At 46.8% G+C, this 115,343-nt stretch carries 99 protein-coding genes and 1 tRNA gene (1 of these 100 only partly in view); 61 read left to right on the forward strand and 39 right to left on the reverse strand.

Translation table 11 applies throughout. The annotated features are described in order from the left end of the window. The first annotated feature begins 108 nt into the window (after window positions 1-108). The 9 genes from T488_RS0115440 (at window position 109) to T488_RS0115480 (ending at window position 7,834) form a co-directional block, all read left to right on the forward strand. A tRNA-Thr gene (locus T488_RS0115440) sits at window positions 109-184 on the forward strand. Between the two features lie 468 nt (window positions 185-652). Continuing rightward, window positions 653-1,129, forward strand: coding sequence for a hypothetical protein (locus T488_RS0115445; protein WP_028521590.1), 477 nt, complete (start codon window positions 653-655; stop codon window positions 1,127-1,129). A gap of 32 nt (window positions 1,130-1,161) precedes the next feature. Beyond that, window positions 1,162-2,607, forward strand: a complete 1,446-nt coding sequence (locus T488_RS19040; protein ID WP_051536519.1) for an HNH endonuclease — start codon at window positions 1,162-1,164, stop codon at window positions 2,605-2,607. Next, window positions 2,600-2,980: a DUF6985 domain-containing protein gene (locus T488_RS0115455; RefSeq protein WP_028521591.1), complete on the forward strand. Its 381-nt coding sequence runs from the start codon at window positions 2,600-2,602 to the stop codon at window positions 2,978-2,980. The genes T488_RS19040 and T488_RS0115455 overlap by 8 nt, the downstream gene beginning before the upstream one ends. Before the next feature lie 50 nt (window positions 2,981-3,030). Continuing rightward, the gene (locus tag T488_RS0115460) at window positions 3,031-3,549 is read left to right on the forward strand and encodes a hypothetical protein (RefSeq protein WP_028521592.1); all 519 of its coding nucleotides are present in this window, start codon (window positions 3,031-3,033) and stop codon (window positions 3,547-3,549) included. Continuing rightward, window positions 3,546-4,703, forward strand: coding sequence for a hypothetical protein (locus T488_RS0115465; RefSeq protein ID WP_028521593.1), 1,158 nt, complete (start codon window positions 3,546-3,548; stop codon window positions 4,701-4,703). The genes T488_RS0115460 and T488_RS0115465 overlap by 4 nt, the downstream gene beginning before the upstream one ends. A gap of 30 nt (window positions 4,704-4,733) precedes the next feature. Continuing rightward, on the forward strand, window positions 4,734-5,720 hold the full coding sequence (locus T488_RS0115470; protein ID WP_028521594.1) for a hypothetical protein: 987 nt from the start codon (window positions 4,734-4,736) through the stop codon (window positions 5,718-5,720). 2 nt (window positions 5,721-5,722) lie between these two features. Beyond that, window positions 5,723-6,487, forward strand: coding sequence for an ATP-binding cassette domain-containing protein (locus T488_RS0115475; protein WP_028521595.1), 765 nt, complete (start codon window positions 5,723-5,725; stop codon window positions 6,485-6,487). A gap of 21 nt (window positions 6,488-6,508) precedes the next feature. Next, a complete protein-coding gene (locus tag T488_RS0115480; protein WP_028521596.1) occupies window positions 6,509-7,834 on the forward strand; it encodes a HEPN/Toprim-associated domain-containing protein in 1,326 nt (441 codons plus the stop codon). Window positions 7,835-7,888: 54 nt separating this feature from the next. On the opposite strand, the gene T488_RS0115485 is transcribed toward T488_RS0115480, so the two are convergent. Further along, on the reverse strand, window positions 7,889-9,061 hold the full coding sequence (locus tag T488_RS0115485; RefSeq protein WP_028521597.1) for a DUF6076 domain-containing protein: 1,173 nt from the start codon (window positions 9,059-9,061) through the stop codon (window positions 7,889-7,891). Window positions 9,062-9,329: 268 nt separating this feature from the next. Here T488_RS0115485 and T488_RS0115490 point away from each other — a divergent pair, with 268 nt between their 5' ends. The 3 genes from T488_RS0115490 (at window position 9,330) to T488_RS0115500 (ending at window position 12,421) form a co-directional block, all read left to right on the forward strand. Further along, window positions 9,330-9,689: a hypothetical protein gene (locus T488_RS0115490; protein WP_028521598.1), complete on the forward strand. Its 360-nt coding sequence runs from the start codon at window positions 9,330-9,332 to the stop codon at window positions 9,687-9,689. 758 nt (window positions 9,690-10,447) lie between these two features. After that, entirely contained in the window at window positions 10,448-10,672 is a 225-nt protein-coding gene (locus tag T488_RS0115495) for a hypothetical protein (protein ID WP_028521599.1), read from the forward strand. Window positions 10,673-10,792: 120 nt separating this feature from the next. Further along, window positions 10,793-12,421, forward strand: coding sequence for a recombinase family protein (locus T488_RS0115500; RefSeq protein ID WP_028521600.1), 1,629 nt, complete (start codon window positions 10,793-10,795; stop codon window positions 12,419-12,421). A 1,053-nt stretch (window positions 12,422-13,474) separates the two neighbouring features. Here the strand turns inward: T488_RS0115500 and T488_RS0115510 are convergent. Next, window positions 13,475-13,963 carry a hypothetical protein gene (locus T488_RS0115510; RefSeq protein ID WP_028521601.1) on the reverse strand — a complete coding sequence of 163 codons (489 nt, stop codon included), beginning with the start codon at window positions 13,961-13,963 and terminating at the stop codon, window positions 13,475-13,477. Between the two features lie 329 nt (window positions 13,964-14,292). Between T488_RS0115510 and T488_RS0115515 the strand changes: the two genes are divergently transcribed. Further along, window positions 14,293-14,718, forward strand: coding sequence for a sporulation initiation factor Spo0A C-terminal domain-containing protein (locus T488_RS0115515; RefSeq protein ID WP_028521602.1), 426 nt, complete (start codon window positions 14,293-14,295; stop codon window positions 14,716-14,718). 51 nt (window positions 14,719-14,769) lie between these two features. On the opposite strand, the gene T488_RS0115520 is transcribed toward T488_RS0115515, so the two are convergent. After that, window positions 14,770-14,970, reverse strand: a complete 201-nt coding sequence (locus T488_RS0115520) for a hypothetical protein (RefSeq protein WP_028515404.1) — start codon at window positions 14,968-14,970, stop codon at window positions 14,770-14,772. Between the two features lie 126 nt (window positions 14,971-15,096). Here T488_RS0115520 and T488_RS19725 point away from each other — a divergent pair, with 126 nt between their 5' ends. Beyond that, the gene (locus tag T488_RS19725) at window positions 15,097-15,234 is read left to right on the forward strand and encodes a GTP-binding protein (RefSeq protein WP_242838369.1); all 138 of its coding nucleotides are present in this window, start codon (window positions 15,097-15,099) and stop codon (window positions 15,232-15,234) included. 181 nt (window positions 15,235-15,415) lie between these two features. Here T488_RS19725 and T488_RS19945 read toward each other — a convergent pair whose 3' ends face one another. From T488_RS19945 to T488_RS18295, 3 genes are all read right to left on the reverse strand, one after another. After that, window positions 15,416-16,621: a helix-turn-helix domain-containing protein gene (locus T488_RS19945; protein WP_028521603.1), complete on the reverse strand. Its 1,206-nt coding sequence runs from the start codon at window positions 16,619-16,621 to the stop codon at window positions 15,416-15,418. Between the two features lie 209 nt (window positions 16,622-16,830). Further along, the gene (locus tag T488_RS0115535) at window positions 16,831-17,964 is read right to left on the reverse strand and encodes a protein kinase (RefSeq protein ID WP_028521604.1); all 1,134 of its coding nucleotides are present in this window, start codon (window positions 17,962-17,964) and stop codon (window positions 16,831-16,833) included. 70 nt (window positions 17,965-18,034) lie between these two features. Next, the gene (locus T488_RS18295; RefSeq protein WP_037298575.1) at window positions 18,035-19,186 is read right to left on the reverse strand and encodes a DUF6076 domain-containing protein; all 1,152 of its coding nucleotides are present in this window, start codon (window positions 19,184-19,186) and stop codon (window positions 18,035-18,037) included. A 248-nt stretch (window positions 19,187-19,434) separates the two neighbouring features. Between T488_RS18295 and T488_RS0115545 the strand changes: the two genes are divergently transcribed. From T488_RS0115545 to T488_RS0115555, 3 genes are all read left to right on the forward strand, one after another. Next, window positions 19,435-19,800, forward strand: coding sequence for a hypothetical protein (locus tag T488_RS0115545; protein WP_028521605.1), 366 nt, complete (start codon window positions 19,435-19,437; stop codon window positions 19,798-19,800). Window positions 19,801-20,560: 760 nt separating this feature from the next. After that, window positions 20,561-20,785 (forward strand): hypothetical protein, encoded by a 225-nt coding sequence (locus T488_RS0115550; protein ID WP_028521606.1) that lies wholly within the window; start codon window positions 20,561-20,563, stop codon window positions 20,783-20,785. A gap of 120 nt (window positions 20,786-20,905) precedes the next feature. Continuing rightward, window positions 20,906-22,534: a recombinase family protein gene (locus tag T488_RS0115555; RefSeq protein WP_028521607.1), complete on the forward strand. Its 1,629-nt coding sequence runs from the start codon at window positions 20,906-20,908 to the stop codon at window positions 22,532-22,534. 189 nt (window positions 22,535-22,723) lie between these two features. On the opposite strand, the gene T488_RS0115560 is transcribed toward T488_RS0115555, so the two are convergent. Next, the gene (locus T488_RS0115560; RefSeq protein ID WP_028521608.1) at window positions 22,724-24,058 is read right to left on the reverse strand and encodes an MATE family efflux transporter; all 1,335 of its coding nucleotides are present in this window, start codon (window positions 24,056-24,058) and stop codon (window positions 22,724-22,726) included. Between the two features lie 423 nt (window positions 24,059-24,481). Between T488_RS0115560 and T488_RS0115565 the strand changes: the two genes are divergently transcribed. The 8 genes from T488_RS0115565 to T488_RS0115600 are packed head-to-tail and all read left to right on the forward strand — an operon-like array spanning window position 24,482 to window position 40,680. Next, window positions 24,482-25,438 (forward strand): SagB/ThcOx family dehydrogenase, encoded by a 957-nt coding sequence (locus T488_RS0115565; RefSeq protein WP_051536520.1) that lies wholly within the window; start codon window positions 24,482-24,484, stop codon window positions 25,436-25,438. 54 nt (window positions 25,439-25,492) lie between these two features. Next, entirely contained in the window at window positions 25,493-32,980 is a 7,488-nt protein-coding gene (locus T488_RS0115570) for a non-ribosomal peptide synthetase (protein WP_028521610.1), read from the forward strand. 1 nt (window position 32,981) lies between these two features. Next, window positions 32,982-33,848: a class I SAM-dependent methyltransferase gene (locus tag T488_RS0115575; protein ID WP_028521611.1), complete on the forward strand. Its 867-nt coding sequence runs from the start codon at window positions 32,982-32,984 to the stop codon at window positions 33,846-33,848. Between the two features lie 22 nt (window positions 33,849-33,870). Next, window positions 33,871-35,106: a U32 family peptidase gene (locus T488_RS19045; protein ID WP_028521612.1), complete on the forward strand. Its 1,236-nt coding sequence runs from the start codon at window positions 33,871-33,873 to the stop codon at window positions 35,104-35,106. Window positions 35,107-35,123: 17 nt separating this feature from the next. After that, on the forward strand, window positions 35,124-36,557 hold the full coding sequence (locus T488_RS18305; protein WP_051536521.1) for an aspartate aminotransferase family protein: 1,434 nt from the start codon (window positions 35,124-35,126) through the stop codon (window positions 36,555-36,557). Next, on the forward strand, window positions 36,554-37,234 hold the full coding sequence (locus T488_RS0115590; protein ID WP_037298578.1) for a thioesterase II family protein: 681 nt from the start codon (window positions 36,554-36,556) through the stop codon (window positions 37,232-37,234). Before T488_RS18305 ends, T488_RS0115590 begins: the two co-directional genes overlap by 4 nt. A 39-nt stretch (window positions 37,235-37,273) precedes the next feature. After that, window positions 37,274-37,975 (forward strand): ABC transporter ATP-binding protein, encoded by a 702-nt coding sequence (locus T488_RS0115595; RefSeq protein WP_028521614.1) that lies wholly within the window; start codon window positions 37,274-37,276, stop codon window positions 37,973-37,975. Beyond that, a complete protein-coding gene (locus T488_RS0115600; RefSeq protein ID WP_028521615.1) occupies window positions 37,975-40,680 on the forward strand; it encodes an ABC transporter permease in 2,706 nt (901 codons plus the stop codon). The genes T488_RS0115595 and T488_RS0115600 overlap by 1 nt, the downstream gene beginning before the upstream one ends. 78 nt (window positions 40,681-40,758) lie before the next feature. Here the strand turns inward: T488_RS0115600 and T488_RS0115605 are convergent, their stop codons facing one another. Beyond that, window positions 40,759-41,394 carry a 4'-phosphopantetheinyl transferase family protein gene (locus tag T488_RS0115605; protein ID WP_028521616.1) on the reverse strand — a complete coding sequence of 212 codons (636 nt, stop codon included), beginning with the start codon at window positions 41,392-41,394 and terminating at the stop codon, window positions 40,759-40,761. A gap of 217 nt (window positions 41,395-41,611) precedes the next feature. Between T488_RS0115605 and T488_RS0115610 the strand changes: the two genes are divergently transcribed. The 8 genes from T488_RS0115610 to T488_RS0115645 all read left to right on the forward strand — a co-directional run bounded on the left by T488_RS0115610 (window position 41,612) and on the right by T488_RS0115645 (window position 46,447). After that, window positions 41,612-42,280 carry an alpha/beta hydrolase-fold protein gene (locus T488_RS0115610; protein ID WP_028521617.1) on the forward strand — a complete coding sequence of 223 codons (669 nt, stop codon included), beginning with the start codon at window positions 41,612-41,614 and terminating at the stop codon, window positions 42,278-42,280. Window positions 42,281-42,345: 65 nt separating this feature from the next. Next, a complete protein-coding gene (locus tag T488_RS0115615; protein ID WP_028521618.1) occupies window positions 42,346-42,888 on the forward strand; it encodes an NAD(P)H-dependent oxidoreductase in 543 nt (180 codons plus the stop codon). A gap of 12 nt (window positions 42,889-42,900) precedes the next feature. After that, window positions 42,901-43,533: a flavodoxin family protein gene (locus T488_RS0115620; RefSeq protein WP_028521619.1), complete on the forward strand. Its 633-nt coding sequence runs from the start codon at window positions 42,901-42,903 to the stop codon at window positions 43,531-43,533. Window positions 43,534-43,544: 11 nt separating this feature from the next. Continuing rightward, window positions 43,545-43,928, forward strand: coding sequence for a VOC family protein (locus tag T488_RS0115625; protein WP_028521620.1), 384 nt, complete (start codon window positions 43,545-43,547; stop codon window positions 43,926-43,928). Window positions 43,929-43,941: 13 nt separating this feature from the next. Beyond that, window positions 43,942-44,352, forward strand: a complete 411-nt coding sequence (locus tag T488_RS0115630) for a DUF3795 domain-containing protein (protein ID WP_028521621.1) — start codon at window positions 43,942-43,944, stop codon at window positions 44,350-44,352. Between the two features lie 20 nt (window positions 44,353-44,372). Next, on the forward strand, window positions 44,373-45,488 hold the full coding sequence (locus T488_RS0115635) for a dockerin type I domain-containing protein (RefSeq protein WP_028521622.1): 1,116 nt from the start codon (window positions 44,373-44,375) through the stop codon (window positions 45,486-45,488). Window position 45,489: 1 nt separating this feature from the next. Next, on the forward strand, window positions 45,490-45,942 hold the full coding sequence (locus T488_RS0115640) for a hypothetical protein (protein ID WP_028521623.1): 453 nt from the start codon (window positions 45,490-45,492) through the stop codon (window positions 45,940-45,942). A gap of 4 nt (window positions 45,943-45,946) precedes the next feature. Further along, a complete protein-coding gene (locus T488_RS0115645; protein WP_028521624.1) occupies window positions 45,947-46,447 on the forward strand; it encodes a GNAT family N-acetyltransferase in 501 nt (166 codons plus the stop codon). A 68-nt stretch (window positions 46,448-46,515) separates the two neighbouring features. On the opposite strand, the gene T488_RS20210 is transcribed toward T488_RS0115645, so the two are convergent. The 10 genes from T488_RS20210 to T488_RS0115695 all read right to left on the reverse strand — a co-directional run bounded on the left by T488_RS20210 (window position 46,516) and on the right by T488_RS0115695 (window position 61,431). Continuing rightward, window positions 46,516-47,574 (reverse strand): NADAR domain-containing protein, encoded by a 1,059-nt coding sequence (locus T488_RS20210; protein WP_242838370.1) that lies wholly within the window; start codon window positions 47,572-47,574, stop codon window positions 46,516-46,518. Window positions 47,575-48,043: 469 nt separating this feature from the next. Then, window positions 48,044-49,687 carry a recombinase family protein gene (locus T488_RS0115655; protein WP_028521625.1) on the reverse strand — a complete coding sequence of 548 codons (1,644 nt, stop codon included), beginning with the start codon at window positions 49,685-49,687 and terminating at the stop codon, window positions 48,044-48,046. Window positions 49,688-49,783: 96 nt separating this feature from the next. Then, on the reverse strand, window positions 49,784-49,945 hold the full coding sequence (locus tag T488_RS19730) for a hypothetical protein (protein WP_155267239.1): 162 nt from the start codon (window positions 49,943-49,945) through the stop codon (window positions 49,784-49,786). 458 nt (window positions 49,946-50,403) lie between these two features. After that, a complete protein-coding gene (locus T488_RS0115665; protein WP_028521626.1) occupies window positions 50,404-51,651 on the reverse strand; it encodes an AAA family ATPase in 1,248 nt (415 codons plus the stop codon). A 986-nt stretch (window positions 51,652-52,637) separates the two neighbouring features. Then, window positions 52,638-53,555 carry an FRG domain-containing protein gene (locus T488_RS0115670; RefSeq protein WP_028521627.1) on the reverse strand — a complete coding sequence of 306 codons (918 nt, stop codon included), beginning with the start codon at window positions 53,553-53,555 and terminating at the stop codon, window positions 52,638-52,640. 128 nt (window positions 53,556-53,683) lie between these two features. After that, complete coding sequence (locus T488_RS0115675) at window positions 53,684-54,061, reverse strand: immunity protein YezG family protein (RefSeq protein WP_028521628.1); 378 nt, start codon at window positions 54,059-54,061, stop codon at window positions 53,684-53,686. Continuing rightward, complete coding sequence (locus T488_RS18315) at window positions 54,058-54,771, reverse strand: DNA/RNA non-specific endonuclease (protein ID WP_051536522.1); 714 nt, start codon at window positions 54,769-54,771, stop codon at window positions 54,058-54,060. Before T488_RS18315 ends, T488_RS0115675 begins: the two co-directional genes overlap by 4 nt. Further along, the gene (locus T488_RS18320) at window positions 54,771-58,376 is read right to left on the reverse strand and encodes a helicase HerA domain-containing protein (protein WP_051536523.1); all 3,606 of its coding nucleotides are present in this window, start codon (window positions 58,374-58,376) and stop codon (window positions 54,771-54,773) included. Before T488_RS18320 ends, T488_RS18315 begins: the two co-directional genes overlap by 1 nt. 26 nt (window positions 58,377-58,402) lie before the next feature. Then, window positions 58,403-60,778, reverse strand: a complete 2,376-nt coding sequence (locus T488_RS0115690) for a dynamin family protein (RefSeq protein WP_028521629.1) — start codon at window positions 60,776-60,778, stop codon at window positions 58,403-58,405. Window positions 60,779-60,957: 179 nt separating this feature from the next. Continuing rightward, window positions 60,958-61,431, reverse strand: a complete 474-nt coding sequence (locus tag T488_RS0115695; protein ID WP_028521630.1) for a hypothetical protein — start codon at window positions 61,429-61,431, stop codon at window positions 60,958-60,960. A gap of 174 nt (window positions 61,432-61,605) precedes the next feature. Here T488_RS0115695 and T488_RS0115700 point away from each other — a divergent pair, with 174 nt between their 5' ends. Further along, window positions 61,606-61,917, forward strand: coding sequence for a helix-turn-helix domain-containing protein (locus tag T488_RS0115700; RefSeq protein ID WP_028521631.1), 312 nt, complete (start codon window positions 61,606-61,608; stop codon window positions 61,915-61,917). Between the two features lie 12 nt (window positions 61,918-61,929). After that, window positions 61,930-62,124, forward strand: coding sequence for a hypothetical protein (locus tag T488_RS0115705; RefSeq protein ID WP_028521632.1), 195 nt, complete (start codon window positions 61,930-61,932; stop codon window positions 62,122-62,124). A gap of 517 nt (window positions 62,125-62,641) precedes the next feature. Here the strand turns inward: T488_RS0115705 and T488_RS0115710 are convergent. The 4 genes from T488_RS0115710 to T488_RS0115725 all read right to left on the reverse strand — a co-directional run bounded on the left by T488_RS0115710 (window position 62,642) and on the right by T488_RS0115725 (window position 67,704). Beyond that, complete coding sequence (locus tag T488_RS0115710) at window positions 62,642-63,157, reverse strand: DUF4190 domain-containing protein (RefSeq protein WP_028521633.1); 516 nt, start codon at window positions 63,155-63,157, stop codon at window positions 62,642-62,644. Window positions 63,158-63,176: 19 nt separating this feature from the next. After that, window positions 63,177-63,827 (reverse strand): DUF4190 domain-containing protein, encoded by a 651-nt coding sequence (locus T488_RS0115715; RefSeq protein WP_028521634.1) that lies wholly within the window; start codon window positions 63,825-63,827, stop codon window positions 63,177-63,179. 9 nt (window positions 63,828-63,836) lie between these two features. Further along, window positions 63,837-67,058, reverse strand: a complete 3,222-nt coding sequence (gene carB, locus T488_RS0115720; protein WP_028521635.1) for a carbamoyl-phosphate synthase large subunit — start codon at window positions 67,056-67,058, stop codon at window positions 63,837-63,839. A 277-nt stretch (window positions 67,059-67,335) separates the two neighbouring features. Next, window positions 67,336-67,704 (reverse strand): hypothetical protein, encoded by a 369-nt coding sequence (locus tag T488_RS0115725; protein ID WP_196243337.1) that lies wholly within the window; start codon window positions 67,702-67,704, stop codon window positions 67,336-67,338. Between the two features lie 467 nt (window positions 67,705-68,171). Between T488_RS0115725 and T488_RS0115730 the strand changes: the two genes are divergently transcribed. Continuing rightward, window positions 68,172-68,765: a hypothetical protein gene (locus tag T488_RS0115730; RefSeq protein ID WP_028521637.1), complete on the forward strand. Its 594-nt coding sequence runs from the start codon at window positions 68,172-68,174 to the stop codon at window positions 68,763-68,765. A 36-nt stretch (window positions 68,766-68,801) separates the two neighbouring features. Here the strand turns inward: T488_RS0115730 and T488_RS0115735 are convergent, their stop codons facing one another. The 11 genes from T488_RS0115735 to T488_RS0115785 all read right to left on the reverse strand — a co-directional run bounded on the left by T488_RS0115735 (window position 68,802) and on the right by T488_RS0115785 (window position 80,839). Then, window positions 68,802-69,422 (reverse strand): redox-sensing transcriptional repressor Rex, encoded by a 621-nt coding sequence (locus T488_RS0115735; protein ID WP_028521638.1) that lies wholly within the window; start codon window positions 69,420-69,422, stop codon window positions 68,802-68,804. 22 nt (window positions 69,423-69,444) lie between these two features. Further along, on the reverse strand, window positions 69,445-70,830 hold the full coding sequence (gene gltA / locus T488_RS0115740) for an NADPH-dependent glutamate synthase (protein ID WP_028521639.1): 1,386 nt from the start codon (window positions 70,828-70,830) through the stop codon (window positions 69,445-69,447). Between the two features lies 1 nt (window position 70,831). Then, window positions 70,832-71,671, reverse strand: a complete 840-nt coding sequence (locus tag T488_RS0115745; RefSeq protein WP_028521640.1) for a sulfide/dihydroorotate dehydrogenase-like FAD/NAD-binding protein — start codon at window positions 71,669-71,671, stop codon at window positions 70,832-70,834. Between the two features lie 332 nt (window positions 71,672-72,003). Further along, the gene (locus T488_RS0115750; protein ID WP_028521641.1) at window positions 72,004-72,954 is read right to left on the reverse strand and encodes a LysR family transcriptional regulator; all 951 of its coding nucleotides are present in this window, start codon (window positions 72,952-72,954) and stop codon (window positions 72,004-72,006) included. Between the two features lie 20 nt (window positions 72,955-72,974). Further along, entirely contained in the window at window positions 72,975-73,700 is a 726-nt protein-coding gene (locus tag T488_RS18325; RefSeq protein WP_082320564.1) for a maltose acetyltransferase domain-containing protein, read from the reverse strand. Window positions 73,701-73,703: 3 nt separating this feature from the next. Further along, window positions 73,704-74,603, reverse strand: a complete 900-nt coding sequence (locus T488_RS0115760; RefSeq protein WP_028521642.1) for a hypothetical protein — start codon at window positions 74,601-74,603, stop codon at window positions 73,704-73,706. A 41-nt stretch (window positions 74,604-74,644) separates the two neighbouring features. After that, on the reverse strand, window positions 74,645-75,829 hold the full coding sequence (locus T488_RS0115765; RefSeq protein WP_028521643.1) for a D-alanine--D-alanine ligase family protein: 1,185 nt from the start codon (window positions 75,827-75,829) through the stop codon (window positions 74,645-74,647). Window positions 75,830-75,968: 139 nt separating this feature from the next. Further along, entirely contained in the window at window positions 75,969-77,621 is a 1,653-nt protein-coding gene (locus tag T488_RS0115770) for a Mur ligase family protein (protein ID WP_028521644.1), read from the reverse strand. Between the two features lie 132 nt (window positions 77,622-77,753). Then, window positions 77,754-78,527 (reverse strand): alpha/beta fold hydrolase, encoded by a 774-nt coding sequence (locus T488_RS0115775; protein ID WP_028521645.1) that lies wholly within the window; start codon window positions 78,525-78,527, stop codon window positions 77,754-77,756. A 300-nt stretch (window positions 78,528-78,827) separates the two neighbouring features. After that, window positions 78,828-79,439 (reverse strand): hypothetical protein, encoded by a 612-nt coding sequence (locus T488_RS0115780; protein ID WP_028521646.1) that lies wholly within the window; start codon window positions 79,437-79,439, stop codon window positions 78,828-78,830. Window positions 79,440-79,708: 269 nt separating this feature from the next. Further along, window positions 79,709-80,839 carry a D-Ala-D-Ala carboxypeptidase VanY gene (locus T488_RS0115785; RefSeq protein ID WP_028521647.1) on the reverse strand — a complete coding sequence of 377 codons (1,131 nt, stop codon included), beginning with the start codon at window positions 80,837-80,839 and terminating at the stop codon, window positions 79,709-79,711. A gap of 523 nt (window positions 80,840-81,362) precedes the next feature. Between T488_RS0115785 and T488_RS19050 the strand changes: the two genes are divergently transcribed. From T488_RS19050 to T488_RS0115815, 5 genes are all read left to right on the forward strand, one after another. Then, complete coding sequence (locus T488_RS19050) at window positions 81,363-83,057, forward strand: DUF7577 domain-containing protein (protein WP_051536524.1); 1,695 nt, start codon at window positions 81,363-81,365, stop codon at window positions 83,055-83,057. Window positions 83,058-83,095: 38 nt separating this feature from the next. Beyond that, on the forward strand, window positions 83,096-83,485 hold the full coding sequence (gene mscL, locus T488_RS0115795; protein ID WP_028521648.1) for a large conductance mechanosensitive channel protein MscL: 390 nt from the start codon (window positions 83,096-83,098) through the stop codon (window positions 83,483-83,485). 119 nt (window positions 83,486-83,604) lie between these two features. Then, window positions 83,605-85,392 carry an ABC-F family ATP-binding cassette domain-containing protein gene (locus tag T488_RS0115800; RefSeq protein ID WP_028521649.1) on the forward strand — a complete coding sequence of 596 codons (1,788 nt, stop codon included), beginning with the start codon at window positions 83,605-83,607 and terminating at the stop codon, window positions 85,390-85,392. Window positions 85,393-85,463: 71 nt separating this feature from the next. After that, entirely contained in the window at window positions 85,464-86,123 is a 660-nt protein-coding gene (locus tag T488_RS0115805; protein ID WP_028521650.1) for a rhomboid family intramembrane serine protease, read from the forward strand. 457 nt (window positions 86,124-86,580) lie between these two features. Next, window positions 86,581-87,243: a sortase gene (locus T488_RS0115815; RefSeq protein ID WP_028521652.1), complete on the forward strand. Its 663-nt coding sequence runs from the start codon at window positions 86,581-86,583 to the stop codon at window positions 87,241-87,243. A 49-nt stretch (window positions 87,244-87,292) separates the two neighbouring features. On the opposite strand, the gene T488_RS0115820 is transcribed toward T488_RS0115815, so the two are convergent. Further along, entirely contained in the window at window positions 87,293-89,980 is a 2,688-nt protein-coding gene (locus tag T488_RS0115820; protein ID WP_028521653.1) for a leucine-rich repeat protein, read from the reverse strand. 486 nt (window positions 89,981-90,466) lie between these two features. On the opposite strand from T488_RS0115820, the gene T488_RS19055 reads away from it, so the two are divergent. The 16 genes from T488_RS19055 to T488_RS0115900 all read left to right on the forward strand — a co-directional run bounded on the left by T488_RS19055 (window position 90,467) and on the right by T488_RS0115900 (window position 107,059). After that, the gene (locus tag T488_RS19055; protein ID WP_028521654.1) at window positions 90,467-91,048 is read left to right on the forward strand and encodes an accessory gene regulator B family protein; all 582 of its coding nucleotides are present in this window, start codon (window positions 90,467-90,469) and stop codon (window positions 91,046-91,048) included. Further along, window positions 91,048-91,773, forward strand: a complete 726-nt coding sequence (locus T488_RS0115830; RefSeq protein ID WP_028521655.1) for a LytR/AlgR family response regulator transcription factor — start codon at window positions 91,048-91,050, stop codon at window positions 91,771-91,773. The genes T488_RS19055 and T488_RS0115830 overlap by 1 nt, the downstream gene beginning before the upstream one ends. 40 nt (window positions 91,774-91,813) lie before the next feature. After that, window positions 91,814-93,088, forward strand: coding sequence for a sensor histidine kinase (locus T488_RS0115835; protein ID WP_196243338.1), 1,275 nt, complete (start codon window positions 91,814-91,816; stop codon window positions 93,086-93,088). Window positions 93,089-93,239: 151 nt separating this feature from the next. Beyond that, entirely contained in the window at window positions 93,240-93,395 is a 156-nt protein-coding gene (locus tag T488_RS19450; protein WP_082320566.1) for a cyclic lactone autoinducer peptide, read from the forward strand. 898 nt (window positions 93,396-94,293) lie between these two features. After that, window positions 94,294-96,933 (forward strand): cation-translocating P-type ATPase, encoded by a 2,640-nt coding sequence (locus tag T488_RS0115845; protein ID WP_028521657.1) that lies wholly within the window; start codon window positions 94,294-94,296, stop codon window positions 96,931-96,933. A 185-nt stretch (window positions 96,934-97,118) separates the two neighbouring features. Next, window positions 97,119-97,628, forward strand: a complete 510-nt coding sequence (locus T488_RS0115850; protein ID WP_028521658.1) for a GNAT family N-acetyltransferase — start codon at window positions 97,119-97,121, stop codon at window positions 97,626-97,628. A gap of 230 nt (window positions 97,629-97,858) precedes the next feature. Continuing rightward, a complete protein-coding gene (locus tag T488_RS0115855) occupies window positions 97,859-98,227 on the forward strand; it encodes an SdpI family protein (RefSeq protein ID WP_028521659.1) in 369 nt (122 codons plus the stop codon). Window positions 98,228-98,298: 71 nt separating this feature from the next. Further along, entirely contained in the window at window positions 98,299-99,249 is a 951-nt protein-coding gene (gene nadA / locus T488_RS0115860) for a quinolinate synthase NadA (protein WP_431767948.1), read from the forward strand. A gap of 1 nt (window position 99,250) precedes the next feature. Beyond that, window positions 99,251-100,285: a [FeFe] hydrogenase H-cluster radical SAM maturase HydE gene (gene hydE / locus T488_RS0115865; RefSeq protein WP_028521661.1), complete on the forward strand. Its 1,035-nt coding sequence runs from the start codon at window positions 99,251-99,253 to the stop codon at window positions 100,283-100,285. 85 nt (window positions 100,286-100,370) lie between these two features. Then, window positions 100,371-101,315 (forward strand): hypothetical protein, encoded by a 945-nt coding sequence (locus T488_RS0115870; protein WP_028521662.1) that lies wholly within the window; start codon window positions 100,371-100,373, stop codon window positions 101,313-101,315. A gap of 11 nt (window positions 101,316-101,326) precedes the next feature. Beyond that, entirely contained in the window at window positions 101,327-102,283 is a 957-nt protein-coding gene (locus tag T488_RS0115875; RefSeq protein WP_028521663.1) for a hypothetical protein, read from the forward strand. Between the two features lie 12 nt (window positions 102,284-102,295). Continuing rightward, window positions 102,296-103,252: a hypothetical protein gene (locus T488_RS0115880; RefSeq protein ID WP_028521664.1), complete on the forward strand. Its 957-nt coding sequence runs from the start codon at window positions 102,296-102,298 to the stop codon at window positions 103,250-103,252. Window positions 103,253-103,264: 12 nt separating this feature from the next. After that, window positions 103,265-104,203 (forward strand): hypothetical protein, encoded by a 939-nt coding sequence (locus T488_RS0115885; protein WP_028521665.1) that lies wholly within the window; start codon window positions 103,265-103,267, stop codon window positions 104,201-104,203. A 15-nt stretch (window positions 104,204-104,218) separates the two neighbouring features. Beyond that, a complete protein-coding gene (locus tag T488_RS0115890) occupies window positions 104,219-105,733 on the forward strand; it encodes a sialate O-acetylesterase (RefSeq protein ID WP_037298587.1) in 1,515 nt (504 codons plus the stop codon). A gap of 18 nt (window positions 105,734-105,751) precedes the next feature. After that, the gene (locus T488_RS0115895; protein ID WP_028521667.1) at window positions 105,752-106,522 is read left to right on the forward strand and encodes a type III pantothenate kinase; all 771 of its coding nucleotides are present in this window, start codon (window positions 105,752-105,754) and stop codon (window positions 106,520-106,522) included. 72 nt (window positions 106,523-106,594) lie between these two features. Next, on the forward strand, window positions 106,595-107,059 hold the full coding sequence (locus tag T488_RS0115900) for an HIT family protein (RefSeq protein WP_028521668.1): 465 nt from the start codon (window positions 106,595-106,597) through the stop codon (window positions 107,057-107,059). Between the two features lie 59 nt (window positions 107,060-107,118). On the opposite strand, the gene T488_RS19060 is transcribed toward T488_RS0115900, so the two are convergent. From T488_RS19060 to T488_RS0115925, 5 genes are all read right to left on the reverse strand, one after another. Then, a complete protein-coding gene (locus T488_RS19060) occupies window positions 107,119-108,888 on the reverse strand; it encodes a peptidoglycan DD-metalloendopeptidase family protein (RefSeq protein WP_082320567.1) in 1,770 nt (589 codons plus the stop codon). 210 nt (window positions 108,889-109,098) lie between these two features. Next, complete coding sequence (locus T488_RS0115910) at window positions 109,099-109,572, reverse strand: S-ribosylhomocysteine lyase (RefSeq protein ID WP_028521669.1); 474 nt, start codon at window positions 109,570-109,572, stop codon at window positions 109,099-109,101. After that, window positions 109,560-110,426: an RluA family pseudouridine synthase gene (locus T488_RS0115915; protein WP_155267240.1), complete on the reverse strand. Its 867-nt coding sequence runs from the start codon at window positions 110,424-110,426 to the stop codon at window positions 109,560-109,562. Before T488_RS0115915 ends, T488_RS0115910 begins: the two co-directional genes overlap by 13 nt. Continuing rightward, window positions 110,326-111,192: a hypothetical protein gene (locus T488_RS0115920; protein WP_028521671.1), complete on the reverse strand. Its 867-nt coding sequence runs from the start codon at window positions 111,190-111,192 to the stop codon at window positions 110,326-110,328. The genes T488_RS0115915 and T488_RS0115920 overlap by 101 nt, the downstream gene beginning before the upstream one ends. Window positions 111,193-111,246: 54 nt before the next feature. Continuing rightward, window positions 111,247-111,885 carry a histidine phosphatase family protein gene (locus T488_RS0115925; RefSeq protein ID WP_028521672.1) on the reverse strand — a complete coding sequence of 213 codons (639 nt, stop codon included), beginning with the start codon at window positions 111,883-111,885 and terminating at the stop codon, window positions 111,247-111,249. Window positions 111,886-112,137: 252 nt separating this feature from the next. On the opposite strand from T488_RS0115925, the gene T488_RS0115930 reads away from it, so the two are divergent. The 4 genes from T488_RS0115930 to T488_RS0115945 all read left to right on the forward strand — a co-directional run. Then, entirely contained in the window at window positions 112,138-112,854 is a 717-nt protein-coding gene (locus tag T488_RS0115930; RefSeq protein WP_028521673.1) for a helix-turn-helix domain-containing protein, read from the forward strand. A gap of 321 nt (window positions 112,855-113,175) precedes the next feature. Beyond that, entirely contained in the window at window positions 113,176-113,394 is a 219-nt protein-coding gene (locus T488_RS0115935) for a hypothetical protein (protein ID WP_028521674.1), read from the forward strand. 174 nt (window positions 113,395-113,568) lie between these two features. Next, a complete protein-coding gene (locus tag T488_RS0115940) occupies window positions 113,569-114,945 on the forward strand; it encodes a TrpB-like pyridoxal phosphate-dependent enzyme (RefSeq protein WP_028521675.1) in 1,377 nt (458 codons plus the stop codon). Between the two features lie 234 nt (window positions 114,946-115,179). After that, window positions 115,180-115,343: the beginning of a hypothetical protein gene (locus T488_RS0115945; protein WP_028521676.1), read on the forward strand. 580 nt of this gene lie beyond the right edge of the window; the window shows 164 of its 744 coding nt (coding positions 1-164); the start codon lies at window positions 115,180-115,182; its stop codon lies off the right edge, out of view.

Below are 115,343 nucleotides of genomic sequence, written 5' to 3' on the forward strand. Positions count from 1 at the left end.
ATGCTTGTGTAGCACAGTTGGTAGTGCAGCTCATTCGTAATGAGCAGGTCTTGGACTGAAAATAAAGCGACAACCGTGCAGCACCTTACAAATTTAAAAATTTAATATGCTAGTGTAGCACAGTTGGTAGTGCAGCGCATTCGTAATGCGCAGGTCGCCCGTTCGAGCCGGGTCACTAGCTCCAATAAAAAATGGTAAATAAGCGTTCCTTCTATAAGAGGGAACGCTTATTTTTTACTAAATATCAACGTGCTATTTTTCTGTCCTAGTTGAAGAAATATCATATTATACGATAAATAGCGATGTCAGATTATTTAGAGGGAGCTTTTATAGTTTCAATAACAGTGTAATGCCACATTTCTTAACGAAAACAGAACAATACCATAAATACTGATAGGTATGAAATGAAGCTTTCAGAATTATTTTAGAGCCTTCTTTATTCATGATTGGTTGTAACTTTAACTAATAAGCTACATCTCTAATTAGATGATGCGTATAAAATTGTTTCAAAAATATGAATTGTAAATGGTTTATATTGTCATATTTCACTAAATGATATATAATTATTATGATGTATAATATACATGAAAGTGCTTTATCTATATAAACCAAATAACGATATTAGTTATCACCTTAGAAGGAGATGACAGTTATGCTTAAAGGATTATATGTCATTATTATTTTGGGTGGTATAGTTATGATATTTGGTATGATGATAAGTCTACTAATTGATATAATAAAGCCTATAATCCGTATAATATTTAAAGGAATAAAATGGCTCATTTTTCTTGTTCTGGAGTTTTTACTATTTAAGTTTATATTCTCTTTTATTTATGATAAAGATAAAATACTATTTCCTATAATAGCAACTATTGCTCTGAATATAGTTATAATTTTAATAAAGAATGAAGATAGGATTGCAAGCAAATTAATGGGGAGGAGAAAAAACGGATATGACACATCATATTATCCATCCTATAGCTATGTATTAAACAAAAGAACTGGAGTTATACACGATAGAAATAGTGAATCAGCTAAAACTATCAAGGACGAGCACATAGCTTATCTAACAAGATATGAGGCTGATGAATTAGTACGTCGCGGAACAAGATATCACTATAAAGAATGAAGTATATCATAAATCATATTGGAGGGGATAGTATGAAAGGGAAGCGAAGAATATTAGACAGGATAATCTCCTTGATATTGGTGATTACAATATTACTAATGTCGGTCGGCTGTTCAAGTTCTCCACCACCAACGCCAACTATTTCTGATGCTAATCCACAGACTATTACCGAAAATATCGAGATAGAGAACACTATTACTGAAAAAGAGTTGCACGAATTTATAACATCGGAAATATACTTGGAAGAACTTGTCCTTGCTGAGGACAAGATTACCGAACTACTACTTGATGAAGAAAGCATCGCCGAAGTCCTGTGCTGCAAAACAATATATGTCCCACAAGAACATATTGAGGATTTCGCTGAAAACAGCCAAACTACTCACCTTTTTGGAGAAGGTATTAATATAAAATCAGTGCTTACCAAGATTGTAGTGGGTACAGGTGCGATTGTTACAGTTGTAGTCGTAAAAAAAGCTCATCTTCCTAAGCCAATTGCGAGTGCTGTTATCGCAGCTGCTGATAAATCACTAAAATTTGCAGGTACTGGCGCAGCTTTAGGTTCACTATACGGAGGCTTAACAGGAGCTACTGATGAATTAGATGAGACAGGAAGAACATCTGCGGTCATTGGATTCGCTATTGCAACAGTTGGATTAATTATTACAGCTGTATCATTTGTGACTGCAATTCCGTCTGGTGGAATAACTGCCGCAACTGCGGGAGAAGGAATAAGTTTAATTATTGCAGGCGTTGAATTGATTTCTGCCGCTTCAGCAACAGCATATTCTGGATATAATGCAGTAAAAACATTTACGTCAACAGAGGCGACTGACATTGATTGGGATAATGTCGATTGGGAAAAAGTAGGTGTCTCATCAGCAGAAAAAGCTATTGAGAATTCTGCTGATGGCTATATGTGGGGAGCGATTGTTGGGGCAGTGCATGGTGGTGCTGAGGGATATGAATACTATCACAAGTATAATACGCCTTATACCAATTATGAAGCACGTATAAAACAATTGCAAAAGATGAAAAAAGGCATCGGAAGATGGACTGGCGTAACTGGAGAATCTGAATATGTTCTGAATGATCCAATTATACTTCCTGACGGAACTAAAATTACTAAAGTAACATATAAAAATGGCGTTCCTGATTTTTCACCATATAAAATTGCAGAAGTTAAAATTTCCAGAATGACTGATAATAGAGACAAAGCAGGAGGCAACTACGAACAGGCGGATGAAGCTCTTGCAAAACAATGGAACGCCTCCAAGCGTAATAACAAAACAAACTGGACAGGCTCTGATGTAAAAAAATACCGTGAGAATTATCCTGTAAAACTAACGTGGCATGAAATGAATAACATGGAATCTATGCAATTAGTACCATTTGATGTGAATAATACATTTAAACACTATGGCGGCGTTGCAGAGTATAAAGCTATGATTGGTCAGAAAGAGGTGTCGGATTTTGATTGAATCTATTGAAATTATGATTTGGGGACGGAAGTTTAATCTCCCCATAGAGTATAACTGCTACCAAGGCGAAAAAGTAACAAAAGAACAGATTAAAGCCTTAAAGTGCTTTATTGCTCATTCAAAATGGATAGATGAATCCAAAAATTATCTTGAAGAATATTGCAAAGATGATGTAATTGATGATGATGAAAATGATAAAAAGGCAAATATATTCAGTTATATAAAACCTGAATGTATCTTTGTTAAACATGAAGAGGGATATCCCCGCGTAGCAATTATGTGTAAATATCGTTACGATATTGAGCACGGATTGGCTGTTGTATTTTCTTCAAGCGGAGAAATAACAGTTGGAATTCAGGATATAATTCTCTGACCGTATGTAATTACAGGCAATTCATTACTTAGAAAAAGGAGTATATAAAAATGAAAAGAATCAAAAGAACAATTTCTTCTCTGCTTGTTGCAGCTCTTGTGATGGGATCACTTACAGCTTGCGGAAAAATAACATATTCAGCTGCGTCTGATTTCTTCTATAGTTCGGATAAAGGTCATAGCTATGGTGACGGTACCAAGGAATACGCAATTGGTGATACCGTCTATATGAAAGTGAAATTCAAAGTTAGCTCGAACAAGAAAAAGGTTTCTCAAGTCAAGGTGGTTCTGACTATTCCGAGCATAGATAATGTTGATGCAAAGTATATGGATGGTCAGATCATTACGCCTAACTTTGATGCTGTAAATAATGTTACTACATACGAATTCACAGCAAATGCCGCAAAAGAGACAACAGATCAGGAATGTGTTATTCAGTTTGTTCCTAATGCAGTAGGCGAAGTTCCGATGACACTGGTGTTTGATGATAATGTCGATCCTTCTTATGATAAGCAGAGCACGCTGATATTTGTAGAGAAAACTGAAGAAAAGATGGAGGAGGAAGAATGACAGGCTATTGGATCAGGCACAGAGCCTTATTATCAATAATCCTGAGTGCTGTCATTGCTGTAGTAGCTGGACTGTTGTTCGTATTCCCGTTTATCTCTCAGATAGCTGATAACTACAATTCACAGAGCGTATATAAGAACACAAATATCGACTTTATCGCTCCGGAGCCGTCTTTTGAGCAGATAAACGAACTTCCCGGAAGTAATGGAATTGATAAAGTATTTCCGTTCTTCCTGACAAAGACAGCTGTAAATGCAGGCGGCAAAACTCGCACCACAACAGTTCTGCTAAGTGACCATTTTGAAAATGTCGATATTACAATGTATAACGACAAACGTCTTATCAAGAAGTCAGATTCAGACTTTGACAATCCGATTCTTGTGGACTGGCAGTTCTGTAAGGATACTTCGACAGATATTGGCGATACCGTATCTCTTTCTATTGGTGATACGACCGCAGAATATAAGATATACGCTATTTACGAGACAAACAGCATTTACGAAAACGGAGCTATCCTTGCGCAGATCAGCACCGAGCAGAAAGATGCTATCGTTCAAAAATCCCAGAACAACGGCTATTCACAAATGTATATCTCTGCAAGCGACTATAACACTTGTCAGGCTTATCTGACCAAGGATTACAGACCTATGGGCAGACTAAAGAATCGTGACCGTTTTGACAGTGATGAGCAGTATCAGGTACATTATGATGCTATCATGGAATCTGGATATGCAAATGAAATTACGGATTTCCGAGTCAGAGAAAACAGCCTTGATAAGAAGGTCAGTCCTCTGATGATATGGATCGGAACAGCCCTGTCAGCCGTTTTGATAATTGCTTTCAATGTAGTCATGGCAAAGCGTGGCAGCGAAAAGGGCTATTTCACCAAGCACTGTATCCCCAAGGGGCAGAATGTAAAGCCATACTACACCAAATCTTTCATTTGTGAATTGCTCTGTTTTGCAGTAGCTTATGGAGCTATACTGTTCCTTAAACTGAATACTTCAGCTATGTATATTCCAAAGAGTACTATCGGTATTGAGATCGCCTTCATTCCTGCGGCAGTGCTTGTGGCAGAGATCATTAGTCTCTCAATGAACAATTCCATGATAAAGAGCATCACCAAAAAAGAAAAAGCCAAGGCGAAGAATTAAAATATAAAAACGAGGTCAGGTGATAACACAATGAGAAATCGTATAGCTCTTCACGCAGAGCAAAGAAAGACGATCATCACATCATTGGCATTCTCTCTGATCTCGTTTTTTCTTATGCTCATACTGATTCTTTCCGTAAATAAAGATGCTATCCGGTTGAACTCTCTGCTGCTCTCAGACTACGATTATTCGGTAACGATGCAGGATACAGTTCAGAAAGATGACTATTATCAGTTCAATGCAGGGATTGAATTTACCTTGTCTGCCAATGCAAACACCAGTTTGAACGCAGATATTGTTATGCAGTCAAAAGATTCGCTGTATACAGATATGGTCTCTTGGAACGCAGAGCCACTTGGCACCAACGGTGTGGCTGTATCTGAGAATGTAGCCAAATCCAATAATCTACATATCGGCGATAAGCTATACTCAAAGCATATTGTCAACGGTGAGAGCTGTGAGTATGTCATTGAGCAGCTCCTTCCCGAAGCGGTAGGTATCATGGCGACGAACGGTATGGATCATAGTGATGGGATCATCATTATGGGCTATGACGAACGGTACATCGAAAACATCACGCACAGCAGTATCTTGTTTACAAAGGATCCGATCAACGAATTGTCAGCGATAGGCTCGCTTGAGAATATCGTTTATCGTGATGATGAGATCATGTTGTCGCTCCGAAGCATTATCCCGTATTTAGTGGTTTTGAGCATAGTCTCGATTGTGACATCGGTCGCATTTACTATTTTGCTGACCAAATCTGTTTCAAGTAATTTCAGACGATTGATAATACTGGGCTTTGATAGAAAGCAACTTAACAAAGCATATTACAGGCTTGTCCGTGGCACTGGAATCATATCAATTATCGCATCATTTGCTTTTTCGGGTATTGTATTTCTGTTTGTTAATTACAATGCTGTGAAATTACTGATACTGCTATTGATACCGTTTATTGAGATCATTACTTTGCTTATAGCTTCAAACATATCAAATAAGCGACTCTGGAGGAAGTAGTTATGGGGAATATCCTTAGTATAGATAACCTGTCGATAAAGCTGAAACAACGCACTTTGATGCAGAATGTTTCATTTGACATAGGGCAGGGTGAAGCGGTCTTATTATCTGGAGAAAACGGCATCGGAAAGAGTTCCATACTGAAAAGCATTATGCGGTTAGAAACCGATGGAAAGAAAATCGAAGGCAGGATCACACACCATACATTCGGTGATATTCTCTCGTTAAGTGATGACGAATTGCAGCGGTTTCGTTCCAGTATCGCTTATATTCCACAAAAGGACGAATACTCTGAAATGGGACGCATACAGGTCAGAGACGTTATCAGCAACAGCGGAGAAGCCCACGCAGGCAATGATATGAGCTATTCCGAGGTCAATGACCTGATTGACGAATGGCTGCCACGCCGCGGAGATAACAGCAGGATATTCGATGCTAAGTCCAAACCAGGTAAATTCAGCGGCGGTGAGCAAAGGCTACTACAAGTGTTCTCTGTTATAGCTACTCGCTCAGACGCAGACCTACTGATTATCGACGAACCGTTGAATAACCTTGATTTTGTAAATGCAAAGCATATAAGCAACATTATCAACAAAGTGATCCGAGATAATCCTCAGATGGGCTTGCTGATGATAAGTCATTGCAGGATATTTCCGTTTATTACACGGGAGCTTAAACTTACAGCCAATGGAATAAGTGAAATCTCAGAGCCTTATACTTGCCATAGCTGCTTTGGTGAACCTAATGAAAATGGATTTTATAAGTAAACAAAAAGGAGGATTTTTAATGTGAGTGAATATGCGGATATTATAATCAGAAATTTGACTTTATATAGTTTTAGAAATTACTTACAGAATGATATAGTTCATTTGCTGTTTTCAAAACTTGACTATGTTTGTATACCTAATTATATTAACACCACTAATGATGAGGATTCAAAAAGTTATACAAAGCATATGTATAAGACAACTGTTCAAAAAGCCAAAGAGCGATTAGATGCACTTGGATTTACAATTTCACGGTTTGAAACTCTTTTTAATCAATCTCGAAATGAGGCTATTGACTATTCTCCATTTCTTTTTAAGCTTAATATTGATTATGATAGCTATGAAGAAATAATAAAAAAGAGGATTGATAAGTATGTTACTTTTAAAAAATGGATCAATTCAATTAATAAGATAATCAAATATGAATTGAAACATGGCAGGAGCTATCCTTTTATAAATGATGATAAAGAGAAAATGGGGATAAGGACAGAATGCGATAAAATCATTTATTATTCACTGAAAGAGGATTTGATGGAATCATTTTATGGATTAAAAGTTGAAGTAATACCTATTGCATACATTCTTCGGCTCATTTTAGAAAGTTGTGAACCAGTAGATGAAATAATATTAGATTTTACTTATTTAAGCGCCTGGGCAGAGGATGCCATTCCGAAAGGACGTTTAGCCGCAGAAAACGATGAAAAAACAATTGTGTTAGTAGAAGGGACAAGTGATAAGGAAATTCTTGAATTTGCAATTGCAAAGTTTTATCCTCATTTATCAGATTTGTTCTACTTTATGGATTTTGAGGATGGATATGGAGGGAAAAGAGGCGGAGGTGCTTCCCTAATTGTTACAAATCTAAAGGCTTTTTATTTTTCAAAGCTCAAATCAAAGTTTATTGCAATATTTGATAATGATGTTGAAGGATATCAAAGTAAATGCAGTTTAGAAAATGATATTAAGAATTGGTCGGATAATATCAAGATTTTTTTGTATCCACAAGATAAGTTATTTAAATCGTACCCAACACTACTTCCTAATGGTACTATTTGCAATGATGATATTAATAAAAAAGCGTGTTCAATTGAGCTATATTTACCAGATTCTATCATCAAAGAGAATGAAGTGTTTTATCCAATAGAATGGGAAGCAAGAAGGAAGATAAAAAATGGAAGTGACGAGGAATACTTATATCAAGGGGTTATAACTCATAAAGAAGAAATAAAAAAGAAGTTCATTTCTATGCGAAACAAAATTGAAGCAGGAAATCAACCGTTTATAGAAGAAGATTGGAAAAGAATAAAAAAAATACTTGATACAATTGTTTTTGCATTTACAATATAATAATATTCAGATATTTCGCAGTGAAATGACTGCATTCGTTATTTGATTAGGCGACTACATCCTGATTAGTTTCTGATACTCTTCCATCTCCAACTCACCATCAGCAGCCTTCTGCCGCAGCTCAATAGCATACTCCCCCCACTCAGCAAAGTCAGACTTGCTCATCTTCTTTTTCATAAAACGAGCATAGTGCTGTTTGTATGCTCGGTTGTATATCTCCCACACTGGATCGTTCTTGAGCTTGTCCTTGAAGGTGTGACGCATGGATATGTCACGGCAGGACTTGGGAGGATTGCTGCTTATAAGCCGCTTGCAGTAGTGCGAAAAGGTGGTGTGCTTCATGATGAACCACCGACCACAGTTGTGGCACTTGACAGGCATGAACTTCTCCTCGATACACTTGAACAACTCAAAATACAGAAAGGCTCCCAGCGATGTGAAACGATAAGTCTCACAGAGTATGGGACCTTTTTTCGTTTCAATTACTGTATGTCCCATGCACATACTGCCACCGGACTCCAGATTAAGATATGAGTTGCTGAGATTATGTGTTGCGGTAAACTTCTGAAATTCTTCGATAACTTTTTCGGTTGAAGGATAGTTGTTGTGGTTACAGAGTTCGTCAACGAACGGCATAAAAACATTTTTTACTCGCAGCAGGTCTGCAACAAATGTTTCAAACTCATCAGCTATCTTTCTGATATGTGAAATGAATTCTATCGCGTACTGTTTTTTCTCGGAATCATTCAACGCTTTTTCATCATCAAGATGATAGTCAGGAAGCCGTTTGAGCTCGTTGAGATTTTCACTGATATATCCGTCATCTATTCCTTCTGACCTGTCTGTGAAATAATAATCGTCATCATCTTCATCGTCGTTTTTCTGTTCCCTATAATAATTTACAAACAGGTCATCGTAATAAGCAAACAAGTTTTGCAGAACACCTCTGCGGAAGTGTTGCTTGTCATACGGCGGAAGCTTCTTTGCAATATCAAAGATACGCTCATAAGCATCTTCAACCTTTTGTGCTCGCTCACCGATCGCATACGGTTGATACTCAGAACTGATGTTCAGTTGTGATTTTGCACGTTTACAAACATCATAAATATCTTCAAGATCCTTTATATTTGCTGAAAAATAGCGCAGAAGTATTTCTCCAAGTGGGTACTCTCTTCCGTCTGATAAATAAATCTTGCGGTCGTGGTAGTGCGCTTCCATCTCAAACATAGCTTCTCCTTTCAGAATTTGTGTTCGCAGTTATAGCTGTAACCATCTAAACATTTGTAATCAATAATCATCTGCATAACGCTTTATAATTTGATTGTTCACAAAAAGTTTACAATTAATAGATAATAAATCGAAACCGATAGAGTTATTATACAACATCTATTGACTTATGTCAAGGTCTGGTGTATACTGAACACAGTTAAGACGTCCGGACAACTCTTGACATCATTCGTTCAAAAGCTATTGTCAATTTGAAAGGAAGATGTAAATGAAAAACAATATCAACTGCACAGCGTACTCAAACGGTATCAACTCTCCGCTGGAGTACCTCAACATCACTACGCCTGCCGAGTTCAAGGTGGTGATGGACTTACTCTGTTATTACGACAGCGAAAAGAAAACCTCGACCATAAGCCGCACAGGTATTGCAAGAGATACTGCAATGTCGTTGAGCAACGTTGAACGCGCATTGAAAACTCTTGCACAGAAGGATATCATTCGTATCCACAACAACTATGCTGACAACGGTCGTCAGGTCGATAACTCATACGAGGTCGCATTCCTGAATTACGACATGGACGAGGACAAGCTCCGCGACGCAGAGCTTGCGCTTCAGTTCAAAAGTTAATTGTCATAGGGGCTGTGTCATGATGTCATACGCTTATATATTAAGTAAACAATAGAATATATATTATATAGCAAAGAAGAAGGTTATATATTACTTGATAGTTATATAAACTATGTGCCTTCTTTTCTTTGCAATGATAACTGTGACAGTAACCGTGTAAGGGACGATTATCCGAAACACGCACAGAAAGTCCCTTTTTAGCCGTCCTCAGAGTGAAAATGGTATAGCTACCCCACCGCTCCCGTTGAACGCGGTTGTCGCGCAACGTGGAGCGAGTTGGGGGATATATCAGAGGGAGAAAAAACGGACAAACCTGCGGTGCGGAAGTCGGTCCGCAAGACCGGCAAGCATAGCAGACGGCATTCCGCCTGCCGCTGAAACGGGAGAACCCGTGCCCCTTTTTGGTTTGCAGGAAAAAGGCTGGCGTCATTTGCGCCCGCCATTCCACATCGGACGGGCAGTGCCCGCCGATTCTTCGGCATTTGCTGTGAAGTAAGCAGAGGCGTCTTTCCTTGGGAATTTCAAAAAAGCAGGCGTCTTTTTTGAGAAAAAAGTCAGATAAAGGCTATGATCAGGGAGATATGGGAGGCGTCTGAGCAGCATAATTGCCGCTGTGAGAGGAGTGATAAAAAACCGAGTAGGCCTCGCAAGGGATGCTCAAAAAGTCTGGGCTGGTAACACGCAGGCTCAGCAAAGACGGTACGATCAGATTTTGTACCTGTGAATTTGAATTGAATAGTTTTAGAGGAGGCGGATGTATGAGCGTAAACCTTGAAAAGACTCATTGCAGTGAAGATCCCGAGGTACAGTCCGTATTGCATCACGACTGTACTGTTGACGGTGTCACCTATCGTGTTTGGTCTGCTTTCCTTGGCAGGAAAAGAGCTGAAGAGTCACTCGGAGAATTAATGCTCCGACAGCTCGAAAGGGGGTATGAAAAGCCTGCCTTTGATGCAAAGCAGACCGAGAGCGAGTCAATGTAGAAGTCGGAAAATGTTTTTTGTGCAGTCCTACGAAATCAGCTGTGCACACTGGATTCCTGAGCGGAGGTGTGGTATACTGTCCGTGTAAGGATCTGCTGCACGGCTGTGAAAGGAGTTATAATGAAAAACAAACAGCCTAAAAAAGCAGCTCTGTATTGCAGGCTCTCGGTCGATGACGGGCGAATGGGCGAAAGCGTAAGCATTGGCTCGCAGAAATTATTATTGGAGCAGTACTGCAAGGATCATGCAATAGAAAATTATGAAGTGTACGATGATGACGGATACAGCGGCACTAACTTTGACCGTCCTGCGTTCCAGAGAATGTATGAAGACATTCAGAACGGACTGATAGATACCGTCCTGGTAAAAGACCAGTCACGATTCGGAAGGTCGTATATCGAAGTCGGAATGTACGTTGAAAAGTTCAAAGAGCTCGGGGTTCGGTTCATAGCGGTCAGTGATAACTATGACTCTATGAAAAATGAAAACGATATGATGTTCCCGATGCGTAATGTGCTGAACGATTACTTCGCAAGAGAGGCTTCTATCAAGACTAAGACTGCGAAGAAGGCAAAAGCGAAAGCCGGACAGTACATCGGTTCAAAGCCGCCCTTCGGTTACAAGCTGGACCCGAATGACAGACATCACCTTGTGATAGATGAGCCTGCCGCGGAGACAGTACGAAGGATATTCAGAATGGCGGCACAGGGGATAGGCTACAATAAGACCACGAAAATATTTCGTGAGGAAAAAGTTCTCACACCGATAGCTTACTTCAATCTCCACAATCCTGATTACTTCAAGTCGGATTACTGGAGAAAGGAGTTCGATTGGCACGTTACTTCTATCCGAGTGATTCTCGAAAACGAAGTCTATCTCGGTAAACTAATCTACGGAAAGCAGCGGTGCAAGTCGATGAAAAGCAAGGAGAAAGTCAAGGTCCCGAGAGAGGACTGGATAATCGTTGAGAACTGTCATGAGCCGATAATAACACAGGAATTATGGGACGAAGCACACAGAATGATGAGTACCAAGAGGCGTCCAACGCAGACAGGTGAGGTTCAGATGTTCGCAGGTCTGCTCTACTGTGCGGACTGCGGTCACGCACTCACCTACTCGCAGAAGAAACGCAAAGACGGTACATATCACGGAGCATACTCATGCTGGATGTATAAAACTCACGGCAAGGAATACTGTGCTTCGCATTATATTACCTACGATGTGGTGTACAAGCTTGTGCTGAAAGATGTCCGGAGAGTGCTGAAGTCATATCGTAAAAATAAGGATGAGTTCAGGTCATTCCTCGACAGCAAGTGCAGCGACAGCAGTGCAAAGAAGATAATACAGCATGAACATGAGCTTGAAAAAGCACAGGGCAGAGTAGCTGAGATAGACCGCCTGCTTAACAAGCTCTATGAAGATAATGCACTCGGAAAGATCTCAGATGATCGCTATGCACAGATGACAAAAACATTTGAGGAAGAACAGGCAGAACTCAAAAAGTCTATGCCCGAACTGACATATGAGATCACGACGCTCAAAGCCAGATCTGATGCCGCCGATAAATTTACAAAAGTAATTGACAGTTATACGGATATAAAGGAACTCAATGCTGATATACTCAATGAGCTTATCGACAAAATAGTTGTCCACCACAAGGAAAAGCTCTATGGAAAGACATATCAGCAAGTAGAAATATATTACAGATTCGTAGGCGAACTGAAGGAAACTGTGGCAAAAGCAGCGTAACAACAAAAAGAAATTATGTTCGCTTTAAAAACAGTCCTCGGTCGCAGGTTCGAGTCCCGTCACAAGCTCCATATCTATGTTATAAAATAGATCCCAAGCCAAAAACTCCCGATTTTTCGGGAGTTTTTGCGTATCAAAAAGAAAAAATTTTTTATGTGTTACCGTAGATCCCAAACCGTAAAAATACGATTCGAACGCGCCAAAAGGCGTTTTGAGAGCTGATACAAAGACAGCCAGGAATAAAAGTACGGAAAAGCTCAGAAAATAGCCCAAAACCTAATATAGAATTTTCAAGCGATTTTAAAGCCGATTTTGTTGGTTTCGTACAGAAGCCATACAAGGTCGGCTTTTTTGAATATATCAATACTTTATAGTGATTGGAAGCTGGGAAACATTCTATTAAGTTAAATGATAAAAATATATATTCAGCTTCGAAATATGCTGCCTGAATGTTGTATAATAACCAGAGATGAATATACAGATATGCGTCAGTCATATGAAAATGAGATCAGTTCACTTCAGAAACAGAAGGACAGCATGCCTCGACTACAAAAGAAAAACCATTGTCATTGGAAGAATTCATGAAAAAGAACTAAGAAAATATACTAATTTGATGACCGCCCTTTCACGGGCGGTTTTCTTTCTTATTAGGTCATCATTGACATTTATAGAATATATGTAAATTCATGGTTGTCCCCTATTGTCTTTTCTATGAAATGGGTGTATAATATGAACATATGTATCAATTAAGTGTAAGATGGTATACTAAAAAAGGAGAGGTTTATATGTCAAAAGAAAAAATCAGAAAGCACCGGCTATCAAGAAACAAATCTCTGCCTGCGGTCGTAATTGTCACACTGCTGATGATGTTTGGCTATTTCTATATGGCACAGATTGTTCTTGGCTGTGGATTGTCAATATAATAACAATTATTAATTTCAAAAAATCAGGAATGTTTCGCCAAAAAGAATGAAGAGTAATAACTTCAAATATCTCTAAATGAAATCCCCCCTGTAATCTTAATAAGACTTACAGAGGGGATTATACTGATATTTACAACTCAACTTCTATATCACTGGTTTCCTTAAGCAGATATGCATTAAGGAGCTTTTCCATGATAGCGTCCTTGCGTTCAATAGATCTTTCTCGGATATCCAGTCTTTCATTAAGTCTATGTATCTGACCTTTCAGATGCGCAACATTCTTTTCATATGCAGATTTCTGTTCTTCAAATTTTATCATCATAAATTCTATGGTCTGATTCTTGTCGTGTATTATCTGCTTCAAAGCCATTACTTCATCAAGTCCGCTGGTATCGCCGTAAAGGTCAAGAAGTACGTCAGCAAGAGGCGCTATAGAATCCTGATAACGAAAATTAAATTCCTCAGAGCCCTCAGAAAAAATTCTTTTAACTGTCGCTTCCGACACAAACTTTCCCTTTGCTTCGAGCATTTCCATTATTCTTGAAACGGATAATCCCTGTTCTGTCTTGACCTTTTTTAGTCGTTCAATGGTAGTTTTTTTGAGTTTTTCGATTTCCATGCAATAAAAAGCTCCTTTTTGGTATTTTTTTGAGTTCAATAAAATAGACTAAAGTTATACAATGATTATACTGAAAATAGCTTGTAAATAAACCGCGAATTATGTTACAATTCATATATAGTAAGTAGGCTAATTCGACATAAAGCCTTATTCAAATAGCAGGGAAACAATGCATAGACTTTGACATTTAATGGTATGATTATATCATTAATATCAAATTATGTCAACTGTTTTTCTTAAAATAATAACTATTGAAGCAAGCAGTGATCCTGTCGTTTTTCAGCCTATACTACAACATTAAAACTACGGAACATAAAAGGAGAATAATTATGTTATCAAACAACGCTGTAATCAATGAAAATGAAGAAAAAAATACGTATCATTTGCCAGCCAGCCTGTCGTCAAAAGGAAATGAATTACATACAGACCAGCTGGAAAACGACGTCGTAAAATTTGTACAGAAACTTGGTATTCGCCCTCATTTAACCGGTTATCATCTTCTCATAAAAGCAATACTTCTATCGTTAAAATCGCCTCATCTTCTCAAATCCCTTACAAAAGAACTGTATCCGATGGTTGCAATGGAACATGGTAAAAATGTTAGAGCTGTCGAGCGTAATATGAGAAAAGCAATAGAATCCGCATATGAGTATGATCCACAGCGCGTTCAGTCAATATTCTACTATAAAGTAGATAAGCCTTACATATCGGAAGTGCTTTCTATGGCGGTGGAATCAATTCGGCATAAGCAATAAGGCGAATATGTAGTCAAAAACAGACCTTTGGCAGTATTGTTATGAGCATTATCAACTATCCATATTCTCTTTAACAAGTTCAATTCCTTTCTCTATAAATTCCTCCAATGTCGGCATCTTATTGTCGAAGGTCTTTTTGAAATTCGGCGTATCTTTTGCATCAATAATTGCCTTTTCCATTTCTTTTCGCACTTCTTCAACTGTCGTGTGGTTCTGTTCGGCTACAATTTGCAGCATAGTCTCGATGTTCATAGTAACATCTCCTTTCATAATTTGACGGTATAAAACCGTGCCGTGATTATTATACCACATTAAAACTGGCTATACTCTCAGAGATTTTGTCGAAATATGTCGTATCTTAGTATTTTATGACTGGGTATGTTCAAGAATTATCCCAATTTGAAGGACGACTGGCATGAGGTCTACGGTGACCGTATCAATCAGCTTGTATTCAGAGGAAAGAGATACAAAAAAGCTGATATCCTTGCCAAGCTTGAAAAATGCCTGACTATATGAGCAGCAAGGCAATACCTGTATACCTGTTTATCAAAGCAGGGAAAACACAGTTTATACAGGAAATCAGAGTCAATCCCAAATTCTGTGTAAACGAAAAATAGTGCAATAAAAGAGTATATGATGAGACCGATTGTGAAAGCAGTCGGTCTTATCTGCATATTAGCACATGATTATTTGATTGTCAAGATGAAAATGTTATTCGGGTATCCTGTCGCCATAATATATCACAAGCTGAGCGTAGATGCGGCTCCAGTTCTGACGGCGACCGGTCCACTTTTTCGTGATGTCCTTCATAGCCAGATACTTTTAAATCAGCAAGGCTGATACCATTTTGATATGCTTCCTTGATGATTTTCTCTTTATTCTTTTGTATTGCATTATATTCTGCTTGACAGGCTTCTTTGATAAGAGAATATGTCTTTTCATAAGTAGATTTATTATGAGCGATCATTTTGCGGATAATAAATTCAGCAAATTTATTATTATTGTTGTCAAGCATTATTTTGATAACATCATTCAAAAATGGGAACATCAAAGAGTTTTCTCTTTTCCATCTGTCTTGTACAGGGAATTCATCAGAGAAGTACGCAAGGATTTCTTCATTTTCAGAAGCGGCGATAGCTTCTATCAGATCATCATTCCGGTTTTTAACAAAATCTAAGTTGTCAGTTCCCCATATAGTAATATCATGTAACTCGGGTATCTCTCTCGCGTGTAGATTGTCTAAGACATCGCAGTCTCCGTTTTCAATTGCCAAAACAGCAGTCTGTGTTCTCAGTTTGTCTTCCTCATATAGTTTCCTATGCATAAACTGATCTGGCATATCAAATCTATCCCAGTTAGATTTAATGCTTGTATCAGCACCATAATAGTACAGTTCATAGTTCTCTTTTGAATTATCTACAAACCATATAAAGTTTTCCTCAAGAAGATACTTCATAAAACTATAGTTCTTAAATTCGAGAGCGTAATCTATTACTGTTTTACGATATTCGTCGCAGTTTAAGAACAACTTGTCCTCACGCTTCATATACTCGTCCCAGACTTTTCTGTCGTGTGACTGAGCAATTTCATAATTTGTGACGTGATTTCTTGTAGAAGCATATTGCTTACCAGCCGAAAGTATCTCCTCACAGGAAACGCAGAGAAGCTTTGATATTATTGCCAGATGCTCTATTGTGATACCTTTATTTCCGCTGAATATTTGTGAAAAAGTGCTTTTTGTCGTTTTTAATTGTTCATTCAAATCATCTTCTGTATAATCAATATTTCTGTATTTTTCTTTTAGGTAAGCTCTGCTGAAATCAGCATCTTTTTCAAATCCTCTTTCTTTTATCAGTTTTTTCAGATATTTGCCTATATTTTCTTTGCTTTCCAATAAAAACATAGTTTCAACCTCCTGTGAATTTCTAACATCATTATACATCGATGAATTTGAAATTGCAATCACAAAAATGTGTACACTAAAAATGTACAATAACAAGCTTGTACACTTTCAGTGTACAAGGTATGATAATTCTTGAATATTTGATAATAACTAAGCCGCAGGGTAATCCCTGCGGCTTTTTTGCATATTGCGTAATTTGAACAGCTTGTTTATTTCAGCAATTCCTTTGCACGTTTGTGTATCTGCTCCTCGATGAGTTTCAGTCGTTTACTATCGAGATTATATCTTGAATGGCGATTGAAGCGGAAGTCGAGCAGCCTGCGAAGTCCGTCTCTGTGCCTGTTGCTTAGCACCTGTTTCGCAGTGCCGATGAAGTCGTCATAAACGCACGGTACAAGCGTATCTGCATAATCGCTTAGTGCCGTACCCGAGGCGAGGTCGTCCCTGCCTGCAAGATTGAAAAGTGAGTTACCGTGATCGAACAGCGGTGCAGGAGCAGCTATCTTGTTTGTACGGTTATCCACCAAGAAGCCAAAGTTTCCGAAATGTCTGTCTACGTTGCATATTATTGCGTCAAGCACAAGCATATCGTCAAGCGCATTTATGAACTCCTCGCCCAGTGATTCGTAATACTCACGGACAGCTTTCATACCGCCCTTGCTGACAAGTCTGCCTATCGGCATAAAGGAGTAGTCCTTGCTTGTGAACAGCTCGCAGGTGGAGCACAATTCACTCTGCCATTTTGACAGCCCATAGGAGATGGCGTTGATACCAAGAGCATCTGCTATCTGAGCAGCGTAAAATTCCGAGTATGGCTCATTACCTGTATTTGAAGCTCCGCTTGTTCCGCCTTTGTAAAGTCTGATAACTCCGTTCTCTCTGCGCCAGCACTTAGGCAGCATACCGTTAGTTGTGAACTCAGGACAGGACGCCAGAGAAGTTCTCACAGAGCTGCCGTAACCTGTGAAAGCGATAAGTCCCAGCACTCTGCTGAACCTGTTTTCGTACAGATTGTACCGCGAGAAGCCGCCCTCAAAACCTTCCTCAACTACCCAGTAGCAGTCGTTCAGCGACAGTCCCTTTGATACGCTTAGTATGCTCATAGGACGGTTGAGATTGAGTCCGCACTTGCTTAGAAAGCTGTGAACGTATGCACGGTTCTTCGGTATAGTTCTGTGTCTCAGCCAACGTGAAACGCTGTCGCCGTCAATAGTCATATCAAGAGGCAGCAATGCCTTTTTTTCTTCATTTACCCAGAGAATGTCTATCTCGGGTGAGCTTGTATCTTCTGTTGCTGTGAAACGCATCAGCGGAGTATCAAAGTGTCTCAGTTCGTAAGTCATGGCTCTGCCTCCTTTCTTTTAGTGTAGTTATTATACCACAACAGAGCGATTTAATCAAGTGACATTTATGCTATATTCTCATTAACCTCTGATACTCTTCCATCTCCAGCTCGCCATCAGCAGCCTTCTGCCGCAGCCCAATAGCATACTCTCCACATTCAGCAAATTCAGACTTGCTCATTTTCTTTTTCATATAGCGAGCGTAGTGCTGCTTGTATGCACGATTGTATATCTCCCACACGGGATCACTCTTTATCTTCTCCTTGAAGTTGTGGCTCATTGCATTATCACGACAAGTTTTCGGAGGATTGCTGCTGACAAGTCGCTTGCAGTAGTGTGAAAACGTTGTATGCTTCATGATAAACCACCGACCACAGTTGCGGCACTTGACAGGCATGAACTTCTCCTCGATACACTTGAACAACTCAAAATACAGAAAGGCTCCCAGCGATGTGAAACGATAAGTTTCGCAGAGTATGGGACCTTTTTTCGTATCAATTACCGTGTGTCCCATGCACATACTGCCGCTTGAAACAATACTTGTATAACGCTGAAAAGTATCAATTACTTTTTGAGTTGTTGGATAACTGTTGTGGTCACATAGCTCATCAACGAACGGCATAAAGATTTTCTTGACACGGATAATGTCCTCGATAAAAGTTGAGAACTCATTCGTCATCTGTTCGATACAAGTTGTGAAGTCTGCAGCATCTTTTCTGTTCTCGTAGTTGCTGAAAACCTTCTTGCTGTCAAATCCGTAGTCAGATAATGCTCGCAGTTCGTTCAAATCTTCCGTGATATACATTTCCTCATAGGACACAGGAGTGCTCTCTGCGTTGACAAAGTGTTCGTTGTAGTCATCGACTTCAAACTCCGAGTCCTCATAGAAAGGCTCGTCAAAGATGTCATTGTAGTATGCGAACAGATTTCTCAGCAGACCGTGCCGGAAATGTTTTGTGTCATATGGCGGAAGTGACTTTGCAATGTCCATGATGTTGTCATATGCGAATTCTATTTCCTGTGCGCACTTGCCTATGTCAGCAGGGCAGAACAGGGAACTGATGTTCAGCTCAGACTTTGCACGTTCACATACGTCAAACAGTTCACCTAAGTCATAAAAATTTATTGAAAAATAGCGCAGAAGTATCTCTCCGAGTGGATAAACTCTTCCGTCGGAAAGATATATTTTTCTGTCATGGTAATGTGCTTCTATCTCAAACATAATAACTCCTTTCAGAAATAGTGTTCTATTTCGTCAGAGCGCATAACACTGCGGATTGCTTTGAAAATAGCTGAAAACTAAAAGTTTACAACTTGTTCATAAAAATAGATTATAGATTGAACTCGGTAGAGATAGTATACTATATCTATTGACTTTTGTCAAGAGAGCGTGTATACTGAACACAGTTAAGACGTCCGGACACTCTTGACATCACAAGTAAAAACTCGAAACGCGAAAGGAAGATGTAGATGAAAGATTTGAACGTTATCAACTGCACAGCGTACTCTAACGGTATCAACTCTCCGCTTGAGTATCTCAACATCACTACGCCTGCCGAGTTCAAGGTGGTGATGGACTTACTCTGCTACTACGACAGCGAAAAGAAAACCTCGACCATTAGCCGCACAGGTATTGCAAGAGACACTGCGATGTCGGTGAGCAACGTTGAGCGAGCACTGAAAACTCTTGCACAGAAGGACATCATTCGTATCCACAACAACTATGCTGACAACGGTCGTCAGGTAGAGAACTCATATGAGGTCGCATTCCTGAATTACGACATGGACGAGGACAAGCTCCGCGATGCAGAGTTGGCATTGAAATTTAAAAGTTAATTGTCATAGGGGCTGTGTCATGATGTCATAGGCTTATATATTAAGTATACAAGATAATATATTATTATAGCTAAGAAGGAAGATATATATTACTTGATAGCTATAATAAAACAAGCGCCTTCTTTTCTTTGCAACGATAACTGTGACAGTAACCGTGTAAGGTGTGATTATCCGAAACACGCACAAAAAGCCCCTTTTTAGCCGTCCTCAGAGTGAAAATGGTATAGCTGCCCCACCGCTCCCGTTGAATGCGATTGTCGCGCAACGTGGAGCGAGTTGGGGGATATACCAGAGGAAGAAAAATCGGACAGTGCAGGGGGGACAAAAGTCGGTCCGAAAGACCGGCAAGCATCGCAGACGGCATTCCGCCTGCCGCTGAAAACGGGAGAACCCGTGCCCCTTTTTGGTTTGCAGGAAAAAGGCTGGCGTCATTTGCGCCCGCCATTCCACATCGGACGGGCAGTGCCCGCCGATTCTTCGGCATTTGCTGTGAAGTAAGCAGAGGCGTCTTTCCTTGGGAATTTCAAAAAAGCAGGCGCCTTTTTTGAGAAAAAAGCCAGATAAAGGCTATGATCAGGGAGATATGGGAGGCGTCTGAGCAGCATAATTGCCGCTGTGAGAGGAGTGATAAAAAACCGAGCAGGCCTCGCAAGGGATGCTCAAAAAGTCTGGGCTGGTAACACGCAGGCTCAGCAAAGACGGTACGATCAGATTTTGTACCTGTGAATTTGAATTGAATAGTTTTAGAGGAGGCGGATGTATGAGCGTAAACCTTGAAAAGACTCATTGCAGTGAAGATCCCGAGGTACAGTCCGTATTGCATCACGACTGTACTGTTGACGGTGTCACCTATCGTGTTTGGTCTGCTTTCCTTGGCAGGAAAAGAGCTGAAGAGGCACTCGGAGAACTAATGCTCCGACAGCTCGAAAGGGGGTATGAGAAGCCTGCCTTTGATGCAAAGCAGACCGAGAGCGAGTCAATGTAAAAGTCGGAAAATGTTTTTTGTGCAGTCCTACGAAATCAGCTGTGCACACTGGATTCCTGAGCGGAGATGTGGTATACTGTCCGTGTAAGGATCTGCTGCACGGCTGTGAAAGGAGTTATAATGAAAAACAAACAGCCTAAAAAAGCAGCTCTGTATTGCAGGCTCTCGGTCGATGACGGGCGAATGGGCGAAAGCGTAAGCATTGGCTCGCAGAAATTATTATTGGAGCAGTACTGCAAGGATCATGCAATAGAAAATTATGAAGTGTACGATGATGACGGATACAGCGGCACTAACTTTGACCGTCCTGCGTTCCAGAGAATGTATGAAGACATCCAGAACGGACTGATAGATACCGTCCTGGTAAAAGACCAGTCACGATTCGGAAGGTCGTATATCGAAGTCGGAATGTACGTTGAAAAGTTCAAAGAGCTCGGGGTTCGGTTCATAGCGGTCAGTGATAACTATGACTCTATGAAAAATGAAAACGATATGATGTTCCCGATGCGGAATGTGCTGAACGATTACTTCGCAAGAGAGGCTTCTATCAAGACTAAGACTGCGAAGAAGGCAAAAGCGAAAGCAGGACAGTACATCGGTTCAAAGCCGCCCTTCGGCTACAAGCTGGACCCGAACGACAGACATCACCTTGTGATAGACGAGCCTGCCGCGGAGACAGTACGAAGGATATTCAGAATGGCGGCACAAGGGATAGGCTACAATAAGACCACAAAAATATTCCGTGAAGAAAAAGTTCTCACACCGATAGCTTACTTCAATCTCCACAATCCTGATTACTTCAAGTCGGATTACTGGAGAAAGGAGTTCGATTGGCACGTTACTTCTATCCGAGTGATTCTCGAAAACGAAGTCTATCTCGGCAAACTAATCTACGGAAAGCAGCGGTGCAAGTCCATGAAAAGCAAGGAAAAAGTCAAAGTCCCGAGAGAGGACTGGATAATCGTTGAGAACTGTCATGAGCCGATAATAACACAGGAACTATGGGACGAAGCACACAGAATGATGAGTACCAAAAGGCGTCCAACGCAGACAGGTGAAGTTCAGATGTTCGCAGGTCTGCTCTACTGCGCAGACTGCGGTCACGCACTCACCTACTCGCAGAAGAAACGCAAAGACGGTACATATCACGGAGCATACTCATGCTGGATGTATAAAACTCACGGCAAGGAATACTGTGCATCGCATTATATTACCTACGATGTGGTGTACAAGCTTGTGCTGAAAGATGTCCGGAGAGTGCTGAAGTCATATCGTAAAAATAAGGATGAGTTCAGGTCATTCCTCGACAGCAAATGCAGCGACAGCAGTGCAAAGAAGATAATACAGCATGAACATGAGCTTGAAAAAGCACAGGGCAGAATAGCTGAGATAGACCACCTGCTCAACAAGCTCTATGAAGATAATGCACTCGGAAAGATCTCAGATGATCGCTATGCACAGATGACAAAAACATTTGAGAAAGAACAGGCAGAACTCAAAAAGTCGATGCCCGAACTCACATATGAGATCACGACGCTCAAAGCCAGATCTGATGCCGCCGATAAATTTACAAAAGTAATTGACAGTTATACGGATATAAAGGAACTCAATGCTGATATACTCAATGAGCTTATCGACAAAATAGTTGTCCACCACAAGGAAAAGCTCTATGGAAAGACATATCAGCAGGTTGAGATATATTACAGATTCGTAGGCGAACTGAAGGAAACTGTAGCAAAAGCAGCGTAACAATCAAAACTGGAAATTATGTTCGCTTTAAAAACAGTCCTCGGTCGCAGGTTCGAGTCCCGTCACAAGCTCCAGCGGGGAGCCCCCGCAGCCAAGTTCGCGTCTCAGTAAAACTGGGGCGTGAATTTATTTTCCGCGCATGAAGCCGTATTTTAATTGTAACACATACACCAAAAACGCCCTGCAGGTTTATTGCTTGCAGGGCGTTGTTGTTTTAGTATTGCCGAATCTGCTGAACATGGCAAATCCTACGGCTGATGTTATTATCTCGGTTATGGGGTATGTCAGCCAGAAATAGTATAGTCCGAATCCGGCGAACAGCCAGCCGAGGGGAACGAACAGAAAAACAGTCCGTATCACGGTGAGAGCGGAGCTTTTGAAGGGGCTTCCCACTGCCTGAAAGAACACGGGAAACAGCAGGGACACCGCCATAGGCACAAAGCTGAGTCCGATTATGTGAAAGCCGTGAACGCCTATTCTCAGAACTTCGCTGTCGTGGGAGAAAAAGCGTATCATCTGTGACGGAATGAACAGGAAGCACAGTGTTCCCATGCCCATCAGAACAGCGCCTGCGATGAAGGAGTCCCACAGGATACTGCGGCAGCGCTTGGTGTTCTGTTGAGCGTAGTTGAAGCTTATCATGGGGACGATGCAGGTCTGCAACGCGCCCAGCGGGATAAAGAAGAAGGTCTGCCATTTGTAGTAAAGACCGAGGACTGTCACTGCCTGGTCCGAGAATGTGGCAAGTATCATATTCAGTCCGAAAATATAGAAGGTGTACGCAGACTGCATAAGGATATTCGGCGTACCCAGCCTGTAAATGTTCCTGATGTTCACCCAATATTTTTTCAGTGCAGGGGGCTTGTAGAAGCCGTGCTTCATTACGATGAGCGCGGCGGCTGTCTGACCGATAACGGTGGATATTGCCGCACCTGTTATCCCCAGCTTCGGCAGTCCGAGCCAGCCGAATATCAGCAGCGGATCGAGTGCGATATTTACTGCCGCACCAATTATCTGAGCTGTCATGGGCAGCTTCATATTGCCCTTGGATTGCAGTATTTTCGTCCATATGCTCTCGAAGAAAAGTCCGAAGCTGAATAAGCAGACTATTCTTCCGTACCGCACCACATCGGCGCGTATCATTTCCGAATCCGTGGAGATCCTCGCATAAAACGGCATTATCAGATAGCATACCAGGGCGAACAGCAGCCAGAGCACAAATGCAAGCGGAGTTCCCACACCTGCTGTCTCGGCGGCACGTTTCTCCTTTTTTATTCCGAAGAAGAATGCCATCGCAGTATTAATGCCGACTCCCGAACCCACAGCGAGAGCTATCATCAGAAGCTGCAAGGGATAAACTATGGACAGTGCAGTGAGTCCTTCCTCCGAGCACCTGCCGATGAAAAAGCTGTCAACGATGTTGTACAGCGCCTGTATGAGCTGTGCAGCCATGACGGGCGGCGCAAGCCTGAATATCATCTTCCATACGCTGTCTTTTGCAAAATCTATCTGTCCTTTTTCCATATAAGCACTTCCTTAGCCTATACATTATAGCACAGATATATGCGGTTTTCAATACGTAAGAGCACCTGCAAACGGGGATCGCAGGTTGTTTTTTTATACAATAATTACATAAAAAGCTGCGGCGGCAACGCCTTGATTTAACGAAATATAAAAGTTTTTTAAGAATATTGACAAGAATGCTATAATGTGCTAAAATATAAGCTGTTAGTGTTGTAAAACATATTTTTACCAGCCCGGTTCAAAAAGCATATATCCGATGATATATCGCTGATTCGAGTACGGGCTTCATTTATGACACGATATTAGTAAAAACTAACTTTATTACTCAAACATTCCTTCTACACGTCTCACCACTTTTCTCACCTTATTCGTTTTATAAGCGTAAGTTAGTTACCGCTAATTAACACGAAAGGATGTATTTATATGAAAAGTATGTACTTCTGGTCTCCGTCTGTTAATTTCAAGATAATAAACGGCGAGCTCAGAATAGAACGCTTTAATTACGGAAAAAAGGGTGCAGAATTTTTCCCTGAGCTTTACTACTACACTCAGGACGGCACAGAGCTCAGCGAACTGAAGGAGCGTTTCCCCGAAAACAAAAGGGCTTTTCTCAACAACCTCATCAAGGACCTCATAAAGAAAAAGATCCTCGTAAACTCTATACTTTCCCCGAAAGAGCTTTTTTACAGCCAGAAGAAAATATTCAATGACGATCATGATGAGGATATGAGGTTCGTAAAGGAAAAGCTTGAGGAATTCAAGCTCTTGCAGACGGAAAGGCACGTTGTCACAGGCGATACATCCTATATACTTGCGAATACGGAGCTTCCGCCTATTGTGGAGAAAAGGTGCTCTGTAAGGGAATTTTCCTCTGATCCTGTATCATACAGCGATCTCTCATATATCCTGAGCTGTCTGAAAAACAAGCCTGCCGATCACACAAGGTACTATCCGTCAGCAGGCGGACTTGCTACGCTGGATATTTATGTACATATAAAGGAAGGAAGAGTTGAGGGGATAGATGCGGGACTTTATTATTACGATCCTGTCCTCAACAGCCTTGTTCTTGCGGACGACGGAAAAATGATCTCCTCCGAAGCTCATTATATAACCAACAGGGATATATATGAAGGCTCTGCCTTTACTGTTTATTTTGTGTACAACGGTCAGGCGAGTATGCCGAAATACGGCGGAATGGCTTATTTTTACGGCATTATGGAATGCGGCATAATAATTTCCCTTCTTACGGCTGCGGGCGAGAAAAAGGGCATAGGGAACTGCTGCATAGGTGATATGTATTACGAAAAGATACTCCCGTGTTTTAAGCTGAAAGACGATCAGGTGCTTCTCCATTCCATGGAATTCGGAAAAAAGCGCTGATCATATCAGATATGGATATTGCAATAACAAATGCATGACAGAAAGGAAATATAGATGCTCGAAAACATAAACTGTCCCCTTACCGAACTCCAGACCTCCTATGTTATCGGAAGAAATGAAGAAGAAATGGCGACAAAGGTCATTTACGAGGTCAGAACAGGTTCTGTAGATATTCATCAGCTTGAACGCGCTATTGAAAAGATAGTTATTGAACAGCCTGCACTCAACAGCTATGTCCATGACAGCAGGTATCTTAAGCTCAGGAAGACCATAAAGCCCGTAAATATACCCTTTACCGATATATCCTCACGTTCGGAGGCTGAAAAGGAAGCCTGCATAAGCAATATGATGAACGAGCTGAAGCTGAAGGTGTGGGATTGCAGGGAGGGCTATCCCTTTACGGTAGCTGCCGTAAAAATGGCTGAGGACGATATAAGGATATTCCTGGATTTTGATATGCTCATTTTCGACGGAATGAGCATAAAGCTCTTTGTGGACAAGATAAAGTATTACTATGACGATCCCGAAAGGGAGCCTGAGGTGGACAGCAGCTTTTTTGATTATTGCCTGTCCAAAACAGAGCTTCACAGCTCCAAGGGCTATGAAAGAGCGAGAAACTACTGGCTCAGCGATGAAGCAGCGCTGCCGCCCGCTCCCGATATTCCTCATTTCAATTCGGATATGTCTGCGGAGAATGCCGTTTTTGACAGACTGCACTGTACCATAGCCCATGATGAATGGATAAGGATCAGGGAAAACATCACCGCCCGGGGAATACAGCCCTATGTGCTCATGCTTGCCCTGTATTCAAAGATACTGGCGCTATACAGCGGCTCAAAGCATTTCACTGTAAACCTCCCCGTTACAAACAGGAAGGCTGCATCAAGGAACGCTATAGGCGACTTCACCTCCGTTCTCCTTATAGATATAGACACCGCTCAGGAGAATGTTGCCGTTCTCTGCGGAGATATACAGAGGAAGATACTTAAAGCCCTGAAGAACAGAGCCTTCGACGGCATTGAGGTAATGAGGTCTATGGCGGGAAAGGACAATTCCGAAAGTGCGCATTTCCCCATAGTATTCACTCCCATGCTCTATGAGGATTTCAGCATAGCTGTTGATTCTCCCATAGGAAAGATAATCTGCGGATGCAGCCAGACCACCAACGTACTGCTCGATTGTCAGATATTTGAATATGACGGTGCGCTCTCCATCAATATAGATTACCGCAGAAACAGCTTTGACAAGGTGATCCTTGACAATATGTTCAGGCTTTTCTGCGGCGATATAAACAGCTTTTCCGATGAGAAAAACTTCACGGACACAGGCTTCCTCAGCAGGATACTTGAAGATGACGCTGAAAAAATAAAGGCATATAACGACACTGCGGAGGATATTCCTTACTGCTCGCTTATGGAGCTTGCTGCCCCCTGCTTTGAGGAGCATAAGGACAGGACAGCTGTCTCCTGCGGAGATGAGACCATTACCTTCGGAGAGCTGTGGGAGCGCTCGGGAAAGGTTTGCAGCCTGCTTGCGGACAAGGGCGTGCAGAAGGGCGATACAGTCGCAGTCATCGGCAGCAGGAGTATCCCTACCATAGCCAATATACTTGGCGTATTCAGATGCGGTGCGGTCTATGTGCCCATAGACGTAGTACAGCCCGTTGACCGCAGAGACAGGATAATAAAGAAAGCGGACTGCCGCTGTGTCATCACGGAGGACACGGACCTCAGCGGATACAGCTCAGACTGCGGAGACGCTGTCACCTGCTCTCCCGATGACATCGCGTATATCATTTTCACTTCGGGAAGCACGGGCGAGCCCAAGGGCGTTGTGATACGCCACGGCGCCGCTGTGAATACGGTCCTCGACATAAACAGACGCTACGATGTAACGGACGAGGACGTTCTTGCCTGCGTTTCGTCTATCGGATTCGATCTTTCGGTATATGATATTTTCAGCTGTTTCGTAACCGGCGCGGAGCTTGCTCTTGTTCCCGATGTTTACGATGTGGAGTCAATGGTATCGGTGCTGTCTGACAGAGGAGCAACTGTATGGAATTCGGTGCCTGCCATATTCAGACTTGTTGTTGACTTTATCTCAAAGAACGAGGAAGGAAGCGACTCATACTTCGGGGATTATATCTCTGAGGGGGATGAGGCTTCCAGCTATATCCTTTCCCTGCGCCTTGTAATGCTCAGCGGTGACTGGATCTCAAAGAACATAACCGCAAAGGCTATGAAGATGTTTTCGGACTGCCGAATGGTAAGCCTTGGCGGTGCCACAGAGGCTTCCATATGGTCTATTTATTACAATATTGATCATATCGACCCTGACTGGGACTCTATCCCCTACGGCTATCCGCTGGCGAACCAGAATATCTATATCCTTGACAGCAGCTCAGAGACCGCTCCCATAGGCGCAAGAGGCGAGATATGTATAGGCGGCATCGGCGTGGCTGAGGGCTACTTCAATGACCCGCAGAAGACCGATGCGCAGTTCTGTCAGCACGAAAAGCTGGGCAGGATCTACCATACAGGCGATTACGGTCTCATGTCGTCGGAGGGATATGTGGTATTCCTCGGCAGAAAAGATCATCAGATAAAAATAAACGGTTTCCGTATCGAGCTGGGCGAGGTTGAGAACGCCATAAAGAAGCTGGATTACGTAAAGAATGCCGCTGCCGTAGTCAGAAAGACAAAAAGCGGTTCACAGGCTATCTGCGCTTACGTTTCCCTCTATAAAAATACCAATGCCGAGCAGATAAGAAAGGATTCCGCGGAGAAGCTCCCTCATTATATGATACCTTCAAGGATAGTCGTTATGGAGGACCTTCCCCTTACCGCAAACGGCAAGATCGACCGCAAGGGTCTGCCCGACCCCTTTGAGACGGCAGCAGCCTCTGTTTCCGCTGAGACGGAGATCGAGAAAAAGCTGACGGAGATATGGAAAAAGCATCTCAAGAACGATGATATACCTGTTGACGGCCATTTCATAGAGCTGGGCGGCGATTCTCTTGCCATGATAACTATAGTCAACGAGATAAAGGAGATCTTCGGCACTGAGATAAGCTTCAAGAAGTTTATGATACTGGGCTCGGTCCGCAATATCGCAGAGCATATAAGTCAGTGCGGCGATAAGACAGCCGGATCGGAGGAGCCTGTATATACTCCCGTCAGATGCAGTGCGGAGGAGAAAAACAGTCCCTTCCCCCTCACCGATATACAGTTTTCTTACTTTATCGGCAGAAACAGCGGCGTGAAAATGGGTAGCATATCCACCCATGCTTATTATGAGGTCGAAAACGATTTTGACATACCCCGTCTCAACAGGGCGCTGAACAGGGTCATAGCCGATAATCCCATGCTCAGGATGGTGGTAACTCCCGACGGTATGCAGAGGATACTGGAAAATGTGGGCGAATACTCTATACCCGAGGAGGATCTGAGCGGCTTGTCTCCAGAGGAGCAGGAAAAGGCTCTCACGGCGGCAAGAAACGAGCATTCCCACAAGATAATAGACATCAGCAGCTTCCCGCTGTTTGAGTTCCGCGCAATAAGGCTCTCTCCCGAAAGGGTAAGACTTCTTGCGGGCTTTGATCTGCTCATATCCGACGGTATAAGTATGAGAATATTCATCAGACAGCTCATGGAGAACTATAATTCACAGGGCACATCTGATGTAAAGGCGGATTTCGACTTCCATGACTATATCCTTTCCCTCAACGCCATGAAGCAGACCCCTTACTACAGGGAGGCGGAAAGCTACTGGGCAAAGCAGCTGGACAGCTATTCGGGAGCTCCCTCACTGCCTGTAAAGACATCGGCAAAGGATATAACCAAGCCTGTATTCAAACGCTGCAAGCACATGATCTCTCCCGAGGTATGGAGCGGCGTCAGGGAAGCTCTTGCAAAATACGGCATAACTCCCTCCACCTTCCTTATGACAGCCTACGGAAGACTGCTTGCATATTACAGCGGCAGCGACAATGTTACCCTCAACGTCACAACCTTCTCCAGGTTTCCCTTCCATGAGGCTGTGGAGAATATGATGGGTGACTTCACCTCAGTTATGCTGGTGGAGATAAACGGCAGAGAGCAGTACAGCGATGTATGCCGCAGCGTTCAGGAGAAGATAGCGGAAAACCTTGAATATAAGCTCTATGACGGTGTAAGCGTCATCAGAAGCATCGCAAGGAAGGAAAACCGCAGCGGCGAGCTGCTTTTCCCCTATGTTTTCACGGGTATGCTGTTTGAAAATCAGGACTCCTTCAATATCGACGATATAGGCGATGTTGTATACAGCGTGAGCCAGACCTCACAGGTGTACCTTGACTGCCAGGTCATGAACGAGAATAACGGAATAAGCATTACCTGGGACTACGTTTCACAGCTGTTTGACGGTGAAATGATCAGCAGGATGTTTGAACAGTACATAGATATGATCGAAAGTGCGTCAGCTCTCCTGTCGGGTAAAAACAGGTCCTGTCTCTGCGATGCTGACAGGAAGATGATAGAGGAGTATAACTCTACAGAAAGGGAATACCCTGTTCCCACTCTCATTGAAGCCTTTGAGAAGACGGCAGCGGCAGTACCCGACAAAAACGCTGTTACCTGCGGCGGCAGATCCGTGACCTATTCGGAGCTTGACAGAATGGCAGAATGCGTTGCGGGAGGACTCAGGGAAAGAGGAGTCCGCAAGGGCGACAGAGTGGCTGTATATGAGTACAGAAACGCTGAGACCGTTGCTTCCATACTGGGTATACTCAAATGCGGAGCGGTCTACGTTCCCGTAAGTCCCACTGTTCCCGAGGAGAGAAGAAGATTCATACTTGAAAACAGCGGCATATCCACAGAGATAACAAAGGAAGAGGCTGAGAAGCTGCTTGCCTGCGCTCCCTCCGAAGCGGATACCGCACCCTCTGCCGATGACGAGGCTTACATCATCTATACATCGGGAAGCACGGGAAGACCCAAGGGCGTTGTAATGACCCACGGCGGCGCAATGAATACCATCGCCGACATAAACAGCAGGTTCGGTATTGGCGGAAACGACGTTATACTGGGAGTTTCCTCATTCACCTTCGACCTGTCTGTCTACGATATTTTCGGAGCATTCAGTTCGGGTGCTGAGCTTGTGCTGGCTCAGGACAGCAAAAACGTTCAGGAGCTCAGGGCGCTGATAAGCGATGCTTCTGTGACTGTATGGAACTCGGTCCCCGCAATATTCTCCCTCATAATGAACGATACCTCCGATAATGCGGCGGATTACTTCGATGAGGCAGCAGAGAGCGTTGACGTTGTGATCGAGGATACCGACACCCTCAGGGTGGTCATGCTCAGCGGAGACTATATCCCTACCGACCTTCCCGACAAGATAAGGGACAGGTATTCAAATGCAGAGGTCATCAGTCTTGGTGGAGCTACCGAGGGCGGAATATGGTCCATTTATTATCCTATCGGCGAGGTGGACGAGAGCTGGTCGGTCATACCCTACGGCTATCCCCTTGCAAATCAGCAGATGTATGTTCTGGACAAGGACAATGAGATATGTCCCGTAATGCTTGAGGGCGAGATCGCAATAGGCGGAAACAGTCTGTCGCTGGGCTACTGCAACGACCCGCAGAAGACAGCTGCTGCGTTCATAGATCACCCCGTTCTCGGCAGGATCTACAAAACAGGAGATATGGGTGCATTCCACCCCGACGGCTATATCGAGTTCCACGGCAGAAAAGACGATCAGGTCAAGATCAACGGATACAGGATAGAGCTTGGCGAGATCGAGTCATCAATGCTGAAGACCGAAGGCATTTCGGCTGCGGCTGCGGTCATAAGTGCGAATAATAAAAACAATATCCTCGCCTTCTATGTCTCTGACAGGAAGATAGAGGAAGATGAGATCAGGGCGGAGCTTTCAAGGCATATACCTTTATATATGCTCCCCACGGTGATAAAGCCTGTGGTACAGCTCCCCGTAACGGCAAACGGCAAGATCGACAGGAAGAAGCTTGCTTCCGAGGATCTGCTCTCAAAGGAAAGAGAAGTGATACTGCCGAGGACCGAGAATGAAAAGCTCCTTTACAGGTATTTCAGCGAAGCTATCGGCGTTGACGGCTTCAGCATAACAGACAGCTTCTTTGAGCTGGGCGGCGACTCTGTCAAGGGTATCACCATGTTCAACAAGCTCAGCGAGGAGTACGATATAGAGCTCAATCTCATATTCAGGTATCAGACTGTGGAACAGCTGGCAGCGCACCTTAAAAAGAGAAAGAACGGCTATCTTGATGAGCGTATGGATAAATTCAAAAAGGAGTATTATTCAGTCTCTGACGACAACAGTGCCGATCACGTTGACAGCTTATATGAAGAATACCTTGAAAAGTGCAGTGAGGACCTCAGGGGATATGACTCCCTCACAAAGGCTGAGTACGGCAGCATAATGCTGACGGGCGCTACAGGCTATCTCGGTGCCTATATCGCCGAAAGGCTCCTTGCAGAGACAAATTCCGAGCTGTATCTTACTGTGAGAGGAAATGCCCCCGTGAAGCGCCTGAACGACAATCTTGTGTTCTATTTCGGCGACGGTATCCTTGACAGGTACAGCGGACGTATCCATTATGTGTCCTGTGAGCTTTCCAAGCCTCTTTTCGGCATGGAAGCGGAGGAATACAGAATGCTTTCACAGCAGATCGAGCTTGTGGTCAACTGCGCAGGAAAGGTCCAGCATTTCGGAAAGTATGAGGACTTCAGAGACAGCAACGTTGAGAGCGTGAGCAATCTTGTTCACTTCTGCAATGAGGGCAGGAAAAAGCGCCTCTGCCACCTGTCCACAACGAGAGTTTCCGAAAACCTTTCTTCTGAGGGCGGAATAGTATTCAGCGAGTACACCATTGCGGATACGGAGTTATCCGAGGAGTACTACGTTCAGACCAAAAAAGAGGCGGAGGACATCATTCTCAGAGCTATGGACGAGGGACTTGAAGCAGACATCTACAGGATAGGAACTGTGCTCTTCGACTCACATAACGGACATTTCCAGAGGAATATCGAGTCAAATTCCTTCTACCTCATAATGAAGGCGTTCTTTGAACTGGGAGCAATGCCCGACATTGACGCAGAGCTCCTTGACTTCTCCTTTGCGGACCAGTGTGCAGAGGCGATAACCTCGCTTATAACTGCAAAGGAGACCGCAGGAAGCATCTACCATATATTCAATCCCAACAAGCTGAGTATGCGCTCCTTCTATGAAAAGCTCAGGAGCTGCGGCATGAACGAGAAGATGGATATAATGGAATTCGAGGAATTCTTCGACTTCGTTTACGATAAGTACAAGGATGAGAGCTATAAGGAGAATATAGACACCCTTCTGCTCCATTCGGGGGCATATATATCTGTTGACAGCGGTATATGCGCGGTAGTCAACGATAAGACCTGTGAGCTCCTTGAAAGACTTGGCTTCAGGTGGTCAGAGGTCAGCGAAAAACATATTTCGGATATGCTTGAATACGGCAAGAAAATAAATTTTTTCAGAAAAGAGATGTAATATGAAGCTTGGCAGTTTTATAGAGCATATGTCAGATACCCACAACAATGCTACAGAATATTATGAGGATATGGACTATGATATAGTCCCGGGTCTGAAGGGCGTCAACAGGAAGGCGCGGTGGATGAACGTAGGATACTGGAAGAACTGTTCGGACTACAATACCGCCTGCGAAAAGCTTGCACATCTGCTGTCGGCAGCGGGAAAATTCTCGCCTGAGGACAGGCTTCTGGACGTGGGCTGCGGCTGCGGCGAGCAGGACCTCTATTGGGCTAAGACCTATGACGGCATATCCATCACCGCAATGGATATAGTTGAGAAGCAGGTTGAGGAAGCAAAAAAGCGGATACACGATACGGGAAAAAGCACGGTGAACTTCATGAAGGGCGATGCGGGAAACCTGCCCTTTGAGGCTGAGAGCTTTACAAAGGTCTCGGCTCTTGACTGTGAATACCACTTCGCCACAAGAGAAAAATTCTATAACGAAGCCTACAGGGTCCTTGAGAAAAACGGCAGGCTCACAGTGACTGATATGCTCCCGAAAAAGGGAGAGAAATGGAACAGCCCCCTGCAAAAGAAATGGCGCAAGGGCATATTCATTCCCGATGAGAATATGTACGACTATCATCACTGTATAGAGCTGCTGAAAAATGCAGGATTCAGAAGCGTCGGCGTCAAGGTGATAAGCCATGAGGTGTTCACAGGTCTCGCCTGGTATTTCATAAAGCGCTTCATGTCGCCGCGTAAGCCCATTGATGAAGTGAAGGTCAATATCCGCAGGTCATCCTTCAGGAGAAGGATATATCCCGCTATATGGGGCTTTCTCTTCGGGACCTCCGAATACGTTGTCATAACCGCTGTCAAATAAAGATTTCTGAAAGGAGTAAAATATGAATTATTCGATCGGTACTAACTTTGATACCGCACTGCTCGATGTCATTAAAAAGAATGACCCCGAACACAAGATAAGATCTGTTTTCGGAAAGCTGAAAATAGATTCCTTCGGCGGAGGAAGAGCGTCTATGGTGCTCCCTGATATCAACTGGAATCAGCTGGGAGACTATATCACAAAATGCCACGCTCAGGGACTTAAGTTCAATTATCTCATCAATCCCATGTGCTACGGAAGCCATGAAATGGAGAGAGAGTACAACAAGAGCTTCAATAAATACCTCGAAAGGCTCAGGGAGCTGGGAGTCGACAGGATAACCACCAATTCTCCCTATATGGTCGAGAGCATAAAGCGCAGATTCCCCGAGTTTGAGATAACCATAGGTCTCTACGCTCTGATAGATTCGGTCCAGAAGGTGAAGTACTGGTTCGACCTGGGCGCTGATGAGATCACTCTCAACGATAACTTCGTAAGGAATTTCAAGCTGCTTGAGAGCACCATGATGTACGCAAAGGAGAGGGACAAGGAGATACGTCTGATCGCCAACAATATCTGCCTCCACAACTGCCCCTACAGCGTCGCTCACGGAAATGCACAGGCACACGCAAGCGAAAAGGGAAGCTCCTCATCGGGCTTCTCCGTTGACTACTGTATGCTCAAGTGTACCATGACCCGTCTTAACGACCCGTCACAGTTCATACGCTCAGCCTTTATCAGACCCGAGGATGTTAAGTATTACGATGATATGGCAAAGCGCATAGGCTATGACAAGTTCTCCATGAAGCTTCTTGACCGTACAAGAACAACGGATTTCCTTGAGGGAGTAATAAAAGCCTATGTCAACGAGGAATATGACGGTAATCTCATCGAAATATCCAACCTTCCCTCCAACCACAAGATAAAGAACGTCGATGTAAAGGGAGCTGTCCTGAAGGCTTATAAGTTCAATATAAAGGGTATGCTGAATTACGCAAGTGTATTCGATCTTCCCGATATATATATGGACAACAAATCCCTCGACGGGTTCCTTGAGAGGTTTGTGAACGGCGGCTTCAGCTGCGACGATCACGTATGCTGCAAGGACGTGAAGAACCCTTCCGTTGACTGCAATTACTGCTATAAATGGACCGACAAGGTCATGAAGATAAAGGACTCAGATGTTGCCGAATGGAACAGAAAGGCATTTTCTATCCTCGATCAGCTCAATTCAGGTACTTTCTATAAAATAATATAAGGAGATGTAACATCAAAATGAGTATTCTCGGCAAGGATAAACAATACCACCTTTGGAACCCCTTTACCGATCTCGAAGAATTTATCCCCTATAAGGACATGGGACCCATGACTCTTGTAAGGGGAGAAGGAGTCTATGTTTACAATGCTGCGGGAAAGCGCTTTATCAACTCCAGCGGCTCTCTCTGGAACGTGGCTGTTGGTCACGGCAGGACGGAGCTGGCAGAGGTGGCTGCCGAGCAGATGAAAACGCTCTGCTATTCATCGTGCTTTCAGCAGACCCATCCACGCGCAGTTGAATTTGCAGACAAGCTCTGCGCCCTCACGGACTACGAATACGACAAGGTATATCTGGGCAGCAACGGCTCTGAGGCGATTGAGACAGCAGTAAAGCTCACAAGGCAGTACTTCCGTCAGAGCGACGATCCCGCGCTCAGAGGGAAATACAAGATCATCTCCTTCAAGGGCTCATATCACGGCGTTACATACACGGCTATGGCTCTCAGCGGCGAGGAGATATATGAAAAGCTCTATGCGCCGCTGCCGGCAGGTATCGTACATATAGAGCCTCCCTTTGCTTATCACGGAAGCTATGGCACCGAGGATCAGGCAGAATGCGAGGAGAGATGTATTCAGGCTCTGAGAGATACCATTGAGGCAGAGGGGCCCGAAACTGTGGCGGCATTCATTGCCGAGCCTGTTATGGGAGATATAGGTATACTCCCCCTCAGCGACGGTTTCTTTGACAAGGTCACCGAGATCTGCAAGGACTATGATATGCTTGTCATCGCAGATGAGGTCACTACGGGCTTCGGAAGGACAGGCAGCCTCTTTGCCTCGGAAAACTGGAAGGTGCGTCCCGATATAATGTGCCTCGGAAAGGGCATAAGCAGCGGATATCTTCCCGTTTCGGCAGTCATGGCAAAGGCATCTGTGTATAAGAACTTCATCGGCAAGGAGTATTTTCAGCATGGCAGCACCGCCAGCGGAAACCCCGTATGCTGTGCGGTAGCTATGGCGAATATCGACATAATCCTCCGTGAGCAGCTGGTAAAGAATTCGGCTGAAATAGGAAAATACCTCCTTGACAACCTCAGGGATATGATGAAGGACAGACCCATAATCGGCGATGTCCGCGGCAGGGGACTTATGATAGGCATAGAGCTTGTAAAGGACCGCTCCACCAAGGAGCCCTATAAAATGAAAGAGGTGTTCAACATCGCAGCTGACTGCGCCTCACAGGGACTTATCCCCTATTACAACAACAATTTTATGGCGATGTTCCCGCCCCTCATCATTGACAGATCCATTGCTGATGATATACTTGCCATACTTCATTCTGCACTCAAAACAGGCAAGGCAGAGAGCGTAAAGAAAAAAATGCGGCTTTTCGGTGAGCTTGCCGCTTCAAAGAAGCAGTCAGCCATTGAAAGCGGAAAGAGTGGGATATGATGAACCTGTTCTGTATCCCCTGTGCCGGCGGAAGCGCCTATATGTTCAGAAAGATCGGGGAGATGCTTCCCCCTGATATAAAGCTCTGTCCCCTGGAGATACCGGGCAGAGGCAGCCGCTTCAACGAGGAGCTGGAGTCCGATCTTTCCAGTGTAGCAAATGATCTCTATGAGAGCATAAAGGACAGGCTCGACGAGGATTACTGTATCCTCGGATTCAGTATGGGCGGCATACTTGCATATGAGCTCTGCTGCCGGCTCATGAGCCATCACAGAAAAATGCCCGGATCGGTATTTATACTCGGGAGCGAACCTCCCGAACACTTCTCCAATACGGAATATCACAAGCTTGACGATGAAAGCTTCAAGAAAAAGCTCATATCCATAAACGGCATACCCCGGGAGCTTATAGACAACAGCGAGCTTTTTGATTTCTATATCCCTGTTCTCAGAGCTGATTTTACTATGTGTGAGACGTATAAAAACGAGCATGATGCCGTAAGATTTGATGTGAGCTTTCATCTCATCAACGGCATAAGCGACGACATCAACAGGAAACAGCTTGATCTGTGGCGCAATTACTGCCGCAGCTGTACCATGGATTTTGTTCCGGGAGATCACTTCTTTATCAATACAAACATCTATGAAACAGCCACAGCTATAACCAAAAACCTTTAAGACAAAAAATGTAAACCGATTCTAAGATAGGAGTAAATTATGTATTTGGAAGTAAAAGGTCTGAAAAAGAAATACGGAAACAGTTCCAATACTGTTCAGGTACTGAAGGGCATCGAGCTCAGCGTTCAGAAGGGACAGATGTGTGTTATCCAGGGCACCAGCGGCTCCGGCAAATCCACTCTGCTCAACTGCATAGGAGGTCTTGAGACCATTGACGAGGGCTCGGTAAAGGTCAGCGGCAAGGAGATTTTCGGACTCTCCCCTTCTGCACTTTCAGACTACAGAAGGGATAACCTGGGCTTTATTTTTCAGTTCTACAACCTTGTCCCCAATCTCACAGTAAGGGAAAATATAAAGGTGTGCGAATACCTTACATCTTCTCCCCTTGACATTGACGAGCTGATAAAAACTCTCGGACTTACCGAGCATCAGAATAAATTTCCCTCCCAGCTCTCGGGCGGACAGCAGCAGAGATGCGCCATTGCCCGTGCCCTTATCAAGAACCCGAAGCTCCTGCTCTGTGACGAGCCTACGGGAGCTCTCGATTCTGCAACATCACGGGATATACTCATTCTTCTTGAGGAGATAAACGCAAAATACGGTACTACCATGCTCATAGTTACCCATAATAATTCCATAAAGGACATGGTACACAAGGTAGTATTCGTAAAAGATGGTCTCGTAGTAAAACAGTATGAAAACAAGACAAGAGTTCCCGCCGCAGAATTGGAGGATCTCTGATGAAAAGAGTTTTGAATAAAAGGATCCTTCGTGATCTCAGACATAACTTTGTAAGATATGCGGCACTTTTTCTCCTTGTAGTCCTGGGAATGTATATAGTTACAAGCATGGTAGCTTCGTCTGAAAACGTTATTCAGGGAACGATAGAAAAAAACGGCATAAACCGTGTGGAGGACGGCGAATTCTCCGTATTCGTCCCTCTTACTGACAAACAGCTCGATGAGATACGTTCAAATGATGTTGAGATAGAGGAGATCTTCAATTTCGACTTCTCGGAGAACGGCAAGGTCATCAGAGTAACTAAGGTCAGAGAGAATATCGACAGGATCGAAATAAAGGAAGGAAGACTTCCCGAGGCTGACGGTGAAGCTGTCATTGAGCAGCGCTATGCCGAGGAAAACGGTATAAGCACAGGCGATGAGATAAATATAAGCGGAAAGCTTCTTACGGTATGCGGTACCGGCTGCGTTCCCGATTATGATATGCCGATCAGGAAAATATCCGATACTGCCGTTGAGAGCAGCAATTTCGGCATCGCATTCGTCACCGCGTCAATGTATGACGAGTTTATCAGCGGCAAGAGCCAGAAGGCTCAGGAGTATACCTATGCCTACAGACTGAACGGGGATTACACCGCAGATGACCTGAAAAACGCCATCAAGGACATGGAATTTGATTATCATGACGTGGACGATGAGTATTTTCAGGATTATATCAGCGACAGCCTGGGCAAAAAGGATGAGCTGCTCGACGGCATACAGGAGCTGGTGGACGGTTCGGCAGAGCTCAGGGACGGTCTCGCCGATATAAAGGATCACAGCTCCGAGCTCACAGACGGTGCCTCGGATATATTTGAACTCTATCTTGATCAGGCAAACAGCGCTGTTTCAGCCTTTGGTATCACACTGACAAAGGATAATTACGCCTCCGAGCTTGACAAGGCAATAGCTGCCACAAACAGCAGTGAGCTCTCTGCGCTAAAAGAGAGGCTTGGTCAGCTCAGTGAATTCCTGGGCGGCACAAAGGACTATACCGACGGTGTGGATGAAGCCTATGACGGCTCTGAGGAGCTGGCTGACGGCATGACAGAGCTTCAGGACAAGACAAACGAGATCTCAGAGGAATACTTTGACGGACAGATAGACAATCTCACAATGTTCCTGAAAGCCGGGGACAACCCGAGAATAAATGCCGCAAGCAATGAGCGTGTGGTAAACAAGAACATGGGTCTGTTGGCAGGCGTAGTGGTAATGATACTCTTCATGTACGTTATCTCCGTCTTCGTGGTACATCAGATACAGTCAGAAAGCAGCGTTATCGGAGCACTTTATGCTCTGGGCATTAAGAAAAAGGACCTTATCACCCACTATCTCAGACTGCCCACAATTATCGCCCTCCTGGGAGGTATAGCCGGTGCAGCCATAGGCTTCAGCAGCTTTGCGGTAAATTCTCAGATGTCACAGATATATTCCTATTATTCGGTGCCCGAGTATAAGAATGTATATCCTGTATATCTGCTGATCTACTGCATTGTGATGCCCCCTGTGACAGCGATCATCGTAAACTATATCGTCATCAACAAAAAGCTTTCAAGAACAGCTCTTTCACTTATCAGGAACGAGCAGAAGGAGAGCAGTATAAGCAATATTGATCTCAGAAAATTCAGCTTTATAAGAAGCTTCCAGATCAGACAGCTCCTGCGTGAGCTCAGGATAGCCTTCACTGTTGTACTGGGTATGTTCATATCCATGCTCATCTTCATGATAGGCATGAACAGCCTTACCCTCTGCCTTAATGTAAAGAACGAGACTCAGGCGGATACGAAATACAACTATATGTACTATATGAAGTATCCCGAAAAGGAGCTTCCCGCCGAAGGAGAGGCTGTATATACGGAAACTCTCTCAAAGGAGTATCAGGGCTATTCTCTGGACGTAAACATCTTTGGTATCGGCGGCAGCAGCAAGTACTTCAGAGCAGAGCCTGCAAAGGGCAAGAACAAGCTTGCAGTCAGCAAGTCGGTACAGCAGAAATATTCCCTTTCTGTAGGAGACAAATTCGTGCTCACAGATTCCGCAAATGATATGGACTACGCATTCACCGTGGACAGCATAGCCGATTATTCCGCAGGACTTGCAGTGTTCATGGATATAGACAGTATGAGGGAGCTCTTTGGCAGAGAGGACGATTTCTACAACACTATCTTCTCCGACAACAAGCTTGACATCGAGGAGGGAAGGCTCTACTCCGTGACCACCAAGGAGGACATCGACCATTCATCCGAGGTATTCCTCTCAATGATGAGACCTACACAGGTAATGCTGCTGTCGGTATCGGTAGTTATCTTCTTTGTGGTAATGTATCTCATGCTAAAGGTCATGATAGACAGAGCTTCCTTCGGAATATCTCTTGTCAAGGTCTTCGGCTACAGAATGAACGAGGTAAGGAAGCTGTATATAAACGGCTATATGTTCGTAGTTGCCATAGGCGCACTTATATGTATACCGCTTACGAAGTGCATAGCGGATAAGATATATCCGAATATAATATCGAATACAGCCTGCGGAGTCAATATCAGGTTCCCGCTGTATGTTTATCCTCTGATATTTGTGGGAGTAATGGTCATTTACTTTATTATCATCACTCTCCTCGTAAACAGACTGAAGAAAATATCGCCCACAGAGGTATTGAAAAACAGAGAATAAAAAAACTATTTACCGTAAAGGATACCCGTATAAATATTTTGCCCCTGAGTGTTATCAAAACGCTCAGGGGCATTGCTGTTATTCAAGTGCGAGCTGAAAGCTGTGGAGATCAGGCTCCGAAAAGGGCTCCTTGCTGCATACCGCAAAGCAGCAGTCAGAGCGTTCAAAAACCGAAAAGAAAAGACCGGATTTCCTGTATCCGACACCGTTTACGTCAGAAAGATCCACGTCGGTGAGCTTGTCGGAGATACCCTCTCCGCTCTGCTTGAAGAAGGCTTCCTTCAGACACCATAAGCGGGTCAGCAGCCTGTCGGGGTCCTCGGCATTTTTTATAAGCTCCTGTTCACGGGGAGTGCATATCAGATGAACGAGGCTCTCTGCGTCAGTGATGGTGTCCTGAACATCAACACCTATGGGATATTTGCTTATACCGCAGAACACTGCCTTTGCGCAATGGCTTATGTTGAAGTGTATGCCGGGGTGACCGGGAAGATAAGGCTTGCCGTTACTGTCAGTTTCCCAGTATTTTTCAGAATATATATCTGTCCCGTACTCCCTCCTTATGCCGTCGGAAAAAAGCATGTATGAAAGCAGGCACAATATCCTGTCCTTTTCCTGATAATAGCGTTCTGCCTTCAGGAGGCGCTCTTTCGGGACGTATCTGCTGAACCCCTCAGGCAGTGAAAGAGGTATATTATCTGAATAATAAAGCATTTCGGCATTCTCCTTCTAACAATGATGTGCAGTTTAATAATAATATTATCACAGATAAATGCAAAAGTCAATGAAAAGGCAGAGCCTGTTTACCTGCGTTGCAGAAAAAGTATTGACATTGAATTTTTATATTGTTACAATAAAGATATTGCAGAGTCCCGCTCGGATATGATCGCTGTGCACGGGGAGCTGAATACCGACGATATGGAGAAGGGAAATGACAATTACAGCTATAGGCGGCAGAAACTGCCGTATTATCATAAAGGGCGCCGACCTGCCCACGGTCTACCTGGGCGAGATGAAGGACAGCGGCGAAGCTATTGAAAAGGTCCTTGGACTGTGCGGAGATGTGAGGTGCAACTTCATCATCTATGAGGCAGAGGACTGGAACGGTGAGTTTTCGCCCTGGGAGTTCACTCTGAACAAGAAGATGTCCTTTTCGGGGGGCGGTTGCAGGACTTTAGGCTGGCTCGTAAATGAGTGTGTACCATACTGCGAAAAGGAGTACGGTCTCACGGGAAAGCGTATACTCTGCGGCTACTCACTGGCAGGTCTTTTCAGCCTGTGGGCGTTCTATGAAAGCCGGGCTTTCAGCGGAGTCATCAGCTGCTCGGGCTCTCTCTGGTTCGGTGACTGGATAAGCTATGCACAGAGCCATACCGCTCCCCGGAACAGCTCCGTATACCTCAGTCTGGGCGACCGCGAGGAAAAGGCAAGGGACTCAGTAATGGCGACGGTGGGAGACTGTACACGAAGGCAGTATGAGCTTGTCTGCGGCGATAAAAACGTGTCACGGCATATCCTTGAATGGAACGCGGGCGGACATTTCAACGAGCCCGAGGTTCGGCTTGCCAAGGGCATAAAGTGGACGATCAGTGAGCTGTGATATGGGATCTGAATATTATGATCCATATATAAATTGACAAACGAGTTAAACAAAGGAGGATCATCATGAGCAATATTTTAGTTATCACAACAAGTCTCCGCGCAAGGAGCAATTCCGACATTCTTGCGGAGCAGCTTATGGCAGGAGCAAGGGAAGCGGGTCACAATGCGGAGCTCATTTCCCTTAAAGGCAAGGATATAAGGTTCTGTACCGGCTGTCTTGTCTGTCAGAAGACACAGCGCTGCGTACAGAAGGATGACGCCCTTGAAATTGCGGACAAGGTGCTGAACGCCGATACTCTCGTATTCGTAACCCCCATCTACTACTATGAGATGTCGGGACAGATGAAAACTCTGCTTGACCGTCTTAATCCGCTGTATTCTGCGGATTATAAGTTCCGCAGGATATATATGCTGTCAACAGCTGCCGAGGACGAGCCTTTTGTCCCCGAAAAGGCGGTCAGCGGACTTCAGGGCTGGGTGGACTGCTTTGAAAAGGCAGAGCTCATCGGTTCCCTTTTCTGCGGCGGACTTACGGGCGGCGGTGAAGTCGCAGAGACAGAGAAACATCTGAAAGCCGCATTTGACTTTGGGAAAAAACTGAAATAAGGAGTGATCATCATTAGCAAGAAAATAGTTGCAGTAAACGCAGGTCCCCGCAAGGGCTGGAACACAGACACACTTATCACAGAAGCTGCAAAGGGAGCTGAGTCAAAAGGTGCTGAGATAATACGCTTTGACCTTTTCAGGCTTGAGAGATACACAGGCTGTATTTCATGTTTCGGCTGCAAGAGGGAGAAAAACAAGGGCTGCTGCGTCTGTAAGGACGGTCTGACACCTGTTCTTGACGCTATCCGCAGCGCAGACGGACTTATCATAGGCTCGCCCAATTATCTCTCTGAGCCCACCGCTTCCTTCCGCGCACTGTATGAGCGCCTGATCTTCCAGAGCCTGACCTATAACGTGGAGACTCCCTGCTGCAATCAGAATGTGATACCCGTGCTTTTCATCATGACCAGCAATGCTCCCGATACAATGTACAGCGGACTTGTGCAGAACTATCAGCAGACTCTGGAACGCTTTGTTGGACCCACAAAAACTCTCATCAGCGGCGATACCCTACAGCTGAAGGACTACAGCAAGACCGACTGGCAGTGGACCATGTTCGACCCTGAGTCCAAGCAGAAGCGCCATGAGACCGTCTTTCCCGGGGAGATGAAGAAGGCATTTGAAATGGGCGCGGAAATGGTTTAAGGAAGAAAGATATGCGCATAGAACATATTGCAATGTACGTAAATGACCTTGAAGACGCCAGAGATTTCTTTGTGAATTATCTCGGCGGACGTTCAAACGACGGCTATCACAACAAAGATACGGGCTTCCGCTCATACTTTATCAGCTTTGAGGACGGTGCGAGACTGGAGCTTATGAACAAGCCCGGGGTGGCTGAGACAGACAGCTCCCGCGAGCATACAGGCTGCGCTCATATCGCTTTCAGCGTGGGAAGCAGGGAGAGAGTGGACGAGCTGACGGAGATACTCCGCGGAGCAGGCTATGAAGTGAAAAGCGGTCCGCGGACAACGGGTGACGGATACTACGAGAGCAGCATTGCGGCTATAGAGGGCAATATCATCGAAATAACGGTATGAGCGGAGGTGCATTATGAAACGAGAACTAAGCATAGCACGGTGCGGACTTGCCTGCTGTCTGTGCAGCGAGAATGCGGAATGCAGAGGGTGCAGGCAGGACGGCTTTCTTGACCTTTCATGGTGCAAGGACGCAGAGTGGTGCGAGAACAGGAAATGCGTACTGGAAAAGAATATCGCAGGCTGCTATGAGTGCAGTCCCGAGGGCTGCCGCAAGGGGCTTTTCAAGGACAAGATAAAGGCGAGGGCTTTTGCGGAGTATGCGCGGCGTTACGGCGTTGAGGCTCTTCTGGACTGCCTTGAGCGCAACGAGAAGGCAGGGATAGTCTACCACCGCAGGGGTATTATGGGAGACTATGACGATTTCGACGACCTTGAGCAGCTTATAGACTTTATAAGGACGGGAAAAAGAGGACCATCAGAGTAACCCGGAACGGAGGCGACCAAATGAAGCTGAAAGCAACACTGAAACACATCATAATATCAGCGGCAGCAGTCTGCCTTGTGCAGCTGCCTGTAAGTACAGTCTCGGCGGAGGGCGGCGCTGCTCAGCTTCCCCGGGGCTGGCTTCTGTGGCACAGCTACAGCGACTACTCCGCCATGGACAGCATTCTGTATCTGCGCAGTCCCGACGGAACTACCGAGACCATAAGCGGAGACTTCGTCCACCCTATGAACGGCAGCTTCGGCACCTCTCCGCAGCAGATAGTCTTCATGGCTATAGACGAGAGGGCGGACGAGTGGGACATATACCTCCGCGACAACGGCAGTATCACAAACCTCACCGAGAACAGCGGCTTCCGCAACGAGGACCCGAAATTCTCTCCCGACGGCAGAAGCATAGTTTTCAAGCGCGGTCACTGGGACGGGGCTGCCGACGGCTTTGTCTATGACCTTGCCCTCATGAACGTTCAGACGAGAGAGGTCACCACGCTGACTGAGGGATACGTTGAGGAGGCTATGCCCTGTTTTTCTGCTGACGGAAGCAGTATTTACTACGCAGGCTACAGCGGCGGCATCGGCGCGATATACCGCCTTGATCTCAGCTTCCTCACCACGGAGACCATATTCGCCGAGGAGGGCGTGACCGCCTATTATCCGGTAGTCAGCGGCGATGAGCTGTACTTCACCAAGTGGTTCTCGGCAGAGGATCACAGCGATCAGATGATGTGGTATGACGGCAGCAGCATACAGCCCATGGGATTTAACTCTGCGGACTATGACTGCTCAGACCCCTGTCCCGTGGGGGAAGGCATGGTGTTCAGCAGCACAATGAACGGCGGTTATGACCTGTATTACTCCGACGGTGAGAGCGTTACACGTCTTTCGGAGCTCAGCTCCGATAAAAGCGACCTGGGAGCCGCATTCTTCCCCTGTGAGACTGCGGGAGACGTAAACGGCGACGGCAGCTTCAATACTGCGGACGTTGTGACCTTCCAGAAATGGCTCCTTGCCGTTCCCGATACCGAGCTGAAAAGCAGCAGCGCCGCAGACCTCTGCAAGGACGGGACGCTGGACGTTTTCGACCTCTGTGCAATGAGACTGGCGCTGACAGGAGGATAAAATGGACATAAGCACAAGAATAGAGGAGCTTCTTGAGGGAAAGCCGCTCCTCATAGACATACTTCCGAAGACCGTCCCTCAGGACGCAGGAGGACGGTATTTTGACGTTGAGACCTATTTCCGCAGCCACAGATCCGACCTTGACCGCAGGCTCACAAATATCATTCTCAGGCTTTACTGCTTCTGCGATATGACCGTAGTTACCGGGGAGGGCACCGCGGAGCAGCCGACGGCGGAGGAGCTGGCATCGCTTCTGGAGAAGCTATTCCGCCAGGGAAGGGGCTTTGCGAACATATACCTGCCCAGGTGTGACGGGCTTATCACCTTTTACGGCGGCGACCTGTATATGGCGGTGTACAATATCGGCGGCGAGACGAGGGAGCTTCTTTCGCAGCTGGTCTCTGCAGAGGGGCTTTTCCTCCGCGAAGCTCCGGGATTTGATACAAAGGAGTGACGGTATGCTGTATCTTAAAGCTGCAAATTACGATGACATCGAAAAGGAATGGCTGTTCCAGCGCAGTATCCCCGTGGAGGAGAACAGCTTCATCAATGAATATCACGGCATAAGCCGTGAGGACTTCGGCACCGCTCTTGACACCATTATCGCCCAGTCGCGGGGAGAGCAGCTTCCCGAGGGCTATGTGCCCCAGACCGTGTACTATCTCCTGGACGATGATACCATCGTGGGTACATTCCACTTCCGACACTATCTCACGGAAGCTCTTGCCGAGGGCTCGGGACATATCGGCTACTATATCGCTCCAGGATACCGCGGCAAAGGCTGCGGCACACAGGGGCTGAAGCTGCTCCTTGAGGAGATAAGGGGCGCAGTCGCCGAGGAGGAGATATATCTGCGTGTGAACAGGGACAATCCTGCGTCGCTGAGAGTAATGCTTCGCAATGGCGGCTATATCCACCATGAGGACGAGGACAAATACTATGTGAGGATACCGAAATAGTCCGCGCATAAAGAAAGCCGCAGGGAGCTTCTGCTCTCTGCGGCTGTTTTGCGGTTATATTACGGGCGTCAGCCCTCTGCTCTCAGCATATTGCGGACCTCCATAAGTGCAAAGCCCAGGAGGTTCTGACCCTTCCACCTGTCGGCGGAGAGCCTGTCATCGTCGTCCTTGTCAAGACCGCACGCCCATATATGGTCATTGGAGGTGCACTCCACAAGCACTGCGTCTTCTGTGCTGAGAAGGAGCCTTTTCAGCTCGGGATTTTGCGAGAATTTGGCATAGAGACCTCTTATGGCAACGGTCTGTCTCACACCTGCCCAGACGCTGTCTATGTAGCCTGATGCCTCTCTGCCGAGAGCCTTCTGGTCTTTGGGAGAGTCTGAATTCAGCAGCTTTTCTGCGGTGACGGTATCGCCGAAGGTCAGGCACTTGCGGTACATGATGTACTGCTCCGATGTATTGAATTTTACGCCGTCAACGGTGAACTCAGAGGGAGCCCAGTTGCTGAAAGCGCCGTATTCGTCCCCGACTTTGTAGAAGAAAATGGCGTCGGTCTCGGTATTTCCCATACGGAGCCTGTCCATTTCAGAGGCAGTCTGAGTGCCGCTGCCTTTATGGGGGAGAAGCTCACTGAGGATAGCATTGCCCATGTCGAACTGCTCCTCTGAGAGCACTGCGAAGGAAATATCCATGTCATTTTTTTCCGTGAAGTCGCGGCAGGCTGTGAGAGCTATCCTCCAGGCGTCCTCGCTGGGGTAGCCGTAAATGCCTGCGGACACAAGAGGAAATGCTATGGAGCGGCAGCCCTTTTCTGCGGCTGCGGTAAGAGAGCTGTAATAGGTGCTGTAGAGCAGCTTTTCCTCGTCCTGGTCGCCGCCGCGCCAGATAGGACCTACGGCGTGGACGATGTATTTTGCGTTCAGCGAGAATGCAGGCGTTACTACTGCAGAGCCCGTGTTGCAGAAGCCTATCTCGTCGCAGGCGGCTTTAAGCTCGGAATAGCCTGCTGCGGAGAATATGGCGCCGCAGACTCCTCCTCCTGCCGAGAGATGATTGTTTGCAGCGTTTACTATTGCGTCTGTACGGAGCAGAGTTATGTCTGATCTGACCACAGAGATGTTGCCCATTGGGATTCCTCCTTTTCGGAAAGCTATATGGACCTGAGCCGCTTTCGGTAGAGTAGCATGGTAGTATCATGCGGTCAGGAGGTATTTTATGCTTTATGTTGAACGTATTTGTGCATATACATCAATTATACCATAAAAATCCCAGAAAATCAACAAGTTTATGCTCCGTAAAAATAAAAGCCGACACTTAAGGGCGGTGCTTATATAGAAGTTTATAGGTAATTATCGGGGACAAACCTTTCTGAGGAAAGGTTCTTTCCCCGACCCCCTTTTCCAAAGACTTTATAACTGAATTTAGCCCCAGAAGGGCGTTCCATATAAATGTAATAATCGGTAATATTACCAGGAGCGCCCTTCTGGGGCTAAATTTAATGCTAAAAGTTTTAGGAAAGGAGTTTTCTCCACGTTCCTTAACGAACAATTAATATGTATGATGTCTCCGAGGGAAAGTCCCTCGGAGATTTTTGTGTTATACTTGATTTAAAAGTAATTCGCCTGACTTAGTTTCAGTCTTGTCGACCATAATTGGCTTGTCGGGAGCGACTGTGAGATAGATGACGATACGATTGCCGCAGGTCCTTGAATGCTTGACTTCCTTTTCGTAGACCTCTATTCGCTTTACAAAGGCTCGCAGTATCTCAGGAGTCAGCTTCGTTATCTTGGTGAACTGCTTGGCGCTGCTGATGAAGTCATTGATACATTTCTCGCGCAGCTTCATCTTATCGTCCTTTGAATCAAGAGCTGAAAGCTTGTCTTTTATCTCACTCTGCTCTTTCTCGAAGCTGGCTGAAAGGGTATCATATCGATCATCTGTTATCTTACCATTGGATCTGTCCATGTAGAGAAGCTGAATCGCATTATCGAGTTGGGTTATTTTTGTTTCGTACTCGCTGCGCAGTTTTTCATTCTCTTTAAGCTGTTTCTGAGCCTCAGCTTCACCGTTTTCAAGCGACATTCTGTGAAACTCTTCTGCATGGTCTCTTGCCAATGCGACTACACGATTTAAGTATCTCAGCACGATAGCGTCGAGTGCCTTCTCCCTGATGTAATGCGAAGTGCAATCCGTGACGCGGCTTTGGTAGCCTCCGCACATATAATTATTTTTAGCGGGATCGAGCGTTCTCGCTCTGTGAAGGTACAGCTTTGAACCGCATTCCGCGCAGTAGAGGTACCCTGCAAACTTATCCGTCTCGCCAAACTTATCGGATTTCTTCCTGCCCTCATAGCGCTTCTGTACCACATCGAACAGCTTTCGGCTGATTAGAGCTTCATGAGTGTTCTCGAAGATAAGCATATTCTCGGGCTCGTTCTTCAGCGTCTTTTTCAGCTTGTTGGACTTAGTATAGGTGCTGAAGTTGACCGTGTCGCCGCAGTAGATACGATTCTTTAGCATTTCCCTGACGGTTTTAAGACACCAGCGATACGGTGATTTAGTTTTCTGCTTTCCTGCTCTTTTGGCCGCATACGCACTTGGAGTAAGAACTTTCTCTGCGGTAAGTATATCGCATATCTTGCGTACGCCTTTGCCCTCAGCGCTCATTTCAAATATACGTTTGACTATTGATGCAGTCTCGGGATCAGGTATCAAGTGCTTGTTCTCGTCCTTCATGTAGCCGAAGGGAGTTGTCGTTCCGACACGCTCACCGCGTTCACCCTTTGCCCGCTGAACTGCACGTATCTTGCGCGAACAGTCGCGAGCGTAAAAATCATTAAACAGGTTCTTTATGCCAGACATTTCATTGATACCTTTCGCGCTATCCACGCCGTCCGTAACTGCAATGAAACGCACATCGTATGCAGGAAACACCAACTCCATTAGACGACCTGCTTCAAGATAGTTTCTTGAAAGACGACTTTGATCTTTGACAATAACTGTTCCGATAAGTCCGTTCTCAACATCGCTGAGCATTCTCTGATAGTCGGGACGGTTGCTGCTTACTCCGCTGTAACCGTCGTCGATGTAATACTGACAGTTTCTGAAACCGTTCTTGTCGGCGTAGTCCTTCAACATCATTCTTTGATTCTCAATTGACAGCGACTCTCCTGCACGCAAGTCCTCCTGACTGAGGCGGCAGTACAGCGCTGTTATCTGTTCCGTGTTTGATCCTCTCATGCAAACCTCCTGTTCCGAACGCATTCGTTCTGGAATCAAACCGAATAGGATACACACACAGTATATCACCACTCGGCTCTAAAGTCCAGAATTTTTTCAGCTTATTTTCTCACCGTTTATGAGGTGCTTTATCTTATCTGCGACTGTTTCGTGTTCACTTTCCGGAGACATGAACACGAGACTTACTTCAAACTTCTGACCGTCGACGATCATTGTTTTGTCAACGTAAAGCTTTTCTTCATGTTTATTCTCTTTCATTTGAACTCCTTTCATGTCACACGATCAATTACGAATATTTTTGCTGAAACTCCCTCCTGACACCTTTCATATTTCCCGTAACACAGCCATTAGTTGGCTTTTTCTAAAAAATTGACTCCTGTAATTACAGGTTTTTACAAAAATGACTCCTTTCTTTCTGATGCGTAAGTGCCGAATATTCGGCGGGCTTTGCCCGTCCGATGTGATCTGGCAGGCGCTTTGACGCCAGCCTTTTTCCTGCAAACCACAAAGGGGCTCGGGGCCTCCCGTTTTCAGCGGCAGGCGGAATGCCGCATGCGATGCTTGCCTTCCCAAAATGGAAGACTTTTTGTCACTCGCCGCTGCTTCTGTTCTCAGCGGATATGCTGCCAAACTCGCTCTACGTTGCGCGACAACCGCGTTCAACGGGAGCGGTGGGGTAACTGTCCAATTTCTGTGTACTGGCGGCACAAATCGGCTCACGGCGTGAGTTTGAACTCGGGGACGACTATTCCGCGTTCGGCAGCTATCTTTGCTCTGAGACGCTCGGCACACTGCTGAATGACATCGTTGATGTTCACGCGCGTTATCGGCATAGGCATACCGTCTACTATTGCGTACTCCGAGCCGTCACCCGAAACGCTTTTGCCGTCACCCTTTTCCAAGCCGTCACCCAGCTCAGATGACGTATCTAAGATGTTTGCAGGCTCTTGGGTGCCGGCTGGGCAATTGTTGTCTCCCCACATTATTCTGCCGTCACCGCTGTCACCCGAACGGTCATAGTACAGTCTGAGCTTGCGCTTGCCGTGACTACGCTCGATACGAAAACGAACACCGTAGCCCTCGAGCTCAACACCATGCTGCATAAGCTTTTTCGATATCATATTGCAGGGGATAGTCAGGTGAAAGTGCTTTTCAAGTTCATCACTCAACTCGGTTGCGGTCGTGGTCATTTCATTTTTTTCAACCATAAAGTCGTGCAGGACGAAAGCAAATATGTCTGGTTGCTTCTGCACTGGCGGAGCGGTAACAGTCCAGCGGCTGCCGACCATTTTCAGTGCTATGTCGCAGGCTTCAATGTCACGACCGATCGCACTCAGCGTTGCATACGGCTGAGACCTGTCCTCACGTTTGAGAACAAAGCTGCCGTCAGCGCAGCCAGTTATTCCACTTGTACCTGATATCATTTTGAACGGGTCGCTATCCCTGCACTTGCGAAGGTGATGAACGAGCAGTATCGCAATACCGAGTCCGGCAGCAAGATCTTTCAGCACACTCATCTCGCGGTAGTCGGAAGCGTAGGTCTGCTCGTCGCCTGAGCGAACCTTTTGAAGTGTGTCAATGACTACGATTTTCAAATCATTGTGTTCTCTTTTGAAGTCACGTATCTGCTCTTCAAGTCCGTTGCCAATCGTATTGGCGAGCAGGGAAAAGTACAGCTTGTCAGTCGGCTCGTCGGTCAGCTCATAGACACGGTTCTGCATTCTGATGTAGCTGTCCTCGAGGCAAAGATAGAGCGCAGTTCCCTGTATAGTTTCGCGCCCGAGTACCGTTTCTCCCTTGGCGATACTGAGGCAGATGTCGAGAGCCAGCCACGACTTGCCGACCTTCTGATTGCCTGCAAGGATAAACAATCCCTGCGAGATAAGACCGTCAACGAGGAATTCCATAGGTCTCATCAGTGTTGTCATAAGTTCTTCACAGCTCATAGTTTCAAGTTTTTTCATATGATCTCTCCTTTCAGCTTCGGTTTTTATGCGTATGGTAAATTCATTTTCATCACCCCCGAGACAAACAAAAAAGCGCACAGTAGTCCGTGACGAACCACTGTGCGCTTTAAATATATTTTTTGACAATATAAAAAGGCAGAGTGATGCCTTCGCATTACTCTGCCTTTATCAACTTTAATACGAGAACGATAGTCTGCAAAATGACATAGTTAGCCCCTTGATCACCATTTTTGTAAACTAAACATCTAACAATTGAACCATCATAAGTGACGGTTCGTACCCCCGTGGAGGTACCTTATCATGACTGTGCGCCATGACGTTTTCCTCATTCCGAGGCTTCTGATATTCTCCTACAGACTATCGTCTGCACCCTCCGAAGCCGGGAACACATCAGCCGAAGGTCGTCCTCAACCTTCACATAGCTCTTTGTCTCTCTGTCCTTACGGAGTCAGAGCCGCACGTGCGGATGGGCGCGCAAGCCAGCTGTCATTGCCATAATAGGAGCGGGTGGGGAGCCCTCATGGGCAGTTTCGTTGGATACATAATACGAGCTGTTGAATTACTGCTCGGTAGCCTACAAAACTGGAATTGGGAGTTCCAAGGTACTCAGCTAAGTTCTGTTGGTCTTCCTTGACACGACTCGCTGAGTCTCTCCTACCGCCTTCACGTATTTATCGCTCGCTCTTTCGAGGTCCTGGCGTACGGAAGCTCGCGGCTTGTCGGTTTTTGCCGGCACCGGTCTTGCTGCACACTGATGTGTTGATATTCAATTTTCAAGCTGCTATCCCATTAAGGGACATTATCATAATAACATAGAACGTAAGTTCTGTCAAGGCCGTTCAAGAAACTTTGTTCGGTTGCACAAATGTTCGATTTTTGAGGTAGGTCCTCAATGTGCATTGCGCACAAAATTCTTATCATGATAAATGAAAAGCTCCCTCGACTGAGAGAGCATATAAAATGGAAGGCAATTACCTAAAAAATTATAGAGTAACTATTTCTTTTAAACTGCGTTCACAAATATCGTCAACAAGCATCTTACATCCTCTGTCTATATCTTCTGGGAAAAGTGTTGATACATCAATATTCAATGATTTCAACTGCAAACATATCTCTTTTTTGCATGAATTAGGTATTTTTATTATATTAGTGATAAATGGACTGCTGCCTTTATCAATTTCATCTATTCTATCTTCGAAATAATATCCGTTTTGACTTGAAAATCCAGATTTGATTGGATGTTCTCCATATCCCAAATAATTAACAAACAATATATAGTATCCTGATTGAGCGCGTTGGCGCTCAAAAAATGATTTAGTTTTTATTAAAATAGGTTGCATTGCAGTACACATTATTTGCTCATAGTTACTTGTATGCATATTAACAGATAATTTTAATTTTACACCTGATTCTTCTAAGTATTCATCAAAATCAAGCGGATATTGATGATTTTTAAATCCTATTGACGATAATGCCTCAATACCTTCATAATCATATGGGTTAATCGCATCCATTTTGAAAACAAATACTTCCCCATTTTTATCTTGTTTAGAAGAACAAGCAAAATATAATGCTACAAGTGGATTAGAAGTAACATCCAATAATCTCGTAGGTACTCCATAATGCTGCAACTGTGTCAATAATTCAATATTACTTGTATAATTACAAAAAACATTTGTGTATTTAAGAAGTGATTCTGATACTATTTCTTTTTCAAGTTCTAAGTATTTTTTATCACTTCCTTTTATTTCGCGGCATATATGTGGTAACAATTTATAATCTTCGTTGCTTTGCCCCCTATAATAAAACTCACCTAATCTCGAATCATTTATTGTGTGTATTGCTTCGAGATATTCTGCTATATTTCTTATTTCAAATTCACGTTCATAACAGCATCCCATTTTTATTTCTCCTTTCTTTTCTATACCGTCTTTTGGCTATTCTTCCGTAATATGATTATATATTTGAATTAACTTTAGAGCCTATGTTGAAAACCAATCTATGAAGTGTAATAATGATAACTACTCACTTATTTAAGATACGTTTCCTTCCAACGCTGATAATATCCAATAGTGTCTTCTGAAATATCATCATACTCATAATCAGCCTTGAAATTGCCTTCATCGTCAACGACAAGCGTCATAACATACCATGTATCCTTCTTGCTCAATTCCTTACGAATAGGCATTATCTGACTATCGATAACAGCAAATGCCTTTATTATATCTCGCTTAGGAATATCTTTAATCTTAAAGCAGTCAGTAAACTGTCCGTCACCTGTGTCAACAAAGTACTTCATGCTGTAACTGCTTTCGCCATATTGAGCGTAGAACACTACCTTATGCCAATCATCGGGCAATACCTCCTGCAATGTATTGAATATGCTCTGATATGGAATATCTTTCATTTCACTTCACCTCTTGGATCATTGGAGAATACCTTGACAAATTCTTCTCCGTTAATAGAATAGCTTACTATAAAGCTGTCAGGACGATATGACTTGCCGGGATAATCCATTTCGACTTTCATATAAACTTCATTTCCTTTTGCAACTTCTTTGGCAAGAGAATCTTCAAATTTATTATATTCGCCACGATTTAATGTACTGTCTTGAGGGACTAAGTTACCAATATCCCCTTTTCCATTAAACCTATCTCCAATTGGATGTCCACGATCATCTGTTGCCTTTTCATCGCCCTTCCCAATTTCAGATAATGTAGTGCTTTGAGGGATTGTTTTATATCCCTCATGGTTTTTCAACTGCAACTTTCCCTCAGCAGAGACTATTCGCCCCTGATCATCCGTTTCATACTTATAACCATTGATTTCATAGGTATTATCTGCTACAAGATCATTATCGACACGATATACTTCGCCGTTATCATCGGTATAGTGCTTTTTACCGTCAACTTCAAAAACAGTATTAGGCTGTAAATCGTTATTTTCTCCGATTTCTTGTGGTATATCCTGTGCCTTAGCAGAGTTCTCGCCGATTTCTTTTGGAGCATCGGTATAACTATTCTTATTTTCGCCTATCTCTTTTGGAACTTCAACTGGCTTGATTTCTGAAACCTTTGCAGGATTAACATCAGATGATACATCTTTCATGTTCATCATTACATGATACCCCCATTCATTCCGAAATATTGGTATCTGCGAGCAATATCCGCACAAGTTTCCTCACTGTTAATAGCAATGCAGATATACTGCTGAACTGTATCTATCAGCTTATCATCGCTGTCAAGCGAGAATACACTTCCAATAGACCGACGTACACGGATGAGACCGACTTCGTTGTTTTCAGCGTTTCTGAGAAGCATTGCGGTTCTATGTCCGCCGAATACATTATAAGCAACAATTAGCTTTTCTTCCTCGGTAAGCGATTCATCTGCAAGTCCTTTACGGAGGATACGCTTTGTGTTATCGCCGTTTTCAAGCCTGTTTATCCAATCAAGTACTTCTGTTTTTTCTTCATCAGACAAAGCTATTTTTTCGGAAATGCCGTAAATATTCAGCATAAGATGATAAGCAGATATATTGCTCTCTTTCTTGTTGAAAGCATATTTACGCTCTTTATCGTATTTTTCAGACTTGCATAATACCGCTTCTATCCAATCGTTCTGATGAATAACTGCAACGAATGCAGGCAGTTTCGCAAGTTCCTTGATCTGAACATCATTCAATGCTATCGACTTTCCGACAAGCTCACAATCATGTTCATCGGGAAGTCGGAAAATGATCTTGGTATTTGTGTTGCGGATAACTGCTTCATCAAGCATATCGGGAGCTTGATCTGCAATGATAAAGCCTTCACCGTATGTACGCATCTCTGCAATCGCATTTGTGAGCATCTCAACAGACTTGCCCTGTAAATTTGATGATTCCTGTGCCTGAGCAAAGGAAGTTCGTCTGAGGAGATTGTGAGCTTCCTCCAATACAGTAATATGTTGTAAGCTTTCATTCATCTTATCGGGCTGCATACGGTATTCCTGCAACTTCATGATAAGAATGCCCATAATAAGCGATTTGGTCTCAACAGAACCTACTCTGCTTATATCAACAATAACATTCTTGTCAAAGAGAGCTTTGTTGCTTATCTCCTTAGTAGAGCAGAATATCTCACCGTTGATACCGTTCGTCAAGGATTTTACTCTTGTTATCAACGCTCCCGAATAGTCACTCTTGGTATCTGCGGAATACAGAGATTCGCTCATTATTTCGGGTAACACCTTTATCAAATCAGCGAATGTCGGGAACTCATCACTGTAATATGCAGGATTCGAGAATATCCAGCCTTTATCCTTGTATACTCTCTCTATAGCATCTTTCAGCACAGCAGGCATAGCTGCATACATTGGCCAGCAGGCGTTGAAAATCTCAACAAGGCGGTCAATATGTTCCAAAACATTGATATGCTTCGGGAACGAGAAAGGATTTATATGCAGAAGCTCGGTGTACATAGGATTGGTTCCGTATACGCTGACATCATCAAATCCACCGAGAACATTCTTGTATTCGCCCTTTGCAGGCTCGATAACAAGAAAATGCTTGTCCTCCTCATATATCTGTTCAAGCAAATTATATATAAAATTTGACTTACCTGTTCCTGTTGAGCCTGTTATGAATGTATGAGCGCAAAGGCTGTCCATATCGAGTTTGACACGGATATTCTTATCCTCTTTACGCATATGATATACATTGCCTGCAATGAGAGTTTTGGGCGCTTTCTCACTTGGCGGTGTAAACTTCTGAACTTCTCTGCCAAATGCAACGCTTTCAAGTACAGGCAGACCACTTACCGACTTTTTAGGCAGATTCAGCGAATATGCAAGTTCTCTGCCCGTAAGCGATACTGTAGCATTAACATGAGGTGGATACATTAGCCAATCCGGATCGAACGACGGATCATCAGGAGTTATATCAAGTTCAAATTCCGGATGCTGTAATCTCCTGATAAATTCCATGATGTTGGCTATATCGTCTTTCCGTTCCTCACGGTACTCCCAAAGATTTACGGCAGACTGTGATAAATACGAATTCTCGCCTTGTGTTAAGGCAAGATACATATGAGCAGTATTATTGGCGATTATAGGACTTTCAGACATAAAGTAGGCAGAGAAATCCCACATACCGAGTGCCGTACTCTGCTCCACACGCTTTATCTGCTTCTCAATAAGCTCAAGTGTATTCTTAACATCATAGTTTATGAAATTTTGAGTGAGGGCATCATTTTTGCCCATAAGAACCGTAACATTAGAAGAACGGGAGAAGTTAACGCCGAAGTTCATACCTATATTTGTGGCTATGCTATGGGCATTAGATGCCATTCTGCCTATCGTATCGGTAATAGATTTGCCCTTTGTGACTGTATCAGCAAGACCTTTAGCCGCAGTTTCAGCGTGAGACAGTCCCTGGGTAGCGGTTTGGGTTATCGTATGACCTGATCCACTGGTATTGGTAGTCGATGTACCTGAACCAGTCGTATTGGTAGTGCTACTGCTTGTACCTGTTTGATTTGCAGTGCTATTGCTCGTACTTCCCGAGCCGCCTATACCAAAAGGAGTAATACTTACATTTCCTGTTGCTGAATCAGTATCGGTAACAGAAGTATTCTCTCCTGTCATGTTGGCTGTACTGGTATTAGTACTTGTTCCTTGACTTGTCGACTGATTAGTGGTATCACTTGTACCAGACGAGGTACTACTGTTTGTACCGTCTGTTGTGCTATCAGTAGATGAATCCGTATGTGCTGTACTATCGCTGACAGTCGTTCCTCTTGAACTGTTTGTGCCTGCGGTAGTAGTATCTCCTATCTGTCTGCCTGCTGAACCGCCGAGATTTGCTCCGAATGTTGCCGATGAACCTACTGCTGTGGTCTCTGAAAGCGTGAATGTAGTTGACCACGTTGAGAATGGCGCTAACTTTGAATACAGCTCGCTGAGAGCATTTTTCCTTTCAAGCTGCTCTTTTACGGGTGTTGCAAGAAGAACAATAGTATATTCTTCAAGTTCACTGCTCGGAACAATACCGTCAATGAGCTTCTCCATACTTTGACTTATAAACTTTTCTGACTTCTCAGACGCTATATTGGACACGATAGCGACTGAGGACTTTTTTATGTCCTTTAAAACAGGAATAACGCCTGCATTCAGCTTGTCATGCGGCAGCTTCTTGATCTCTGCGCCGGCAAAGTTACCCAACAAGGACGATTCAAGTCGCTTTCCAAACATATCAGCGATATGAGGAGTATCCTTTTCGCTATTGTTGACAACTGCGAAATAAACCGTAGTACCGCTAACTCGGCGATTAAAGATGAGTGCGATATTGCAGTTTTCCTCTGAGAGCACATGATACATATTCGTCAGCTTATCAAGATTGTCCTCGGTCGGATCGGTGACCCACTTTGTTACTTCAAAATATCGGATACGGTTATCAAGACTTCTCTCATCATCAGCTTCACCGATAAACATCGGTTTGTAAAGCTCTGAAAGCTGAGGGAGATACGCTTCATAGGCTTCAATGGCATACGAGCCTAACAGTCTTTCGATGCTTTCGGGATCGGTCTCAGGCTTTTCCATGAGATAAGCATTACGCTTTTCCTCTATCTTTTCAAGCTGTGCAGAGCTTAGTCCCGAAGCCTTTGCGACAATATTACCGCCTTTGTTTGCGACTTTTCCTGCTATTTTACCTGCTCCGCTTTTGATAGTTGCCAATATAGCCATAGTATACCCCCATTTCTATGAACCGCTTACTCTGCCTGTATTTCTAACAGACGGCAAACATAGTCTTTCGTATCTTCAAGTAATTTAAGATGCTTTTTCTTTTCTTCGATGATCTGGTTAAGCTCTCCGATCTTTACTTCCCAATCATGAAGATCGGTATTGAATGTACAGAGCTTTGTCTTGATGCTTGCAACAAGTGCTTTGCTCCATTCTTCAAAATATCTGCTGTTATTACTGCTTACACGCTCGATTTCCTGCATAACAACATCATCAAGCGTCTGAACAAGGTTCTTACAGCAAGTTCCATTATCATATTTATCCTTGCCGAAGAATGTGCGCTTTACAGCGTGGATAGAGCGCAGATCAAATTCAACAACTGCTCTTGTCATGTTCTCCATGTTAAGCAATATAGAGTTCATAATAGCCTTCTGCTCATCATTAAGAACATCACTGTCGGTAATAATCCCCTTACAATCAGCCTTGAATGTCTCGGTAGCATTTTCCCAGAATGATCCGATAAGAGCGTTGGCGATAGAAGAAAATGCGTTAAGAAGTGCATTATATCTGTATCTTACCTTGCTCTCCATTCTGCGGAGCGCTTCTTCCATGTCAAAGCCTTGCTGTTCTTTCAAAGCGGAAATGTTCTTCCATTCCTGTTCAAACTCGGAATAGATGCTTAGCTTACGGATTTGCAGGAAATTTTTATATACAAGTCCATTCTGAGCCTTGAAACCGTCAAAGCTCTGACCAATAGTCTGTCTAAACTCAACAGACCTTCCACTCGCAGTCAAGCTTTGCTTATTATCCAACGATTCAGCAAGTGTACGCTGTTTATCTTCAAAGAGTGTTTGTGTGGAGATAAGTTCATCGTCACGCTGACGCTCTATTTCACGGACGTTATCCTCACAAAGCTGGATTGCCCTTTGCAGATACTCAGTAGCACGGCTGCATTTGTTACAAAGTGCATATCTGAGAGCATAATCCGATATCTCATGCTCGATACTTGCAAGACCGCTGTTGATGAAAAGAGTGGTATCTGATACAACACCTTCTTCAACAACAGGAGCAACTTCTCTGCTCTTATCAATTATATTATATTTGTACAGCACCTTATCGCCACGAGCGAATTTACGGCATCTGTCATCATAAGCATCAAAAGCATCTTCATCTATCCATGCGGATTTATCGTCGGGCTCGTCTTTCTTACTTGCAAGAGCAATTACAGACGAGAGGAAGAATATCCTCGTAGACTTCCACTTGGTTATCTTCAAACTCTGATAACGTTCACGCTTTTCGGACAATGAGCTTGGCGTAAGTATATCGCCCTTATTCACTACAATGATCGCATTTGACGTATCCAATGCTTTGCCTGTTTCCTGAATCAGAGCAAGAAGGTTATTGTTATCGGTGTAGTCCATTGTATCAGGAGTAGTCAGAAGAATGAGCAGGGCATTGGTCTGCTTACTGAGAGACTCCCTGAGAATATCAAAATGCTTCTTGTTACTATCGGAATTTGAACCGGGAGTGTCATAGATAACAAACTGATAGTGACTATCGAAGTAAGTCACCTGTCTGAAAGGTACACTTATATCTATCCTGCCTATTTCTGTAAGCAGTTTGCCCTTGTTAAGCCAGTCAAGGAAGCGATGCATATTCTTAATTTCATTATCTGCCTTCCCATCTGTGAAAACTGCTCCGATTTCTGCATTGACCTCAGACGGACAGCTATCTGAAACAGTATACTCATCATTGCTGAATGATACGGTTATAGCTTGCCCAGATACCTCAAATGATATGGAGTATGTATCACTGCAAGTGATCTTAAACATCTTTGCGGTTGTCGGATCAGACGAGCTGGGCAGTATCTCATAACCAATAAGGCTGTTGATAAATGCCGATTTGCCTGCACTGCAAAGACCTGTAACGCAGATAGCGATAGATTCATCTATGGTATCTCTGTACTTGCTTATCTCAGCAGCGATCTCGTCTTTGATATACTCACTATCTTCAAGAGTGGAAATAACATCATCAAAGCGAGTTTCAATCTGCTGCATTACATATGGAGCTTCATTGAAATACTGCTGATTCTTTTCGCTTACAATATTACAATCAGCGAAATATGTGGATATGACACTTTCTAAAGCATCATAATCGTCCTTATTTCCTATGAAATCAATATGAAGTCCTTTGTTGCCAGGGTTAAAATGCTTGTTTAGAAGCTCGACGATCTCATATGCACGATTCTGGAATGATGTTTTTGTAAATTTATCATTTATCAGTTCTGAGCTGTATTCAGCGGAAAGCTCGCTGATATTGACAAAACTGTCGTTTTCATAGCATTCGTAGACAATTTCTTTGGTATAGGGATTACAAGTGATCCTCATCTTATATGCGTTCTCCATATTTACCCCCTGAATACATAAGTTTAGTATCGCAATTCATAATCTGCAAACGTAACAATTTACAAATTTTTATAATGTATTATACCACAAATTTAGTAAAAAAGCAATACATTTCGCTATGTTTAAACAATATAAAAATGAATTCCAAAGATTGATCCTCAACTTCAATCATGCTGGAATCAAAGTTGCATATCAGCCAAGTTCCTAACCTTTTTTCTATGCTTCTCGGCATACTGCATCGTTTTATACGCTCCGCCGCTCTTATGTTGAATACAGCACACGACCAGGTCAGAACGAGCAACCATGCACCTGTTACGGACTTGTATTGCAGATTTATAGTGTGCTTCAGATGATTCGGCACAGATCTCCACCTCATCATAGTAACTGAGATAGCTCTGCTCGTTGTCACGGTACTCGGCTTTCATATACGGCAGCACAAGGATCAGTGATGTATTGCCGCAGCCGTATTGCTTGACAGCTCGTCTGATCGCTGATGCCGCCAAGAGATCAAATTCTCCGTCCCGACCGACCAGAAACTCTACATACTGTTTCTGCATGATGAGATCATGCAAGAGTTTTTCCAGTCTTCTTTCGATCTCTGCCGTTCTTTCTACTTCACGATGCCCAAAGAAACTGACTGTATACATCTCCATAGCTATCACCTGAAAATGTCATTGCCCATCTTTCTAATGATATTTCTACGCATACTGTCTAATATATCTTGATTATAACATATTTTAGAAGATTATTCAAGAGCAAACAACATATTTCCTTTGAGTATAGCTGATTTCTTTTGCTGTATTATAGTAGTAAGAGGTGATTTGACTATGACAGACGATTTTGTAAGAAACAGGATTACTCAGCTTCGGCTGCAAAAGGGAGTATCGGAATATCAAATGAGCTATGATCTCGGTCATAGCCGTGGATATATCTATAATATTTCATCGGGCAAGTCGCTTCCGCCGCTTTCGGAACTGTTTGCGATATGTGACTACTTCGGTATTACACCTGCGGAGTTCTTCGATGACAGCGTTTCCAATCCTGAGCTGATTCAGAAAGCCGTTGAAGGTATGAAGCAACTCGATGATGGAGATCAGTTGATGATACTGAATCACATCAATAGATTATTGAAAAAATAGGAGGATAGCCATATGAATGATTTCATGCTAAAGCCTGACATAGAACCTAGAGATCCTTACCAAAAAGCCTTTAAAGACTGTATGCAGGCATTACAATCTTTTTCTGAATTATCCCCACAGCTACAGCAGCAATTGTTTAACGAGTTATCTAGATATGTTGCTATGAACAATTTGTTTAACAACCTTTACAATAACGGAATGAGATAAAAATAAAGGAGTGCTATCATCATGATAACACTCCTTATTGTTTATTCGTCATCGTCATTTCATTCGTCAATTCCATGCAGAAGTTGGATGTAAACACACTCCATTTGGTTACTCTTATCACTCCAGTGAGCATCATCTTTTCAAGGAAATACAACTTTTCTTCTTTGCAGTCAGCCCAAGCCTGGTGCTCACCATTGTATACAGTAGTAATTGTCTAACTTTTGGAGGACAACAATTCATTTTCAGTAAGGTTATGCTTTCATATCATTATTAAAGATTATATTCATCACGATACTATTTTAAGTCAACACATATAATTAAGTGTAACCGTATGGAAACAACAAAAAGGCGATTCCTGCACAACACAAGTATCGCCTTTGTTCCTATTCAGTTTGATATAGTTTTTTCTTCGTTAAGCAACGTGAGCTTTGAGGGAGAACCCTTTTTCAAAAGGGTTTCCCTCAATATCACCCGTAAACCTTCTGTACGAGCGTCGCCTTTATGTGTCGGCTTATTGTCAGGATAATCTCAGGACGATTCCTAAGATCCAGTTGATTACAGATAAACCGAGGCCGACATATCCCATTATGCAGCCTGCCTTTGCTCTGCCTCCGTTGATGGAATCCTTGGACTTGTTTCCGAGAGTGATAGCTACGATAGAAAGGGCAAGACCTGCGATGGGGATACACCAAAGTATAAGGCTGATGATACCGCATACCATTGAGGCTGTAGCCTTTCCGCTGTTGTCCTCGCCGAAGCCCTGATTTACATTGCTGTAGAAATCGGGAGCGCTGTTGTAGGGATTCTGACCATAGGGATCATTGTAGCCGTTCTGTCCGTACTGGTTATTCTGGGGAGCGCTGCCGTAGCCGCCGTTCTGACCGTATGGGGCGTTCTGCTGGGCATTGCTGTAGCCGCTGTTCTGACCGTAGGGGTCATTCTGCTGAGCATTGCTGTAGCCGCTGTTCTGTCCATACGGGTCATTATTCTGTCCACTTAAGTTGTTGGGGTCATTGTTGTAGTTATTATCCATAACACTAAACTCCTTTATATTACTTGATTATCCCCATGATAAAGTAAATGTTGAAAATCAAGCTGCCTAAACTTGTTAAAGCCGAGAGGATGGTACCTGCTATAGCCATTCCCTTTTTGGTTCCTTTGAGCGCCTGGATACCGAATATCAGACCGGTGATGGCGAGACCAAGTCCGACGATCGGTATGCACCATAACAGGATACATACTATTCCTATCACCAGTGAGTATACAGCCTTTCCGGCGGTGTCGTCCGGAGGAGGAACAGAATAGGGATCGTTGACCTGAGTGTAGAAATTCGGTACAGGGTAGGGCTGTCCGTAGCCGTTCATGGGCTGACCGCCGTAGTTGGGACCGCCCTGCTGAGGATAGCCGCCGTTGACAGGACCGCCGTAATTGGGAGCTCCCTGCTGAGGGTAGCCGTTGTTTGCGGGAGCACCATAGGGCTGGCTGCCGTAATTGGGGCTGTCCTGCTGAGGATAGTTGCCGCTTGCCGGAGCACTGCCGTAGTCGGGAGCGCTCTGCTGATGGTCATATACTTGTGCAGCCTGAGTGTCATACTGCTCTGTGGCAGAGCCTGTGAAACTGTGGCTTCCGTACTGTGGCTCGGGAGCAGCGCCGCTGTTGGGCGCTCCCGAATAATTCTGATCGTTATTGTAATTATTGTCCATTTTTGTATCTTACTTGATGTCAGCGTGATGAGCCTGGAGAGACTTTACGCCCAGGTGTGTGTTGTTCTTTATAGCCTTGATACCCTCTGCACTTGCCTTTGCAGCAGCCATAGTTGTCATATAGGGAACTCTGTGCTTGATAGCAGCTTTTCTGATATAGCTGTCATCGTGAGCGCTGGTCTTGCCTGCGGGGGTATTGATTATCATCTGTATCTCGCCGTTAGCGATCTGGTCTGCGATATTGGGACGTCCCTCATAGATCTTGAAGATCTTCTCGCAGGGGATGCCTGCATCCTTTATCATCTCATAGCTCTTGCCTGTAGCGATGATCTTGAAGCCGAGGTCGTTGAAGGACTTAGCGATGTCAACAAGCTCGGGCTTGTCTCTGTCGCATACGCTGAGGAGAACTGTTCCCTCCAGAGGGAGCTTGTTCTTTGTAGCCTCCTGAGCCTTGTAGTAAGCCTCGCCGAAGGAAGGAGAAATACCGAGGACTTCGCCTGTTGAACGCATCTCAGGTCCGAGAAGGGGATCTACCTCCGGGAACATATTGAAGGGGAATACAGCTTCCTTTACGCCGTAGTGACCGATCTGCTTATCCTTGAGTCCGGGAACGGGTGAGGGTCTGCCTGTGAGCTTTGAAGTTATTATATCTGTTGCAATACGGACCATGTTGATGTCGCATACCTTTGATACCAGCGGAACTGTTCTTGATGCACGGGGATTAGCTTCGAGAACGTATACTGTATCGCCTTCGATAGCGTACTGCATATTCATGAGACCGCATACGTTCATCTCAACAGCGATCTTCTTTGTGTACTCCTTGATGGTAGCTACCTGCTTCTCTGTCAGGTTCTTTGAAGGCAGGATACAAGCGGAGTCGCCCGAATGCACGCCTGCAAGCTCGATATGCTCCATAACACAGGGAACGAAGCAGTGTGTGCCGTCTGAGATAGCGTCAGCCTCGCACTCTGTAGCGTGGTTGAGGAAGCGGTCGATGAGGATAGGTCTGTCGGGAGTTACGCCGACAGCAGCATTCATGTAGACTCTCATCATCTCGTCATCGTGAACGATCTCCATTCCGCGTCCGCCGAGAACGTAGGAAGGACGAACCATAACAGGATAGCCGATCTTGTTTGCGATAGCGATAGCCTCGTCAGCGTTTACAGCCATACCTGCCTCAGGCATAGGAATGCCCAGCTTTTCCATCATAGCGCGGAAGTGGTCTCTGTCCTCAGCAAGGTCGATGGTCTCGGGAGTTGTACCCAGGATATTTACGCCGTACTTTTTCAGGTCGTTTGCCAGGTTGAGAGGAGTCTGTCCGCCGAACTGAGCGATGACGCCAACGGGCTTTTCCTTCTCGTGGATAGCGAGAACGTCCTCAAGAGTAAGGGGCTCGAAATAGAGCTTATCAGATGTATCATAGTCAGTGGAAACTGTCTCGGGGTTGCAGTTTACGATGATGGACTCAAAGCCCAGCTTCTTGAGAGCAAGTGCAGCGTGAACACAGCAGTAGTCGAATTCGATACCCTGTCCTATTCTGTTGGGACCGCCGCCCAGGATCATGATCTTGGGCTTTTCTGTGCTTACGGGGCTCTTGTCCTCGTCAAGGTGATATGTTGAATAGTAGTAAGCCGCATTCTCTGTACCGCTTACGTGAACGCCCTCCCAGGCTTCCTTGACGCCTATAGCCATGCGGGCATTTCTGATCTCCTCCTCGGTAACATCAAGGAGTGAGCTGAGGTAACGGTCTGAGAAGCCGTTCAGCTTAGCCTGCTTCAGTGCGTCGGCAGCGGGAACGGAGCCCTTGTTAGCAAGGAGAGACTCCTCCTCGTCAACAAGCTCCTTCATCTGCTCGATGAAGTACTTCTTTATCTTAGTGAGCTCGTGGAGCTCGTCAACTGTTGCGCCCTTGCGGAGAGCCTCGTACATAACGAACTGTCTCTCGCTGGTGGGGAAGCGGAGCTCTGAAAGGAGCTCTTCCTTGGTCATATTATTGAAGTTCTTTGCAAAGCCGAGACCGTATCTGCCTGTTTCCAGTGAGCGGATAGCCTTCTGGAAAGCCTCCTTGTATGTCTTGCCGATGCTCATTACCTCGCCGACAGCTTTCATCTGAGTGCCAAGCTTGTCCTCTGCGCCCTTGAACTTCTCGAAAGCCCAGCGAGCGAACTTGATAACAATATAATCTCCGTCGGGAACGTACTTGTCAAGAGAGCCGTACTTGCCGCAGGGGATATCCTTCAGTGTGAGACCGCAGGCGAGCATAGCTGAAACGAGAGCGATGGGGAAGCCTGTTGCCTTGGAAGCAAGTGCGGAAGAACGTGAAGTTCTGGGGTTGATCTCGATAACGACGATGCGTCCTGTCTCGGGGTCTCTTGCGAACTGGCAGTTACAGCCGCCTATTACCTCGATAGACTCGATGATCCTGTATGACATCTCCTGGAGCTCCTTCTGAACGTCCTCGGGGATGGTGAGCATAGGTGCGGAGCAGAAGGAATCGCCTGTGTGAACGCCGATAGGATCGATGTTCTCGATGAAGCATACTGTGATCTTGTTGTTTTCAGCGTCACGTACTACCTCAAGCTCAAGCTCCTCCCAGCCGAAGATACATTCCTCGACCAGGACCTGTCCTACCAGTGAAGCCTGGAGACCTCTTGCGCATACGACCTTCAGCTCGTCTACATTGTATACCATTCCGCCGCCTGCGCCGCCCATGGTGTAGGCAGGACGGAGAACTACAGGATATTTCAGCTTTTCGGCTATCTTTACAGCCTCGTCAACGGAGTAGGCTACCTCGCTCCTGGGCATACCGATGCCGAGAGCGCTCATAGCGTTCTTGAACTCGATACGGTCCTCACCGCGCTCGATAGCGTCTACCTGAACGCCTATTACCTGAACGTTGTACTTCTTGAGCACGCCTGCCTTGTCCAGCTCTGAGCAGAGGTTAAGACCTGACTGACCGCCCAGATTGGGGAGGAGAGCATCGGGGTGCTCCTTTTCGATGATCTGGGTAAGTCTCTCCAGATTAAGGGGTTCGATGTAGGTGATATCCGCAACATCAGGGTCTGTCATTATAGTAGCGGGGTTAGAGTTTACGAGAACTATCTCATAGCCCAGCTTTCGCAGAGCCTTACAGGCCTGAGTACCCGAATAGTCGAACTCACAAGCCTGTCCTATTATGATAGGACCCGAGCCGATAATCATGATCTTGTTGATATCCTGTCTTTTTGGCATATTATTCTCCTGACCCGTACACGGAAAAATGTACGTTGATATATTTGCCATGAAACGTCATGGCACAACTTCTTACCTTATATAATAACATAAATCCCAACAAATTGCAATATAAAAATTCGCTTTTACGATCAGTACAATTTTGGGGAAATTGCAAAAATAGGGCTGTTGAAGTTTGTTCCCTCTTATAAAGCGGCTGATGGCATAATGAAGGGGCGGATACTATCCGCCCACGCAAGCCCGCAGCAAAAACGGACTGCCGAAGCAGTCCGTATCGTTAGGTTATATCGTCAATCGTTATGCCCTCAATAACATTAACGGCAAAGGGCATTAACGTGAAACTATCGCTTGTGCGGTCGTTGAGTATTATAGTGAACGGCTTTCCGTCAGCTGTTTTATAAAATCCCAGTGCGCCCGAACGATCATATTCATAACAGCCGTTATTCCGGAGAAATTCCAGAAACTCATGATCATACCTGGACATTACGACCTGTCTGACATTCCTGTAATAATTATATCCGTCATTGGTTTTCCAGGCTATAGGCTGAAGCTCTGTCTCCTCCGTGCTGAGAACTACATACTGACTTCCGTGATTGACCTTATAAACGCTGGTTATATCAGAAGCAGCCGTATATTCTCCCTTCATGAGCCTGAACTCGAATGCGGCAAAAATTCCGACAATTATGCCTAAAATTAAAATTACAGCAATTATAATGATTTTTTTAGCTTTTGATCTTGTTTTCATAGTATGTTCCTTTCTGCGTTGAGAGTGTAGTGGGTATAAGTGGGGCAAACACCATTATAACCTATATAGCAGGCAAAGTCAATAGGAAAGGGCGGATATTATCCGCCGCTGCTGATCAGGGAGTTTTTCCGGAATTTTTTTTCGTCTCTGCACAATTTCTGCTCTCTCATGTGTGTTAGATAAGTAGGGCTAACATAACACTGACACCTTGAAAAGCACGATATATTCATAATATCTAACTATTTACATAAAAACACTTGACAAATAAGAAGAATCGATGCATAATATATTTGCTTGCTACTTCTTGTTTATTATTAACGGTAATAAACAATTAGTATAAATCAAATCTTTTTTAAAGGAGAATTATTATGAAAAAAGCAAAGATCCTCGGATTACTCATGGCATTCACTCTCACAGCAGTTCCCGCAACAGGTATCGCAGAGAACGTATTACCTGTAAGCAATAACGCTATCGTTGCAGATGCAGCTGGGGCACCTTATTCTATAAGAGTAAACAGTAAAAACGGTAATCAAGTCTTTAAAGAATATGACACACCAATACTAAGAAGCTTTAACAAAAATTATACAATATGGCTTGATGAAAGTGGTAAACTTGTTTTTTGCAAAAAATCAGACGCCCAAAGAGTTATTTTCGATTTTTCTAATCTAAAAAAAGAAAGGAGATATGATTCGCAAGGACACCTTATTACTAATTTTGCACTTTATATGCAGGTAGACGGAAATTTAGTAGTTTATAACGTAAATAACGGAAAGATTGTCGATCCTGTTGCAATTTCAAATACATGGATGTATTACATCACCAATCCAAAGGTTGATTTTACATACGAATTAACAGATGATGGTGTATTTATAATAAAGCGAAACATCCTGTCGGGGCAGTTTAAAGGAAAAAGTGAAATTATATGGCGTGTTAGATATACAGATTTACCTAAGAACAGATAATATATAAAAGGGACTGCAACGCAGTCCCTTTTCTTATTATCCGCTGCATCTTGCAAGCATTGCAAGGGTCAGGGAAATATTCTCGTTATGTACCGCAACGCCCTTGGGAGCGTTGAGGTGTACTGCGGCGAAGTTGAGGATAAAGCGTATCCCAGCCTCAGCCATACGGTCACAGACCTCCTGTGCCGCGGTCTCGGGCACGGTGATTATGCCGATAGTTATATTGTTTTCCTTGCAGAAGCTCTCCAGCTCGTCGATATGGCGGACGGGTTTGCCGTTTATGGAGCTTCCCACACGATTCTCGTTGCAGTCAAAGCCGCAGACTATATCAAATCCGTAAGCCTCAAAGCCGTTGTACTCCAGCATAGCCCTGCCGAAGTTGCCCATGCCTGCAACCACGACCCTGTCGTGGTTCTCAAAGCCGAGGAACCTGCCTATATCGCTGATAAGCTCCGCAGTGGAGTAGCCCACCTTTGGTCTGCCGCCGCTGCTGACGGAAGCAAGGTCCTTTCTGACCTGCACGTCGTTGAGCCCCAGGGCTTCGGCGATAGCGGTAGCGGAGATATTGCCCTTCTTGCGCTCCTCGGGGAGCGAATCCAGGTAGTTGAAGTACATAGGGAGCCGCGAAAGGGTCTGTGAGGTAATATTCTTGGTCATATCATACCTCCGTGGAGAAGGCTCACTTGTTCTGCATATACTGGTCCATAGCTGCGGCAGCCTTCTTGCCGGCTCCCATAGCGAGGATAACGGTAGCAGCGCCTGTTACAGCATCGCCGCCTGCGTAAACGCCCTCCTTGGAGGTGAGGCCGTCCTCGTCAGCGATGATACCGCCCCACTTCTGGGTATCGAGCCCCTCTGTGGTGGACTTGATAAGGGGATTGGGTGATGTACCGATAGACATGATAACGCAGTCAGCGTCGATGTCGATGAAGGCACCCTCTATGGGAACGGGCTTAGCTCTGCCTGAGGCGTCGGGCTCTGAGAGCTCCATCTGCTGGCAGTGAACGCTCTTTACCCAGCCGTCCTCAGTAGCCTGTATCTCAACGGGATTTGTGAGGAACCTGAAGATGATGCCCTCTTCCTTTGCGTGCTCAACTTCCTCAGCTCTTGCGGGGAGCTCAGCCTCTGTACGTCTGTATACGATGTATACCTCAGCGCCCAGTCTCTTAGCGCAGCGTGCTGCGTCCATGGCAACGTTTCCGCCGCCTACGATAACAGCCTTTGTGCCTGCCTTTATGGGAGTAGCGCTGCCTTCCTTATAAGCCTTCATAAGGTTGATACGGGTGAGGAACTCGTTAGCGGAGTAAACGCCGTTGAGGTTCTCGCCGGGGATATTCATAAATCTGGGGAGACCTGCGCCCGAGCCGATGAAAATGCTCTCGAAGCCCTCCTCCTTCATAAGCTCGTCAACGGAGATGGTCTTGCCGACAACGGTATTTGTCTCCACCTTTACGCCCAGAGCCTTGAGACCGCCTATTTCCTTCTGAACGATGGACTTGGGAAGTCTGAACTCGGGGATACCGTAGGAGAGAACTCCTCCTGCAACGTGGAGAGCCTCGAATATGGTAACGTCATAGCCCTTCTTTGCAAGGTCGCCTGCGCAGGCAAGACCCGAAGGACCCGAGCCGATAACAGCTGCCTTGTGACCGTTGGGAGCGGGCTTTTCTACGGGAGCCTCGGGCTGTGCATTGTGCCAGTCAGCCACGAAGCGCTCCAGTCTGCCGATAGCAACGGGCTCGCCCTTTTTGCCTCTTACGCACTTGCTCTCGCACTGTGTCTCCTGAGGACATACTCTTCCGCATACAGCGGGGAGAGAGCTTGACTTTGTGATTATCTTGTAAGCCTCTGCGAAATTGCCCTCAGCCACCTGAGCGATGAAGGCAGGAATATCTATCTGTACGGGGCAGCCTGTTGAGCAGGGCTTGTTCTTGCAGCCGAGACATCTCTTAGCCTCGTCGATAGCCTGCTCTTCGGTATATCCGAGAGCTACCTCGCTGAAGTTCTTGTTTCTCACATCGGGAGCCTGTACAGGCATCTCGTTTCTTGTAGGCGACATATTAGGCATATCACTTTACCTCCTTGAACAGATTGCAGGCTTCCTCATAGGCGTGGCGCTCGAAGGGCTTATACATAGCACCTCTTGCCATAGCCTCGTCGAAGTCTATGAGATGACCGTCGAATTCGGGACCGTCAACGCAGGCGAACTTTGTCTGACCGCCCACAGTAAGGCGGCAGCCGCCGCACATTCCCGTACCGTCTATCATAATGGGGTTCATGGAAGCAACAGTGGGTATCTCGTACTCCTTGGTGAGACGACAGACGAACTTCATCATGATAAGGGGACCGATAGTGATGACTCTGTCATACTTTTCGCCGCTTTCGATGAGCTTCTTGAGGGCGTCTGTGACCAGACCCTTCTCGCCTGCTGTACCGTCGTCGCTCATGAGCACGAACTTAGAGCTGGAAGCTTTGAACTCGTCCTCAAGGATAACCAGGTCCTTGTTTCTGAAACCAACTATTGAATGCACCTCAACGCCAAGCTCGTGGAGCTTCTTTGCCACGGGGTAAGCGATAGCGCAGCCTACGCCGCCGCCCACAACAGCTACCTTCTTGAGACCCTCTGTCTCTGTAGCTCTGCCGAGGGGACCGACGAAGTCCTGAAGGCAGTCGCCCTCATTGAGGTGATTGAGCTTTTCTGTAGTAGCGCCGACTATCTGGAAAATGATAGTAACGGAGCCCTTCTCGCGGTCGAAATCAGCGATAGTGAGGGGGATACGCTCTCCGTCGGCGTCTGTCCTTAAAATTATGAACTGTCCGGGTTCAGCCTTCCTTGCTACCTTGGGAGCATTTATGCGCATGAGGGTAACAGTGGGGTTGAGGCTTCTTTTTTCAAGAATTTCAAACATAGTCCATACCTTCCTTGCAATAGATTTGCTGTGCGGGTCACTTCCGCAGCCGTCCCCATTGACCGCCGCAGATACAGGCTCAGCATTGATATATTCAATATTATATCACACAAAACCCTGTTGCACAAATATAACAGAGGAATATCGATATTCCATTATCGATATTTTTGTAATGATTGACTTGCTGACGATTGTCAGGGAAAGCCCTGTCAGGGGCGGAAATGTGTGGAAAAAATGAAAAGAGGCGGCATAATGCCGCCTCTGTATTCTCTGTTATACAGGAAGATGTGCTATTCGTTATCGGAATAATCGCATTCCTGATAATATATGCCTTACTTATACTCCGCAAAGGCACTTTCGTTCCTTACCTCGTAGAGCCTGTTCACCAGCTTCAGCTCGTTGTCCGAGAGCTTGTGCCCCGAGGCGTAGATTATCATGTCCTTGAAATTGTTGTCGGGGAAGGAGCATTTTCTCTGCACCAGACCGTACTTTCTGCAAAGCTCCGCCGGCATGGGAGAGTCCAGCATATACGCCTGCGGCACGGTCAGCAGGAAGTCAAGAGCGCTTCCGCGGTCGTACATACACACCTTTCTGACGGGGACGTCAGCAGGACGGTTTGCGGCATAGAGCTTCTCCACGGCTCCCGAAACATAGGGAACGGCGTCATCACCCTGACCAAGCTCGGTGTAGTTGCAGGACAGGTCCGCGTAGGTGAGAGACTCAGCCTCTGCGGCAGGGTGCTCCGCAGACATTACCGCCAGCATACTGAACTCCCACAGGAGCTTGCTGTCCAGGTTCTTTTCGGAGAGAAAGTCGGCGAAGTATTTCTCGTGGGCGATATTATAGCGGATAACGCCGAAATCATAGCCGTTTTCGCGGACGTTCTCGATAGTTCTGAGAGAATTGGTCTCACAGAAGAATATCTCCATATCCTCGGGAGTATTCAGTGAAGCGATGTAGTCCGAAAAAGCCTTTGAGATATAGCCCGTTCTCGGCACTGATATGCGGAGACGGCTGTTTTTCGGCTTGTCGGGAGAGTGTATCGCCTCCATATTGTCTATCTGAATGAGTATCTGCTTGGCGTATTCAAGGAATTTGAGACCCTGGTCTGTGGGGATAACGCCCTTGGAGGTGCGTCGGAAAATGGTTATGCCAAGATTGCTCTCAAGCTCCTTTATCGCCTTGCTCAGGTTGGGCTGAGCCATATAAAGATTTTCGGCAGCCTGAGTTATAGAGCGTGTCTTTTCGATCTCTACTGCATATTTGAAGTGCAGGGTATTCATGGATCAGCCTTCTTTCATCATTATTTTCTTCTGTCAGGGAAACCGCCGTGGTTCATGGGCTCGTCAACTCTTGTGAGCTCTACGCGCTTTCTGCGGGGAGGCTCAGCGGGTCTGAGACTGCTGTTCATGCCTCTGTTTTCGGGAGCGGCAGCCTTTGGCTCCTCGGGAGCCTGTGCCGGTGAAGCTGCAAGGGGCTCCAGCGTCTTTACCACACGGCAGGGATTTCCTGCTGCCACACAATTGGAGGGGATATTCTCCGTGACCACGCTGCCTGCACCGATGACAACATTATCACCGATAGTTACACCGCCTATGACATTGACTCCGCCGCCGATCCATACGCTGTTTCCAATGCTTATGGGCTTTGCGGACTCAAGTCCCTGATTTCTGAGATTTGCGTCAACAGGGTGTTCTGCGGCATAGAAACCGCAGTTGGGACCGATAAAGACATTGTCCCCGAAGGTCACTTCAGCGCAGTCAAGGATAACAAGGTTGTGATTTGCGTAGAAATTGTCTCCGACAATGATATTATAGCCGTAATCGCAGAAGAAATTGGGCTCGATAACGGTTTTCTGACCCCTGAGAGCGAGGAGCCTGTCCAGTATCCTCTCGCGCTTCTGGAAATCATTGCACTCAACGGCATTGTATTCGCCGCAGAGCTTCTTAGCTTTGATCCTGTCATTGAAAAGCTCTCTGTCGCCGGCGTTATAGAGCTCTCCTGATTGCTGTTTTTCTTTTTCGGTCATTTTTCAAACCCTCCTTGTATTTATTATGTTAATGAGCCACCAGTTGTTGGCAATATCTTCTTCAGTCCATGCATGGGGCTGAAGAAGTTCCTTCTGGCGTCTTGTCTCGTTTTTCCAGGCTAAAACCATCAATGCCGCAAAAGCACCTGCCGCAAGAAGCAGAAGAACTGCATTTTTAATTGATTTCCCGAGAGCTGCTCCCATAAGCCTTTCATTATAGAATTTGTCAGGGTGCCCGGGGTCTATCATGATGTTGAACTGACCCTTGTAGTCGATCTTTACGGCTTCCTTGGTGCTGACATAGAACTTGTAGCCGTCACCCATATAATAATATGAGTAAAAGCAGCCTGCAACTATGGGGGCACTGTCGCTGCTGCCTTCAGCTTCAATGCTGTCTGCGGAAAGGAAAACTGCCTGTGCAGGCACAGTGCACCTGCGGCGTCTGCCCGATGCAGCAGCAGCCTTGATAATAGGAAATATGCCAAAGATCAGGAAAGCGGTGATCACAGCAATAACTGCATATACTATCGCAAGCTTCGCTGTATTGAGCCTATAGTGAGCAGCCAGTCCGAAAAAAGATCCTGCTGCAATTACAGCTCCGCCTGTGATCAGCGGAATAAGCTTTTTTCCGCCCCTGTCGCTTATTGTTCTGTATCCTGTTATATTCGATCCCACATTCACGCTTACCCGGGGATCAAAGGCTGCGGCTGCGAATACTACGCCGATGAAGAGTATAAAACCGGGAAGGAAAATAAAGAACGATGCTATTGCAGCTATCAAAGCAAAGGCATAAATACAATTTATAACCATGCCCAATGTTTTTTTATTTTTTTCTGCAAGTGCATTTTCTTCTTCTATGGACAGATAATTCAGCTCAGCTCTGGGGAGCAGTGATATTTTCATTTTTTTACCTCATTGCAGCTTCAATTCTTCGGTAAGGCTCATCAGCGTTTGCTGCCCTTAGATCCGAAGCTTCCGCCCATTGAGAGGATATTTGTATCGAAGGTATAGCTTATCTTCTCGCCCTGTCTGTAGCGCTTGAGCGAAAGCTGGATAAGTCTCTCAAGGAGCTCCTTGTACTTCACACCCTTGGGCTCCCAGAGGTAGAATGCAAGAGAGCCGGGGATAGTGTTTATCTCGTTTATGTATATCTTGTCTGTAGCCATATCTATCATGAAGTCGATGCGGGTAACGCCGTTGAGACCCAGATAGCGGAAGGCGTTAACTGCTGTCTTTCTGATGAATTCGTCCTGCTCGGGAGTTATATCTGCGGGGATCTTTCTCTTGAGGGTAGCCATGCCCTTGCTGCCGCCCTTGCCGCCGCCGACGTATTTCTGGTCGTAGCTGAGGATATCGTCGCCGCTTGCCTGAACAGGCTCCTCACATACGGAAGCCTCTGCGGACTCGCTGTCGCCCACAACGGAGCAGTTTATCTCCTTGAGCTGTACCACGCAGGGCTCGACCAGGATACGGTCAGCGAACTCGAATGCCTCCTCGATGGATCTGATAAGGCTGTCTCTGTCCTTGCCCTTTGAGATACCGACGCTGGAGCCGAGATTGATAGGCTTTACGATAACGGGATAGCCGAACTTCCTCTCGACCTCCTCAACCATTCTGTCCATTTCGTTTATCTCGTATGAGGAGAAGCGGCAGCAGTCCAGAACGGGGAAGCCGGCGTCCTTGAGGAGTATCTTCATTACGAACTTATCCATGCCCACAGCCGAAGCCAGAACATCGCAGCCCACATAGGGCAGGTCAAGTGTCTGGAGGTAGCCCTGAAGAGCGCCGTCCTCAACATTTGTACCGTGAACTATGGGGAAAGCCACATCTATATCGGAAATGAGGTTTGAGCCGAACTTCTTCATCTTCTGGCGTATGAGCTGTACCTTGCCCTCGCTCCTTACGAAAACGCACTCTGTACATTCCTTCAGAAGCGCAGGAATATCCTTGAAATTGTTTATATCCATGAGCTTTTCGCCTGTCCAGAACTCGCTCTTTTTGGTCATATAAACGGGTATGATGTTGTATTTTTCCTTGTCTATGCTTGCCATAGCCTGGACTGCCGAGATAACAGAGACCTCGTGCTCAACGCTTCTTCCGCCGAAAAGAACTGCAAGATTGATCTTCATTGTAATTACTCCTTTTATTTAATGCATAATTCATAATTCATAATGCATAATTAATTGTATTCGCTTCGCTCATATATTTGATTTCTCGCCGTAAGGCGACACCATAATTATGAATTATGCATTCATAATTATGCATTGATCAATAGTTGTCGGGCAGGTCGTTTTCAAGAAGAACTATCTTCTTCTTGTCGGTCTGATATGCCCTTACATGGTCCAGAGCCTCGCCGAGGCTGTCTGCCACGAATACGTTGTCCATATCATAGCCTGCGTCCTTGATACCGTTGTATATCGGAACTGTCTGAGCCTTGCCCACAAGAACTATGTGGTCGCAGGCTTTGGCAGCTTCCTGTCCGAACTCAAAGTTGAGCTCCTCCTGCTTTGCGCCCAGCTCTACCATACCGGGAGTTACCAGTATGCGGCAGGCGTCGAAGAGACCGAGGACGTTCAGGGCTGCGCGGCAGCCGCTGGGGTTTGAGTTGTATGCGTCGTCGATAAAGGTCATATTACCGCCCTTGTCGAGAAGCTGTAATCTGTGGGGAACTGCGGCGATACGCTTGACGGGGAGAGTCAGCTTTTCAAGGGAGATGCCCGTACCGTGAGCGTAGGCGATAGCACCGAGAACGTTCTGTACGTTGTGCTCGCCGAGGAGCTTCATGGAGAAGCGCTGTGTCTCGCCGTCGGGAGCAGTTACCGTGAACTCCGTACCCCTGTCGGAAACAGAAATATCAGTGGCGCGGTAGTGGTTGCCCTCGTTCAGACCGTAGAGCACCGCATTGGGGTACTCGGGAGCCTTTTTGCGGATAAGCTCGTTGTCGCCGTTGAGGTATATCTTTCCGCCCTTAGCCTTAACGTGGTCGGCAAGCTCGAACTTGGTATTGAGCACATTGTCGATAGAGCCGAAGGTCTCAAGGTGCTGAGGACCAACGGAGGTGATGATACCGTCGTGTGGGTCTGCGATGCCGCAGAGCTCCTTTATCTCGTGAACTCGTCTTGCGCCCATTTCGCAGATGAAGTATTCATGCGTGGGCTTTAAGTCGCGGCGGATAGTTATTGTAACGCCCATGGGAGTATTGAAGCTCTCGGGAGTTTTCAGTGTGTTGTACTGTGAGTTGAGCAGCTCGTCAAGGTAGAACTTCATGCTGGTCTTGCCGTAGCTTCCTGTGATACCCACCTTGTGAAGTGTGGGACACTCGGAGAGTATGCGCTTTGCGTCGTTGATATACCAGTTCTGTACTGCCTTTTCAACGGGCTTGTTGATAAGGTTTGAAAGGGGGACAAGCAGGGGCGTCACATACAGTGCAGAGCCTGCAAGAATATAGGGAAGTCCGTTTGCGAACCAGCGCTTTTCCATGGAATCGTAGGTGAATTCCGTATGAGCTTCATTCCATATACGGCATATATATACCGTAGTTTCGCCTTTAAGGACAGCTATGACGTAATAAACGGCAACGAGGATACAGAATGTAACCATCATGCGCTTCATTCGGGCTGTATAAACCAGAGGCTTCTTGAATTTCTTGCCCGGCTTGTTGAGCAGTCCGATGATGATATTGAAAAGGCTCAGCACTATTATAAGTGCCACAGCCGCGCCGCCGTGAAGGAAGAGCAGTGCGAACTGCACCACGAACAGCACCGCAGGCAGTATATAGCGCCTTGCGTTCTTCTTCATCCAGCGTGAATGCTCGGGAGTCTTGTAGCCGTTGAGCTGGAGCATATGGAACTCTCTCAGTCCCAGGAATACTGTGGCTCCCAGCGCAATGACCGCATATATCACAAATAAAACTATATTCATAAACATCTCCTTAAAATGCGTAATTCGTAATTCGTAATTAATGGTATCGCCTTACGGCGATGAATCAGAAATATTTCGATCCGTCCGCGCGAGCGGACACCTCAATTACGTATTACGCATTACGAATTAAAATCATTCTTCTATCTTCATAAAGCTGCACATCACGCGGTTAAAGGTGAACTGCTGCTCCAGGAAGGAATAGTGTCCTGCATTTTCCAGCTTTACAAGACCTGCATCGGGAATGAGCTTCTCCATTTTCTCGCCGTCGGAGAGGGGAGTCGCTGTATCGTTGACGCCCCACACAAGCAGAGTGGGAGCCTTGATATTGGGCAGATAGGGCTCTAAGTCCTCGTTGACCACCTTTACCATGACCTGTCTCATCATAGGTGAAGCTGCGGCGTAGTCTGCGCTGCCCATCTTCTTGCGGAAGTTCTCCAGCGCGTCGGGGAATATCTTCTTAACTATGCCCCATGAAAGGACAGTCCTGCCCAGCTTGTAATAGCGTGTGCGCCAGCTCTTTTTGTTGGACTTTGGCGGCATGATGCCTGCACTGTCCACAAGGATGACCTTTGTTACCTTGAAGGGCAGGTCATCGCGGCTGTGCATTTTTATGATAACACGTCCGCCGAAGCTGTGACCCAGGAGCATTACCTCCCTGGTGTCATAGTCCCTGAGAAAGTCGATGACGAACTGTACATAGGAGCTTACGTCCCAGACCTCTTTCGGCTCCTCGCTCTTTCCGAAGCCGGGCATATCCATAGCCACGACCTTGTACTTCTTCGACAGGAGCTCTATCATATTGGCGAACAGGGTGATATTGCTTCCCCAGCCGTGAAGCAGGACGATGAGGTCGCCCTCGCCCTTTTCCTCGTAGTTTATCTTCAAACCATTAACTGTTTTTATCAATTCTTTATCTCCAAACTGTTATTATATTGAGAATGGAGGATGTAGAATTGAGAATGAATGTATTTGCTTTACCCACATAACAGCAGAATAACTCTCAACTCTCAACTCTCAACTCTCAACTCTATATCATATACGGCATACAGCCGCAAATATACATATATAATTTATTATATCACTTACAGTATTCAATGTCAATCACAGAAGCAAAAAAATTACTTTTCCCGCCCTTGCTCCCGAGGGCAGAAAAAAACGGCGGATGATCCGCCGTTTTTCCCGAACACACTTTTCTATTAAAGGAAATTACTCTGCGTCTGTAGTATCAGCCTCAGGGTCTGAGCCGTCGGACTCAAACTCTGCGTCGCCCCCGGCAGAGAAGTCGATCGACATCTCCTCGTCCTCGGGGATCTCGGTGAACTCGTCCACCTTCTCAAGGTATGTGATGAACTCTGTACCTGCTTCACTCAGATCCATTACCAGCTTGCCGTCCTCCAGCTTCATAGTCAGAGGATCCTCGTCATCAAAATCGCCGCCGGTAAGTGTTACAGTACCATCGTCAGAAAGCTCCCAGTTGATCTTTGTGTACTCCTGAGACTCCTTGAATTCAAGGGCTGAGAAGAAATTGCCTGAATTATCGTCAAGAAGCTCGATCTGATAGAGTGCGAAAGCGTCCAGACCATAGAAATTGTCCATCTTTTCGCCGTCCATTATCATTTCCTTGCACTCCCACTTGCCCAGGTAATCGGAAACGTCGGCGTCTCCCTCGGACTTTTTCTCTGCGGTAGTATCTGCGGAAGTTGTTACGGCTGTGGTGGTCTCGTCATTCTTGGATTTTGCCTCCTTCTTGTCGCCGCAGCCGAAGAGGCCTGCTGAGAGGCAAAGGAGAACGGTTGATAAACATAATACTTTTTTCATGGTTAAATCCCTCCTGATAATTACGTCAAGCGTTCAAAGTAACTCCCTATAAGTTCTCTTGAACCTTTGACATAAAGCATTATATCACACCCTGTCCTAAATGTCAAGTTTTTTACAAAGAAATTTAATGGCTGTTTTTCGCCCTTAATGCGTTGAAATCTCAATTTTGGTTAGTAATTACTAACGATTTTGTATTTTTCTTCCGCAAAAAAACATACCCGTGAACAGTCATAAGACCGCTCACGGGCAATAGTGATTATTATGGGGTATCAGTAGTCCTCGCCGCCGCTGCTTTCATCGGAGCTGTCTTCGGAGGCTTCTGTATCTTCGGTGCTGCTTTCCTCAGCATCGGTGCTCTCGTCGTCGAAGGATTTGGTGGGAGCCTCCTCAACAACGGGCTTCTGACCCTTGTATACGGTAACGATGAAGCCGTCCACGTTGTTGCCCGAGATTTCATACCTTGTGCCTGTGGGAACAGGGACTGTGGTCTTTTCGGCGCCGTCATCGGAGGCTACAAAGTAGACCTCATAGTCATTTCCGTCATAGGAGAACTCAAGGTGATCCTTGTCATAGGGGTGCTCGCGGACAAGGTCTATATATTCCTCAAGACAGAGGTTGTTGGTGGTCATGTAGTAAGCATGGGGGATACCCACATAGCGGAAGTGCCAGGGCTCGTTCTGTATTTTTGTGAGCCTCTGCTTTTCCTCGGTATAGCGCACGACGAAGCCATACTTGTAGCAGTTCTTGTTGATCCACTCAAAGTCGCCTGTGCCGTCATAATCATGGTTCACGGACTCGGTGAAGTCGAATGCGAGACCTGTTTCGTGCTCGCTGAAGCCGGGCTTGGCCACTCTTGTGGACTCTCCGTCCCCTGTCTGAGCCAGATCTTCCTCATAGAGCTGCTGCTGGAATTCGGTAGTTCTGTATGAGCCGTATATTATGAGGGTATCGTTGTTATACTTATCATAGAAGTCCTGTATCATCTCTGTCATAGGCTCATAGACCTGTCTGAGAATGGTATAGGTAGAGTCAACGGCAGTATAGCAGCTTACCTCGTTCTCATAGTTCATATCGGTGATGCTGACAAGGTCCTCATCGCCGCCGAAGTACTGGTGATCTTCGTTTACAAGTACCAGGTCTCCCCTGAACTTGTCCGTAGTATCCACCTGAGATGATTCATAAATAGTCTGGTTGGGGTCGGGGACCGTGGTATCTGTGGGAGTTGTCACCTCTATATCGGTCTGGTCGAAATAGGGTGATGCCTCCACATCGCGCATATTTGAAAAGGTGTTTTTTACAAAGAAACCACAGGTTCCGACGAGTACAAGGCTGATGACAACTTCCGTCATGGTCTTGGCGCGTCTGATGCTTTTTTCCTTGCTGATCTTCTGTTTTGACATATGTCTGCTCCAATCCGCTGCCGTGCAGCTGAAATAGGGAGTCCTGAAAACTCCGTTAACTTTTGTTCTTTTTATCTCTCTTTTTCTACGAATATCGGAACTGTAAAATATATCAGACCATATAAAATGCGTCTAAAGGGTATTATATCATATTTCTCTCGGAAAATATAGAGGTCTGCGGTCATGTTTGTAAAAATGCTGTATACAGACCGCCATAGATCAACCAGAATTGTGCTGTTTTTACAAATAGTTTCCCCTCGTATACAACGGGCAGAAGGCTATATATAAAGCCTAAATCCCGATAAATCCGTCATATAGTGGTAATCTGTACAAAAAGCAGGTATATTTTAAAGCTGTATTGCACAATCTTTTGTTCAGACACTTGAAAAAGAATTAAATTAATGCTATAATGTATATTGTGAAAATATGGGCACAGCTTGCTTCGGACGGCTATTTTATGTGACCGTCCTGTTTCGTTTTTTCGTTTGTTTTTCCTGTGTTTTCACTTTAAGGAGTGATTTCTATGAAATGTCCCCGATGCGGAACTGACAACGAAGCGGGTTTCAGATTCTGCGTGAAATGCGGCGTCAATCTTGAGGATCCGCAGGATATCAATATTGAACAGGTCGATATGGGCGGCTATCATTCTGAAGAAGATCCTGCTTCGGGAGGCTATACCTTCGGAAGCGGAACCTTTACCATCAGTGACACCCCTTCAAGAGAATCTTCTTCCGATCTGTACACCGCCGATGAGCTGAACGACTCAGACGAGGAATTTGATTTCAGCAGCTTCGACGAGCCTTTTATCCCCAAGCTGGATACGGGCAGAGTTACTCTTCCCGAGCAGTCACAGGCTGTAAGACAGGCTCAGATCAATAATCAGGGCGTTATGCGCCCCCATAACAGCATGAATACTATGCCCCGTCAGGGACTGATGAACCCGCTGCCACCACAGGGCGGTATGCAGGGGCGGCCTCCTCAGCAGGGCATGATGAACGGTATGCCCCCACAGGGCGGTATGCAGGGTATCCCTCCTCAGCAGGGCATGATGAACGGTATGCCTCCACAGGGCGGTATGCAGGGTATCCCCCCTCAGCAGGGCATGATGAACGGTATGCCGACACAGGGCGGTATGCAGGGTATCCCTCCACAGCAGGGCATGATGAACGGTATGCCCCCACAGGGAGGTATGCAGGGCATTCCCCCTCAGCAGCCCATGATGAACGGTATGTCTCCGCAGGGCGGTATGCAGGGTATCCCCCCACAGAACGGCTCTCAGCAGATGAACGGTATGCCCATGTACGGACAGCCCATGATGTATGGTCAGCCCCAGATAGTGGGCTACGACCAGAACGGTATGCCCATTTATGGACAGCCCGTGATGTACGGACAGCCCCAGATAATAGGCTATGATCCCAATGGTATGCCGATCTACGGACAGCCCGTGATGTACGGTCAGCCCCAGATAGTGGGCTACGATCAGAACGGTATGCCCGTCTACGGTCAGCCTGTGATGTACGGTCAGCCCCAGAACGGCGATAAGCCCGAGGGCGCTCCCATGGGACAGATGGCAGGTATGCCCGGTGCACAGTTGAAGCCCCTGAAGCCCGTTCCTCCTCCCCCTCCCCCCGAGGATAAGGAGAAGGTAGAGGTCCCCGATGATTTCTGGGAGTTCTTTGACGGCGGCAAGGCGACCGAGCACGCAGAGGTGGACTCCGCAGACGATTTCTTCGGCAAGCGAGGCAACGAGATCGACGGCATGAAGCGCTTCGAGAAGAAAAAGGACGCCTATATGAACGATACGCCCCTTGTGGACGCAAGCAAGCTCAGAAAGAACGAGCCTGCAAAGTTCAATAAGTTCTATATGAGATCGGCAGGCGTTGCCGACCCCGATATGCTTGAAGCCAAGAAGCAGGAAAAGCATATCGACTATATGCGCCCCACCAAGGAAGTGGACGCCGGTGATCTCCGCGTTCACGAAAAGAGCAGGGCGTGGAACATCATGAACAAGGCTGATAAAGCCAATGCAGACGATCTGGAAGCCAATGTGAATGAGCATACAGAAGCTATCATGGCTCAGGCGGATCACGCTGTTGAGGCTATGCCGAAAAAACCAAAGACCTACAATGACGAGATCGATGCCATAGAGCTTCCCGAGTCGATGAAGGCGAAGAAGACCAAGAAACAGGTGGAAATTCCCGGCTTGCCGGAAATTTAATAAATCATAATTTTCATATTAAGGAGATGTTGTAAAAAATGAAGAAGTTTTTACAGGAATTCAAGGAATTCGCACTCAAGGGCAATGTAATGGACATGGCTGTCGGTGTCATCATCGGTGCTGCTTTCGGTAATATCGTTACCGCTCTCACTGAGGATTTCATCAACCCCCTTATCGCTTGTATCGGCGGTGCTGAAGTTGCAGGAAAGATCAAGCTCGGCGACACAGGTCAGTACCTCAACTGGGGTCACTTCGTAACAGCTATCATCAACTTCCTCATCATGGCATTCTGCATTTTCCTTATGGTAAAGGCAGTAAACAAGCTCATGAACCTTGGCAAGAAGAAGGAAGAGGAGAAGCCCGCAGAGCCTCCGAAGGAAGAAGTTCTTCTCACAGAGATCAGAGACCTTCTCAAGGAAAAGAAGTAATTATCCTGTCTTACATAAAACCTCCGCAGCCGCGGAGGCTTTTTGTTTATACGGTTTGCCTTTTCGGCGGATATGTGATATACTTATAACAGTTATTTTTTATCAAGGAGTGAACCCGAGTGATCCTGCTTACGGCTCAGAATATATCCAAGACATACATGGAGAGAAAGGTGCTCGACAACGTCTCGTTCTTCCTCAACGAGGGGGACAAGGTGGGCATTATCGGAATAAACGGCACGGGAAAGTCTACCCTGCTGAGGATACTTGCAGGGGCGGAGGAGCCCGACGGCGGCGAGGTCATCAGAACAGGTGGCATAAGGATCTCATACCTGCCGCAGATACCCGAATTCGACGACAGGGGAAGCGTGCTGTCACAGGTGCTTTCACACCTTCCCGATGACCTCAAAGAGGCGAAGGAGTACGAGGCAAAGTCAGTGCTGGCAAAGCTGGGGGTAACGGATTATGACCGCGATATAAGCACCCTTTCGGGGGGAGAGAAGCGCCGTGCAGGAATAGCTGCCGCACTGGTGCAGCCCAGCGACGTCCTGCTTCTGGACGAGCCCACCAACCACATCGACAACGAGACTGCACAGCTCCTTGAGGAACTGCTGATGAAGTACCGCGGCGCCATAGTCATGGTCACCCACGACAGATACTTCCTCAACAAGATCTGCGGCAGGATAGCCGAGGTGGACAAGGGCAGCCTTTACGTCAGCGACGGCAACTACAGCGACTACCTTGCAAAAAAGGCGCAGAGAGAGGCGGACGAGGCTGCTGCCGAGCGCAAGAACAGGAGCCTTTACCGCAGAGAGCTGGAATGGATAAGCAGGGGCGCCCGTGCAAGGGGCACCAAGTCCCGCGACAGGATAGAGCGCTTTGAAGCCCTGAAAAACCGCGAGATACCCGTGGAGGCTGAGAAGCTGAAGCTTCAGTCCGTGTCCTCACGTCTGGGCAAGAAGACCATAGAGATAGAGGACATCAGCAAGAATATCGACGGCAAGCCACTTATCACCGATTTCTCCTATATCGTCTCCCGTGACGCAAGGATAGGCATTGTGGGACGCAACGGCGCAGGCAAGAGCACCTTCCTGAAAATGCTGACGGGAGAAGTGGCTCCCGACAAGGGCAGGATAGTTCTGGGCGATACCGTGAATATCAGCTATTTCTCCCAGGAGTGTGAGTCAATGGACCCCACGCTGCGGGTTATCGACTATATAAGAGAGACCGCCGACAGGGTGCAGACTCCCGACGGTACGGTGACGGCTTCACAGATGCTGGAGCGCTTCCTGTTCACGCCCGAGCTTCAATGGAACAGGATAGAGAAGCTTTCCGGCGGCGAGCGGAAAAGGCTCTACCTGCTGAAGATCCTTATGACAGCGCCAAATATACTCCTCCTCGACGAGCCCACCAACGACCTTGACATCACCACCCTCACCATACTTGAGGACTACCTTGAAAGCTTCAGCGGAGCCGTTATAGCGGTCTCCCATGACAGGTACTTCCTTGACAAGATGGCTGACGAGATATTCGAGTTCAGGGACGGTAAGTGTAACCGCTTCAATGGCAATTATTCCGACTATGCGGAGAAGGCTCTCACCTCCGACGAGACCGAAAAGCCCAAAAAGAAGGGCGAGAAAAAGGAGAGAGTCTACACAGGAAAGACTAAGCTCCGCTTCTCCTTTAAGGAGCAGAGAGAGTACGACACCATAGACGATGACATCGCCGCTCTGGAGCAGGCTATCGCCGATACGGAGAAGGAGATGTCAGTCAATACCTCCGACTATGTAAGGCTACAGGAGCTCTCCGACAAGAAGGACGCCCTTTCAAAGGAGCTGGATGAGAAAATGGAGCGCTGGGTGTACCTCAATGACCTGGCTGAGCGTATAGAACGGGGCGAGACCGTGTGACGAGGGCTTCTTGACAAACCGTATTTCCCGTGATATACTGGATAAAACTGAATAAGAAACGAGGTTTTGCGATGCTCAATCAACTTCTTGATAAGCTTGAGCGGAAGTTCCGCCGCTTTTCAATATCAAATCTCATGCTGTATATCGTCCTGGGCATGGCGGTTTTTGCCGTGGCGGACATCATACTCATGACCAACCCTAATAACAAGGTCTTTCTCATAGATATGATAGAGTTCGACCGTGGGAAGATACTTCATGGGGAGGTCTGGAGGGTGCTCTCCTTTGTGCTGGTGCCTCCCGAATTCAACATGATATTCCTTGCCTTTGCGCTTTATTTCTACTGGATGATGGGAACGGCGCTGGAGCACCAATGGGGAAGCTTCAAATTCAATGTGTTCTACTTTACGGGAGTCATAGGCTGTATCATAGCAGGCTTTATACTGGGCTATGCCACCAACTATTACCTGTATGTGAGCCTTTTCCTTGCCTTTGCCATACTCTTTCCCGACGAGCAGATACTGCTGTTCTTCTTTATCCCCATAAAGATAAAGTGGCTGGGACTTTTCTCGGCATTCGGACTTGTTGTGGCTTTTATAATGGGAGATTTCCAGACCCGGATATTCCTCCTGCTTTCACTTGCGAATCTGATACTTTTCTTCGGAAAGGATATGTTCCTCAAGGTCTATTATATCTGCCGCAGGTACTACTACAAGTGGTTCAAGAATAAATAAGTATAGGACTTAACGCCCCGAAGTGATTTTGAACGCTTCGGGGCGTTGCTTTTGGGGACTTATAATTATAAATCATAATTTAGCATTATGTAGGGGACGGCGTCCTCGACGTCCCACAAAATTCGTATTATAGTGGCGACTATCATCCGCTCAACCAGGGGACGCCTTCTCTTACAAGGCGTCCCCTCTCCAAAAACAGTCCACCGGACTGTTTTTGGATTCACCCCTTGCGAGGCGCCTGACGTAATAAGGGGCTCTGCCCCTTGACCCCCGCCAGAGGCGCTGCCTCTGGACTCCGCCAAAGGGACACAGTCCCTTTGGAATCCCATTCATAGTTGCCGCAAGGTATTACGATAAATTATGATTTAACATGGCGCTAAACGCTTCACGGGGGATTGACGGGGAGGCTCACGGGGAGTATAATATAAGTAATACATATTGCGGAAGGCGGTGCGGAATGAAGAAAAAACTATGGATATTGCCTGTGCTGATAGGCGTACTGCTCATTGGCGGAGCTGTGGGACTTGTGGCGTATAATATGTATGAGAGCAATGCTGCCTTTGAAAAGTCCCAGGACGTAATGACTGAGCTGAAACAGCTTATCCCCGACCCTTCGCCTGCCTGTGTTACTACCTCCCCCGGCACCGAGCCTCCCTCGGACGACCTGTTCGCTCCCTATGAGGAGCCCACTACTCAGCCCCCCTCGGAAATGCGCAGCATTAGCGTGAACGGCGAGGACTACTGCGGATATATCACCCTTCCTCAGCTGGGACTGGAGCTTCCCGTAATGAGCAGCTGGAGCTACGAAAGACTTAAAACATCGCCCTGCCGTTACAGCGGCACCGTTGAGGGCAGGGATATAATAATCGCCGCCCATAATTACAACAGCCATTTCGGCAGGATAAAGGAGCTGTCCCAGGGCGACGAGATATGGTTCACAACAGCCGACGGTATGCAGTATTTCTACCGCGTGGACTACACCGAGAATGTGGACGGCTATGACGTTGACCATATGCTGAGCGGCGGTTCATCTGACTGGGATATGACCCTGTTCACCTGTACCCTCAGCGGACAGAGCCGCGTCACCGTAAGAGCTTCATTTGAAGAGACAGAGGAATAAATAAAGCCCGTAAGAGTTTATCTTACGGGCTTTGATAGTTTCTGAGGACTTATTGCCTTAAAAATGCTATCCTGAGTTCCACCATATCGAAGATGTCGGTGACGCCGTCCTGATTGATGTCGGCTGTGAGAGCCTGTTGTTCGGTCAGGTCTATCCTTCCGCGGAGGTACTTGCTGAACAGCACATAGTCTGCGATATTCAGCCTGTAGTCGCCGTTTATATCGCCGCGGACGAAGTTTTCCTCGCCCTCGTCGGTGGGTATGAACTTAATATTATGGACGTTGGCGTATTCATGGGCGGTGGAGTTCATTCTGCCGTGGATAGCAGGACCTGCGGCACTGTTGTACTCGTAGCCGGTGAATACAGAACTGCCAGCGCCTTCCATGCCGATATACCGCACATGGGAACTCTGAGGAGGTTTCACTGAAATAGTCGGTATAGCGTTACTGCTTATATCGCAGAAAATATCATTGATGTATATATCCTTGAGGTGATAGAGATACCGGAGCTGCTCTTTTTCAATGGCAGGGCTTTCGATTATGAGAGTCTCGATATTGCAGTCTGCGCTGTAAGTGAGATGATCGCAAAGCTGTACATCTGCGGGGATATATGCGCTCTTGACCTTGGAATCTGAGAAGTCTATGACAGCGACCTTCTTCGTGCCCTGGCGTATATTCATTTCCGCAGCGGACTTCTCCACGCCAACAGCCCAGTCGCCGATGTAACGGACGCCGTCCTCCACCTCATAGGCGGCTGTGCCGCTGAAAGCGTCGCTGTATATAGTGTGTACACTTGCAGGGATAGTCACATCGGTGAGAGAAGCGCAGTCGCGGAATGCATCAAAGCCTATTTGCTCAAGCTTTTCGGGAAGGACTACAGACTTGAGGGTTGCCGCGGCTCTGAATGCGCCGGTGTCTATTTCTGTTACGCTGTCGGGGAGAGTTATCTTCTCTACCTTGTCGCAGCCCATGAAGGCATAGCTGCCGATGTATACTACGCCGTCGGGAATGACTATCTCAGTCTTGTCGTAGTTTTTCGGGCAGCTGATAAGGGTGTGCATATCCTTGCTGTAGAGGATACCGTCCACAGCTGTATAGTTGTAGCAGTCCTCGCCTGTCTCATAGTATGAGCAGTAATTATAGAAGGGCTCATAATACGAAGGCGCGGCAAGATTGTCGGATATATGGAGCTTTTCCACGGGAGTGTCTCCGCGGAAGAAAAGTCCCGATGAGATCTTTGTTACCTGAGAATCGCCGATAAGACTGTTTATGAATACATCGGGCCGGCTGTTATCCTCACGCTCCTCGGCTGTGGAGGAGTACTTTGACACGTTGTATATCACGCCGTTTTCGGTCTGCTGGGTGTATTCCTTGTCGTAGGTGTACTCCTTCTCGTCTGCAAGGTGGAATTCCCTGTTATAGAACGAAGCGTATTTCAGCGCGGTAGAGTCCTCAGCGCCGAAGATGAGAGTGTTGAACTTTTCGGGCTCCTCGGCAGGTTCGCCGTCGACACCGATTATGGTTATGTCTTCCGTTTCACCCTTGTCCTCTGTCCAGAACTGAGGTATGGTCTTTGGGGAGTCTGCTATGCGGCAGTCCTTGTCATGTATCCACACCATTTTCAGGTGCGTGCAGCCGGTAAGGGCGTTCTGTCCGATGATCTTATTATAGAAGTCAACGCGCTCGATGTGGTTGTACATGGTGAATACCAGCAGTCTGCCCATATATTCTACGGATTCGGGTATGGTGATGACCTTGAGAGCTTTGTTATTATCGAAAAGCGCCTCGCAGGTTCCGATGGTGCCCTCTCTGAGGTCTGCACGCTGTATATCCTTGTCTGCGTCCACAGCCCAGTTGTCTACATAGAGTATACCGTCCATGTTCTCTGTGCAGCCTGCATTCTCAAAGGCGTTCATGCGTATGGAAGTGACATGGGGCGGCAGATGGAAATCACGCAGGTTATGGCAGTCCTTAAAAGCGTAGGTGCCTATCTCGTTGACAGTTTCGGGGAGCTCGACCTTGCTGAGAGCTTTGCAGCTGCCGAAAGTGATTGTGGGCAGTACTGTGATTTTATCCGGGAGAGTGACCTCTCTCAGGTTTTCGCAGCCCGCAAAAACGCCCGTACCCATTTCGCGGACGCTGTCGGGGAGGGTAATCTCCTCAAGGTCCATGCAGCCTGCAAAGGCGTAGTCGCCTATTTTCTGTATGTCGGTGGGAATGTCGCTGCTGACGGGAGTGTAAGCCGCGGGAATAACGCCGATAAGTGTGCTCAGGTCTGCGGAATAGAGATAATTGCCCTCTGTTCTTAAATAGGGGTTCTCCTCGGGAATGACTATCTCCTCAAGAGAGTCGCAGAGGTAATCATATCTTGAGAAAAACTGCGTATCCTTTGAGAGGGTGATCTTTTTCAGATTCGGGCAGTAGATAAAGGGCGTTTCGGTTATGCCCACAACTGGCAGATCCCCTATGGTGTCGGGGATGACGATTTCCTCAAGGCTTTCGGCTATTGATCTGTTGACGTTGCTGACCATTGCAAAACCGTCATATATGGCGTATATGAGGGTTCCGCTGTCTTCGTGTCTGACGGGAGTCATGTCGGCGATGTCCTCAGCGGTGAGCTCTTTTTCCGTGTGCATATATCCTCTTATCTGCACTGCCTCTGCGGTTGTGGGCATGGAAGTGCAGGCGGCTCCGCCTATGACAGCGAGAGCGGTGATGAACGAAATAAATCCCTTCATATTCTTTCCTCCTATATCCTGGATTATGTTATTATTATAACAGTCTGTGCTGTAACTGTCAATAAAAACTACTGACATAATGCGATGAAAAGGATAAAAATGTTATAATATGGATTTTATATACCACCTGTTAATCCTGTGAAGAAAAAACCGCAGAAACACGAAGTATCACATCAGAATTTAACGCAGACACGTTGCTGTGAGCACAGGTCATACCAATTTTTGCGGGTTATAAAAAACATATGAGCTCCGAGGGCACGGAGGGGGCTGCTGCGCCGTTTACTGCCCTGTGTCAGGGGCGCGAAAGCGGAAAAAACGGTCTTTGCTGTTACACTGCCGCAACATTGTGACATTTCATACATAGATGTTGCATTTTGTGCACCCGCACTTGATTTTTATGAAAATATAATATATAATGAATGAATAGAAACATCCGGATCTGCTGCCGCCACGCGGCAGACTTATGTTAACAAAGGTAACCGAAAAATGAACCGAATATTGGATCTTATAATGGAGAAGCTCCTCAGCGGCGGCTGGACCACAGAGGAGGACGCGGCTATAGTCCGCTACGGTCTTGAGCTGAATATAATGAAGACCCTTATATCTGCGGCTATGCTGGTGACAGCCTTTATCCTCAGGAGCGCACCTGCCGTCATAGTCTTCATGCTGGTTTATCCCATTATGCGGAGCTGCTGCGGCGGCTTCCATGCAAGGACAAGGACAGCCTGCTTCGTATCATCTATGCTGGTGCTGGCGGCAGTCATTGCGGCCTCCAAACTCATAAAGGACAGACCTGCACCGGCGGTCTCCGCAGGCGTTTTTGCCGCAGGAGCACTGCTTATAATCCTTCTTGCACCCGTAGAGGCTCCCAACAAGCCCTTTGACGATATAGAGAAGGCCGTTTTCCGCAGAAGGTCCCTCATAGTCACGGGGGCGGCTGTTATAGTCTGCGGAGCCCTCTGGCTTGCAGGCGCATACGGACTCATGCTTTCTTCTGCCATGGCGGTATTTTTTACGGGAGCCTTTCTCGCAGTGGGCAGACTCTCAAACAGGAAAGGAGCGGTTTGATGATAAATATTGCAATATGCGACGATGACAAGGAGATAATAGACAAAATAAAGGATTGTATATCCGAATACAGCACAGAACACTCGGTAGAATACGATGTACACAGCTTCAGGGGCGGAGAAAAGCTCCTTGAGACAAAGCTCAGCTTCGACCTGATATTCCTGGATATAGAAATGGGGGAGATCGACGGCCTCAAAACGGCTCAGCTCTTCCGCGAGATCGACAAGAAGGCAAGGATAGTCTATGTCACCAACCATTCCGAGTACGCCCTGCGAAGCTATGCCGTCCACCCGTTTGACTTCGTGGTCAAGCCCTTTGAGAAGGAGCGTATCTTCAGCGTCCTGGGCGAGCTTTCACGCTATCTTACCGAGAACGCCGAGAAGGAAGCGGTCATCCAGCTCAAGGGGGAGGAGGGACCTCTCCTCCTCAGCCTCAAGAATATCTACGCCTTTGAATACACAGGCAACCGCCGCATAACCGTATATACAAAATCGGAGAAGTACCGCATAAAGGGCAGCCTCTCCGACATATTCGCACTGGTCGATTCCGAGAACTTCGTCTCGCCCCATAAGAGCTTCATCGTCAATATGGAGCATATAGACAAGCTCAACAACTTCACGCTGTACACCACAAACGGTATCGAAGTACCCGTTGCGCAGAAAAAACTGAAGGAATTCCACAACGAGTTCAGCCGTTTCATCAAGAACTATATAAGACAGGGATAAGCTTATGTTTTTTTTACTGCACACCATATCGTCAGCGGGTATGTACATATTCACATTCATAATCTTTGACAAGCTCTATACCTCAAAGGAGCTTTCACTGCTGAAGAAGGTATTATTCGTTGCGGCTGCCTCCCTGATCATGGGAGCTGTCGGTACTACAGACATACCCATAGTCAAATTCTTCACCATGATCGCACTGCTGGTGCTGCTCAATCTGCTGTTCTACAAGCCCCCGGGGAAGGTCTTTCTCATTTATGACGCCATTTACCTCATAACCATCTGTATAGTGGAAATGCTGTCGGCACTGCTGCTGGCGGTAATGGTAAATGCGGATACCAACGACGTGAAGAGGACCCCCGTGCTGTTCCTCGCAGCCACGGTGCTGTGCTGGATAGTCATGATAGCCGTGGCGAAGTGTCTGCTGCTGCTTATAGCCGGCAAGGGCGCCAATAACATCAGGACTCATGAGTTCCTCATGTTCCTCATACTCATGATAGGCGAGATACTCCTTTTCCAGTACCTCAACGACAAGATAATCTCATCAAAGTCAAGGTGGGAGATAGTTGTAATACTCCTTACCTTCCTGTCGCTGGACCTGTATCTGGCATATCTTATCAGAATGATCTCAAAGACCTATCAGACAGAGAAGGAGCTTGAGCTGGTAACACAGCAGTCAATGCTCCAGCTCAATGCCTACAACGAGCTCAACGAGAAATACGCCGCCTCAAGGCGTATCATACACGACGTAAGGAAGCATATATCCTCTCTGGAGGGGCTCATAAACTCCAACAAAGCCGATGAGGCAGGGCACTATAAGGACCTGCTCAACGCCGAGCTGGACAAGCTCATGCCCCGTTTTGAGTGCGACAGCTCCATTCTGACCGTGGTCATCAACAACAAGCTGGACGCCGCAGAGAAGATGAATGTTGACTTCAGAGTGGACGCGGAGTTCACACGGATAGACTTCATATCCAATCTGGACATCACGGCTATATTCTCAAATATGCTGGACAATGCCTTTGAAGCCTGTGCGGAGCTCCCCGAGGAGAAGCGCAGGGTATGGCTGTCCATAACCCGCCGCAACTACTTCGTATTCATATATATGGAGAATACCTTTGCCAGCGTGGCGCCCGACGTTGAGAAGGGCTTCCGCAGCACAAAGGAGCTCCATCAGGGAATAGGTCTCTCAAATATAAGGAGCGCCTGCCTGAAGTACAACGGAAACTTCAATGTCCACACCGAGGGAGAGCAGTTCATAACGGAGCTCCTCATACCTATACCCGATACCGAGGCTAACGGAGAAGTGACCGAATAAGGGTAAAAAAACACCCCTCCGCGGGATAAAAATGCAAATAAACGGCGTTTAGTGCAAAGTTATTGACTTTTGCAAAATCCGAAATATAATAATAATTAGGCGTCGACCCGAAGGTGCCCGCATATCATTTACACAGGAGGAATTTCTTGTCATGAAGAAAAACCTAAACACTGTCAAGGCAAAACTGATGAAATCTATCGTATCAAGATCGGTAAAGGCTGCCGAGCAGAATGCCAATTCAGCTTGTGCGTGGTGGCTCAACCAGCTTGACCCCCCAAAGGATCTCAGAAAACTCAGAAAATTCTAAACACTACACTACATAACACTTAACTGAAAACTCAAAGCAATAATATTCTTACTAAAAATCTTACTTTTATTCTCTGTACTAAATATCCCACAGTCACAACAAAAGAAGCGTATGTCTATCATAATACGCCGAGCAACAATTGATCTAACAATGCTGCCAGTCAGCAACTGCCGCCAACAGTCTCAGCTATTCTATCCGACACAGTCTCAGTGCTATTCCTGAAACAGATCGATCGGACAGGCAGATGATTGCGCAGTCACCTTTTCGGGCGACGGACCTAAATTAATGGGCATTCGGTCAATAAAACTAATAAGTGACTGCACAAGGTATCGCAGGGATACAGCCTGCACGCTTGATCGTACCAACAGCTTTCATAACATATATCATATCCCCTAACGGAAAAAATCACCTGCCTTCAATAAGGAAGGCAGACGGTTTTTCCCGTACGAAGCCCAATTTTCGGTGATGATCATTGTAATGGCATTACTTTCCCGGAACAAACAGTGAACCCCCCAAAGCTTTCAGATCTCTCTTAAATAAACCATCTCTATATACCAATTACCAAAACGCTTGAAAGTATATTTTTCAGAATTTCCTTTCATTCGCTTGTTTCGCAGTAGAATCATACAGTGATTTTTCATATGAGGGAGTCCCGCTTCAGCTCCCTACGTAAAGGAGCCCGTTCCCAGCCGGAACGGGCTCCTTTACTTTCAGAGGGGATAAAAATATCTGTTTCACTGTGCTGTCACAGTTTCGTCACAGTCCGTTCACTGATATATCTTGACTTTTTGAGCTGTAGATGATAAAATATTATCTGTTTGATGATGTAATTCTGCGCCCGTAAAAAAGCGCTTTTCAGCTTCACTTATGAGACGCAGGGAGATATGGGAGGAAAATCATGAAGCATTATCTTGAAACCACCGATGCTGTCCTCAAAGAGGTAGACAGCTCCGCTTCGGGACTTACTGCGGAAGAAGCCGCAAAAAGACTTGCAGCCACAGGAAAGAACAAGCTTGACGAGCCGCCCAAGCCTACGCTGCTTGCAAGGTTCATAGAGCAGTTCAAGAACCCCATGATAATCGTGCTTATCGCAGCCGCTGTAATATCGGCTGTAACAGGCATTATCTCAGAGGGCAGGCTTGAAGCTGATGTGTTCATAATCCTTTTCGTAGTGCTGGCGAACGCTGTTCTCGGCGTATATCAGGAGAACAAGGCTGAGTCAGCCATAGAGGCGCTCCAGGCAATGAGTGCCGCACAGAGCAAGGTTTACCGCTCGGGTGAGCTTCTCGTTATCCCCAGCTCAGACCTTGTCCCCGGTGATGTCATAACCCTTGAGGCAGGCGACAATGTTCCTGCTGACTGCCGTATACTGGAAGCCGCTGCCCTCAAGGCTGAGGAGTCGGCGCTGACAGGTGAGAGCGTTCCCTCCGAGAAGGACAGCCGTGTCCTCGAAGGCGAGGATGTGCCTCTCGGCGACAGAAAGAATATGCTCTACATGGGCAGCAGCATCGCCTACGGACGTGCCGAAGCCGTTGTAGTCGCAACAGGCATGAAGACCGAGATGGGTAAGATCGCAGGCGCTATCGCAGAAGCCGATGACGATGAGACCCCTCTCCAGAAGAGCCTGGATCAGCTCAGTAAGATACTCTCTATCGCAGTTCTCATTATCTGCGTTATCATTCTCGGACTCAACATCGTTCAGATGCTTGTGAAGAACGGCACCATCACACTTCCCGGCTTCCTTGAGTCCTTCATGATCGCTGTAAGCCTTGCAGTTGCCGCTATCCCCGAGGGTCTGGCTGCGGTAGTTACCGTAGTTCTCTCCATCGGCGTTACCAATATGTCAAAGCGCGGAGCTATCATACGCCGCCTTACAGCCGTTGAGGCTCTGGGCTGCGCACAGGTCATCTGCTCCGATAAGACAGGTACTCTCACACAGAACAAGATGACCGTCGTTCATGAGAACACAGACGACAAGGAGCTCCTTGCAAAGGCTATGGCGCTCTGCTGTGACGCTCAGCTCAATTCCGACGATACGGTTACAGGTGAGCCCACAGAGGCTGCTCTGGTGGCTTATGCACACAAGTGCGGACTTAAAAAGTACGAGCTTGAGGCTGCAACTCCCCGTGTGGCAGAGGCTCCCTTCGATTCACTGAGAAAGATGATGACAACTGTTCACAAGACCGAAAAGGGCTTTGTACAGTACACCAAGGGCGCTCCCGATGAGGTGCTGAAAAACTGCACACACATGGTCAAGGAGGGCGGCGTCCGCATAATGACCGAGTCCGACAGACTTGAGATACTCCGCCGCAACAAGGAAATGGCAGACCAGGCTCTGAGAGTCCTCCTTGCAGCTTACCGCGAGTATGACGAGATCCCCGATGATATATCACCCGAGGGTCTGGAGCATGACCTTATCTACATCGGCATGACAGGCATGATCGACCCCGTTCGTCCCGAGGTAAAGGACGCTATCGGTCTCTGCCGCACAGCGGGAATACGTCCCGTAATGATAACAGGCGACCACAGGGATACAGCTGTTGCTATCGCTAAGGAGCTGGGTATCCTTGAAGAAGGTCAGCAGGCTCTCACAGGCGCAGAGCTCTCAAAGATCCCCGATGACGAGTTCAACGCTCACGTTGAGGATTACAGCGTTTATGCCCGTGTACAGCCCGAGCACAAGGTTCGTATCGTAAACGCATGGCGCAAGAAGGGCATGACCACTGCCATGACAGGCGACGGCGTAAACGATGCTCCCTCTATCAAGAGTGCCGACATCGGCGTTGGTATGGGTATCACAGGTACCGACGTTACCAAGAACGTTGCTGACATGGTCCTCACCGATGACAACTTCGCAACTATCGTAGGCGCTGTCGAGGAAGGCAGACGTATCTATGACAATATCCGCAAGGCAATACAGTTCCTGCTCTCCAGCAATCTCAGCGAGGTGCTCTGTATCCTCGTCGCTACACTGGGTCTTGCAGGACTTACAGACGGTTCATTCGTAATATTCAACCCAGTACACCTGCTCTGGATAAACCTCATCTCAGACTGCTTCCCCGCTATCGCGCTGGGTATGGAGCCTGCCGAGGACGGAATAATGTCCAGAAAGCCCAGAAGCAGCAACTCACACATCTTCTCTGACGGTCTGGGAATAAACCTGCTCTGGCAGGGCACTGTTATCGCAGCTCTTACCCTTGTTTCCTACGTTATCGGCTATCAGAGCGAGGGACACGGCGCAGGCATGACAATGGCATTCATCACCCTCTGCGTATGCGAGATGATACACGCATGGAACATGAGAAGCCTCAAGGGCTCTGTCTTCACCATGAAGAAGCACAACATCGTGCTCATCGGAGCTATCCTGCTTTCAGCTGTACTGACAATACCCGTACTCTTTATCCCTGCACTGAGAAATATCTTCTCACTGTCAGCGCTTTCGGGTATGAACTACCTTTACGCATTCCTTGCAGGTTTCTGCATACTTCCTATCGTTGAGATAGTAAAGTGCTTCCAGAGAGCAGCTTCAAAGAAGTAAGCAGTGAGGCGAAAGTATGAGCGCCAGCTCCCAACGAAATATATAACATAATATCATTGTAGGGGACGGCGTCCCCGACGACCCTTAAATGTAATCAAAATAACGGGCTGTCGAGGACGCCAGCCCCTGCTTTTTTATCCGCGTCAGCGGACAAAATAATTATGAATTGAACAGGAGGTTTTGCTATGAGACTTAGACCATACGTCCACAGCCGTGACTTTGACGCTATAAAGAAATGGGTCACCGATGAACGCACCAACGCCATGTGGAGCGCAAACCACGCTCCCTTTCCCATGGAAAAGGACGCCTTCAGCGATTTCCTTACGGCTATGTATGATAAACACGGCGACTGTCCCTTTGTTGCCGCAACGGACGAGGGAGAGACAGTGGGTTTTATATGTACTTCCATTAGCACCGACAGCAATGAGGCGATGCTTGCCTTTGTCATAGTGGACCCTGCTCAGCGGGGCAAGGGCTATGGCAGGGAGATGATAGAGCTTGCCGCAAGGTACTGCTTTGAGATACTGAATGCGGAGGCGGTTCAGCTCAACGTGTTCACCGTCAACGAGAGAGCCCGTAAATGCTACGAGAGCGCAGGCTTTACCGAGAGGCATACAACTCCCGACGCCTTCCCCTTCGGCGACGAGCTGTGGGGCAGATGCAATATGGTGAAAAAGAAGCAGCTCAGTTTTTAGGGAGCACTCGTACAGAAGCTTTACGGGTGATATTGAGGGAAACCTTTTGAAAAAGGTTTCTTCCCCGATAATTACGCATAAGCTGCTATATGAGTACAGCGGTCATGCCCGCTGTATTTTTTTTGGAACTATGCACTTTTCACTGACAACTATCCGTTATGGGTTGAAATATTATTACATATGTGGTATAATCAATAAAATGGGCAAATTATAATCAAAGGTGATACATAATGGAAATTATTATTATAGTCAACCTCATAACTTCACTTACAATACTCATTGGAGGCTGCTGCATGAAAAAATATGCTTCATCTCCTGTCGATTATACAATAGGATTCAAAACAAAAAGATCAATGGCAAGCAACGAAGCATGGTATTTTGCCAATAACAAATGCGGCAGTATATGGCTCGCTATAGGAGCAGCAGGCTTTGTCCTGACTTTAGCTGCATTTTTTCTTATCCACCCCGATCTAAGCAGTATTTCAGGCGATCATACTCAGTTTTTTCTGCTTATACTGCAAAGCGCAGCGATCATTTTTTCATTGATACTTACTGAAAATCAGTTAAAGAAGAAATTTGACATAAATGAAAAGAAATGATAAGTTCAAAAAGACATAATGTTGATCTAAAATCACAGAAAACGCCGTCTGCGGCATTCCGTGTAATTAAAATGAGAGGAAGTAAAACCATGACCGTAAGAGAATTACAGGACAAGATAATAAAGCTGAAAAAGGAGACAAATACAGCTATACTCGCTCACTGCTACCAGGCAAGAGAGATATGCGAGATCGCAGACTTCGTGGGTGACAGCTATAAGCTCAGCGTTGACGCAAAAAATATCGCTGAGGAAAATATCCTTTTCTGCGGAGTCCACTTCATGGCTGAGACCGCAAAGATGCTCTCGCCTCAGAAGCGTGTATTCCTTTCCAACAGGCACGCAGGCTGCCCCATGGCTGAGCAGATGGACAGGGAAATGATAAGCGCTGTCCGCGAGATGGAGCCTGACCGCACTGTTGTGGCTTACATCAACACTACTGCCGCGCTCAAGACCGTTTGCGATGTCTGCGTTACCTCCTCAAGCGCTCTGCGTATCGTGAGAGCTCTCGACACTGACAAGATACTCTTCATTCCCGACTGCAATCTGGGAGATTATATAAAGAGACAGTGCCCCGAAAAGGATATAAAGCTCCTTCAGGGCGGCTGCCCCACTCACGCAAGGATAACTCCCAAGGAGGTACTGGCTGCAAAGGAGGAGCACCCCGATGCTCTCTTCCTTGTTCACCCCGAGTGTACTCCCAAGGTGGTAGAGCTGGCTGACTATGTGGGCTCCACCACAGGTATCATGGACTATGCAAAGAAGTCCGACAAGAAGGAGTTCATCATTGGAACTGAAAATTCCATCGTAGAGCATTTGCAGTATGACTGCCCCGGAAAGAAATTCTATCCCGTCAGCCGTGACCTCGTCTGTCACAACATGAAGCTCACCACTCTCCCCGATATTTACAACACTCTCGTCAGTATCGGCGGCGGAGACGGCGACGCCTTCGAGATACTCATGGACGATGAGCTCATCGCTCAGGCAAGAAAGTGCATAGATGAAATGATAAGGCTGGGCGGCTGATATGACGGAACTTGTCGAAAAACTTTACAATGCGGGAGACCTCTCCGACAGCGAGCTGAAAGCTCTCATTGAGACCGATGACAGTGAGACTGCGGAGCTCATGCGCAGATACGCCGATGAGACAAGACAGAAAAGCTACGGAAAAAAGGTCTTTCTCAGGGGACTTATCGAGGTCTCAAGCTATTGCAGGAATGACTGCCTTTACTGCGGTATCCGCCGCAGCAACAAGGAGGCTGACCGCTACCGCCTCTCCCGCGAGGAGATAATGAGCTGCTGCGAAAACGGCTACGGACTGGGCTTCCGTACATTCGTCATGCAGGGCGGCGAGGACAGCTTCTTCACCGATGACTTCATGTGCTCGGTAATATCGGAAATAAAGGAAAAATATCCCGACTGCGCTGTTACACTGTCCCTGGGCGAGCGCTCCTACGACAGCTACAGGCGCATGAAGGAAGCAGGTGCGGACAGATACCTGCTCCGCCACGAAGCCGCCTCAGAGGAGCTGTATTCAAAGCTCCACCCTGCGGAGATGAGTCTTGCCCACCGCAAGGAATGTCTCTTCCAGCTCCGCGAGCTGGGCTATCAGGTAGGTGCAGGCTTCATGGTAGGCGCTCCCTATCAGACCACGGACCACATCATCGCGGACCTGCGCTTCCTTCAGGAGCTGCGTCCCCAGATGATAGGAATAGGCCCCTTTGTGCCCCACCATAACACGCCCTTTGCGGAGGAGAGCGGAGGCACTCTCGCACTGACCCTGAGACTTCTGGGCATACTCAGGCTCATGTTCCCAAAGGTGCTGCTGCCTGCCACCACTGCCCTTGGCACTATCGCTCCCAACGGAAGGGAGCTGGGGCTGAAAACAGGCTGCAACGTCGTTATGCCCAATCTCTCGCCTGTAAAGGTGAGGAAGAAATACGACCTGTACGACAACAAGATATGTACGGGCGAGGAAGCCGCCGAATGCCGCGGCTGCCTGCAAAGACGGATAGAGTCCGCAGGCTATGAGGTTTCCGCCGAGCGTGGAGACTGCATATAAGCCATTAGCCGTCAGCTGTCAGCCCTATTGCTGACAAGGCTTTATAACAAATAAAATATATACTTCGATCCAAGGAGAATAAAACATGAGAGTTCGTTTCCACCTTCCCGATTTCTCGGGTAATTTCAAGCTCAATCTCCTCTTTGCGGAAATGCTCAGGCACCGTCCCGAATTCTTCCGCGAGGGCGTGGAGATAGCTTCATTCTACGGTGTGTTCCCGCCCTCCATCTGGAACGGCGGCAGAACTCAGGGAGGAGTCTGTGACAAGACCTTCGTAAAGCAGGTCATCAAGACCTTCAACGAGAGAGGCATACCCCTGAGATTTACCTTCACAAACCCTGCACTTGAGAAAAAGCACCTCAGCGACCCCTTCTGCAACATGGTGCTGAATATGGCGAACAACGGTCTCAACGAGGCTATCGTGATGTCCCCCATACTGGAGGACTATATCCGCAGGAATTTCCCCGACTACAAGCTTACCAGCTCCACCTGCAAGCGCCTTGATACACTTGAGGGACTTCTGGGCGAGCTGGAAAAGGATTACCATATAGTTGTAATGGACTATGACCTGAACAACCGCTTTGAGCTCCTTGAAAAGATACCCATGGAGTACAGACCCCGTATCGAGTTCCTTTCAAATGCCTGCTGCGAGCCGGGATGTCCCAGGCGCTCTGCCCATTATCACTCCATAGGCGTCCAGCAGATAGCCTATAACGAGCATATAAAGAAGTACCCCAATCTCCCCTTCAATGTGGAGAAGTACGACCCCGACCACTTCCGCGACTGCCCCTACTCACAGAGAGGTATCTTCGAGATAAGAAGCCTCCGCACACATATCTCCCCCGAAGATATATGGGAGAAGTATGTGCCCATGGGCTTTGAGCAGTTCAAGATAGAGGGAAGGACTGCAAGTCCCATAAATGTGCTGGAAACATATATGTATTACATGGCAAAGCCCGAATGCCGCGACGAAGCAAGGTTCACCCTGCTGAAGACCATGGAGAATTCGGGCGCTCTGTCATTCAAGTAAGGAGGATAATCATGCGAGTTAGATTTCATCTCCCTGATTTTACGGAGCATTTCCGCTTTAATCTCGTCTTTGCGCATATGCTGAAAAACCGCCCCGACTACTTCCGCGAGGGCGTTGAGATAGCTTCATTCTACGGAGCCTTCCCCCCGTCACTGTGGAACGGCGGAAGAACTATCGGCGGTCAGTGCGACGAGAGCTTCGTCAAGGGCGTCATCAAGACCTTCAACGACCTTGGTATCCCGCTGAGATTTACCTTCACCAACCCCGTTCTGAAAGAGGAGCACCTCTATGACCCCTTCTGCAACAGAGTAATGGAGCTTGCCAACAACGGCTTCAACGAGGTCATCGTAAATTCTCCCCTGCTGGAGGACTATATCCGCAAGACCTACCCCGACTATAAGCTGACAAGCTCTACCTGCAAGCGCCTTGACACCGAGGAGGGCTTCCTTGATGAGCTGAAAAAGGACTATAACATCGTGGTCATGGACTATGACCTGAACAATAAATTCGACATTCTTGAAAAGGTGCCCATGGAGGACAGACCCCGTATCGAGTTCCTGTCAAACGCCTGCTGCAACCCGAAATGTCCCAACCGCAAGCTGGAATATGACCTTATCGGCGAGCAGATGATATACTACAACAAGCACCTTCAGGAGCACCCCGAGCTTCCCTTTGACATCAATGACTACACCGAGCGCAATGTCAACAAGCTAATACACTGCAACTGCCGCCAGCGCACACTCTATGAGATAAAGGACCTGTCCACACATATCTCTCCCGACGCTATCTGGGGCAAGTATGCTCCCATGGGCTTCGAGCAGTTCAAGATAGAGGGAAGGACTGCGGGCAATCTCTACCTCATAGACATCTATATGTACTACATGACAAAGCCCGAATGCCGCGATGAGGCAAGAATGATGTTCTTCTACAACCTGGACGCCAACGGCGTTATCCAATACGAAAGATAAGGAGGCGCTATCATGAGAGCAAGATTTCATCTTCCGGGACTGACACAGAATTTCTCCTTCAATCTCATATTTGCACACTTTATGAAGAACTGTCCCCACTATTTCCGCGAGGGCGTGGAGATAGCCTCATTCTACGGGATATTTCCCCCTGCTGTATGGAACGGCGGAAGACCCGTGAGCGGCAGGTGCGACGAGAGCTTCATAAAACAGGTCATTTCTGCCTTCAATGGTCTGGGCATACCTGTACGCCTTACCTTCACAAATCCCTGTATCACAGAGGACCTCCTCAAGGACCCCTTCTGCAACAGGCTCCTGGAGCTGGCTTACAATGACCTCAATGAGATAATCGTAAATTCACCGCTGCTGGAAGACTATATCCGTGACAAGTACCCCAACTACAAGCTGACAAGCTCTACCTGCAAGCGCCTTGACACCATTGACGGTCCCATAGGCGAGCTGAAAAAGGACTACAGCATTGTTGTGCTTGACTATGACCTGAACAATCAGTTCGACCAGCTTGAGAAGATACCACAGGAGGACAGGAGCAGATGTGAGATACTCTGCAACACCCTCTGCAATCCAAAGTGCAAGATGCGTAAGGAGCATTACAGGCTCATAGGCGAGTATTCCATCGCCTATAATGAATATGTCAACAGCGGCACCACCAAGCCCTTTGACATCAATGACTACTACGAGATAAACGAGACCAATGTCATAAACTGCGGCTGTTTCTCGCGAAATGCCTACGATATAAGAAAGCTCCCCACCCATGTGAGCCCCGATGACATCTGGGAGAAGTATCTCCCCATGGGCTTTGAGCAGTTCAAGCTTGAGGGCAGGACAGCAGGAAGGATATTCCTCACCGAGAACTACCTCTACTACATGGTGAAGCCCGAGTGCCGCGATGAAGCCCGTCTCATGCTCCTCTACAATCTGGAGCGCAACGGCATTATCCGCGTGGACAAATAAGGGGTGGAAACTATGAAAGCAAGATTTCACCTCCCGGGTATAGCTACTCATTTCAAGTTCAACCTCATTTTCGTCACGGTGCTGGAGCAGTATCCCCAGTACTTCCGCGATTTCGAGATAGCCTCCTTCTACGGAGCCTTCCCTCAGTCCATATGGAACGGCGGAAGGACCCAGGAGGGCTTATGCGACAAGAGGTTCGTGAAAATGGTGCTGAAGGAGTTCAACGACAGGGGCATACCCGTCCGCTTCACCTTCACCAATCCCGCTCTTGAAAAGAAACACCTCAACGATAAGTTCTGCAATATGGTCATGAGCCTTGCGGACAACGGTCTCAATGAGGCTATCGTGGTGTCTCCCATTCTGGAGGAGTATATCCGCAAAAACTTCCCCAATTTCAAGCTGACCAGCTCCACCTGCAAGCGCCTTGACGACGGGGAAAGACTTGCCGCAGAGCTGGAAAAGGATTACAGCATAGTTGTGGTGGACTACGACCTGAACAACAAATTCGACATACTTGAAAAGCTCCCTCACAAGGAGAAGTGCGAGTTTCTGGTGAACTCCAACTGCCGCCCAGCCTGTCCCAACAGGAAGCAGCATTACTACAACGTGGGCGTTCAGCAGATAAACTACGCCAACCATATGCGCAAGTATCCCGACAAGCCCTATGACCCCATTATCTTCGGTGACGGCGCCAACCAGAACTGTCCCTTCTTCACAAGAAATCTCTTTGAGATAAGGGACCTGAGCACAAATATCAAGCCCGCCGATATATGGGATAAGTACCTCCCCATGGGCTTCAATCAGTTCAAGATAGAGGGCAGGACAGCCTGGCTGTTCAACCTCATCGAGACCTACGTATACTATCTGGCAAAGCCTGAATTCGCCGATATAGCAAGATATACCCTCATCGACTTCTGCAATGAGAACGACGTTCTTTCAGTAAACGAATAAGGAGATTTTCACATAATGAAAGCTGCTGCTGTATTCAGTGACAACATGGTGCTGCAAAGAGAGCGGTACGTCCGTATCTTCGGCACCTGCACCAACAACGAGAAGGTCATAACCGTCTCCGTGCCCGAGCTGCTCATATCCGTGAGAGCCATTATAAAAAATGGCAGGTGGGAAGCGCTGCTGCCCCCTATGACGGAGTGCAGCAAATGTACCCTTGAGATAGCCTGCGGCGCCATCAGGAAGGTGTTCCGCAATGTGGCTATAGGAGAGGTCTGGCTGGCGGGCGGTCAGTCCAACATGGAGTTTGAGCTGCGCAACGATAAAAACGGCGTCCGCGAGCTGGTAAGCTGCGGCGAGGAGGACGTGAGATATTACTACACGCCCAAGTGCGCCATGCCCGAGGACATAGAAGATGCCGAAAAGAATACAGGCTGGAGCCTGCCCTCTGCGGATAATTCCGCAGCATGGTCTGCGGCAGGCTACTACTTCGCAAAGGAGCTGAGCCGCAGATTTGGCGTCACCGTGGGCATCATAGGCTGCAACTGGGGCGGCACCTCCGCCTCTGCCTGGATGAGCCGCGAATACCTTGAACAGGACAGCCGCCTCCGCCCTTATGTGGAGGACTACGACAAGGCTGTAAAGGGCAAGTCCCGCAAGAAGATGATAGCCGAGTATGACGAATATGCGGCATACCAGGAGGGCTGGGAGCAGCGTGTGGCTGCCTGCTACGCAGAAAAGCCCGATATTGAGTGGCCCGACCTGCTTGCAGAATGCGGCGAGAACAGGTACCCGGGTCCCATGGGCATAAAAAATCCCATGCGACCCTGCGGTCTCTATGAGACCATGGTGAGCAGAATAGCTCCCTATACGCTCCGGGGCGTGCTCTGGTATCAGGGCGAGTCTGATGACCACCGACCGCAGACCTACTATACGCTACTGAAAGCTCTTATCGAGAACTGGCGCCGCGACTGGAAGGATGATGAGCTGCCCTTCGTAATGGTACAGCTCCCCATGTTCAGGTATAAGGACGATCCCGACACAAAGAGCTGGGCGCTCATAAGAGAAGCGCAGGAAAAGATCTTCCGCACCGTGAAGAACACGGGTCTGGCAGTCTGCCTTGACTGCGGAGAATTCAACAATATCCACCCCACCGACAAGGAGCCCATAGGCCACAGGCTCTACCTTCAGGCAATGAGCGAGATCTATTCTCAGATGAGCAGGAGCGAGTCACTGCCGCCTATGTATGACGGCTTCGAGATAAGAGGAAGCGCCATGCTCATACACCTTGCCAATGTGGGAAAGGGTCTGGGCGGAAAGGACGAGCACTGCCTTGAGGGCTTCGAGCTGGCAGGCAGCGACGGCAAATTCTATCCTGCACAGGCAAGGGTGGCTCTGCCCTATATAGAGCTGAGCTGCGATAAGGTGAAAGCCCCTGCCGCAGCCCGTTTCAAGTGGACAAACTATGCGGACGTAGGGCTTTTCGGAGTCAACGGGCTCCCTCTCGCACCCTTCCGCACCTATACCGACTAATTATTCAGGAGGAAAACAATGCTTTTAGCAGTAGATATCGGAAATACCAACATCGTTTTCGGCTGTGTTGACGACAAGGACGAGGTGGTCCTCTTCGAGAGGATCAGCACAAACCACAACGCCACAGCCGCAGAATACGCTGTACTTATCAAGACTATCCTGGAGATGAACAGCTTCAACGTCTCTGACATAGATGACGCCATTATGTCATCGGTAGTGCCCTCTGTGACCAATACCGTCAAAGAGGCTGTCCGCAAGCTCTTCGGAGTTGACGTAATGATGGCAGGTCCCGGAGTAAAAACGGGACTCAATATCCTGATCGACAACCCTGCACAGCTGGGAAGCGATCAGGCTGTGGACGCTGTTGCGGCTATAAACCAGTATCCCGTTCCCCTCATCATCATTGATATGGGAACCGCCACAACTCTCTCTGTTGTTGACAGCAAGAAGAACTACCGCGGCGGACTTATCCTCACGGGCATGAAGGTAGCTGCCGACGCTCTCACAGCAAGAACAGCACAGCTCCCCAAGGTGAATTTTGAGGTGCCGCCCCATGTTATCGGCACAAACACCATCGACTGCCTCAAAAGCGGCATACTCTACTCCAACGCCAGCGCCCTTGACGGCATAATCGACCGCATAGAGGACGAGCTGGGCGAGAAGTGCACAGCAGTGGCAACAGGCGGACTTTCAGAGCTGGTAGTTCCCCTTTGCAGGAGAAAGATAATACTTGACAACAACCTCCTCATAAAGGGTCTGGCTATAATCTACAGGAAGAACAAGAAGTGATGTTAAAGCCCTTAGCCTTAAATCATAATTTAGCTTTGCTATAATTATTACTATATTTTTCGGAGGACTATCATGTGTCTGATATGCGACAGGATAGAAATGATAAAAAATGGAGAAAATCCCTATTTTGTGAAGGAGCTTGAAACGGGATATGTGGTAATCGGCGATAACCAGCATTTCCACGGCTATTCCCTCTTTCTTTACAAACACCACGGAGACAAGACGGAGCTTTTCCATCTGGAGCCTGCAGAGAGAGCAAAGTTCCTTGAGGAGATGTCTGTTGTTGCGGAAGCTGTGTCAAAGGCTTTCGGAGCTGAGAAGATGAACTATGAGCTGCTTGGCATGGGTGACGCTCATCTTCACTGGCATCTGTACCCGAGAGTCAGCGGTGACATCGGTAACTACGGAAACAATGGCAAGGGACCTGTCTGGTGGTATCCTATGGAGAAGATGTACTCCGATGAAAACAGACCAGGTGAGGAGCAGCTTGAAAACATGAAAAAGAAGCTCCTTGATGAACTTGAGAAATTGCTGTGATACAGCAGACGAATAAGAAGCCCCGAAGCGCTTTGAAACGCCTCGGGGCTTTATTTATGTCAGTTTTTATCCTTTTTCTTGTCCTCTTCCTTCTTCTTGTCAGCCTCTGTGTTGAAGCTGTTGGTGGTGTTGAGGAAGAGTGCCGGGTCAAGGCATATTCCCAGGTGCCTTACCTCGAAGTGGCAGTGTGAGCCGAAGGAATTACCCGTATTGCCCACAAGTCCGATGAGCTGTCCGCGGGAGACGTACTGTCCGTCCTGGACAAGCACCTCACACATATGGCCGTAAACGGTCTGGTATTCGTCGGTATGGCCTATCTGAACGAAATAGCCGTAGCCGCCTGTGTTCCAGCCTGCGGAGACTACCTCTCCGTCGGCAGCGGCATATATCTCCGTACCTGTTGAAGCTGCAATGTCCATACCCTTGTGGTTCCTCTCGCCGCCGAAGCCGTCGCTTACCCAGCCGCCGTCAACAGGCCATGCGAACTCGCCGGAGCCAGTCAGTATAGTATCGGGGCTGTCAGGTCTTGCGGCGTAGATACCTATGCCTATCTTCTCGACCACAGGCTCCTTGGTTATCTTGCTGCTTATGGTCTTGCGTGAGTACTCCTTGCCGTCAACGTAGGTTATCTCGATATGGCTGGTCTTTTCGCCTCGTCTGCCCGCTACAAGTGTGTCCCTTACGCCCACGTTAAGGGCGCTGGTCTCAACCTCAACAGTCTCATAGTCAAGGAAGGTAACAGGGTCCATTTCGCGGACATACTGTATGGGAAGGTAGCTTTCGGTCTCGATTACGTTTACTATCATGCCCTTGCTGCACTTCTTGGTAATGCCCTCGTTGAGCTCCTCAAGCTTGTCGAGGTCCATATTGTACTTCTGGGCAATGGTAACGGCAGTATCGCCCTTCTGAGCGATATATACAGCCTTTTTCTCCTTTGAGGATGTAAGCAGGTCTATGGCAGCCTGTTTGTCCATAACGCTGCTTGCAAGGTAGATACCGTGTGAATACTCGATATTGTTCTTGTAGGAAATATCCTTTACCACGCCGTCAACGCGGTAGTTGAGTATCCTCTCGTTGAGGGCGTCCTGGACGGGGTCCTTATCGGTAACAGCGCCTATGAACTTTCCGTCGATGTAGATACCGTAAGCCTCTGTGAGAGCCTCATCGGAGGCGGCAAGCATTTCGTTTGCCAGCTGTGACGATGAGATTATCTTGTCATTTTCGTTTATGATACGCAGCGAATACTTTGCGGAAAGGTCTATGTTCTCCTGGCTGTCGGCATAGGCTATTCTCTGCTGTACCTCCTGCTCGGCAGCCTCAAAGTCTGCCTCGGCGGTTATCATGCCTATCTCTCTGCCGTTGTACTCCACGCTTAGACCGTATTCAAGTCCCGAACCGTAGCGGATAATACCTATCAGAAAGGCTACGGACACCACAGGGAGTATATAGTTGAAGGCGGTATAGAACACGCCGTCCTCGCCGAAAAGATACGAGCACCAGAACTCCAGCAGCGCCTTGTTGTACTCGGGCTTGCCTGCTTTTTTCGCTCGCATGACCTTTTTCTGCATATCCTTGTTTATATTGAATCGGTTCCTCAGGGGAGAGGTCAGCTCCCTGAGCAGCCAAAGGAGCGCTTTAAGCAGCGATACGGCAAGCTCAAGCAGCTCTGAGAGTATGAGCTTGACGCCCTTGACAAGTCCCAGAAGCAGGGCAGCGCCCACCTTCACGGAGAAGTGGCCCACTCTTGCGAAGAAGTTCAGCTTCTCACCGCCGGCAGCAGGTACAATATCACCTGTTTCCGCGGAAAAGTCCTGATTTTCCGTATCCATGACAACAGCTCCTTTCATTCATGATAATATATGTTCCCGGCTCATGCCAAAGAACAGCACTATTTATTATAACATATTTTAAATAAAATATCAAGTGAAAGTTTAGTGATGGGGGGAGTGCTCAGTTATCAGTAAGGGCGGATAAGTATCCGCCCTTGTTCCATTTATCGTTTATACTTTGCAGGGAATGCGCCCCCTGCCGCTGTATGCTCAGTTCTTGTCGAAGTGCCAGGAATAGTCCAGCATCTCAACTGTGTAGTCCTGAAGCTTCTCCAGAAGGGGCACAACGTCCTTCTTTGCGGAAGCAAGGTCGTGCTCGCGGTAGTTTCCGCACTCCACCTCTGTGCAGCCGGGTATCTCGTCGTTGTAATCCCTGATGAAGGTGTAAGCGTCACGCACCAGCTTTATGGCGTTTTCGTGGGAAAGTCCCCTTGTGAGCAGATAAAATCCCGTGCGGCAGCCCATGGGTCCCACATAGACGATGTTCTTGCCGAACTCTGAGTTTCTTGCAAATGTGGCGAAAAGGTGCTCGATGGTGTGCATGGAGGGAGTCTCCAGATATACGCCGCCGTTGGGCTTCACCATGCGGACGTCGTATGTAACGATGTCATCGTCGATACGGGATATGTACATACCTACGCTGAATTTTGTGTGGTCTACCTGAAAGCTTGCTATCTTTTCCATATTATACCTCCTGTTGGAAACAATGCTTTTATATCCCCGGGAAGCTCCGAGGAAACTGTTATGGGCTCACCTGTCAGCGGGTCTTTGAAGCTGAGCCTGCCGCAGTGGAGAGCCTGTCTTGATATATCATCACGGAGCCCGCCGTAGAGGTCGTCCCCTGCGAGGGGAGCTCCGATATGAGCAAAATGCACCCTTATCTGGTGGGTACGTCCCGTTTCAAGGTCTATCTCCGCAAGGGAGTACCTTTCGCTGCCAAGCAGCTTAGTGTAGTGAGTCACGGCGCGCTGACCGTCCTCACGGACACATCGCAGGATTATGGACTCTCTCTCCCTTGCTATGGGAGCGTCGATGGTGCCCCTTTCGGGGATATTCCCGTGAACAGCCGCATAGTAGACCTTTTTGCAGCTTCCCTGGAGAAGCTTTGCCGCAAGAGCGTCCTTAGCGATCATACACAGCCCTGAGGTATCACGGTCCAGCCTGTTCACAGGTCGGAAGGTGAGCCCGGGATAGCGGTGGGCGAAGAAATTGCCCAGGGTGTCCCCCTGATGCTTTACCGAGGGGTGGACGGGCATACCGCAGGGCTTGTCGAACACCACAAGGCTCTCATTCTCAAAAGCTATGGGCACATTGAGAGCACCATTGGGCTCAAGGAAGCTGTCGTCCTCAAGGGCGAGGACTATGACATCGCCCCTGTTCACGGTGTCTATGCTGCGGACGGTCTCGCCGCCGCGGGTCATACCGCCCTCCACACGTTTAAGCCTTGTCAGCAGCCGCCTTGACACGCCTTTTTTTACGAGAAATTTTTCCAGCGTCACGGGCTTTTCGCTGTCCACCGTCAGCTCTATCCGTTTCAAGATATTCGTCCTCCCTGATGAAAATGTCGATACTCAGCGAAAAAGCGGTCATGAGCCTCATTAGGGCATAAGGCAGTCCCGCAATGGTCAGCATCTGCGGAAGATATACCGCTAAAAGCCCGAGAAGTACACGCTTTCTGCCCCTCATGAAGCCTACGGAGCGCATAACTACGCGGAAAGCCGTCAGCTGCGGATACCTTGCCAGCAGAAAGGGCACCGCTGCGAAGCTCAGCTTCAGCGACAGCCACAGCACCGCCGATACCACACCGAGAAACACCGCATTTGCCGCCAGGAACAGCCCCGTGCCGCGGAGCCTTCCCCTGAGCAGCTCATAGCCCCAGGCTCCGAAGAAGATAAGGGGCACCAGTCCCAGCAGCCCTATGGCTCTTGTCCAGAGGGCAGCGGAAATGCTTCGTCTGAGGGTACGCTTGTTGAGGACTGTCCGCGAAAAGGGCGCTGTCCTCCTGTGTGGGAGCTCTGCGGTGATGAGGTAAAGCCTCTGTGCCGCCCCGTACATCAGCGGAGCCGCCGTCAGCCACCTGAGCAGGGTGCATACTCCCGTAACGGAGAGCTGCACAGCGCTGCTGCCGCTGAAAAGCTCAATGGGCATACTGCCGCCGAAATACAGCAGCAGGCTGAACACCGCCGCCTCAGCGAAGCGGAAAAACAGCTCTGCCCCCAGGGGAAGCAGGCATATCATCATTGTCCTTGCCCTTCTGCCCTCTAGCAGCCGCCCCGAATAGCGGATAAGCTCCCTTATCTTCATATCTGCGCCTCCGTAAAAATGGTCTTGCAGATATTATTGACGGTCTGAGCCCGATTATTCGTCCTCCTCCGAGGGCAGCCTGTCATAGGGGCAGTAGCCCAGTATCTCGAAAGCCTGAGAATTCAGCCACATCTGAGCCGTAACGATTATATCGAAGCCCATGCCGAAATCGCAGCTGAGGGTCTTAGCGTCGTATTTGGGCAGTCCGAAGCAGCTGAGCATATTGGATATGATACCGCCGTGGGTTATGATGGCGCAGTGGGTGAGACCGTTTTCCATCATATCGGTGATAACGCCGTGTATCGCCTTATAGGTCCTGGCGGTCATCTCCTCAAGGCTCTCGCCCTTGGGTGGACGGGCGTCCTTGCCGCCTCTGAGCCAGTCATTGTAGTCCTTGCGCCTTGCCAGCTCGTCAATGCTCTTGTTTTCAAATTCGCCGAAATTCAGCTCTCTCAGGTCGTCAACAGTACAGAGCTCGGTATCGGGGAAGAGTATCTCCGCGGTCTCCGTACATCGGCGCAGGGGCGAGGAATAGACCCTGTGCACCCTTGGGTAGTCATACTCGTCCGTCTTTGCAGCCAGCTCCGCAGCTCCTTTGTCGGAAAGGGGCAGGTCTGTACTGCCGATGTAGACGCCTTTTTCGTTTGCCTCCGTCATGCCGTGACGGAGAACGCTTATCCTGTAGCCTTTCATATAGGTCTCCTTTTATAAAATATCCTGTGAAACACAGTCATGGAACTTCTCAAACATACAGACAGGATAATTTTGCACAAATTTACTGCCCGTTTTTTTAACTCTTAGTAAAATTAACGAAAAGTGCCGATTTTTTTCTCTAATTCTTTCATACTTCTGCATATTTACAAATTATACATTTTGTATTATAATAATAGTAACGGATCTTTAGTAAATAAATTTTTTGGAAGTATATTTCGGGAGGTTTTTTCAATGAATTCAGATTTTGCAAGAATCATCACTTTACAGCGTAAGGAAAGACATATAAGCCAGAAGCAGGCTGCTACGGACCTTGGTATTTCCCAGGCTCTGCTCTCTCACTATGAGAAGGGCATCCGTGAATGCGGTCTCAACTTCCTTGTAAAGATAGCTGATTACTACAACGTTTCCTGTGACTACCTGCTGGGAAGAACTCCCGAGCCCGAGGGAAAGACCATCACTATCGAGGATATTCCCGACGATGACGGCAACAACAGCATGAAAATGCCGTCGCCTGAGATAATCAACTTCAACAGAAGGATAATCAACAACTCCATAAGCCTGCTGTTCAGCCTCGCTCAGAAGGCAAACAGCATCACCCTCATCAAGGAGGTATCGTCCTACCTTATGCTCTCGGTGTACAAGCTTTTCCGTATCGTCTACAACGCAAATCCCCACAATGACCAGAAGCTTTTCCGCATACCCAAGGTAATCGCAAATGACAGCGCCAATGCTATCGTATCCATGAGCGAAGCCAATATCAAGGCGGCTTCCAGCGGAATAGCCCTTGACGGAAATGACTGCGTAGACAATTTCGATACCCTCTATGTTACCACAGCTACTCTCCAGAAGGATTTCGCCCAGTACTCATCGTCCCTGCTCAACCTTATAAAGAGGAGCGAGGAGAGCATCTCGCGCACCCGTGCAAAGTACAGGAGCGACATCAAGTAAGCTGTACACCCTACTATTATACCACTTTTCACCACTGTTGAAAAGTCTTTTTCCGCAATTTCCCTATATATCTGTTCTATTACGGGTAATAGGAAGGTTTCATAAGGTAAACAACGCTCCCTTTAGGGAGCGTTTTATCGTACGGCAGATAACGGAAATGGCTCTGCCAATTCTGCGCCTTTTTCAATTTTACAACACTTTTCTTCCGCTCATTCCGCAGTTTTTTCAGCAATTTGGGGAATTTGCCCCGCTGACCTTGACATATCGCCCTGTATATGTTATAATTCACCTTGGTAAACCGATGAAGAAGAATAGTAACTCATGTCTCTGCATTTCAGAGAGTCTGCGGCAGGTGAGAGCAGATATGCAGTTCAGAGCGAATGGGCTTCCGAGGGCGAGCTGAAGGTGCGGCGCGGTCAGTATTGGCTGTATGCGCAGACAGACGTTGTACAGACTTCAGGACGGACAAAACAGAATGACAGCTGTACGGCATTTGACAATACGCACTGTGTAGGCAAGACGCAGAATGGTCTGCGTTAACAAAACCACTGTATATATGTACAGATCGAGTGGACGCTGAGCGTCAAGCAGGGTGGCACCGCAGAAGTTTTACGGCTTCTGTCCCGGCAGAATTAATGCTGGGACAGGAGCCTTTTTATATTCCGTCTCGGCATAGTACACACGATCCAAAACTGACGAAAAGGAGAATTTACTATGTCAAACGAGAGAATACCTTACAAGATCTATCTGGAAGAAAATGAGCTTCCCAAGCAGTGGTACAATGTACGCGCTGATATGAAGAAGAAGCCCGCTCCCCTCCTCAATCCCGCTACAGGCAAGCCCTGTACCCTTGAGGATCTGAGTCATGTTTTCTGCGAGGAGCTGGCTAAGCAGGAGCTGGACGATACCACTCCCTATATTGACATTCCCCAGGAGATACAGGACTTCTATAAGATGTTCCGTCCCTCTCCTCTGGTAAGAGCTTACTTCCTTGAGAAGAAGCTGGGAACTCCCGCTAAGATCTACTACAAGTTCGAGGGCAATAACACCAGCGGAAGCCACAAGCTCAACTCCGCTATCGCACAGGCTTACTACGCAAAGAAGCAGGGTCTCAAGGGCGTTACTACAGAAACAGGCGCAGGTCAGTGGGGTACAGCTCTTTCAATGGCTTGTTCATACTTCGACCTTGACTGCAACGTATACATGGTAAAGGTAAGCTACGAGCAGAAGCCCTTCCGCCGCGAGGTAATGCGTACCTACGGCGCAAACGTAACTCCCTCACCCTCAAACACAACTGAGGTGGGAAGAAAGATCCTGGCTGAATTCCCCGATACAAACGGAAGCCTTGGCTGCGCTATCTCAGAGGCTGTTGAGGCAGCTACCACAAAGGAGGGCTACCGCTACGTTCTCGGAAGCGTGCTCTCACAGGTACTCCTCCACCAGACCATCATCGGTCTTGAGGCTAAGGCAGCTATGGACAAGTACGGCATCAAGCCCGACACTATCATCGGCTGCGCAGGCGGCGGTTCAAACCTTGGCGGTCTCATCGCTCCCTTCATGGGCGAGAAGCTCCGCGGCGAGGCTGACTACAGATTCATCGCTGTTGAGCCTGCATCATGCCCCAGCCTTACAAGAGGTACATACGCTTATGACTTCTGCGACACAGGCAAGATCTGCCCCCTCCAGAAGATGTACACACTGGGCAGCGGCTTCATGCCTTCACCCAACCACGCAGGCGGTCTCCGCTACCACGGCATGAGCGCTATCCTCTCAGAGCTCTACGATCAGGGTCTCATGGAGGCTCGCTCAGTTGAGCAGACCTCTGTATTCGAGGCAGCCGAGATGTTCGCAAGAGTTGAGGGTATCCTTCCCGCTCCCGAGAGCAGCCACGCTATCCGCGCTGCTATCGACGAGGCTCTCAAGTGCAAGGAGACAGGCGAGGAGAAGACTATCCTCTTCGGTCTCACAGGTACAGGCTACTTTGATATGTACGCTTACGGCGCATTCAACGACGGCAAGATGAGCGACTATATCCCCACAGACGAGGAGATCGCAAAGTCCATCGCAAACCTCCCCAAGATCGAGGGCTGAAAATAAAAAAGTGTTCATGAGATAATATAAATAGTCCCGAAGCGATGAAAAAAACGCTTCGGGACATTGCTTTTTCCGGGGATCTGACTGTCTCATGGGAGCTGTCATGGCTATATATACTAAAAATCCCGCTCAGCAGGCTGAAGTTCGGTGATTTTCACTCTTGAAAAAGCCGCTGAAAATGTGTATCATATAAGTACACGCTAATCGGTTCCGCACGAAAGAAGGTATAATATGAATAAGATACACGCTTTTATAACAGCTTCCGCACTGCTCTGCGCAAGTCTCGCATCCTGCACAGTGGAGACCTACAACGGCACCTCCTCACGCTCTGCACAGCAGTTCAACATAGAGGTAACTCCCTACACCACAGCTGCACAGGAGGGTAATGCACCGGC

This window comes from Ruminococcus flavefaciens ND2009 (assembly GCF_000621785.1).
GTDB classification, from domain to species: Bacteria; Bacillota; Clostridia; order Oscillospirales; family Ruminococcaceae; genus Ruminococcus; species Ruminococcus flavefaciens_C.

Excerpts from the sequence above, each read along its gene's own strand:
- T488_RS0115460 (WP_028521592.1), top strand. The coding sequence starts at position 3,031 with ATGAAAAGAATCAAAAGAACAATTTCTTCTCTGCTTGTTGCAGCTCTT.
- T488_RS0115500 (WP_028521600.1), top strand. The coding sequence starts at position 10,793 with ATGAAAAACAAACAGCCTAAAAAAGCAGCTCTGTATTGCAGGCTCTCG.
- T488_RS0115935 (WP_028521674.1), top strand. The coding sequence starts at position 113,176 with ATGTCTCTGCATTTCAGAGAGTCTGCGGCAGGTGAGAGCAGATATGCA.
- T488_RS0115940 (WP_028521675.1), top strand. The coding sequence starts at position 113,569 with ATGTCAAACGAGAGAATACCTTACAAGATCTATCTGGAAGAAAATGAG.
- T488_RS19450 (WP_082320566.1), top strand. The coding sequence starts at position 93,240 with ATGAAGAAAAACCTAAACACTGTCAAGGCAAAACTGATGAAATCTATC.
- T488_RS0115815 (WP_028521652.1), top strand. The coding sequence starts at position 86,581 with ATGAAGAAAAAACTATGGATATTGCCTGTGCTGATAGGCGTACTGCTC.
- T488_RS0115930 (WP_028521673.1), top strand. The coding sequence starts at position 112,138 with ATGAATTCAGATTTTGCAAGAATCATCACTTTACAGCGTAAGGAAAGA.
- T488_RS0115495 (WP_028521599.1), top strand. The coding sequence starts at position 10,448 with ATGAGCGTAAACCTTGAAAAGACTCATTGCAGTGAAGATCCCGAGGTA.
- T488_RS0115605 (WP_028521616.1), bottom strand. The coding sequence starts at position 41,394 with ATGCTTTATTATTCAGATAATATACCTCTTTCACTGCCTGAGGGGTTC.
- nadA (WP_431767948.1), top strand. The coding sequence starts at position 98,299 with ATGAGAGGAAGTAAAACCATGACCGTAAGAGAATTACAGGACAAGATA.
- T488_RS0115640 (WP_028521623.1), top strand. The coding sequence starts at position 45,490 with ATGGACATAAGCACAAGAATAGAGGAGCTTCTTGAGGGAAAGCCGCTC.
- carB (WP_028521635.1), bottom strand. The coding sequence starts at position 67,058 with ATGCCAAAAAGACAGGATATCAACAAGATCATGATTATCGGCTCGGGT.
- T488_RS19045 (WP_028521612.1), top strand. The coding sequence starts at position 33,871 with ATGAATTATTCGATCGGTACTAACTTTGATACCGCACTGCTCGATGTC.
- hydE (WP_028521661.1), top strand. The coding sequence starts at position 99,251 with ATGACGGAACTTGTCGAAAAACTTTACAATGCGGGAGACCTCTCCGAC.
- T488_RS0115520 (WP_028515404.1), bottom strand. The coding sequence starts at position 14,970 with ATGAACATCGAGACTATGCTGCAAATTGTAGCCGAACAGAACCACACG.
- T488_RS0115830 (WP_028521655.1), top strand. The coding sequence starts at position 91,048 with ATGATAAATATTGCAATATGCGACGATGACAAGGAGATAATAGACAAA.
- T488_RS0115665 (WP_028521626.1), bottom strand. The coding sequence starts at position 51,651 with ATGAAAAAACTTGAAACTATGAGCTGTGAAGAACTTATGACAACACTG.
- T488_RS0115570 (WP_028521610.1), top strand. The coding sequence starts at position 25,493 with ATGCTCGAAAACATAAACTGTCCCCTTACCGAACTCCAGACCTCCTAT.
- T488_RS0115465 (WP_028521593.1), top strand. The coding sequence starts at position 3,546 with ATGACAGGCTATTGGATCAGGCACAGAGCCTTATTATCAATAATCCTG.
- T488_RS0115770 (WP_028521644.1), bottom strand. The coding sequence starts at position 77,621 with ATGAATATAGTTTTATTTGTGATATATGCGGTCATTGCGCTGGGAGCC.
- T488_RS0115645 (WP_028521624.1), top strand. The coding sequence starts at position 45,947 with ATGCTGTATCTTAAAGCTGCAAATTACGATGACATCGAAAAGGAATGG.
- T488_RS19055 (WP_028521654.1), top strand. The coding sequence starts at position 90,467 with ATGAACCGAATATTGGATCTTATAATGGAGAAGCTCCTCAGCGGCGGC.
- T488_RS0115510 (WP_028521601.1), bottom strand. The coding sequence starts at position 13,963 with ATGGAAATCGAAAAACTCAAAAAAACTACCATTGAACGACTAAAAAAG.
- T488_RS0115625 (WP_028521620.1), top strand. The coding sequence starts at position 43,545 with ATGCGCATAGAACATATTGCAATGTACGTAAATGACCTTGAAGACGCC.
- T488_RS0115780 (WP_028521646.1), bottom strand. The coding sequence starts at position 79,439 with ATGAAAAAAGTATTATGTTTATCAACCGTTCTCCTTTGCCTCTCAGCA.
- T488_RS0115785 (WP_028521647.1), bottom strand. The coding sequence starts at position 80,839 with ATGTCAAAACAGAAGATCAGCAAGGAAAAAAGCATCAGACGCGCCAAG.
- T488_RS18315 (WP_051536522.1), bottom strand. The coding sequence starts at position 54,771 with ATGATGAACATGAAAGATGTATCATCTGATGTTAATCCTGCAAAGGTT.
- T488_RS0115635 (WP_028521622.1), top strand. The coding sequence starts at position 44,373 with ATGAAGCTGAAAGCAACACTGAAACACATCATAATATCAGCGGCAGCA.
- T488_RS0115545 (WP_028521605.1), top strand. The coding sequence starts at position 19,435 with ATGAAAGATTTGAACGTTATCAACTGCACAGCGTACTCTAACGGTATC.
- T488_RS0115805 (WP_028521650.1), top strand. The coding sequence starts at position 85,464 with ATGCTCAATCAACTTCTTGATAAGCTTGAGCGGAAGTTCCGCCGCTTT.
- T488_RS0115855 (WP_028521659.1), top strand. The coding sequence starts at position 97,859 with ATGGAAATTATTATTATAGTCAACCTCATAACTTCACTTACAATACTC.
- T488_RS0115600 (WP_028521615.1), top strand. The coding sequence starts at position 37,975 with ATGAAAAGAGTTTTGAATAAAAGGATCCTTCGTGATCTCAGACATAAC.
- T488_RS0115910 (WP_028521669.1), bottom strand. The coding sequence starts at position 109,572 with ATGGAAAAGATAGCAAGCTTTCAGGTAGACCACACAAAATTCAGCGTA.
- T488_RS0115920 (WP_028521671.1), bottom strand. The coding sequence starts at position 111,192 with ATGAAGATAAGGGAGCTTATCCGCTATTCGGGGCGGCTGCTAGAGGGC.
- T488_RS18320 (WP_051536523.1), bottom strand. The coding sequence starts at position 58,376 with ATGGCTATATTGGCAACTATCAAAAGCGGAGCAGGTAAAATAGCAGGA.
- T488_RS18295 (WP_037298575.1), bottom strand. The coding sequence starts at position 19,186 with ATGTTTGAGATAGAAGCACATTACCATGACAGAAAAATATATCTTTCC.
- T488_RS0115485 (WP_028521597.1), bottom strand. The coding sequence starts at position 9,061 with ATGTTTGAGATGGAAGCGCACTACCACGACCGCAAGATTTATTTATCA.
- T488_RS0115550 (WP_028521606.1), top strand. The coding sequence starts at position 20,561 with ATGAGCGTAAACCTTGAAAAGACTCATTGCAGTGAAGATCCCGAGGTA.
- T488_RS0115925 (WP_028521672.1), bottom strand. The coding sequence starts at position 111,885 with ATGAAAGGCTACAGGATAAGCGTTCTCCGTCACGGCATGACGGAGGCA.
- T488_RS0115890 (WP_037298587.1), top strand. The coding sequence starts at position 104,219 with ATGAAAGCTGCTGCTGTATTCAGTGACAACATGGTGCTGCAAAGAGAG.
- T488_RS0115705 (WP_028521632.1), top strand. The coding sequence starts at position 61,930 with ATGAATGATTTCATGCTAAAGCCTGACATAGAACCTAGAGATCCTTAC.
- T488_RS19050 (WP_051536524.1), top strand. The coding sequence starts at position 81,363 with ATGAAATGTCCCCGATGCGGAACTGACAACGAAGCGGGTTTCAGATTC.
- T488_RS18325 (WP_082320564.1), bottom strand. The coding sequence starts at position 73,700 with ATGACCGAAAAAGAAAAACAGCAATCAGGAGAGCTCTATAACGCCGGC.
- T488_RS0115515 (WP_028521602.1), top strand. The coding sequence starts at position 14,293 with ATGTTATCAAACAACGCTGTAATCAATGAAAATGAAGAAAAAAATACG.
- T488_RS0115885 (WP_028521665.1), top strand. The coding sequence starts at position 103,265 with ATGAAAGCAAGATTTCACCTCCCGGGTATAGCTACTCATTTCAAGTTC.
- T488_RS0115535 (WP_028521604.1), bottom strand. The coding sequence starts at position 17,964 with ATGACTTACGAACTGAGACACTTTGATACTCCGCTGATGCGTTTCACA.
- T488_RS0115590 (WP_037298578.1), top strand. The coding sequence starts at position 36,554 with ATGATGAACCTGTTCTGTATCCCCTGTGCCGGCGGAAGCGCCTATATG.
- T488_RS0115610 (WP_028521617.1), top strand. The coding sequence starts at position 41,612 with ATGACAATTACAGCTATAGGCGGCAGAAACTGCCGTATTATCATAAAG.
- T488_RS19725 (WP_242838369.1), top strand. The coding sequence starts at position 15,097 with ATGTTCAAGAATTATCCCAATTTGAAGGACGACTGGCATGAGGTCTAC.
- T488_RS0115880 (WP_028521664.1), top strand. The coding sequence starts at position 102,296 with ATGAGAGCAAGATTTCATCTTCCGGGACTGACACAGAATTTCTCCTTC.
- T488_RS0115760 (WP_028521642.1), bottom strand. The coding sequence starts at position 74,603 with ATGAAAATATCACTGCTCCCCAGAGCTGAGCTGAATTATCTGTCCATA.
- T488_RS0115575 (WP_028521611.1), top strand. The coding sequence starts at position 32,982 with ATGAAGCTTGGCAGTTTTATAGAGCATATGTCAGATACCCACAACAAT.
- T488_RS0115700 (WP_028521631.1), top strand. The coding sequence starts at position 61,606 with ATGACAGACGATTTTGTAAGAAACAGGATTACTCAGCTTCGGCTGCAA.
- T488_RS20210 (WP_242838370.1), bottom strand. The coding sequence starts at position 47,574 with ATGGGCAACATCTCTGTGGTCAGATCAGACATAACTCTGCTCCGTACA.
- mscL (WP_028521648.1), top strand. The coding sequence starts at position 83,096 with ATGAAGAAGTTTTTACAGGAATTCAAGGAATTCGCACTCAAGGGCAAT.
- T488_RS0115690 (WP_028521629.1), bottom strand. The coding sequence starts at position 60,778 with ATGGAGAACGCATATAAGATGAGGATCACTTGTAATCCCTATACCAAA.
- T488_RS0115850 (WP_028521658.1), top strand. The coding sequence starts at position 97,119 with ATGAGACTTAGACCATACGTCCACAGCCGTGACTTTGACGCTATAAAG.
- T488_RS0115555 (WP_028521607.1), top strand. The coding sequence starts at position 20,906 with ATGAAAAACAAACAGCCTAAAAAAGCAGCTCTGTATTGCAGGCTCTCG.
- T488_RS19060 (WP_082320567.1), bottom strand. The coding sequence starts at position 108,888 with ATGGATACGGAAAATCAGGACTTTTCCGCGGAAACAGGTGATATTGTA.
- T488_RS0115725 (WP_196243337.1), bottom strand. The coding sequence starts at position 67,704 with ATGAAGGGAGAATATACGGCTGCTTCTGATATAACCAGCGTTTATAAG.
- T488_RS0115745 (WP_028521640.1), bottom strand. The coding sequence starts at position 71,671 with ATGTTTGAAATTCTTGAAAAAAGAAGCCTCAACCCCACTGTTACCCTC.
- T488_RS0115820 (WP_028521653.1), bottom strand. The coding sequence starts at position 89,980 with ATGAAGGGATTTATTTCGTTCATCACCGCTCTCGCTGTCATAGGCGGA.
- T488_RS0115870 (WP_028521662.1), top strand. The coding sequence starts at position 100,371 with ATGAGAGTTCGTTTCCACCTTCCCGATTTCTCGGGTAATTTCAAGCTC.
- T488_RS18305 (WP_051536521.1), top strand. The coding sequence starts at position 35,124 with ATGAGTATTCTCGGCAAGGATAAACAATACCACCTTTGGAACCCCTTT.
- T488_RS0115615 (WP_028521618.1), top strand. The coding sequence starts at position 42,346 with ATGAGCAATATTTTAGTTATCACAACAAGTCTCCGCGCAAGGAGCAAT.
- T488_RS19945 (WP_028521603.1), bottom strand. The coding sequence starts at position 16,621 with ATGTTTTTATTGGAAAGCAAAGAAAATATAGGCAAATATCTGAAAAAA.
- T488_RS0115565 (WP_051536520.1), top strand. The coding sequence starts at position 24,482 with ATGAAAAGTATGTACTTCTGGTCTCCGTCTGTTAATTTCAAGATAATA.
- T488_RS0115765 (WP_028521643.1), bottom strand. The coding sequence starts at position 75,829 with ATGAAGATCAATCTTGCAGTTCTTTTCGGCGGAAGAAGCGTTGAGCAC.
- T488_RS0115900 (WP_028521668.1), top strand. The coding sequence starts at position 106,595 with ATGTGTCTGATATGCGACAGGATAGAAATGATAAAAAATGGAGAAAAT.
- T488_RS0115475 (WP_028521595.1), top strand. The coding sequence starts at position 5,723 with ATGGGGAATATCCTTAGTATAGATAACCTGTCGATAAAGCTGAAACAA.
- T488_RS0115750 (WP_028521641.1), bottom strand. The coding sequence starts at position 72,954 with ATGAATACCCTGCACTTCAAATATGCAGTAGAGATCGAAAAGACACGC.
- T488_RS0115630 (WP_028521621.1), top strand. The coding sequence starts at position 43,942 with ATGAAACGAGAACTAAGCATAGCACGGTGCGGACTTGCCTGCTGTCTG.
- T488_RS0115710 (WP_028521633.1), bottom strand. The coding sequence starts at position 63,157 with ATGGATAATAACTACAACAATGACCCCAACAACTTAAGTGGACAGAAT.
- T488_RS0115895 (WP_028521667.1), top strand. The coding sequence starts at position 105,752 with ATGCTTTTAGCAGTAGATATCGGAAATACCAACATCGTTTTCGGCTGT.
- T488_RS0115845 (WP_028521657.1), top strand. The coding sequence starts at position 94,294 with ATGAAGCATTATCTTGAAACCACCGATGCTGTCCTCAAAGAGGTAGAC.
- T488_RS0115715 (WP_028521634.1), bottom strand. The coding sequence starts at position 63,827 with ATGGACAATAATTACAATAACGATCAGAATTATTCGGGAGCGCCCAAC.
- T488_RS0115675 (WP_028521628.1), bottom strand. The coding sequence starts at position 54,061 with ATGAAAGATATTCCATATCAGAGCATATTCAATACATTGCAGGAGGTA.
- T488_RS0115595 (WP_028521614.1), top strand. The coding sequence starts at position 37,274 with ATGTATTTGGAAGTAAAAGGTCTGAAAAAGAAATACGGAAACAGTTCC.
- T488_RS0115445 (WP_028521590.1), top strand. The coding sequence starts at position 653 with ATGCTTAAAGGATTATATGTCATTATTATTTTGGGTGGTATAGTTATG.
- T488_RS0115670 (WP_028521627.1), bottom strand. The coding sequence starts at position 53,555 with ATGGGATGCTGTTATGAACGTGAATTTGAAATAAGAAATATAGCAGAA.
- T488_RS19730 (WP_155267239.1), bottom strand. The coding sequence starts at position 49,945 with ATGAAAGAGAATAAACATGAAGAAAAGCTTTACGTTGACAAAACAATG.
- gltA (WP_028521639.1), bottom strand. The coding sequence starts at position 70,830 with ATGCCTAATATGTCGCCTACAAGAAACGAGATGCCTGTACAGGCTCCC.
- T488_RS0115875 (WP_028521663.1), top strand. The coding sequence starts at position 101,327 with ATGCGAGTTAGATTTCATCTCCCTGATTTTACGGAGCATTTCCGCTTT.
- T488_RS0115655 (WP_028521625.1), bottom strand. The coding sequence starts at position 49,687 with ATGAGAGGATCAAACACGGAACAGATAACAGCGCTGTACTGCCGCCTC.
- T488_RS0115835 (WP_196243338.1), top strand. The coding sequence starts at position 91,814 with ATGTACATATTCACATTCATAATCTTTGACAAGCTCTATACCTCAAAG.
- T488_RS19040 (WP_051536519.1), top strand. The coding sequence starts at position 1,162 with ATGAAAGGGAAGCGAAGAATATTAGACAGGATAATCTCCTTGATATTG.
- T488_RS0115730 (WP_028521637.1), top strand. The coding sequence starts at position 68,172 with ATGAAAAAAGCAAAGATCCTCGGATTACTCATGGCATTCACTCTCACA.
- T488_RS0115560 (WP_028521608.1), bottom strand. The coding sequence starts at position 24,058 with ATGGAAAAAGGACAGATAGATTTTGCAAAAGACAGCGTATGGAAGATG.
- T488_RS0115470 (WP_028521594.1), top strand. The coding sequence starts at position 4,734 with ATGAGAAATCGTATAGCTCTTCACGCAGAGCAAAGAAAGACGATCATC.
- T488_RS0115490 (WP_028521598.1), top strand. The coding sequence starts at position 9,330 with ATGAAAAACAATATCAACTGCACAGCGTACTCAAACGGTATCAACTCT.
- T488_RS0115735 (WP_028521638.1), bottom strand. The coding sequence starts at position 69,422 with ATGACCAAGAATATTACCTCACAGACCCTTTCGCGGCTCCCTATGTAC.
- T488_RS0115695 (WP_028521630.1), bottom strand. The coding sequence starts at position 61,431 with ATGGAGATGTATACAGTCAGTTTCTTTGGGCATCGTGAAGTAGAAAGA.